The organism is Clostridium sp. ETTB3, from assembly GCF_053571985.1.
The window spans coordinates 1,667,916-1,783,258 of record NZ_CP199832.1 but is presented as its reverse complement, the minus strand read 5'-3'; the positions used below and the strand labels follow the sequence as shown (position 1 = coordinate 1,783,258).

The window sequence follows — 115,343 nt, the reverse complement described above, 5'->3', positions numbered from 1 at the left end:
CATTTCAAATATTAAAGGAAATTGAAAGGGGAAATAAATCTCAGTCGCAAATTGAAGAAGTAATTTTAGCGGAAATAAGAGAATTAATGGTTGAGGAGGAGTTATAACATGAAGCTTTTAAGTATTACATTAGAAAATTTTAGACAATTTTATAATAAGCAAAAGATTGAATTTTCTGATGGAGATAGAAATGTAACAGTAGTATTCGGTGAAAATGGTAAAGGAAAGACTGGAATATTTAGAGCCTTAGTGTTTGGGTTATTTGGAGAGGTATATTTAGCTCAAGATAATAATAAGGATAAAATACACTTAGTAAACCTCTTAAAGCTAGATGAAAATGAGGGTATGCCTGTTAATGCAACCGTTAAAATAGAGTTTGAGCATAAAGGAGAGAAGTATTTTATAGAAAGAATTGCTCAGGGATATAATATGAATAATATTATAGAAGAGAGAATATTATCACCTAAATTATATAAAGTAGATAGTAATGGAAATTTTTCAGCAAATGTTATTGAAGATGAAGAAGAAATTAAAATAATATTAAATAGTATAATAGACCAAAAAATTAAAGATTTTTTCTTATTTGATGCTGAAAAAATTGAAACTTTAGCTAAAACTGATGCAAAAGTTAAAGATGAAGTAAAAACTGTAATAGTTAAGTTATTGCAAATAGATAAACTTGATAAGGGTATTTCTATATTAAAGAACTTATATAATAAAGAAAATAAAAATATTATTGAAAGGTCAAGTAATTTAGATTTAAAGAAAAAAGAGAAGGAGATAGAAAGTAAAAAGTTAGAAATAAATAATTTAAATGAAAAGATACAGTTGAAAGAAAATGATTATAATTATTGTATTTCAGAGATTGAGAAAAGTGAATTAATGCTTGCAGAAAATGAAGGAATTAGAAAGCTTCAGAATGAAATGAATATTGTAAGAGATAAAAAAGATAATAAGTTACAATCTTTAAAATATTTAAAAGAGGCATTGAAAAATGAGCATTTTAATCAAGGGCATATGATATTAATGAAAGATTCATATCAAGCAACAAAAAGTTATTTAAATCAAATAGTAGTGGAACAACAGGATTTAATATCGATAGAAGTAATAGAAAAATCTTTAAGTGATATGGTATGTAGTTGTTGTAAAACTGATCTTAACAAGTTTAAAGAAGCATATGATAACATAATAAAAATGAAGGAGAATTATAAGAGATCAGAAATAACACCATTAGTTACAGAGATTAATGGAACAATTCATGAGTATTCTAATAATAAGGATGAAATATTAAGCAAAATTAAAAATAAATTAAAAGAGATAAGGTTTGTTAAAGATGAAATAGAGTCTTTAAACAAGGAGATTGATAAATTTAAAGAAAATATTAAAGAGTTTAGCAATAGTGAGGTTAATTTAAAAGAAATTGAAAACAATCTTGAAAGTAAGAAAGAAACTAGCGAGAAATTAAAAGTTGAAATTGAAAAGTTAAAATTTGAAGTTGAATTGAAAGATAAAGAATTAAGTAAGCTAGAAAGAGAAAATAGTGATTTAATGGAGCAAGATACTGCTTTAAAATATGATCATAAAAGATTAGATTATATTTTAAAATTAAAAAATAGTTTTGAAGAAATATTTAAAGAGTATAGTGATGATATGAGAGAACAGTTGAAGAAGGAAACAAGTGATATTTTTAGAAGATTAATAGATATAAAAGATAAAAATTTAATTGAAAGTATTAAAATTAATGAAAAATATGAATTGGAACTTTATAACTGGAATGGAATTAAAATAACTCAAGATATTTCTCAAGGACAAAAACAAGTTATGGCGCTATCATTTATTACTGCTTTAGCAAAGGTTGCATCTGGAGGAGAAGAAAATGTTGATTTCCCATTATTTATGGATACTCCTTTTGGAAGAATAAGTGGGAAGAATAGAGATAATTTGATAGAGAATATACCAATGCTTACATCACAATGGATATTATTATTAACTGATACAGAGTTTACAGTAAGTGAGGAAATGAAGATAAAATCAACTAAAAAATTAGGTAGATGGTATAAATTGGATCAAATTAAACCTGGTCATACTGAAATAGTAGAGATTAGTTTAAATGATCAAATAGCTACAAGGAGGTAATTTAAAATGGATTTTTTATCAGAGCAACAGCTAGTATTTACTAGTAAAAGATATGAGGCAATATATAAGAGTTTAAATAATTTAATTGATGTAAAGTATCATGATTTATTTATGTTATGTGCTGTTATAGGATTTAGAAATAATAATAAATTAACTGTAGAGGAGAAAGGTCGTGAATTTAGAAGTAACTATCTTTCAAGAGAGCAAAAGGCTACAGCATATTCGATAATTTTAAATGATAATGAGTTAGAAAAAAAAATAAATAGATTTGAAGATAGAGAGTTTATTGTAAAAGCTAGAAAAAGATTAGAGGAATATGCAGAAGGTGGAATGGAGATATTAGTGAATACTGTCTTTAAATCAAAATGGAATGGTGAAATTCTAGATGGAAGTTATGATGAGTATGAAATAGATATAATTAGTTATATTTATGAGCAGGCATTGGAGGTACCTTTCTAAAAAGATAAAAATTAAATTTGAAATTAAATATTATCAGTAAAATTTTATTATAATAAGTTTTTTAAAATAATCTAAAAGGGGCTGTATCAAAACAATTTTTGATACTAGTAGAATAAGAAATGGAGGTGCTGTCGCACTAAATAATTAGTGCACAGCTCATTTTTGTTAAAAAAATAAATCCCAAACTCCACGAGTTTAGGATTTATGGTAAAATATTTTTCATGCTAACAAAAAAAATCTTACAACAAAATTATACTTTAAATCGAAAGTTTTATTAATTAAAACTTCTTTTTGATATAGATTGCATAATTCCAGATAATGGTGTTAGTATAAAGTAGTGGACACATTAAGACGAACTAAGTTAAAATAATATTTAGTTAAGAAAGGATGTGTCCATTATGGGAAAGGGCAGAAGATACGATCAAGAATATAAGGATATGATAGTAGAGTTATTTAAATCAGGAATGAGCTTAGCAGAGCATCGTCTACGAATATGGCATTGCAAAATCAACAATTAACGGCTGGATTAAAGATGTAAAAGAAATTAAAATAGATGAAAATGAAGTTATGACATTAAAAGAAGTAAAAGCTTTAACAAAAGAAATGGCAAGAATTAAAGAGGAAAATGAAATATTAAAAAAAGCTATGGCCATATTTGCAACAAGAAATTAGATGAAGTGATAGAATTTATAAATAATAATAAAAGCAAACATGATATTAAGACTATGTGTACCGTTCTAGGCGTAGCCAGAAGCACATATTATAAATCTTTTGATAAAACTAAATCTGCAAGAGAACTAGAAAATGAGGAATTAAAATCAGCTATTAAAAGGATATATAAAGAGAATAAAGGCATATATGGTGCTCCTAGAATTCATTATATACTTGGTATAGAAGGCTTCAATGTATCATTGAAGCGAGTTCAAAGACTAATGACTAAACTTAACCTTTGTGCAGTAACTGTAAAGAAATACAAGCCTCATTCAAGTAAAAAGGTAGTAGAAGATTTAGAAAACGTTTTAAAAAGAGACTTTACAACTACTTATATTAATGAAAAATGGGTAGGAGATATTACATATATTCATACTAGTAGGGATGGTTGGTGCTATTTAGCTTCAGTTCTTGACTTACATTCTAAAAAATAATTGGCTACGCTTTCGGTAAAAGAATGACTAATGATTTAGTTGTTAAAGCTTTAAAAAATGCTTATTACAATCAAAATCCTAATAAAAATAAGCATATAATATTTCATACAGACTTAGGATCTCAATATACTAGTAATGATTTAAAAGAGCTATGTAAAGAGTTTAATATTATACAATCATTTAGTAAAAAAGGTTGTCCTTATGACAATGCTTGTATAGAATCTTTCCATTCTTCAATAAAGAAGGAAGAAATCTATAGAAATACATATCGTACCTTCGAAGAAGCCAATATAGCTATATTTAAATATATTGAAGGTTGGTATAACAGAAAAAGGATACACTCTTCTATTAATTACATGATACCAGAACAATGTGAATTATTAGCTAGAAGTGCAGCATAAAAAAGTTTGACTTTTTGTGTCCAAAATATTGACATAAGACCAGAATACTTCAATTAAATTAGCAAGTATAAATGGTAATATAGTTAATAATCCAGCAAAAGGACAATATGTAGTTAATGGGAATAAGGCATTTGTAGTTACAACAGATATTAAAGAAAACTTAGGTTCACCTAAACCATTAAAAATTGAAAAAACATATGGCAGTTTAGATATGATTACAATTCTTAATCAAATTTATGCGTTATCACAAATACATATTGGCTCAACTAAAAGTATGAGGTTGCCAATAACTACTGGTTATGCAGATAAGATATGCAAGGCAATAGAATTTATACCACAAGGTAAATTAAGTGATAAATTATTTTTCTTATAATTATAAAACTGATCGTAATTATAAAACTGATCTTTAATGCGGTCAGTTTTAATTTTAAATAATGTATAATTATTATTAAATAAAAAATAAAAACTAGCTTTAGTTAGTATTAGGTGATTAAATGATAAATAAAGTAAAAGAAGTAAATAATGATATAGAAATAAAAGAAAAATCAATAAATTACAACACAATAACAACTTCAAACTCAATAACAGGAGACAAAGACCATATCTATCCAAAACTAAAACAAAGCTTCAAAACAGCAACAACAATAGACATAATAGTATCATTCCTAATGGAATCAGGAGTAAAACTACTATTACAAGATCTAAAAGAAGCACTAAATCGAGGAGTGAAAATAAGAATACTTACAGGAAACTATCTAAAAATAACACAACCACAAGCACTATACCTACTAAAATCAGAACTAAAGGATAAAGTAGACTTAAGATTTTACAATAATCCAAACAAGTCATTTCATCCAAAAGCATATATGTTTCACAATCCAATAGATAGCGAAATATATATAGGATCATCAAATATATCAAGAGGAGCATTAACATCATCAATAGAATGGAACTATAGATTCTTAAAATCAGCTGCTCCAAATGACTTTAAAGTATTTTATGATACCTTTGAAGATTTATTTAACAATCATTCATTAATAATAACAGATGAAGTGTTAAAAGATTATTCAAAACAATGGACAAGACCTAATATTTATAAGGATATTGAAAAAGAAGAAAGTAAAGAAGATAATGTTATAAATATATTTGAACCAAGAGGAGCTCAAATTGAAGCATTATATTCATTAGAAAAATCTAGAGAAGAAGGCTTTGATAAAGGACTAGTGGTTGCTGCAACAGGGATAGGAAAAACATATTTATCAGCCTTTGATTCAGCTAAATATAATAAAATTTTATTTGTAGCTCATAGAGAAGAAATAATAAAACAAGCAGCTCAAAGCTTTAAAAATGTTAGAAACTCTGATGATATTGGATTCTTTTATAGTAACCAAAAGGATACAAAAAATTCATTTATATTTGCACTAGTACAAACCTTAGGTAAAGAGCAATATTTAAATGAAGAATATTTTTCAAAAGATTATTTCGACTATATAATAGTTGATGAATTTCATCATGCAGTTTCTAGTAACTACAAGAAAATAATAGATTATTTTACTCCAAAATTTTTATTAGGAGTTACTGCAACACCAGAAAGACTTGATTCTAAGGATGTATTTGCACTTTGTGATTATAATATGGTTTATGAAGTAAGGTTAAAGGATGCAATAAATAAAGGGTGGCTAGTACCTTTCAGATATTATGGTATTTATGATGAAACTGTAAATTATGAACATATAGATTATAAAAATGGTAAATATGATGATAAGCAATTAGAAGAAGCTTTAATGTTAAATAAAAGAGGAGAAGTTATATTAAATCATTACCTAAAATATAATTCAAAAAGAGCAATTGGATTTTGTGCTTCAAGACATCATGCAGAATATATGGCAAAGATATTTAATGAAAATAATATACCATCAGCAGCTGTTTATAGTGGAGAAAAAGGTGAATATTCTGAAGAGAGAAATATAGCTTTATCTAAGTTAACTTCTGGAGAGTTAAAAGTTATATTTTCAGTAGATATGTTTAATGAAGGTTTAGATGTACCAGCAATTGATATGGTTATGTTTTTAAGACCAACTCAATCACCAACAATATTCTTACAACAATTAGGAAGAGGTTTAAGAAAGTTTAAGGATAAAAAATATTTAAATGTTTTAGACTTTATAGGTAATTATAAAAAAGCTAATTTAGTTCCATTTTTATTAAGTGGAAAGGAATATTCAGCTTCAGAATGTAAGAAAAATAAACAAGGTGACTATGAATTTCCAGAAGAATGTATTGTTGATTTTGATTTTAGGATAATAGATATCTTTAAAAAACAAGCAGAAAGGGAAATGAAGGTTAAAGATAAAGTTAAAGAGCAATTTGAAGTTGTATCACAGATGTTAGGATATAGGCCAAGCAGAGTTGAATTATTTACTTATATTGATGATGAAGTTTATCAAAATATAAGAAGTAAAGCAATGAATCCATTTTCTAATTATCTAGAATATATAAAAGAAAATGATAAATTAACGCATGATGAAGAAATATTGTATAATTCTAGAGGAAGAGAATTTATTAATATGATTGAAACTACTAGTATGAGTAAAACTTATAAGATGCCAGTTTTATTAGCCTTTTATAATTATGGAGATGTAAAGATGGAAATATCAGAGGATGATATTTATAAAAGTTTTTATAATTTTTATAGAAAAGGATCTAATAAGGTTGATATGCTTAAGGATAAGGGAACAAGAGAATTTGAAACTTGGGATAAGAAAAAGTATGTTAGCTTAGCTAATAATAATCCAATTAAGTTTTTACTTAAGACTCATGGTGAGTTTTTTAAGGAGAAAGAGCAATGTTTAATAGCACTTCAAGATGACCTTAAGGATATTATAAGTAATGAAGCCTTTAAGAAGCACATGAAAGATTCTATTGATTTTAGAGTTGAAAGTTATTATAAGAATAGATTTTTTAATAGAAAAAAATAGTATACAATATTATTAAAGGAAGCTAATTGAATTTAGCTTCTTTTTAAATTTCAAATTTTAAGGAGTGTATTATGAAGGTTTATAATAAATTAGTTAGAGATTTAATACCTCAAGTTATCAAAAATAGTGGTAAGGAATGTGAAATAGAAATTGCTGATAAAGAGCAAAGAACAGAATTACTTGAAGCTAAGTTAATGGAGGAGGTTAATGAATATTTAGAAGATAAGAATTTAGAAGAACTTGCTGATGTTATGGAAGTATTATTTGGTCTTGCACATAATCTTGGATATAGTGAAGAGGATTTACTTAACAAGAGAAGAGAAAAGCTTGAAGAACGTGGTGGCTTTAAAGAGGGAGTAGTTTTGAAAAAGGTGTATTAGTATAGATTTTATATAAATATAGTATTTAAATTATTTTAAAGGAAATAAGCCAAATGATAAATAACACATTAGATTTTTACAATAACAATTCAAAATCATATATAGAAAGTACACTATCAATAGATATGAGCCATTTATACAATGATTTCCTAAAACACATACCAAAGGGGAGCAATATACTTGACTTAGGATGTGGTTCAGGAAGAGATAGTCTTGAATTTATAAAAAGAGGATACAATATTACAGCAGTTGATGGATCAAAAGAATTATCAATTGCTGCAAGTAAAGTTATAGGACAAGAAGTAATTTGCAATAAATTTGAAGACTTACAATTAACAGAAAAATTTCATGGAATATGGGCATGTGCTTCATTGCTTCACATAAACAAAAGAGACCTAATTAATGTAATAAAAAATATATCATCTAATTTAGAAGAAAATGGAGTATTTTATATGTCATTTAAATATGGAAAAGGTGAATATATTGATGAAAAAGGAAGATATTTTAACTGCTATACAGAAGAAACATTTAAAGAAATGATATTAGCAGTTCCAAAATTAGAAATAATTAAGATATATAAATCAGAAGATACAATTGGTGGAAGAAATAACTTACAGTGGCTAAATGTATTGTTGAAAATAAATTAAAGTTATAAAAATGGGTATATAATGATTTTTAAGGAAAATCACTATATACCTTAAACTGCTTAAAATATTATTTATTATAAAATCCTTATTCTAAATTTATAAATTATTCACTATAAAATATAAAAAAAATTAAAAAATTTGTTATAATACTATTTGATAAGTATAGGATTTATAGAAACAAATGGAATAGTATAAGGAGGTATAAATTTATGATAGAAGCAATGGAACAGCAAATGATAAATAGCATAAATGGAAGATGGACAAAGGATAAAAGTAAAAGAAAAGAAATAGATATTCATAAATTAGCTGAATGTTTCAGAGTGATTTGTTCAAGTAGAAGTTCAGTTTTGTTTATTATTGATTCATTAAAGAAAACATCTAATGAAAACTCTATATTAGAGTTAAAAAATAAGATACAGTGGATTTATGATTGGGTGACAGAAGATACTTGTAAAAGTATATTAGATAAATATGATATGGAAATAAAGGATAAGAAAAAGGAAACTGAATATAGAGCTGAAATTCCTGTAATTAATGAATATTTTGAAACATTAAAGAAGAAAGTTATAAATGAAACTATGACAAAATTATTAATATTTTATAAAGTTGAAATAGAGGTATAAATTTATGATAAGTCCAAAAAGAGAGTGGAAAAGGTTTGAATCACAAGAAGAAAAAATAAAAACATTAAAAGAATTGGCTTTGTTTTAAAATAGTGTTGAAATTAGCATAACATAATAGGATGTCCATTTGGACATCCTATTTGAATCGCAATAATTTAAAATTGTTCGCTAAATCAACTCTACAAATTGGAAGTTATTCCATTTTCCATGCTCCGCCTTTGCTCTCGTAATAGTTTTGCAATGCATGGACTACTTCTGGAATAGTTTTTAAGGAATTAATATCTATTTCCTCATAAACTGTTTCGTCACCCTCAATTTCTAATATTTTACCGTCATCCCTCATTTTTATGTAAAACACCTCAGTTTCACCGCCTAATTCGCAAGTTATAGTAGATTCCATTGTAATACTTTGAGAAGTCGTTGGGAACAGTATGAAGCCGATTAACGCAACAACGATTAATACAAACACAAATATACATTTCTTATCTACTTTCTTAAATAGCACCACGAACATAATGAGAAGAAATATAATACCCAAAATGCTGTTTGCTAAATTTGTCTGCGAATAGTAGAACTTCATGCAGTTGTTAATCGTATCAACTAACATCCCCGCAACAGGAAGTGCATACAACACACTACCCCAAACTGTCTTTTTGTTTCAATAGAACAAGACATAAGCTACAAGTCCGCAAAAAACAGCTATACCAATCCAGTGGAATAGATGGTTCCATTGGAGAAACTTATCAACTGTTACATTTGGGGTGAAAAAATCAATGATACCTTGTAACAAATAATAACTGATACACATACTGGATAAATATGAGAAGGTATTTATCATTGCATTTTTATTTGAAGAACTAAAGTAAATCACAAATGTTGTTGAGAATATCCAAAAGCCAAAAGAGCTTGCAATAGAACTCCAACCCCATAAATCATCATTAGGATAAAAATTCAATAATTCAGTAATCAGACCAATAATTGCACCAAAACATATTACCTCTATATATGATTTTTTCGCATACTTAGATTTCATGTCTTTCCTCCTTTCAAATTAAATACAATTGTTCATCAATCATTATATTTATTGTACACTAAAAATAGTAAAATTAAAACAAATTTTACCTTTATACATATATTGGTCTTCTAATCTTAAAATCCTTTATTAAAGATACAGAATGTGTTGAATTAGCATGAATAAAGAACTTTTTAGGTTTATTCCTTTCCATTTCTGTTTTAAATAATTGGGTCCATTTATACCAAAATAGGTAGTTTGTTAGGAACTTGGTTGAAACACCATTAAACTTTCTTATCCATCTTTTTAAGCTACTATGAAAAGCATTGACTCTTTGAATATTATAAATATCCACAGTTTTTCTCCCGCCCCTAATTTGATGTAATTCAAAATTATGTTGAGCCGCAAATGGGATATAACTCCTATGTTTATCAGTACATAAAATAGAATTTTTTTCAACAACCTCTGATAAAGCCCTATTTATATCAGTATAGTTAGGTCTGCCATCACATATTAAACCAGTATATATATTTCCTAATCTATCTACACCACATAATACACAGGCAAATTCCTTTGATATACCTCTTGTATTTATTTCTTTACCACGCTTTCTTGATTCCCTTGGCATAGTAAAATTAGAACTTTTGCTATGATTCCCTTTATAGCTAAGGGCAAAGTATGTCTCATCGAGTTCAATAACACCCTCAAGAGAGCCGTAGCCAATAAATTTTCTAATAGCGTCTATAATTTTATGTCTCCAAAAGAAAGCTGTTGCAATATTAATCTCAACAATTTCTGCACATTGCCTAATAGTGTTACCATTTATCATACATTGAGCATATAGTAGCCATTTATCTAATCCCTTTTTACTACTTGAAACCGGGGATTTAGAAAAATCATTGAAAGTTTTTTTGCACTCTGGATTTTGGCATTTATACCTTTGTTTAACGCCATTCTTACCATGATATTTTCCATACTTAGATATTTTATCATGATTGCAAAAAGGACAGCACTTCCCCTTGTTAAATCTATTTTCAGCGATTTCTTCATCTATAGAGTTAGTTATTCCATTTGACATCAATACAGTCTTTAAAAAATCAAATACCTTCTCTTGCTCATATGTATTTAATTGTGAAACTTGCTGAATAACATTATTAACTCTTGGCATAAAAAACCTCCTAAATAGTAGTTATATTATATATTATAACCATATTTATAGAGGTTAATCAAATTTCAACAGTTTATTAAAACAAAGCCAAAGAATTAAAAATAATAAGTCCAAAAGCAAATGAAATTAAGGAATTATATTACAAAGGTGCATATACTAAAGATGCAGTAAAATGTGATATTGTTGGAATAGTTGATAATAATGAAATAATATTAAATATAAATGATGAATTACATAGTATACATCCAGATTACCTATTAGATATGCAGAAAAAAGAAAGATTTATAATTGTAGATATAGAAACTCCAAGAAGCTTCAGTCCTGCTGATGGAATAAGAGAAGTTGCAGCAGTTGTTGTTGAAGATTATAGAGTAATAGATACCTTACATTTAGCAATAATTACTGATGAGGAAAAATATAAAAATGGATATGGAGATGGATTAGAAGCAATTGAAGAAAATGAAGAACTTAAAACACAATTTAAGAATTTACTAAAAAAATATAAATATCCTTTAGTAGCTCATAATGCAAGCTTTGATAGAAACTTCTTAAGCTATTGGGGGTGGGTTGATGATAAACAAGAGTTTTATTGCAGCATGAATACAATAAAGCAAAAAGAAGTTTTACCATCATATAAGTTAGTTAACTTATTAGAGCATTATAATATCAAAAAAGGACAATCACACAATGCATTACAAGATGTTTTGGATTTATTAGATTTATTAAAAGTTATAAAGCCAGAAAGATGGTGTGCTTTAAGTATATCAAGATCAGTTTCAAAGAATGATAATAAACAAGGAAAAGATGGTACTAAAAGTTCAGCAAAGTCTAATAGTTTTAGAAAGTTTGCAAAGGATAAGGAAAAAGTTGCAGAAGAAAAAGAAATGATTGAGTTTGCTAAAAATAATTTAATAAAGGACATATTTAATAAAAAGAAAATAGTTTTTACTGGTGATATGTCTAAAAGTAGAGCTGAGATGAGAGCTACAGCTATAAGATATGGGGCAGATTCTCCAACAAGCATAAGTGGAAAAACAAATATTCTTGTTATAGGGGAAGAGGCTGGTAAGAGCAAGTTAGAAAAGGCTAAGCAGCTTGGAATAGAAATAATTAATGAAGATGAATTTTGGAATATTATAAATAAAGAAACAAGCATGGAATAAAATTGAGTTTTATTAATAACCTTAATATAAGCAGCATTTGAATTATATCAAGTGTTGCTTTTTTTTGTGCAGAAAATTGTAAAGTTTAATATTGAATTAAATTTTATATTTTAACAAAAAATAAAAGATAGCTAATAAAAAATAGTTTAATACACTACTGTTTATAACATTAGGAGGAATGTTTATGAGAATATTTAGTTAAAACATTTGGGTGTACTAGATTTATATATAATAAAATGTTAGCTGATAAAATTGAGTATTATAAAGAAACTGGCGAAATGTTAAAAAATACACCTGCACAATATAAAAAAGAATTTGAATGGCTAAAAGAAGTTGATTCATTAGCACTAGCAAATGCTCAACAAAACTTAGAAAAAGCTTATAAAAACTTTTTCAGAGATAAATCTATAGGATTTCCTAAATTCAAATCCAAAGTAAAAACTTACTAAAATTAGTAATATAATTTTGGTATTATCTTGAGGTAGGAACTACCTTGTAAGCTTGGGTAAACTTGTACCGTTAGGTATATTGACCAAGAAGCTCCCAATTCTATAAGTGGAGAGTAGTTCACGACCTTTAGCAGTTGAAGCTGGTTTTGGTAAATGGGGAAATAGTGGTATTATAGAAAATGAAAAGTATGGCACTAATTTTATGATTACAGCTGTATTTTATAGATAAGAGATATATGAGCACTTCAATTAGCAGTGTTCATTTTTTTAGAAATATAAATTACAGATTTTGTTATTTTATTTGGAAGTATTTCTTTTATATTTGAGATAAAAAATTCTTTCATTTATTTATTATATTAAAGTAAGGGAGTTAAAAGCTATTTTTTAATTTTTGATTTTTATAATAATATGCTATAATTATCATAGAGTAAAGTATAGTTAATTGAAAATACTTGAGGTGATTATATATGAAAAAACTTATGCTTAAAAATTGCAAAATAGATGCCACCAAGTTGAAAGATGTAATAGCATTATGTGTTTTTGGTAGCTATCATGAAAAGGTTTTTGATAAAGATAGAAGTGATATAGATATAATGATTCTTTCTAAATATCAGCTAGAATTATATGATGAAATAGAAATTGAAGATTATCTGCAAAAAATATTATCAGAATATTTTTCATATGACAATCTTCATTTTACTTTTATTAGTGAGTTTAATTATCCTTTTAGTGAAATCTTACTAATAAGTGATGATAAAATAATTTTTCAAGAAGAAGAATATCTAGATTATGTTTTAGGATATTCAGCTTTTAAGAGGGATAGAGAAGCGTTGGAAGTTATGAGAGAGGAAAATCTAAAGGATTTGGAGAGTTTTAGGAATGGTTTATTATAAGTATAAGAAAGAAAAGTTAGAAGAGAAATTTTTAGAAAGCAAAGTATTTTTAGTTAAAATACGAGAATGTATAAAACGTAATATAGATGGTGAAGATGATATAATTAATGAGGCTATGATTTCATATTTTAATTCATTTTGTGAGTTTATAATAGAGATGTGTGAAACTTATTTAGTATCAACAGATAATTATATACCAAATAAATCTGGAAGTGAAATAATAGAGTTAGCTAGTAGTTTGGGGTTTATTTCAGCTAAGGATTCTAAAAGACTTCAAGCTATAATAAAGCTAAGAAATAGGTATACTCATGATTATTATCAAAGAAAGCTTTCAAGAGAAAGAATAATTAAAATGTGTAGAGGAGATTTAGCTACACTAGAATTATTTTTAGAGATATCACAGGAAAAAATTAAATTAGTGATAAATGATGGAAATTAATTTTATAAAATGGGGATGTAGAAAGATTTTGAGGGACAGTATATAGATTTGCACAATATAAGCATAGATGAAAGTCACTTTAGTGATAGATATCTATGCTTATTTTTGTGTAAAAATAAATCCATCTATAGTATCCCTTTATGCTATATTCCCCTTAATCAAGGTTAGGACTTGTGCCTTTTACCTTAAAAGGGGAATAGCCTTATGCACTAATACAAATTATTCAACTACAATTTTATTAGTATCTTTTTCAGATTTTTCTTTCTTAGGCAAATGAACATTTAAAACACCATTATCAAATTTTGCCTTAATTAAATCCTTATTTACATTATTCAAATAGAATCCTCTAGAAACTGAACCATATCTTCTTTCACGTCTTAAATAATTTTCTTTCTTTTCCTTAGAATCAGTATTTTTTGTAGCAGAAATAGTTAAATAGTTGTTATCATAGTCAATATTGATATCTTCCTTTTTAACTCCTGGTAATTCTGCGTGAAGAACATATTCTTCTGGAGTTTCCTTGATATCAGTTTTAAATCCTCCATTAGCAGAAAGATCTGATAACATGCTTTCATTAAAGAAGTCATTAAATACATCATTTAATGTTAATCCTTTGTTATTTTCTCCATTGTTAAATTTAAAAGGTACTAAACCAAACATACAAAGACCTCCTTTATAAATAAATTTTTCAAAATAATTTGGTGTGAAATTTACTTTTTATAAATTTAAAAAATAAATTTCCTTTGATTTTGTTTCTTTGTACAGATAACATTATAAAATATAGTAATCTAAAATAGCAAATTAAGGAAATTAAGTAAAGCAAAGAAATAATGAGTTATTTTAAGAGTCGCACACTACAATAATTAAATTTAATTTAATATTTAAAAATATGGCAAAAAATGGATTAAACAAATAAAAATGCAATTTGAAAAAATTAAGTTTTATTGGTATTTGCCATATTATTTGTTTTTTAAACATTGAAAGGAAAAAAATAATAATATAATATAAAAGACAATAGATTTGACATAATATTTGTTTTTAAACATATTAATATTATTTATAAAAAAAGTAGTATCAATTAAATCATAGTTCTCCTTAAGGTGATAATAGTTTTTATTAGCTTAACTATTTATTAAAAAGGAAATAATATGAATGAGATACTACTTAAAATTTATATAGAATTTTTAATAATATTTAATTTGCTTATAAGATATTGAGAAGTTAAACCAGTAAATATTCCTGCTATAATTCCAGATAACAAAAGCACAGGAAGATAAAAAGCTAAGGATGTTGTTTTAGTAATAAAAATTGCCATTAATACTTGGCCAATATTATGAGCAATAGCACCAATAATACTACAAATCCAAATGTTTTCTAAGCTTAAAAACTTTTTACTTATAATCATTGCAAGGTAACATAAGATTCCACCACTTAAGCTATATAAAAGGATAGACATATTACCAGAAAAAATGCTTCCAAGAAATATTCTACATAATAATATAATTAAAGTATCAAGTGGGGAAAGAATAAATATAGCATAAACTGTAATTATATTTGCCAAGCCAAGCTTTACTCCAGGAATTGGTGTAAGTGATGGCAATTGTGCTTCTATAATAAATATTATAAGTGATATACTAAGTAATAAAGCCAGGGATGTCAATTTTCTTGTATTCATAATATTAGTGAAGTAATTTTTAAATTACCACCAAAATTCACCTCCAATTATTGTAATATATTATTAATTTTTCATTTTATTATTGTGATATGCCATCAATTTCACTTATTTTAGGACTTTCCTCTATTTTTATTATAATTTTATGAGGAAGACATACTATAGGTGCAATTGTATTTGATATATATCCTTGATTAATACAAATTTTATCATTGCAATTAGCATCAATTACAGCAATTTTATTTTTTTCAACAGAAATTATATTAACTTCATCATCATATGTTAAGTTTATTTCATAAGGAGAAGTAACTTTAGATAAGTCTATTGATTTTATGCATACTCCATCTTTATATATGTTTGCTATTGTGCCCTTAGAAGGCATTTTAATCAATATAAAACTTATAAAGGAAAGTATTAAACAAATAATTAATAAAATAAATATATGAGTTTTTTTAATTTTCATTTTTTATTATATTAGGAGAGATATTACTAAAATCATCTAAAATGGTAATATCATCTTCAATCCCTTCTGTAATATAAATATGACCATCTTTTGTTATAAAAACAGCATCAAAGTCATTATTTTTTTTCCAATATTCAATAGATTTTTCTAGTCCCATAACAAAAAGGGAAGTGGAAAGTGCATCACATAATACTGCATCTTTGCCAATTATACTTACAGAAAGAAGTTCATTATTTATTGGCATTCCAGTATTAGGATCAATAATATGTCCATATTTTACTCCATTATCATCAATGAAATATCTTTCATAAGCACCAGAAGTAATTACTGCTTTATTAACAATGGAAATAACTGCTGCATTACTATTGGTTAATGGATTTTTAATTGCAATTTTCCATGGGGTACCATCAGGCTTAGAACCTAAGGCATGGACATTCCCACCTAAGTTTAAAAGAGCAGATTTTACATTATGTTCTTTTAAAATATTAATTAATGTATTACTTGTATATCCCTTAGCAGTACTTCCTAAATCTATTGCCATATTATTATTTAATTTTATTGTGTTATTATTTTTTGAAAGAGTTATATTTTTATAATTTACATATTGTAATAAATAATTTATTTCTTCAAGTGATGGAACATTAGGAGTTTCAGTGGTAAATCCCCAAGAATTAACTATGGGATAAACTGAAATATCTAATGCACCATTTGTTAAATTACATATTTTTAAGGATTCTTCAATTAAATTAAAGGTATCTTGAGATAATGTATTTTCACCTTTTTGATTTAAAATTGAAATTTCACTATTATTATTAGTTGTTGAAAATAAGTTTTCTAATTCAATTATTTTTTCTTCACATAAGTTTAAGACATCATTTGCAGAAGTATAAGCAGTTAAGCTCATTATTGTATCCATTGCAAAAATTTCTTTAGTTAGCTTAGTTGTGTCATTTAAATCAGTTTGTTTTTTTAATATTGCAATGTTTTTAATTAATATTGCTGATGAAAATGCCGCTAATAAAATAATTAAGCTTAGAAAAACTTTTTTATTGTTAATTTTCTGCATTTTTTAAGGCAGCTTTTACTGCAGAAATAAGTCCCTTAGAACTAAAAGTAGCACCACTTACAGTATCCACATCTGGACTTTGAGAGTTAAGTATAGAATCAAATACTCCTGAAATTGCAGTATCAACAAAAGGTGAATTATCAACTGTGTCAATAACAACTAAGTTTGTAATAACATCATTTTTAATTGTAACTTTAACTGTAATGTTTCCATTATATCCAGAGCCTGTTCCTTCATAAACACCATCTTTATAAATAGAACTAGTGCTTCCAGTAGGTTCATTTGAAGGAGTGTCATTTGGAGCTGAAGGCGGATTACTTGGAGTTGAAGGAGAATTATCAGAGCTTGGAGGAGTATTATTTACATTTGACTCATTTCCAGCGTTTGACTCATTTCCAACATTTGAAGAAGTATTGTTATCTTTTAAATTGTCTTGAGGCGTTAAAGACTTATTATCTTTATTTAAATTTTCTTCAATATTTAAAGAAGCAACATCTTTTGTTTCAGCTTCATTATCAGCTTTATTATTTGAATCTGAATTTTCATCTTTTATCTCATTTTCATCATTTGAAGAATCATCATTTGAAGAATCAGCATTTTCATTTAATGAAATTTCAGTTTTATTAGTATTATTAGAAGCAGAAGCAGTATTTTTTTCAGCTAATGATGGCATAAGAGCATATGCAGTTATGCAGGCAAAAGCTACAACTGCTATACAATAAGCTGTTACAGTTCTAGATTTATTAAACACCTTTTTATTTAATGCTTTATTAACACGCATTGTAGCATATATTAAAAATACTAAACTATAAATTAATACATTTAATATGTATTGTAAGTTTCCACATTTAGCTATTGGAAGCATTATAAGCATTACATGAATATAAATTAATCCATAAAAAGCATAAGCAGATCTTTGAAGCATTTTCCAAGATTTATATTTCATTTTTTTTCTTATCATTGGGAATGAAGTAATCATAAGTGGAATCATAATAGCAATTAAAATAATACTTATTATTGCAGCTAAAATCATATTTAGTGACATTGATTTTGGGTTTGTAAATAAGGTTACAAAATGATATCTTCCAAAGCTAATGTTATGAGCAAGAGTAAGTATACTTGCTATAATAGATAATTCTGCTCTAATTGGCATTAATATTTTCATTAATTTACTTCCATTTTTTAATGCACCAGTATACATAACTACAACAAAAATAGAAGTTGCAAATGTGCTTTTTGTAAATAGTGGCATTATATTGTTTTTAATAAATGGTGGGAAGCTTGAAATAGCACCACTATATGAAGCAATAATTATAAGTAATGATATAATTCCAGTTACTATATAGCAAAGTATTGAGTGCTTTTTTATAAATTTGCGCCCTATAAAAATTAAAAGAGCAGTTAAAATAATAGAAATTAAAAAATTCATGTTTCCTCCTAAAACTAACATTGGGGCTGTAGCACTAAAACTTTTAGACACAATATATTCTTTAATATATTGTACTATTTACTCTTAATGCAACATCCATAAGCATTTTTATTATTGTGTTGTTAATTTGAATTTTAATGGCTGATAATCATAAAGTGTAATTTCAATATAATATTTCTCATAAATAAAATTAAAGTTTTTTAGGTTTAATTTATTTTTACAAAAAATTCAAAATACAATAATAAAAGTATAAATGAAAAAATATATGAAATCAATAATCATTATCAATTAAGCAAATATAGTTAAAAATATAATTAAATATTTTAATATATATGTAATTAGTTGTTAAAATATCGAGTTTAAAATTATGTTGAAAAAAATATCACAAAAATGTATAATATTAGAGAAGTGAATAAAATCTAGTAAGATTTACTAGGAGAGGTTCGTATGACCATCCCTCTATAAAAAACTAGGCTTAGTTATAAATTATTTTTGTATTTTATAACTTTAAAATTATAAGTTTTTTTATAGAACCTCTAAGTTTAATGCTTAGAGGTTTGTTTTTTTGGAGTGACCATCTAATCTCCCTTACACTTACTAAATTAAGAGTAGGAGTGAAAAAATGAAAAGAAACAACACAAAAAAGTTAGTGCTTATATCATTATGTATAGGTATAAATGTAATAGGCGCACTAATAGCAGTGACATTAAAACTGCCAATATTCCTTGATACAATTGGAACATTTTTAATTGCATTTTTATTTGGACCAATAGCAGGAATTACCACAGGGATATTAAGTTATTTAATAACAACAATGACTTTTGACCCATATGCATTATATTTTATACCTTCACAAATAACAGTTGGGCTTTTAGCAGGTATAATTTATAAAAAAGGTGGTTTTAAAAAGAAAGCTATTATGCCATTTAGTACATTATTAATTGCTATATGTTCAGCTATTGTTGCAGCAATTGCATCTGCAGTTGTGTTTGGAGGAATTACTTCATCAGGAAATTCAATTATTATAATTTATTTAAAAAATATGGGTTTAGGATTAGTTCCAAGTATATTTATAACTCAAATATTAACTGAATTTATTGATAAAATGATGATTGTATTATTAGTAATTAATATTATTAAAGCAATGCCTAATAATTTTAAGTTAGAATCTAATGTTTAAAAAAGGGAGATCTATGGATAGATATAGTAAGATAATTAATAAAAATAGTAGAGAAATTGTTTTGTTAAAAGCTTTTCCATGTGTTTGGGGAAAATGTAGTTTTTGTGATTACATTGATGATAATGGAAAAGATGAAGAAGAATTAAATAAGCTAAATAAAGGGGTTTTAGATAATATAACAGGTGAATTTGGAGTTCTTGAGGTAATTAATTCAGGAAGTTGCTTTGAAATACCAAAGGAAACTTTGAATTACATAAAAAAGATAGTAGATGAAAAGAAAATCAAACTTTTATTTTTTGAAAGTCATTGGTGTTATAGAAATAGATTAGATGAAATGAGGGAGTTTTTTAATATTCCTATAGTATTTAAAATTGGAGTTGAAACTTTTAATTTTGACTTTAGAAATAATTTTTTAAATAAAAATGCTAGGTTTAGAGACCCAAGGGAAGTTGCAGAAAAGTTCCAATCTGTATGTTTGATGGTTGGAATAAAGGGACAAACTAGGGAAATGATTAAAAGAGATATTGAAATTGTTTTAGAACACTTTAAGTATGCAACTATTAATGTTTTTGTTAATAATACTACTGAAATTAAAAGAGATGAGGAATTAGTTCAGTGGTTTAAAGATGAATATGAATTTTTAAATACTCACCCAAAGGTTGAAGTTTTATATCATAATACTGATTTTGGTGTTGGTGATTAAGTTTAAGGGTAGTGCTTATTTTTATAGGCACTATTTTTTTGTACAAATCGATTTGATGGTGTTTATAAAATAAAAAATTTTAGCCTCTGAGGAAAGTTACCTCAGGGGTATTTTTCTGTAATAAAAAACTTAATTATAAATGAGTAGAATTAAATTTGATAAATGTAGTATAATAGAAAAAACTATTAAAATAATAAAAAGGAGAAAGAAATGATAGATGTAAGAGATATAAGTGTTGGAAATTTTCAAGGAAATATTTTTCTTGTTTATGAAGACAAGCCAACAAACAATAAAATAGTAGAAGTTCTAAAATCTAAAAAAGTATTTGAAGGAAAAAGTGGTCAGATATTTTACAAAACTACTGAAGATTTAAATTATGAAATTTTTGTGGGACTTGGAAGATTTGATGAATTAGAAAAAGTAGATTTAATAAATGCTGTAGCAAAGGGGATTAAGCAAGCTGAAAAATTAAAAATTAATGATTTAAGTATTAATTTTGTAAAGGCTAATGGATTATGTACAGGGGGAATTACTACTGCAATAGTTCATGGAATAAAATTAGCAGGATATAAGTTTGATAAATATAAGAATAATGAAAAATTTTATTTGCCAAATGTAACAATTTTAGGGGCTCCAAAAGAAAAAGTTGATAAAATGAGAAAAAAAATACAAGAAGCTATCAATGTTGCAGATGGTATAATTTTAGCTCGTGATCTTGTAAATGAACCTTCAAATGTATTATATCCTGAAACTTTAGCACAAAGGGCAGTAAAAGCAGGAAAAGAAAGTGGATTTGAAGTAGAAGTATTTAATGAAGAGAAAATTGAGGAGTTAGGAATGAAGGCCTTTTTAGAGGTAGGAAAGGGTTCAGTTCATAAACCAAGATTAATAGTAATGAGATACAATGGCAATGGAAATAGTAATGAAAGAGTTGGTCTTGTAGGAAAAGGTCTTACTTTTGATACTGGTGGATATTCTCTTAAACCATCATCATCAATGGATACAATGAAAAGTGATATGGGTGGAGCAGCAGCTGTTATTGGAACAATGCAAGCACTTGCAAAAAATAAAGTTGAAAAAAATGTAGTTGCAGTAGTTGCAGCTTGTGAAAATGCTATTTCTGGTGGAAGCTATAAGCCTGGAGATATTATTGGCTCAATGGCAGGAAAGACTATTGAAGTATTAAATACTGATGCAGAAGGAAGATTAACTTTAATAGATGCTGTTACTTACATTATTGAAAAGGAAAATGTAAATAAGATAGTTGATGTTGCAACCCTTACAGGTGCTGCTTTAGTTGCACTTGGAACTGAAATAACTGGAGTTATAAGTAATAATGATGAATTTTATGATGAATTAATTACTGCTTCAAAGAGAAGTGGAGAAAAGTTCTGGAGATTACCTAATGATAAATGCTATAAGAAGCTTTATAAGGGTGATTTTACAGATTTTAAGAATATTGGTGGACGTTATGGAGGTTGTATTACAGCAGGTATGTTTATTGGAGAATTTGTGCAAGATAAGCCTTGGATTCATTTAGATATAGCAGGGACATCTTGGGTTGAATCTTCAAGTGATACTACACCAAAGGGCGGTACAGGAGCACCAGTTGCAACTTTATATGAGTTAGTTGTTAAGCATAAATGTAAACATAAATAAATTCAAAAAGAAGTCAAATTAGTTTTGGCTTCTTTTTTGTATATTATGGGAAAATTAATGGATAGTTAAAAGTATTATTAATATTGAAAAAAGTATAATATTTGTTGTTTATTATACTTTTTTAGTATAATATGTTATAATGAAGCAAAAACATGATGGGGAAATGTGAATTTTATGTGGGGTGGAATTAAATAATGAGTGTAAACAAAATAGATAAAAGAAATTATACAATAGAAGATTTAGAAGAACTATTAGATAAAATTCCATATGAAATTTTTATTAAAGATACAAATGGAATATATCAATATGTTAATTTAGCAACAGAAAAGAAATTGGGGATTAAAAAAGAAGAAATAATAGGGAAAAATGATTATGATATAAGACCTAAAACACTTGCTCATATTTGTGATGAAAGTGATAAAAGTGTTTTAGAAAATGGTGATAAAGAATTTGTAGAAGATAAAATAATAAATGATAATATAGAAACAAGATATGAAATATTTAAGGCATTATTGAATAATGATAAAGATAAAGTAAAAATAGGTGGAATTGCAAAGTTTGTAAGTGAAGATAAGTCTTTGCAAATAAGCATTAATGAAAATTCAAATAAAATAATGAACAATCCTAAGATGTTAAATTCTTCTTCAGTTTATTATGGAATTTTAAAAGATTTAAAATCAGCAGTTAAATGTAATGAGGTTGGATTATATTTATATGATAAAAATAAAAATGCAATGATATTAAAGAATCATTTTGGGGAAGATGAAGCATTTTTTGAAGAAAGCTATAATATAACAATGGATATTGAAAAAAATTATTTTTACAATTATGAGTGTAAAATTGAAGAAAAGTTAAATTTTAATAGTGTTAAATACATATATTTATTAAAAATAAATAATAATCTTTTAGGGTGTATACATATTTATTATGAAAATAAACCAAAGAAAATAAATGAAGAGTTTATAAAATATATATGTATAATATTATCCTTTATTAAAGATAAAAAAAATCTTAAACATGCTGTAGAAATTGAAAGTTTAAAAACAGAATTTTTTGCAAATTTATCTCATGAATTTAAGACTCCTTTAAATATAATACTATCTACAGTTCAGTTAGTAATGAATTATATTGAAGTTAATAATGAATATCCTGATTATAATATGTTTAATAAATGTCTTAGTAATATAAAACAAAATTCATATAGGATTTTAAAGATTGCAAATAACTTAATTGATATGAGCAAAATAGATGGTAACTTTTATTCTATTAATATGGGAAATTATAATATAGTTGAAGTTGTAGAAAATATAGTTCAATCACTTGCAGAGTATATGAAAGATAATAAAAGAAATATTATATTTGATACAATAGAAGAGGAAATAATAACTGCATGTGATCCAGATCAAATAGAAAGAATAATATTAAATGTACTTTCTAATGCAATGAAATTTACATCTCATGGTGGCAATATTTATGTTGATATGGAAGTTAATGATAGATGTAATAAAGTTATTATTAAGATTTCCAATGATGGAGAAAAGATAAATTTTGAAGATAGGCTTAGAATTTTTGAAAGATTCACTCAATCTGAAAGTCTTTTAACAAGAAGAGCAGAAGGTACTGGAATTGGTCTTACATTAGTTAAATCATTAGTTAAACTTCACAATGGTGAAGTGTATGTAAATACTGAATTTGAAGAAGGAACTCAATTTTGTATTGAATTGCCAATAAGAAAAATGAAAAATTTTAAAAATAATAATGTTAGAGAAAAAAGCATAGTTTCAAAAGTAGAAAAATTTAATATAGAATTTTCAGATATATATAATTAAAAGAAAGTATCTCTTATCAAAAATGAAAGATAAGAGGTACTTTTTTTATTTGGGAAATATTGCTAAAAATTATATGCACAGTTAAAATATTAATATATAAGTAAAGTTTTATGTAATATAAAAGAATAACAAAATAGGGGCTTGCGTAAAAAAGAAAAATGAGTATTCAATTAATTGTAAAATCAAGCCTTATAATAAGGTGGGAAAAGGAGATTATCCCAATTATCTAATATATTAGAAAAGAAGTATAGACTTTTTACAATAATAAAGTAGAGTTCGAATTTAATAAATAATTTAATAATATATATAAGGGGAGTTATTTAAAACTAGTTCCTTTTATTTTTTTAATAGATAAATATTTATATAAAGGTTGGTGGTGAAATAAAATGGAATATATTAATGAAATAGTAAAAAAAGTAAAACCTTTTGCAAATATATTAATTTTCTTTTGCTTATTTACAATTGCTTTTATTATTATAGCAGGAACAATAAAATATACTATACCATTTATTATTGGGTTAATTGCAGCTTCAATTTTGCAAAAGCCAACAGAATTTATTATAAAAAGGTTTAATATAAGGGGGGAAATAGCAGCAATTATTTCAACATTAATTTTTTATGTTATTACAGTTTCGGTATTAGTTGTTGGTGTGGTTTATTTTTCTTCTGAAATTAAAGATTTAGCAACAGAAGGATATGATTATATTTATAATAATGGTTCAGAAATAAGTGATATGTTACAAAAATCTTTATCAGGATTTGAAAACATAGATGAATCAATTTTAGATACATTAAAAACAAACATAACAAAGTTTATTTCTGATATGTCAAATTATGCATTAGATTTTAGTAAGGGGATAGTTAATGGAATAATAAATGTAGTTTCTGCTCTTCCATATATAATATCAGTAATAATATTTGCCATATTATCAAGTTTTGTATTTTTAAAAAAGTTTATAAAAAGAAAATATTCACCAAATGAAGAAAATAAGTTTAATGAAAATGATCAGTATGAAAAATATATAAAAATAATATTAGAAATTAAAGATATTGTATTTAAATATATTGGAACATATTCATTTTTAGTTTTTTGTACATTTGTAATAACTTTCATAGGTTTTAATATTTTAAAAATACCATATTCATTATTGTTGAGCTTTACATGTATGATTTTAGATTTATTGCCTATTGTGGGTATGATTTTAGTATTTTTACCTTTAGTAGTTATTTATTTTTTTAGTGGAAAGTTTGTAATAGTTGTGTTTTTAATTATTTTATTTTCTGTAATAATGATAACAAGAAATATATTAGAACCTAAGTTATTATCAGCATCATTGGAATTATCACAATTAAGTGTATTAATTGCAATATTTGTTGGATTAAATGCTGGTGGATTTAAAGGGATGATATATTTAATTGCATTGTTTATTGCTTTTAATTTTTATAAAAAATATATTATTTATGAAGAAAAAGATTTAAATTGTAATAGTAAAATAAAAAAAGAAAGTAATAAATTAAAATAAGTTATGTAAAAGTAAAATTATTAAAATAAAGTTAAATACTTGTAAGAATAATTAAATAAATATACTTATGTAGTATATTCTTTAAGCTAGCTTATTATATATAGTATATAGGCTAAGGTATAGTAAATGTAGTTTAAATATATTTTGTATTTTTAAATTAACAATAATAAATTTAATTTTGATAATTGAAATATTAATTAAAGCGTTTATTTAGAATTTTATACTTTGAACTTTAGGTTAATTTAATAATATGACTATGCTATAAAGCTAAGAATGTATTGTTGAAAATGGTATAACAGGGAGGAAATTGCTTTGGTTAAAATTTTAGTTGCTGAGGATGATAATAAAAAAGTCAATAATTTTCAATGGAATGTTGAAAAGGAAAAGTTCTTAAGAAAATGGATATTGGGAAAAGTAAAAAGCTATAATTTAGCAGATGAAATGAAAAAATTTGATGTAGTTTATAGTAAGACAATGGCACTTGTTGTTGTTAAGCCTCTTGTAAAGGGTGAAAATAGTTATGAAATAGATTGGGAGGCTGAAAATTTAAGTTTTGCAATTAGTAATATTGCAAAGGAAATAATGAGTGATTTTAAGTACTTAAATGTTATTGTTGATTTTAAGGGACAAGTTGTGATTTTATGTGATGTTAATCCAATAAAAAGATGGCATCATGCAGTAAATAATTTAGAAGATAACATTAATGAAAAATTAAAGGTTAATGTTGTTATTTGTGCATCATTTTTAAGAGAGGATCCTGTTCAAATAAATATAGTATATAACTCTTTATGCAATAGGATAATTGATAAAAGTAAAAAATCTGATATGTTAATTGAAGTTCAAAAATATATTAATAGGAATTATTTTAATGAAAACTTAAGTATTGCTGAAGTGGCTAATGTAATGAAAGTTAGTCAAGCATATTTAATTAGAGTTTTTAAAAGAGATTTGAAAATGAATTTTGCAGATTATTTAACTAATGTGAGAATAAAAAATGCAATAATTTTAATGAGGGATAATGAATTAAAGCTAAATGATATTTCTAAAATGGTGGGATATAATACTCAACATTATTTTAGTAATGTATTTAGAAAACATGTAGGAATATCTCCACAAGATTATAGAATAGGAATGGGTAGTTAGTGGCAAGTGGTAAGTGACAAGTGGCAAGTGGAGAGTGGCAATTGGCAAGTGAGTTAGTAGTGAAGGGGGAAAATTCAGCATTAGCTCAATTTGTGCTCTAGTTTGTCACTTGAAACTATTCCAAGCTTGCTACTTGAATTGACTAATAATTTCCATGGAATATGTAAATACTAAATTTACTATATTTTTAGAGGTGAAATCATGTTTAAGTGGAGAGACTTTTATTTAATGAAAATATATGATTTAAAAAATAAGTATATTGGAGTTGTAGAAGATATTTCAATAGATTTTTATAAGGGGGTTGTGAGGGGATTTACAATTTCCCCTACATCAATATTTAAAAAACAAATGTATGTTTCAGTAGATTCAATTATTTCTATTGATGAAGATATGAAAATTAAAGGTACTTCAAATTTTGAGGGATTAAAGTTTAAGGAAATTAGATATGTGGATATAATTAATAAAGAGAAAAAACTTATAGGTGTTCTTGAAGACTTAATAATAGATAAGCAAAATTTTGAGATAAAAGGTATTATTATGAGTTCTGGAATATTTGACAAAATGCTTAAAGGTAAAGAAGTAATAACATTAAAGCATTGTACTCTTTGTGATGAATATATCTTATATAATGGAAACTCAAGGGTTAAGCTAAAAACTTTACCTCATAATTTAGGGGGCGATAGTGATGTTCAAAAAGTATAAAAATTTAATTATAAAATTATTGATTTTTATAATAGTATTAATTAGTTTAATAATGATATATTGTTTTGTAGCTCCAATAAGATCAGTTGTAAACTTATTGATAATTTCAATAATAATTGCATACACATTAAAGCCTTTAAGAAATTATTTAAGCAAAAAATTTAATTTATCTTCTAAAAAAAGTTCATTATTAATTATAGTAATGTTTTTAATTATATTTATAGGGCTTTTATATAGCATAATTCCAACCATATTAAATGAAAGTGGAAATTTTGGAATCATGCTAGATAATATTGAAGAATACATATTAAATTTGGCAATAAGTCTTAAATTAGATAAATTGCCATGGTTTGAAACTCTTTATATACAAACTGGAGAAAAGATTAATAGGTTTTTAAGTAGTTTATCTGTTAATTTAATTGATAATTTACTTAGTATGGCTGAAAATCTGGTTAGTCTTGCAATAGTGCCAATTACAACTTATTATTTCTTAGCTGACTCAAAGCTTATTTATAATAAACTTTTATTACTTTTACCAACAGATAAGAGGATAATAGTTAAAAATATAAATAAAAATATAGATAAAATATTAAGTAGATATATATTTAGCCAATTATTATTATCATTAATAATAGGAGTTTTATCCTTTATTTTACTTTTAATACTTAGGGTAAAATTTCCTTTGGTTTTAGCAATAATAAATGGAGTTGCCAATATAATTCCTTATTTTGGACCCATAATAGGAGGTATACCTATTATATTTATGGCTCTTACTAGTTCAGTTAGTAAGGGAGTAATTTCAGCAATTGGTGTTTTTTTAATTCAACAATTTGAAGGTAATTTTTTAGCTCCTAAAATTACAGGGGATAGCACTAATATGCATCCTATTGTTATTATTATTTTATTAGTATTAGGTGATAAAATAGGTGGGGTAATTGGAATGGTATTAATTATTCCAATTGCAGTAATAATAAAAGTTATTTATGATGATATAGATTATTATTTATTTTGAAATATTGGTTAAAATAAGTAATAAATATATTAAATTTATTCAAAATGAACTGTTTATTGACAGAAATGAGTAAATGAAATATAATTTTGTCATAAATAAATAGCAAAAAGCAATGAAGAGAATGAGTAAATATGATTTAAATATTAAGAGAGGAAGTGGCTGGTGAAAACTTCTTATTTGACATATTGAAGCTATCTTGGAGCTTATTTTTACTTTAAGTGATGTATAAGTTTTATACATAATTAGGGTGGTACCGCGGAAATTATAAGTTTTCGTCCCTTGGTCTTTAGGGATGAAGACTTTTTTTGTTAGTTGAATTTCCAAAGAAAAAGGGGCTGTTGCACTAAAATTTTTATACACAATATATTGTTTTAAAAAATAAAAATTAATACAATATTGTAGTATTTATTCTTAATGCGACATCCCAATTAAGTTATAAAAAGTTGGAGGTTGAAAAAAATGAAATTCATGGGAGCAAATGAATTAAGAGAAAGTTTTATAAGCTTTTTTGAATCTAAGGAACATTTAAGAATGGAAAGTTTTCCATTAGTACCTAAAAATGATAAGAGTTTATTATTAATAAATGCAGGTATGGCACCACTTAAGCCATATTTTACAGGAATACAAAAACCACCAAAGAGTAGAGTTACTACTTGTCAAAAGTGTATAAGAACTGGTGATATAGAAAATGTAGGAAAGACTTCAAGACATGGTACTTTCTTTGAAATGTTAGGAAATTTCTCATTTGGAGATTATTTTAAAAATGAAATTATTCCATGGTCATGGGAATATGTAACAGAAGTTTTAAAGTTACCTAAAGATAAGTTATATGTAACTATATACTTAGAAGATGATGAAGCTTATGAAATTTGGACTACTAAAACAGATATAGATCCAAGCAGAATATTTAGATTAGGTAAGGATGATAACTTCTGGGAAGTTGGAACAGTTGGTCCATGTGGTCCATGTACAGAAATTCACTATGATAGAGGTGAAAATGTAGCACCTGTAACAAATGTAGAAGATTTTGTTGCTGCATCTGATGCTGATAGAATAGTTGAGTTTTGGAATTTAGTATTTATTCAATTTGATAAGCAAGAAGATGGTAGCTATGCTCCATTAAAGAATAAAAATATTGATACAGGTATGGGACTTGAAAGAATTGCAACTATAATGCAAGGTGTTGATAACATATTTGAAATTGATACAGTAAAGAATATCTTAAATAAGGTATCTGCTTTATCAGGTGTAGAATATGGAAAAGATGCAAATAGTGATGTTTCATTAAGAATAGTAACAGACCACGTTAAGGCAGTAACTATGCTTATATCTGATGGAGTTCAACCAAGTAATGAAGGAAGAGGATATGTTTTAAGAAGACTTTTAAGAAGAGCTGCAAGACATGGAAGATTACTTGGAATTAAGGGATTATTCTTAAAGGAAGTTGTAGATGCAGTTGTTGAAAACTATGGTGGAAATTATCCAGTATTAGTTGAAAACAAGGATTATATAACTAAGATAATAACTTTAGAAGAAGAAAGATTTAATGAAACTATTGATAGTGGAATGAATATCTTAAATGGTTATATTAAAGAATTAGAAGAAGCTAAATCTACAGTACTTTCTGGAGAAAAAGCATTTAAATTATATGATACTTATGGATTCCCATTAGAATTAACAGAAGAAATTCTTGAAGAAAAGAATATGACTGTTGATCATGAAGAGTTTAAAAAGGAAATGGAAGCTCAAAGAGAAAGAGCTAGAAGTGCAAGAGGAGAAACTTCTTACATGGGAGCTGATGAAAATCCAATAAACAAAGTTAAGGCTGATGTTGAAACAGAATTTGTTGGATATACATCTACTACAGCAAATGGAAAAGTTGTAGTTATTGCAACTGATGAAGATTTTGTTGATGAATTAACTACTGGAACTAAGGGTTATATTTTAACTGACAAGACTCCTTTCTATGCTGAAATGGGTGGTCAAATTGGTGATACTGGTATGATAACTGGAGCAAATGGTTCTGCTTATGTTTACAACACTAAGAAAAATGTTGGTGGTAAAACAGTTCATTATGTTGAAGTTAAAGAAGGAAGTATTAAATTAAATGAAGAAGTTACTTTAACTGTAGATAAAGCTATAAGAGCAAACATTTGTAAAAATCACACAGCAACTCATATGTTACAAGCTGCATTAAAAGAAGTTGTTGGCTCTCATGTTCATCAAGCTGGTTCATTTGTTGATAATGAAAGATTAAGATTTGACTTTACTCATTTCCAAGCTATGACATCAGAAGAAATTCAAAAAGTTGAAGATTTAGTTAATGATAAAATAATGGAAGTTGATACTGTTGAAACTAAGCTTATGACTATTGAAGAAGCTAAGGAATCTGGAGCAACTGCACTTTTTGATGAAAAGTATGGTGATAAGGTAAGAGTAGTTGTAGCTGGAGAGTTCTCTAAAGAACTTTGTGGTGGTACTCACGTATCTAATGTTGGAGAAATTGGATTATTTAAAATAGTTTCTGAAACTGGTGTTGCTGCAGGAATTAGAAGAATAGAAGCTTTAACAGGAAGAGCTGCTATAAAATACATGGAAGAAAAACAAAGATTATTAAAAGAAGCTTGTTCAGCACTTAAGTGTACTGAAAAGGATGTTTTAAAGAAAATATCATCTCAAGGTGCAGAACTTAAGGAAAAGGATAAGGAAATTGCAGAACTTAAATCAAAGCTTACTAGTGGGGCTTTAGATGATATATTAAATAGTGCAAAAGACATTAATGGTGTTAAAACTATAGCTTATGCTTTAGAAGGTGTTGATGGAAATGCATTAAGAGATTTAGCTGATAAAATTAGAAGTAAGATGGGTTCAGGTGTAGTTGTTTTAGTAAGTAATTTAGGTGATAAAGTTAACTTAATAACTATGGCAACTAAAGATGTATTAGATAAGGGAATACATTGTGGAAAGATAATTAAAGAAGTTGCAACAGTTGTAGGAGGAGGCGGTGGTGGAAGACCAGATATGGCTCAAGCAGGTGGTAAGAAACCAGAAAATATCGAAACAGCAATTGAAACTGCTTTCCAAACAATAGAAAAATTAGTAAAATAATTAATTTGTATAGTATACAATTATGTAAAATTAGGGTATAATATAATTAATAAATTAATTATTCGATTTTCAAATGATTAAAATTAAAAATACTTTCGTAAGGAGGTGAAGCTGCAAGTAAGCAGCTACAATATGGAAAATAATCTTGATAAAACAATGCAATTTGACTTAAACATTAACAAAGAGGATTTGACTAAATCAATTTTAAATGATGTGTATACAGCATTGAAAGAAAAGGGATATAACCCAATAAACCAATTGGTAGGATATCTGATTTCAGGGGACCCTTCTTACATTACTAGTTATAACGGAGCAAGAGCTTTACTTAGAAAACTTGAAAGAGATGAAATACTTGAAGAGGTAATAAAATCTTATCTAGATATTAAATAAAAGGTGCCCGTTTATCGGGTGCCTTTATTTTATTATTTTTTTACAAAATTAAGTGCATAAATATTTAAAAAAGATTTTTAAAATAAAAAAACAAAGGAGGAATATATAGTCAATTAAAATACTGATGAATGTGTTTAAAAGTGTTAATATGTGCCCAAGGAGTGATATTAATGAACAGTAAACACATAACAAATTACAAACCAAAAGATTTTGCTGAATTACTTGGAGTGAGTGTAAAAACCTTTCAACGTTGGGATAGAGAAAACATATTAAAGGCAAAAAGAACACCAACAGACAGAAGATAGTATACTTACGAACAGTATTTAGAGTTTAAAGGCATCAATGGTTCTGATAATGATAGAAAGACAGTTATTTATATTAGAGTTTCTACTATGGGCAAAAAGATGATTTGAAAAATCAGATAGAATTTCTTTTAAACTTTACATCTTCCAAAGGAATAATAGTAGATGAAATAATTGAAGATATAGGTAGTGGATTGAATTACAATCGTAGAAAATGGAATAAACTTATTGAGGAATGCATGGAAAATAAAGTTGATTCTATTATAGTAACTCATAAAGATAGATTTATTCGCTTTGGATATGATTGGTTTGAACGATTTTTGAGTAAATATAATGTGAAAATAATAGTTGTAAATAACGAATTGCTTTCACCGAAAGAAGAATTGGTTCAAGATATAATTTCAATATTACATGTTTTTAGTTGTAGAATCTTCGAATTAAGAAAATATAAGAAAAAGATAGAAAGGGATGAATAAATTGCTAAAAGCCTACAAAGTAGAGATAAAACCAACAACAAAACAAATACAAAAGATTGAACAAAGTATTGGAGTTTGTAGATGGCTTTATAATGAATATCTTTCAGTTAATAATAATCTATATAAGCAGTATAAAGATGGATTGATTGATAAAAAACAAACATTTAAAAGTGCTAATGATTTTGACAAATATATCAACAATGAAGTCAAAGTTTTAGATGAATACTCTTGGATAAATAATTGTGGTTCTAAAGCTAGAAAAAAAGCTATACAAAATGCCGAAATCGCTTATAAAAGGTTTTTTAAAGGTCAAGCTAAGTTTCCTAAGTTTAAAAAGAAAAATAAATGTGATGTTAAATTATACTTTCCTAAGAATAATAAAGGCGATTGGAAGGTGGATAGACATAAAATAATGATACCTACATTAAAAAACGTAAGGTTAAAGGAGTATGGCTACATTCCAATAGGCTCAAAAATTATTAGCGGAACTGTATCAAAGAAAGCAAATAGATATTATGTGTCTGTAATAATAGATGTAGAAAATATCCCACAGAAAAATACAAATCAAGGTATAGGAATTGATTTAGGCATAAAAGATTTTGCTATTTGCAGCGATAAAATCATTTATAAAAACATAAATAAAACTCAAAGAGTTAAGAAGTTAGAAAAGAAATTATTAAGAGAGCAAAAAAGACTTTCAAGGAAATATGAAAGTTTAAAAATAAGAAATAAAAAAGAGAAGGGAGAAGCTACTCGACAAAATATCCAAAAACAAATAGCTAAAGTACAAATACTTTATCAAAGACTTAACAACATAAGAACTGATTATATAAATAAAGTTGTAAGTAATGTGGTGAGAAACAAACCATCTTATATTACGATAGAAGATTTAAATGTTAAGGGAATGATGAGGAATAAGCATTTATCTAAAGCAGTAGCACAACAGAAATTTAATGAATTTAGAAATAAATTAGCAAATAAATGCAATGCTTTGGGTATAGAATTAAGAATTGTTGATAGATTTTATCCTTCAAGTAAACTATGTCATAAATGTGGTTCTATAAAAAAAGATTTAAAGCTTAAAGATAGAATTTTTAATTGTGATTGTGGGTATGTTGAAGATAGAGATTATAATGCAAGTCTTAATTTAAGAGATGCAAAAATCTATAAAATAGCATAAACAAATTTTATAGATATGTACCGATGGCTAAGTCGGGAATTTACGCCTTTGGAGTGATATATCAAACTAAAGTAGTCTATGTTTATCAAGACAAAATAGGTCACGTTGAAAAAGGAAAAATCTCAATATGGATACGTTTGTCCATATTTCGAGTAGCAGTTTCTATGAGAATATTAGGACTTGATATGGGTTCAAAGACTATTGGAGTTGCATTAAGTGATCCTTTAGGATGGACGGCTCAAGGAATAACAACTATTAGAAGAACAAAAAAGGAACAAGATTTAGAAGAAGTTCATAAGATATGCAAGGAGTATAATGTTGAAACTATAGTAATTGGATTGCCTAAAAATATGAATGGAACTATTGGAGAAGCTGGAGAAAAAGCTTTAGAATTTGCAGAATTACTTAAAGAAAAAACAGAATTACCTATAGAAATGTGGGATGAAAGATTAACAACTGTTGCTGCACATAGAGCTATGCTTGAAGCAGATCTTTCTAGAAATAAGAGAAAGAAGATAGTTGATAAAATAGCAGCTACATATATATTACAAGGATATTTAGATAGATTAAGATTAACATCTAAATAATTAAAGGTTTGAAAATTATAAAGTTGAAATTTTTATAATTTAACATGTGAAAATATAGTCATTATTTATAAAGATTTCAAAATTAATATAAATTACTTATTTTAAGATGCATAAATAATTAAATTTAATTATTAGTTTAGATTTTATTTTTAGCTTTTTGATTGTTAGCTAAAATAAATTATTTGCAGTTTAATAATTTTATGTAATAATATAATAAACAATTATGAAAAAAGGAGTAATAATTATGGAAAAAGATTTAAAAACAATACAATTATTCGATGAAGATGGAAATGAAATAAATTTTAATGTAATAGCATTCTTTGATATGGTTAATCCAGAAACTGATGAAAAAAGTGAATATGTTATAGTTCAAGAAGTTGGATATGAAGATGAAAATCCATTTGCTTTAAAAATAATAAAAGATGAAGAAGACAATGATATGTTTGAATTAATAGATAATGAAGTTGAATTAGCTGCTGTAGAAGAAGCATATAATACAATTTTTATGGAAGAAGAGTAAAATTAAAAGTGAGGTGTTAAAGATGAATAAAGCTAATGTAGATATTGAATTATTAAAAGAAAACCTGAAGAAAAAGGGTTATAAATTAACGCCTCAAAGAAGAGCTATTGTAGATGTAATCATCGAAAAAGAAGGAGAGCACTTAACTGCAGAAGAAATATATGATGAGGTAAAGAAAGTATGTCCTGATATTGGGTTAGCTACAGTATATAGAACAGTCTTATTATTAGAAGAAGTTGGTGTGATTTTTAAATTAGATTTAAATGATGGGTGTAGTAGATATGAATTAGCCCATAGTGAAGAACATCATAGACATCACCATTTAGTTTGTAATGAATGTAAGGCTGTTTATGAAGTGCAAGATGATCTTTTAGAGGAATTAGAAGAGAGAATTGAAACTACATATGGATTTAGGATTTTAGACCATAGTGTTAAGTTTTTTGGTATTTGCGCTAAATGCTGTAAAAAACATAAATGTGAAAGTGAAGAGTAATATTTTAGTATTACCTTAAATACATAAAAGAGAAATAGAGGAGGGGACATATGAAGAATGAAAAAGCTAAAGTTAAGATTATACCATTAGGCGGAGTTAATGAAATTGGGAAAAATTTAACTGCTATTGAATATAAAAATGATATTGTTGTAATTGACTGTGGATTAAAATTTCCTGATGAAGATATGTTCGGAATTGATTTAGTTATACCTGATATAACTTATCTTATAAAAAATAAAGAAAAAGTATCTGGGATTTTTCTGACTCATGGTCATGAAGATCATATAGGTGCATTGCCATATGTATTAAAACAATTAAATGTTCCTGTATATGGGACGAAATTAACATTAGGAATTGTTGAAACTAAATTAAAGGAGCATGGATTATTAAGCAGTACAGAGCTTATTAGAGTAAAACCAAGAGATGTAATTAGATTAAATTCAGTTTCAGTTGAATTTATAAAGACAAATCACTCTATAGCAGATTCTGTTGCAATTGCTGTTCATACGCCTTTAGGTGTTGTTCTTCATACTGGTGATTTTAAAATAGATTATACTCCTATAGATGGAGAATTAATGGATTTTGCAAGATTTGCTGAACTTGGTAAAAAAGGTGTATTAGTAATGATGGCAGATTCAACAAATGTTGAAAAACAAGGATATACAAAATCAGAAAGAATTGTTGGAGAAAGTTTAACAAGAATATTTGGAAAAACTAAAGGAAGAATAATTATTGCAACATTTGCATCTAATATTCATAGAATTCAACAAATAATAGATGCTGCAACTGTATATGGAAGAAAAGTTGCTGTTTCAGGAAGAAGTATGGAAAATATCATTAATGTAGCAATTGAATTAGGCTATATTGAGGTTGCAGAAAATACTTTAGTTCCTATTGATGCAATTAATAAGTACAATAATGATCAAATAGTTATTATTACTACTGGAAGCCAAGGAGAGCCTATGTCTGCATTATCTAGAATGGCATCTGCAGAGCATAAAAAGGTAAATATAGTAGAAGGTGATACAATAATTATTTCTGCTACACCTATTCCAGGAAATGAAAAACTTGTATCAAAAATTGTAAATCAATTATTTAAAAAAGGTGCAGAAGTTATTTATGGTTCTGCAGAAAATATTCATGTTTCTGGGCATGCATGTCAAGAAGAATTAAAACTTATGCAAACTTTAATAAAACCAAAGAACTTTATACCAGTTCATGGTGAATATAGACATTTAAAACAACATGGTGAATTAGCTATTAAATTGGGATTAAATCCTAAAAATGTAGTAATTCCTGAAGTTGGAAATGTTATTGAAGTCAATAGAAGTGGAATTAGAAAAAGTGGAACTGTCATTTCAGGTCAAATATTTGTTGATGGACTTGGAGTTGGAGATGTTGGAAATATAGTATTAAGAGATAGAAAACATTTATCTCAAGATGGTATATTAACAGTAGTAGTTACTTTATCTAAGGACAATAAGACAATAGTTGCTGGGCCAGATATTATTTCAAGAGGCTTTGTATATGTTAGAGAATCAGAAGGTTTAATTGATGAAGCAAGAGAAATAGTTAGAAATACTTTACTAGAATGTGAAGAAAAGAATATTACTGACTGGGCAACATTAAAGTCAAATGTAAGAGATGAACTTAGAACTTATTTATATGAAAAAACAAAGAGAAAACCAATGATACTTCCTATTATAATGGAAATTTAAGTGGTAGTTGACAAGTTACTAAGATAATAGTAGAATAATTGATGAATTTGAAAATTGGATACGAGTGTATCCAATTTTCTTTTTAAGTAAAATATTTATAGGTTTACAAGAGGAAAAAAATCTAATTTTTATACCAAGGAAATAAGCCTTTAAAATAAAAGAGGTGGACTTAAGATTATTAGTTTAAGTTCATAATAAAGTTGATGGAGGAAATTAAATGGAATTAATAACTAGAGATGACATTAGAAATATAGCTATTATAGCTCACGTTGACCATGGTAAAACAACATTAGTTGATGCCATGTTTAAAGAAAGTCACGTATTTAGAACAAATGAAAAAATGGATGAAAGAGTAATGGACTCTAATGACTTAGAAAAGGAAAGAGGAATTACAATCCTTTCTAAGAATACTGCTGTAATGTACAATGGGATAAAAATTAATATAGTTGATACACCAGGGCATGCTGACTTTGGTGGAGAAGTTGAACGTGTACTTAAAATGGTTGACTCAGTTTTACTTGTTGTTGATTCTTATGAAGGACCAATGCCTCAAACTAAGTTCGTTTTAAAGAAGGCCTTAGAATTAAAATTAAAGCCAATTGTTGTTATAAATAAGATAGATAAGCCAAATGCTAGACCAGAAGAAGTTATTGATGAAGTATTTGAATTATTCTTAGAATTAGGTGCAGATGATGAACAATTAGACTTCCCAATAATTTATGCTTCAGCTAGAGAAGGTTTTGCTAGATATAATGTTGAAGATACAAATGATGGAATGGAACCATTATTTAAAACAATAATAGATCATGTTGAACCACCAAAGGGATACATAGATGGACCGTTCCAAATGCTTGTTACTACTTTAGATAGCAATGCTTTCGTTGGTAAAATTGCTATAGGTAAAGTACATAGAGGTACTGTTAGAAAGAACCAAAATGTAGCATTAGTAAGACAAGATGGTACAAAGTCTAACTATAAGATAACAGCTGTATTTGGATACAATGGATTAAAGAGAGAAGAAGTTGAAGAAGCAGGATTAGGAGATATTATAGCAGTAAGTGGTATAGTTGATGCTAACATTGGTGAAACAATTGCTGATGCAGCTAATCCAGAAGCTTTACCATTTGTTGAAATTGATGAACCAACACTTAACATGAACTTTATGGTAAATGATTCACCATTTGCTGGTAAAGAAGGTGAATTCGTTACATCTAGACATTTAAGAGATAGATTAATGAAGGAATTAGAAACTAACGTAAGTTTAAGAGTTAAAGAAATAACTCCAGATTGCTTTGAAGTATCAGGAAGAGGGGAACTTCACTTATCAGTTCTTATAGAAACAATGAGAAGAGAAGGTTTTGAATTACAAGTTTCTAAGCCAAATGTTATCTTTAAAGAAGAAAATGGTAAGAAGATGGAACCAATGGAATACTTAACAATAGACGTTCCAGAAGAATTCATGGGTGCTGTTATGGAAAAAATGGGACCAAGAAAAGCTGAAATGGTTAATATGACTTCTGCAGTTAATGGATATACAAGATTAGAATTCATAATTCCTGCTAGAGGACTTATTGGATTTAGAAATGAATTCATGACAGATACAAAGGGTAATGGTATCATGAACCATGTATTTGAAGGATATGCTCCATACAAAGGTGAAATTGAAGCTAGAAGCAGAGGATCAATAGTTTCATTTGAACAAGGTGAAGCAATTGCTTATGGATTATTTAATGCTCAAGAAAGAGGTAGATTATTCATAACTCCAGGTACACCAGTATACCAAGGTATGGTTGTTGGAGAATGTGCTAGAGCAGAAGATTTAGATATCAACGTTTGTAAAGGTAAAAAATTAACTAACACAAGAGCTTCTGGTTCTGATGATGCTGTTAAATTAGTACCAGTTACTACATTAACATTAGAACAATCAATTGAATTTATAGGAAATGATGAATTAGTTGAAGTTACTCCAGAAAGCATCAGAATTAGAAAGAGATACTTAGATGCTGCTGAAAGAAAGAGAATGATAAGCAGAAGTAAAAAATAAATTTTTAAATTGTTTATAACTTTATAAAAAAGTATTATAATAGTGAATAGCTAAGTATCTTAGCTATTCACTTTTAAATAGAAGGGGGTATTTATGAAGCAAAAAAGAAAGAAAATAAGAAAGAGAAATACCGGCAAATTTATTTTTATTATAATAGCTTTAATTTTATTAATAGGAGTTTTAAAAGTTAAATCAGTAATTAATGACCCTCTTAAAATTTCAAATGAAGAAGTAGTAACAGTAGAAAATGGAGAAAGTTTTTATACTATTATTAATAGATTAAAAAATGAAAATAAAATAAAAAGTCCATTTATTATAAAGATGTATTCAAAGCTAGCTGGACTTAATTTAGAAGTTGTTCCAGGAAGGCATACTTTAAAAGATAAAATGTCAATAAAGGAAATGCTAGAAACCCTGAGAGATTCTAGTAATGCAATTGCAGTTACTATTCCAGAAGGGTTTAATATTGAAGATATTGCATCTAGATTACAAGAGCAAAACATTTGTACTTCTGAAGAGTTTATAAATGCAGTAAAAAGTTATCCGTTACCATCATATGTAAAGGATAATTCAGAAAAAAGATATAATTTAGAAGGATTTTTATTCCCAGATACATATAAATTTGAAGCTGGAGTTGAACCACAATACATAATTAAAACAATGATAAATAGATTTGAAGAAGTCTTTAAGCAAATTACTGCTAATACTAGCATTAATGAAAATGATGTAGAAAAAATGGTAAATGTGGCATCTATTATAGAAAAGGAAGCAAGGGTAGATGAAGATAGACCATTAATTGCATCTGTTATTTATAATAGAATAAATCAAAATATGCCACTTCAAATTGATGCTACAGTAATTTATGCACATGGGTATTATATTGAAAGTGTTAGAAACAGGCATTTAGCAATTGAATCAAAATATAATACATATTTATACAAAGGTTTACCAGTAGGGCCAATATGCAATCCAGGAATAGAATCACTTAAGGCAGCATTGAATCCTGCATCTACGGATTATTTATTTTATTTGTTAGCTGGAGAAAATAAGCATTATTTCACAAATAATTACAATGACTTTTTAAAGAAAAAAGAAGAATTAGGATATTAACATATACGGAGGTTTAGTATGAGTGGAGTTGCCTACGACTATATGGAAGAATATATTAGAGGATTGATTCCTGAAAGTACAGGAAAGTTAAAAGAACTAGAAGATTTTGCAAAGGAAAATGGAGTACCTATAGCACAAAAGGAAACTATAAAATTCTTAGAATTTATGGTAAATATGAAAAAGCCATTAAGAATATTAGAACTTGGGACAGCTATTGGATATTCTGCAATAATAATGCATGATGCTGCTGGATGTAATCCTCATATTACTACCATAGAAAGAAGCGAAGAAATGATTAAGTATGCAAAGGAAAATATAAAAGCATATGGTCTTGAAGATAAAATTACTATTGAGGCAGGAGATTGCCTTGAAGTGTTAGAAAAATTAGAAGAACCATATGATTTAATTTTCATGGATGCAGGAAAGGGACATTATAATCATTTTTTACCACATTGTTTAAGACTTTTAAAAGATGATGGTATTATAATTGCTGATAATGTATTATTTAGAGGTATGGTTGCAACTGATGATTTAGTAAAAAGAAGAAAAATCACAATTGTTAAGAGAATGAGAACTTACCTAGATATGGTATCACAAGATGAAAATTTAATTACTTCTGTAATTCCAATGGGCGATGGAATTGCAATTACAAGAAGAAAAAATTAGCCTTTATGATTTAAGTTTTAATTATAATTAAAATTTAAGTTGTCTATTAAATTAATCTAATAAATTTTAATGAAGTTATTAGAAGGAGGTAAATCAATGAGAAAACCTGAAATACTAGCACCAGCTGGTAATTTAGAAAAGTTAAAAATAGCTATAGATTTTGGTGCAGATGCCGTATACATTGGTGGAGATAAATTAAATCTTAGAGCTTTTTCAAATAATTTTTCAAATGAAGAAATGATTGAAGGTATTAAGTACTGTCACGATAGAGGTAAGAGGATTTATGTAACATTAAATGTTTTTGCTAGAAATCATGATTTGCCTTCAGCAGGTGAATATATAAAAGGGCTTTATGATATTGGAGTAGATGCAGTTATAGTTGCAGACCCATCATTAATAGCTATATGTAAGGAAGTTGCTCCGCAATTAGAAATACATTTAAGTACACAAGCAAATACTGTTAACTGGATGGCAACTAAATTCTGGTATGACTTAGGAGTTAAGAGAATAGTTTTAGCTAGAGAATTAACTTTCAAGGAAATAAATGAAATAACAGAAAATATTCCAAAGGGATGCGATATTGAAGCATTTATTCATGGATCAATGTGTGTTGCATATTCAGGAAGATGTTTAATATCAAATTACATGATAAAGAGAGATGCCAATAAGGGTATTTGTGGAAATGTATGCAGATATAAATATTACTTAGTTGAAGAAACTAGACCAGGTGAATACTATCCTGTTATAGAAGATGATAATGGAACATATATAATGAACTCAAAGGATTTATGTATGATTCATCATATACCAGAGCTTGTTAAGAGTGGAATTTATTCTTTCAAGATTGAAGGAAGAATGAAAAGTGAGTTTTATGTTGCATCAGTAGTTAAGGCATATAGAGAAGCTTTAGATAGTTATTGGGAAAATCCAAATAATTATAAGTTTAAAGATGAATGGATGGATATGCTTAGAAAAGTAAGTCATAGACCATACCATACAGGATTCTATTTAGGAATCAATGGAGAGCAAAATTATGATGATGCTGGTTATGTTAGAGATTATGAAATAGTTGGTATGGTTAAATCATATGACCCAGAAACAAAAACAGCAACAGTTCTTCAAAAGAATAGAGTATTTGAAGGTGAAGAAGTAGAAATACTAAGACCAGAAGTGCCATACTTTAAAATTAAGCTAAATGATATGTATGATTTAGATAAAGAGAGAAAAACTGATGTAGCAAATAGAGCACACATGATGTTTACAGTTAAAGTTGATGAGCCTTTAAAAGTAAATGATATGCTTGTTAAAGCAAATAATGTTATTAATATAAACAACAACTAAGGAGGAAATACAGTAATGTCAAAACCAATATTAATAGGAATTACTGGAGGAACAGGTTCTGGTAAAAGTACAATTGCAGATGCATTGTATTCTAATTTTTCAAAAGATTGTATAGCTATGATACAACAAGATATGTATTATAAAGACCAAAGTCATTTATCAATGGAAGAAAGAGTTAAAACAAACTATGATCATCCTATGGCTTTTGATAATGATTTGCTAGTAGAGCATTTAAAAGCCTTAATAAATGGTAAGTCTATAGAAAAACCGAGTTATGATTTTACTGTACATAACAGATCAAAGGAAACAGCAATTGTTGAATCTAGAGATATTATATTAGTTGAAGGTATATTAATTCTTGAAGATCCAAGAATTAGGGAGCTTTTAGATATAAAGGTTTATGTTGATACTGATGCAGATATTAGAATTTTAAGAAGACTTGTAAGAGATATTAATGAAAGAGGAAGAACTGTTGAATCAGTTGTAGACCAATATCTTAACATTGTAAGACCAATGCATTTACAATTTACAGAGCCATCTAAAAAATATGCAGATATAATTATTCCAGAAGGTGGACATAATTATGTTGCAATTGATTTATTAATGGCAAAAATCAGAGATATATTAAAGTAATTTGAATAAAACACCTCATCTTAGTCTAAAATTTAGCTAAGGAGGTGTTTTTTTTGTATAGTTTTAAAATTAATAATAAAAAATCACTTGCTATAGGAATCGTGTTTGTATGTATTTTTATTGCTTTAACTGTAAGATTATATGTTTTAATGATACATCCAACTAGTACTGTTCAAGGAGAGCTTAAAAATCATCAGGTTGAATACAGCAGTGACAATAATTATAAAATCTTTGATACTAATGGAGAAAATCTTATTAATTATAAAAATAAATATATAATGGTCTTAGACACAAAGCCTTTTAAATTAAATAATTATGAAGAAACTCTGCAGGATTTATTAGCATTAAATTTTATTATGAAATCAGAAGATAAAGCATTTAATTTTTCTGATATTATGAGAGAAAGTGGTAAGATATATTACAAGATTACAAAAGAAAGTTATGATAAAATTAATAAATTAAATGATATAAAGGGCATATATACTTATGTTTATAATGAAGTTGATTTAAAAGAGAGATGGAGAGTGGAAAATATAATAGCTTCTATTGATAAAGATAATGTTATAAAAGGCTCCTTTGAAAGTAAGATTGAAGATATTATTAGTGAAAATAAAAGACCTACCATTGGGTTTTATTTAGATGACAAGTCAGTTTATAAAAGTAATGAAACAAATTCAGGGGAAAATAATAAAAATATAAGATTAACAATAGATAAGTCAATTACTGAAAAAATTAGAAATGTACTTAAAAGTGATGAATTTAATAACTTAGATAATGTTGGTGTTGTTTTATTAGAATCAAAAAGTGGTAAGATAAGGGCTATGGTACAAAAAGATGAATCAGAAGCAAATATAAATTTAGGAATTGGTCAATTAGGTTTTGAACCAGGCTCAATATTTAAAATACTTACAGAAGCTATAGCTTTAAATGAAGGATTGATTAATGTAACTGATACATTTTATTGTGGTGGAAGTATTTGTAATAATAATGGCAAACCATATGCTCATGGAGCATTAACTGTAAGTAAAGCTTTTGAATTATCATGTAATGATATATATGCTAAGATAGGCAATTTAATTGGATATGAAAATATGTTAAAGTATACTACTAATTTAGGGTTATTTAATAAGGTTTTAGGTGTTTCAGGAGAAAATAGAGAAGAAGCATCGGGGGTAATGCCTAAAGCAACTGATGGAATAAGTAATTTTGCAATTGGTCAATGTGTAACTGTAACACCGCTTCAAATTGCAGGAGCAATAAATGCTGTAGTAAATGATGGTGTTTATATTAAGCCATCTATTATAGAAGATATAGTAGATGATAATAATAATATAATTGAAAATGAACAAAATAAAGAAAATAGAATATTTACCTCTACAACTTCAAAATTAGTAAAAATGGATATGAAAAATGTTGTTTTAAATGGAACTGGTACTGAAGCAAAAGTTGATGGAGTAATAGAAGGTGGTAAAACTGGTACAGCAACAGGTGAAGGTGGTGCTACAACACATGGATGGTTTGCTGGATATTTTGAACTTAATAATAATGAATATACTTTAGTAGTAGTTACTCCTAATATTCAAGGAAGGAATGAAAATGGAGTTGAGCTTGCTGGAGGAAATACTGCAGCACCTATATTTAGAGAAATAATAAAATCATTAATAAATTAATAAAAATATAGGAATGAAATGTATTATAAAATAATTTATAATCTATAAGCAATATTTTTAGAAAATATCATATTATATAATAAGCACTGCTAGGAGGAAGCTAAGTGATATTTTTTAGTAATATTCTAGAGATATTTTGCAGTAATATATTTCTTACAGGATATATCTCTGGAAATAATACATTTCCGCAGCCATTAGATGAAAAAGAAGAAGCTAAATACCTAGAATTGTTAAAATCAGGTGACAAAAATGCTAAAGGAGTATTAATAGAAAGAAACCTCAGGCTGGTAGCACATATTGTGAAAAAGTATCAAATACCTAATAAGGATATAGATGAACTTATATCAATTGGGACAGTAGGATTAATTAAGGCAATTGATTCATTTGATGCATCAAAAGGAACAAGATTAGCTACATATGCATCTAGATGCATTGAAAATGAAATTTTAATGTTGTTTAGAAGTAATAAAAAGCAAAAGGGAGAAACTTTTTTACATGATCCAATAGGAGTAGATAAAGAGGGAAATGAAATTAGTTTAATTGATGTCTTAAGTAGTGATAAAGATTCTGTAGTTGAAAAGGTTGAAAGTAATATACAAATTAGAGCTCTTTATGCAAAAATTAATACAGCTTTAAGTGAAAGAGAAGGAGAAATAATCCGAATGAGATATGGCTTGGTAGATGGAAAGTGTAAAACTCAAAGAGAAATAGCCAGTCTTCTTGGGATATCAAGATCATATGTTTCTAGAATAGAAAAAAAGGCATTAAAAAAATTAAAAAAAGAACTTGCTAGTAAATAAAAAGGAGTAATTTTATTTAGTAAAATATACTTTTAAACTAAAAATGATTGGAGAACAAAATGTATTTATTACTAGAACTTTTAAATAAAACTAAAGAAATGAATGCATCAGATTTACATTTAACAGTAGGATTAGCACCAACTATTAGATGTAATGGTAAGCTTATTCAATTAGGTATAGATAAATTATCTTCAAATGATTTAGAAAGGTTTTCTAGGGAAATACTTCAAGAAAAATATGATGAATATATAGAAATTGGAGAATTTGATACTTCTTATTCAGTTGAAGGAGTTGGAAGGTTTAGAATAAATGTATTTAAAGAAAAAAATAATGATGCAATTGCAATTAGAGTTATTGCACTTAAAATTCCAACATTAAATGAGTTAAATCATCCAGAAGTGTTAAAGAGCATAATTAATAAAAAAAGAGGGCTTATCTTAGTTACAGGACCAACTGGAAGTGGAAAAAGTACTACATTAGCAGCAATGATAAATGAAATAAATAACACAAGAGAAGAACATATAATTACATTAGAAGATCCAATAGAATATTTACACAATCATAATAAATGTATAATTAATCAAAGGGAAATTGGAAGAGATAGTAAGAGTTATAATAAGGCGTTAAAGGCAGTACTTAGAGAAGACCCAGATGTTATATTAGTTGGAGAAATGAGAGATTTAGAAACTATTTCTATTGCAATTACAGCAGCAGAAACAGGACATTTAGTATTTTCAACATTGCATACAATAGGTGCTGTAAAAACTATAGATAGAATTATAGATGTATTTCCACCACATCAGCAAGAGCAAGTTAAGATACAATTATCATCTGTGATTCAAGCTGTTATTTCACAACAATTATTACCTAACATTAAAGGTAATGGAAGAGTAGCAGCGTTGGAAATAATGGTAAATACTCCAGGGATACAAAATTTAATTAGGGAAGGTAAAACTAATCAAATTGAATCAGTAGTTCAAACTGGAAATAAATATGGTATGAAGACTATGGATATGGCAATTTCAGAATTGTATAAAAAGGGTGTTATTTCTATGGAAATTGCAATGGCATATGCAGTAGATAGGGAAATTTTAAAGAGATTTATGATTTTATAAGAAATTACAAGGGGCTGTCGTACTAAATAATTAGTGCATAGCTCCTTTTTATAATTTATATGTGAAACATCTGTGGCTTATATCTATTAATTAAAGTATTTTAATTAATTTATTTTATATTTTTAATATAAAATAATAAAAAATGTTAAATTTTAAAGGATTTTTTAAACTTATGTTGAATATAATTTATGATAGAGATAAATATTAAATTTGTTTGTTATAAAAATAGAATAAGTCGAAATATTTTTTTTACGGATAAAATTAGGTTTAATAAATAAATTTTAGGTGCTTTTTTTACAAAACTAAATAAATGAATACAAATTTCTTCAACAATTAGCATTTTACTATTGTTAACATATATGTAATGATGTAAAATTAAAATGCGTAAGAATTTTTATTTTGTGATAAAATAAAATTAATAAAGGTTGAAGTAATAAAAATAAAAAAATGAAAGCATTTTAATTTACTAATAGAAAGAGTTTTAAGGAGGAGTTATTTTGTTAGATTTTGAATTAGATATGCAAGAATTAACTAATATAAAAGTAATAGGCTGTGGTGGTGGCGGTGGTAATGCCGTTAACAGAATGATTATTGAAGGATTAAGAAATGTTGAATTTATAGTTGTTAACACAGATAAACAAGCATTATTACTTTCACAAGCTAACACAAAAATTCAAATTGGTGAAAAGCTTACTAAAGGTCTTGGTGCTGGTGCAAATCCTGAAATAGGTAAAAAGGCAGCAGAGGAAAGTAGAGAAGAAATAGCAGAAGCTATAAAAGGTGCAAATATGGTGTTTATTACTGCTGGTATGGGTGGAGGAACTGGTACAGGGGCCGCTCCAGTAGTTGCTGAAATTGCAAAATCTATGAATATCTTAACAGTAGGTGTGGTTACTAAACCTTTCCCATTTGAAGGTAAAAGAAGAATGAGACATGCTGAAATGGGATTAGAAAATTTAAAACAACATGTTGATACACTTGTTATAATACCAAATGAAAAACTTCTTGCTATGGCAGATAAGAAAACTACATTATTAGATTCTTTTAAATTAGCAGATGGTGTATTAAGACAAGGGGTTCAAGCTATATCTGACCTTATTACAATTCCAGGGGTTGTTAATGCTGACTTTGCTGATATTGAAGCTGTAATGAAGGATAAAGGTTTAGCTCACATGGGTGTTGGTTATGGAAAAGGTGATAACAAAGCTCAAGATGCTGTTAGACAAGCAATATCTTCACCATTATTAGAAACATCAATAGATGGAGCAACTGGAGTTATAATTAACTTTACTGGTGGAGTTGATTTAGGAGCAATAGAAGTTTATGAAGCTGCTGAAATAGTAAGAGAAGCTGCTGATATAGATGCAAATATTATCTTTGGTGCGGTTATTGATGAAACATTAAATGATGAAATTAGATTAACTGTAATTGCAACAGGATTTGAAGAAGACAATGGAAAAATAACTTCTTCTACATCAGAAACTACTAAAATTGAATCAAAGCCAGTTGTAGAACCAGTTAAAAAGGAAGAAGAGCCTGTTCAAGTAACTCACAATGATCCATTATTAGATTTAGATAGAGAAAGTGTTAATATACCAAGTTTTTTAAGATCTAGAAAGTAATATAAAGTAAATAAAAATAGAAATTACAATAAAAGTTGTAATTTCTATTTTTTTTGTTGTTTTAACACTAAATTATTCTATTTTACGATAATCTATATTAATTTTATTTTATTAATGATATAGAGAGTAGTTATAAGTGCTATATTTTTAGGGATTTCTATTATAAATTTTAATATATATGCTAGAAGAAGTATATTTGGAAGTAATATGTAAAAAAACTTTGCTTAAAATTTAAGTTATACTCCTTTAAAATGACAAAAAAATTTTAAAGATAAAGCTATAATTTATTTATTAAGGAGGTGAGTAAATGGAAATATATATTGATGTATATATATTAGAAAATATAATAATTGATTTATTTTTATTATTACTTTCTTTTAAATTATTAAGATTTAATTTTAATAAAAGAAATATATATATCGCAGCTGTTGTTGGTGGTATATATGCGTTAGTTATTTTTTGTAATGTAAAGATTTTAAGTTCTATTGCTATGAGAATTTTAATGGTAGTTTTTATGATGTATATTTCTCTAGAAAATAAAAATTTAAAATATGTTTTAAAGTCGACTACGGTTTATTTTATGTTGACATTTATGTTAGGAGGAGCTTGTTTTGCAGCAGTACAAATGCAAAACTCTTATATAATTGGAAAAGCATTTGTTGTTCAAAGTAATTCAATAAAATATTTAGTGTTAATTATAGCAATTGCATTTATTTTTATAACTAGAATAGCAGATTTAATTAAGGAAAGAGCAGTAGTTAAAAATTTTTTATATGATATATATATTACAGAGGGTCAAAAATCAGTACTAACAAAAGGATTTTTAGATACAGGAAATGAATTAAGGGAACCAGTAACAAATTTACCTTGTATAATACTTGAAAGCAATTATTTCAATCAATTTGATGTTCCAGAGGATAAAGAATTTATTATTAAATACGATACTATAAATGAAATTGGTGAAGTTAAAGGATTTAAAGGCGATATAATGATAAGAAGTGAGGATAGCAATAGTTGGACAAAAATTAGTGCAATAATATGTAGGTGTGAAAGAAAATTAAGCAGGGAAGATGAATTTCATGCTTTATTATCAAGAGGTATAATATAGGGAGGATATATGGGAAAGTTAGTTATATTAATAAATAAGTTTTTATCTAAACTAAATATATTAAAAAAAAGAGTGGATTACATTGGTGGAAATGATGTTTTGCCACCTCCTTTAAAAAAGGAAGAAGAAGATGATTTAGTAGGAAAGTTATCTACTGAAGGTGAAAAGGTAAGAAATATACTTATTGAAAGAAATTTAAGATTAGTTGTATATATTGCAAGAAAGTTTGAAAATACAGGAGTAGCAATAGAAGATTTAATTTCTGTAGGAACTATAGGACTTATAAAGGCCGTTAATACATTTAACCCTGAAAAGAAAATTAAATTAGCTACTTATGCATCAAGATGTATAGAAAATGAAATATTGATGTACTTAAGAAGAAATACAAAAGTAAAAGCTGAAGTATCTTTTTATGAGCCTTTAAATATTGATTGGGATGGAAATGAATTATTATTGTCTGATATATTAGGAACAGAAAATGATACTGTATATAATTTAATTGAAGATGAAGTTGATAAGCAATTATTATTTTTAGCTCTTAAAAATTTAAATGATAGGGAAAAAGAAATAGTTAAGTTAAGATTTGGTCTTTCAGGAAAACCAGAAAAGACTCAAAAAGAGGTAGCTGACATTCTTGGAATATCACAATCTTATATATCTAGACTTGAAAAGAAAATAATAAATAGGTTAAAGAAAGAAATAAATAAAATGATTTAAGGTTGTCTTTAGTATAAAAGAATACTCTTACGGAAATAATTTTAAATGCAGTATGTTATTACTTCTGAAGGAGTGATTGACTTTGATTATAAACAAAGTTGAAATTTGTGGGGTAAATACTTCCAAATTACCAGTACTAAAGGAAAAGGAAAAAAGAGAGCTCCTATTAAAGATGAGAAATGGAGATACAAAAGCTAGAGAAACTTTTATTAATGGAAATTTAAGGTTAGTTTTAAGTGTTATTCAAAGATTTAATAATAGAGGCGAAAATGTAGACGATTTATTTCAAGTAGGATGTATTGGATTAATGAAATCTATAGATAATTTTGACTTAACACAAAATGTAAAATTTTCTACATATGCTGTTCCAATGATAATAGGGGAAATTAGAAGGTATTTAAGGGATAATAATTCTATTAGGGTAAGTAGATCTTTGAGGGATGTTGCTTATAAGGCTTTATTAGTGAGAGATAAATTAATAAAGGAAAATAATAAGGAGCCAACAATATCTCAAATAGCAAAGGAATTAAATATTCCACGTGAAGAGGTTGTATTTGCATTAGATGCAATTCAAGATCCAGTTTCATTATTTGAGCCTATTTATCATGATGGTGGAGATGCAATTTATGTTATGGATCAAATTAGCGATTCTAAAAATAGTGATGATAGTTGGCTAGAGAATATATCCATTAAGGAAGCTATGAAAAAATTAAATGATAGAGAAAAGTTAATTTTAACCTTAAGGTTTTTTAATGGAAGAACTCAAATGGAAGTAGCAGATGAAATTGGAATATCACAAGCACAGGTTTCCAGATTAGAAAAAACAGCACTAAAGCATATGAGAAAATATGTATAGGACTCTTTGAGTCCTATTTTTTTACAAAAGATTGGAGAAAGTGGCAAGTAGTGAGTGGCAAGTGACAAGTGGCAAGTAGCGAGTGGCGAGTGTCAAGTGGTAAGTGACAAGTTGTGGAAAAAGTTCAGCTTTAGCTGAATTTTAAGAAATTCCCTAATTTAGTTTGAAGTTTTTGGTTTGTAATTAATAGTTAAGGGAAAATTTAGCATTAGCTAAATTTAAAAAATATATTTTAAGAAATTCCTTAAGGAATTTTATCTATAACTTTTCACTTGTAACTTGTAACTTGTCACTAAATTAAGGTTTTCTTTTAATAAAATAATTCTAAGTGGCATATATATAATTATGATTATTGAAAATACATATTTGGGTGGGAGGAATAGTAATTATGGAAAGTGACTTAATTTTATATTCTGTAAATGCAATAAGAAGCATGGAGGTAGTTGATATATCAACAGGAAGTAAGCTAGGTTATATAAGTGATTTTAAAATTGACTTAGATACAAATAAAATAGTATCTATTTTTTTACCTTCTTCTAATAATAAGGGATGGTTTTCTAAAGAAGATGATATTGAAATTCCATGGGATAAAATTGTGAAAATAGGTGTAGATGTAATAATTGTAGATGCAACTGGAATAGAAATTACTCAACAAGATGAAAATAAAATATAGTAATAAGTAAAAAAAAATTGTATAATACATTTATAACTATATAGGAAAGGCGTGATTTATTTGAAGTGTCCTTTTTGTTTTTTTGATGAGAGTAAGGTTGTAGATTCAAGATCTACAGATGATAATACGACAATAAGACGAAGAAGAGAGTGTAGTAGTTGTGGAAGAAGGTATACTACTTATGAAAAAATAGAGGATATTCCAATTTTGGTTGTTAAAAGAGATTCTACAAGAGAAAATTTCAATAAAGAAAAAATTGTAAATGGGCTTATTATTGCATGTCAAAAAAGACCTATATCTAGAAAGCAAATTGAAGAATTAGCAGAAGATATTGAAAAAAGTATTTCTAATAATATGCTTATAGAAGTGGAATCTAGAATTATTGGTGAAATGGTAATGGAGAGATTAAAAAATATAGATGAAGTTTCATATGTAAGATTTGCATCTGTATATAGAGAATTTAAAGATATAACTACATTTATTGATGAAATTAATGTATTAAGAACTGAAAAAAAATAAAATGGACTACCTTATTTGGTGGTCTTTTTTCGTTCACTAATTTATATTAAAGTTAAAATCATGTTAAATATAAATTTATTAATTGGTAAATACTTAGTTATAATGTTAAAATACATTTATGAGGAAATAGAGGTGGATTATGAATTATTTAAATGTTAATGATTTTAAAAGTTTTAAAGATTTTTGGATTCTTGAAGGTGAGAAAATTAATGTGGTATTTTCTAATGCTAAAATGGGAAGAAGTTTTAATAGACATACAGAAGATGGAATAAAGAGTTTATTATCATTAAAAGAGGATTTTAATGTTAATGAAGTTGAATATATAAACCAAATTCACAGTGATAAAGTTTATATTTATAAAAAAGGTAAAAAGAACTTTATTGAACATGAGGGAGATGGAATAGTAACTAATGAAAAATCAACAATAATAGGTGCGTTTACTGCTGATTGTGTACCTGTAATTTTAATTGATGAAGTAAATAATGTTATTGCAGCAGTACACAGTGGATGGAAGGGAACTTTCAATAGTATTAGTGCAAGAGCTGTTGAAAAGATGATAAGTGAATATGGGTCAAATATTAAAAATATTAAAGCATATATAGGCCCTCATATAAGACAATGTTGTTATGAAGTTTCAGAAGAATTAAAAGAAAAGTTTATAAATAAATTTAATGAAATTCCTTGTGATAAGCTTTTTGATGGAAGAAATTTAAGTATGGAATTATGCATTGAAGATGATTTAAAAAAGATTGGATTAAATGAGCAAAATATTTATTCATTAAAATTATGTACACATTGTGAAAAAGAGAATAAATTGTTTTCTTATAGAGCAAGCAAAGGAGCATATGGAAGATTATTTGCATTTGTTTATATTAAATAAATTTTGGGGTGATAGGGAAATGGCAAATGAGAAAATATTAGTAGTAGATGATGAAGAATATATTTTAGAACTTATAAGCTTTAATTTAACTAATAATGGATATACTGTATTAACAGCAAATAATGGTATTGATGCAGTTAAAATTGCAATTGAAGAAAAGCCAAACTTAATTTTATTAGATTTAATGATTCCAGGAAAAGATGGGTATGATGTTTGTAAGGAAGTTAGAAGCAATATAGAAATTAAAAATATTCCCATAATCATGTTAACAGCAAAAAGTGAAGAAATTGATAAAATATTAGGTTTAGAATTAGGTGCAGATGATTATATTACTAAGCCATTTTCTGTTAGAGAATTACTAGCTAGAGTTAAAGCTGTTTTAAGAAGATTTTCAATGGATGAAATTAAAAGTAATATAGTTGATTTTGGAATCTTAAAAGTAGACTTTGAAAAAAGGGAAATTCATGTTAAAGATAAAAAGCTAGATTTAACTCTTAAGGAATTTGAGTTACTTGAAATTTTAATTAAAAATAAAGGGAAAATATTAACTAGAGATATACTTCTTGATAAAATATGGGGTTATGAATATATAGGTGAAACAAGAACTGTAGATGTTCATATAAGATATTTAAGAAAGAAAGTAGAAGATGATGATAAACATCCTAAATTTATTGAAACTATAAGAGGAGTAGGTTATAGATTTAATCCAAATTGTTAAATTATGAAGAAAAAGATTATAACTTTAGTAGTTATTACTGTAATTTTTGCATTGGTAATTGTAACGAGTTGTTTTATAGGATTAGTTAATATAAGTACCATTAAAGATGCAAAAGAAACATTAGCAATATATAATGAGTGTGTGGCAAGAGAAGATTATAAAGATTCAAAATTATTATCACTATATAAGTTTAAAGATAATTTAGTTAGATTTACTGTGATTAATAAAGAAGGAGAGGTAATTTTTGACAATGAAATTGCTAAGTTAGATAATCATAATAATAGACAAGAAATTATAGATGCATTTAAAAATGGTTCTGGAAGCAGTGTAAGATATAGTGCGAGCTTATCAACCAGCATGGTTTATGTTGCAACTAAAATTGATGACAATACTGTTATAAGGAGTTCAGTTCCAGTAAATAATATTAGAGTGTTTACTTCAGGGACTTTAAAATACTATATTGCAATTATATTATTAGTGTTTGTTTTATCATTATTTCTTGCAGTAAAGCTTGTTAAAATAATTGTTTATCCAATAAATGAACTTCAAAAGGTTACTTCTAAAATCGAAAATGGAGATTTAAATAAAAGAGCGATTATTTATAATTATGATGAAATAGGCTTTTTAGCACAAACATTTAATAATATAGCAGATCAACTTGAAATAAGAATAATAGATTCTTTAGATAAGAAAAATAAGCTTGAAGCAATTCTTGAAAGTATGGAAAGTGGAGTAATTGCAATTGATAATAATGAAAATATAATTTTAATTAATTCTTACTCACAAAAATTATTTGATTTAAAGGAAGATAATATAGGTAAAAAAATATCTGATTGCATAATAGATTATGACTTAATTAATTTTATTAGAGAAATTCCAGAAATAGGAACAAAGGAAGTTAAATTATTTCATCCAATTGAAAGAGAGCTTAGGGTTAAAAAATCACCAATTATAAATTATTTAAATAATTCAATTGGAATTGTAATTACGGTTCAAGATATAACTGATATTAAAAGGCTTGAAAATATGAGAAGTGAATTTGTTGCTAATGTTTCTCATGAATTAAAGACTCCATTAACATCTATTAAAGGATTTTCAGAAACTTTAAGATATGTAGATGATAGTGAAACTAAAAATAAGTTTTTAGATATTATTGATAAAGAATCAGAAAGGTTAACTAATTTAATAAATGATATTTTAATTTTATCTAATATTGAAAATATTCATAAAATGGAAAGTGAATATTTTAATCCAGGTGATGTTATAGAAAATGTTTTAGATATGGTAAAAAGTCAGGCTTATAAAAAATCAATTATTATTAAATATAATGATTGTTTTAATAGTGAAATTTTAGGAAGCAAGGATAAATTTCATCAATTAGCTGTTAATTTAATTGAAAATGCAATTAAATATTCTAATGAAAATGGAATTGTTAAAATTGATTTAACTTTGGAAGAGCAATACTTTGTTTTTAAAGTTAAAGATAATGGAATAGGTATTCCTAAAAATGATATTCCAAGGATATTTGAAAGGTTTTATAGAGTTGATAAATCAAGATCAACTAGGGGAACTGGACTTGGATTAGCTATTGTTAAACATATTGTGAAGTTATTTAATGGAGAAATAAGTGTAAAATCAAAAGTAGGAATAGGTAGTACCTTTACTGTTAAAATAAAAAATTAATAAATATTAAAGATAAGCTAAAAATATATTAAGTATTTTTTGCTTATCTTTTTTTTGTTCTAAAAATTTATAATAAAAATTTAAAATAAAATTATATGAAAATATAAAGGCAGATATAAATAAAATAAAGCTTCTAAGATTAAGGTTAAAAAAGGTAATTTAACATTTACTTAACATTTATCTAACTTCAATTAACAATTTAGTAATATTACTTTAACTTTAGAGGAATAATATTATTTGTGTAAGGTATATGAATAAAATTCATTTATAAAAGTGGAGGGATAAAAATGAGAAGTAAAAGGTTAAAATTAATGGTTGGGGCAGTATTAGTTGCTATGATTGGAACAATATTTACAGGGTGTGGATCTGATAAAACTTCAAAGGGAGAAAATTCTTCATCTGTAACTATTTCAATTTCAGGTTCAACTTCAGTGGGGCCATTAATAGAAAGTATTCAAGAAGTTTATGAGGCAAAAAATAATAATGTTATATTAGAAATACAACAAAATGGTTCAGGGGCTGGAATCAAAGATGTTATGGGAGGTGTTTCTCAAATAGGAATGTCTTCAAGAGATTTAAAAGGTGAAGAAAAAGATTCAGTACAGGGAACTACAATAGCATATGATGGAGTTGCGTTATTAGTAAATCCTAGTAATTCAGTTAAAGACATAACTTTAGAACAAATTAAAAAAGTTTATACAGGTGAAATAACAAATTGGAAGGAGTTAGGAGGAGAAGATGGACCAATTGTAGTTGTTTCAAGGGAAGAAGGTTCAGGAACTAGAGATTCATTTCAAGAAATTGTTGGATATAAATCAGAAGAATTAGTTAAAAATGCATCAATTTCAGATGGTAGTGGGTCTGTTAAAACTACAGTTGCAGGAAATAAAAATGCAATTGGATTTGCTTCCTTTGAATATATTGATGATACAGTTAGTGCTTTAAATGTTGATGGTATAGAACCAACTGCTAAAAATGTTAAAGAAGGAAATTATAAAATTTCAAGACCTTTCTTATTAGTAACTAAAAAAGATACTTTAACACAAAATGGGCAAAATTTAATTGACTTTATATTAAGTTCAGAAGGACAACAAATAGTATCAGATAATAAGCTAATAACAATAGACTAAAAATTAGTTAGTAGTTAGAAGTTAGGAGTTAGTATTTAATGAAGGGAATGTCACATTAAGAATAAATCCTACAATATAGTGTATTAATTTTTAATAGTGTATTAATTTTTATTTTTTTAAACAATATATTGTGTATAAAAGTTTTAGTGCGGTAGCTCCTGAAAATATATATTTTAAAATTCAGCATTAGCTGAATTTATCCCTAAAACTACTAACTACAAACTACAATCGGGAGGGCTGAAATGGTAGAAAAAAATAAAAGCAAATATATAATAGACAAAGTTACAAGAGTAATATTTTTAATATGTGCTCTTATAGCTGTAATAAGTTTAGTTTTAATAATAGGATTTGTATTTTATAAAGGGTTAAGGCCATTTTTTGCAGAAGGAAAATCATTTACTAAATTTATTTTTGGAACACAGTGGTATCCAACATCTGATGACCCAAAGTATGGAATATTACCTATGATAATTGCTTCTATATATGGCACATTAGGAGCTTTAATAATAGGGGTGCCAATAGGATTACTAACAGCAATATTTATTTCAGAAATAGCACCAAACTGGCTTTCTAAAATTATTATTCCAGCAGTTGAGCTTTTAGCAGGAATTCCATCTGTATTATATGGATTATTTGGCTTAGCAATAATTGTTCCATGGATACAAAATGCTTTTAATTTACCGCAAGGACAAAGTTTATTAGCAGTAATTATAGTTTTAGCAGTTATGATGCTTCCAACTATTATTTCAGTTTCAACTACTGCAATAAGAGCTGTTCCTAAAAGTTATAAAGAGGGTTCCTTAGCTCTTGGAGCATCTCATATAGAAACAACTTTTAAGGTTGTTGTACCTGCAGCAAAATCAGGTATACTTGCAGCTATAGTTTTAGGGTGTGGAAGAGCAATTGGAGAAACAATGGCAATTATATTAGTTGGAGGAAATGCAGTTGAAATACCTAAGTCTATCTTTGATAAGGTAAGGCCACTTACAAGTAATATAGCATTAGAAATGGGGTATGCAACAGAATCACATCAAGAACTTTTATTTGCAACAGGTGTTGTATTATTTGTATTTATATTAATATTAAATTTAGTTATTTCTAAACTTTCTAATAAGGAAGGTAAGTAAACATGAGGAAATTTAAAGAAGTTATTTTAAAAGTATTATTATATTTATCAGCATTAATAACTGTTGGAATTTTAGTTTTTATAATTGGATTTATATTTATAAAGGGATATAAGCTTATAAATTTTAATTATTTATTTGGAGAGTATAAGCCATCTGGAGGTGGAGGAATTAAACCTTTTATAGTTTCAACATTATATACAATTGGACTATCATTAATTGTTGCTACGCCAATAGGTGTGTTGTCAGCAGTTTATTTACATGAATATGCTAAGCAAGGAAGATTGGTAAAAATAATAAGATATTCAACAGAAGCTTTATCTGGAATACCATCAATTGTTTATGGATTATTTGGAGCAGCTTTTTTTGTAACAACTTTAAAGTTTGGATATTCACTTATAGCAGGTTCTTTAACACTTTCAATAATAATTTTACCTGTAATTATCCGTACAACAGAAGAAGCGTTAAAGGTAGTTCCCCCATCATATAGAGAAGCTTCCCTTGGTCTTGGTGCAACAAGATTTCAAACTTTATATAAAGTAATACTTCCAAGTGCAGTACCTGGAATTGTTTCAGGAGTAGTATTATCAATGGGGCGTGTAATTGGTGAATCAGCTGCACTTTTTTTAACAGCAGGTACAGTTTATAAAATGCCTACAAGCATAATGTCAAGTGCAAGAACATTAACAGTTCATGCTTTCCTTGAAACAAAGGAAAAAGGTGATATTGCATCAGCAGCTGCAGCAGGAATAGTTTTAATTGTAATGATTTTAATTTTAAATTTATTAGCTAAGTTTATAAGCAAGAAATTTAATAAAGCTAATTATTAATTTATAAAATTAAGTATAGTGAATAATTAAAAGTTATTATTAGTATAAATAACTTTGTTTTGGTAAAGTAAAATCATAGGATTTTGAGGTGTAAATATGTCAAATATAATCAAATCTGAAATTCAGGTTAAAAATTTAGAGTTGTTTTATGGTGAAAATAAAGCACTGAAAAATATTAGTATAGATATAGAAGCAAAAAAGGTTACAGCATTAATAGGACCTTCAGGGTGTGGTAAATCAACATTTTTAAGAACTTTAAATAGAATGAATGATTTAATTGAAGGAGTTAAAATAAATGGTCAAATATTAATAGATGGGAAGGATATATATAAGGATTATGAGGAAATAGACCTTAGAAAAAAGGTAGGAATGGTATTCCAAAAGCCTAATCCATTTCCTATGTCTATTTATGATAATATTGCTTATGGACCTAGAATACATGGAATAAAAGATAAAAGGACTTTGGACCAAATAGTTGAAAGTAGTTTAAAGGGAGCAGCTCTTTTTGATGAAGTTAAGGATAGATTAAAAAAATCAGCAATAGGACTTTCAGGTGGTCAGCAACAAAGACTATGTATAGCTAGAACTATAGCTGTTTCACCTGAAATAATATTAATGGATGAACCTACATCAGCATTAGATCCTATTTCTACTAATAAAATGGAAGAGCTTATGGTTGAATTAAAAAAACAATATACAGTTGTAATTGTTACTCATAATATGCAACAAGCAGGTAGAATTGCTGATAAGACTGCATTTTTCTTATCTGGAGAAGTTGTTGAATATGGAAATACAGAAGACATATTTTACAGACCAAGAGATAAGAGAACAGAAGATTATATAACAGGAAGATTTGGATAAAATTAAATTTTTAAAAATAAAATATATCATAATCAAAAAATAGTTAAGAATTAATAATTTAAAATTAAAATCAGGGAGTGAGATTATGACAAGAAATCTTTTAGAAAAGAGAATGCAGCTTTTAACTTCAGAACTTGCCGAAATGGGAAGTCTTGTTGAAAAACAATTATATAACAGTATAGAAGCTTTCAAAAATAAAGATATGGTTTTGGCTAAAAAGGTAATTGAAAATGATGATAAAGTAGATGAATTAAATAAAAAAATTGAAGAGCAGTGCTTAAAATTTATGGCAATGGAATCACCAGTAGCAACTGATTTAAGAAAGATATTTACAACTTCTAAGATAGTTACAGATTTAGAGAGAATGGCTGATTATGCAGTTGATATTTGTAAAATTGCTCAAAGGGTTGAATTAGATATTTTAGGTGAAGAGTGTGAACCAGTTTGGCAAATGGTAGATATTTTAAGGAAGATGATCAAAAGGTCATTAGAAGCATTTGTTACAGGTAATGTAAAAGAAGCTTATGAAATTTGCAAGATGGATGATGAAGTAGATATTTTATATAGAGGATTATTTAATGATATTTTAAAGAAGATGGCAAAGGATGAAACTATTATTAATAAGGGAGCACAAATATTATTTGCATCTAAATATCTTGAAAGAGTTGGGGATCATGTTACTAATATATGCGAATGGATAATTTTTTCTTCAAAAGGTGATTATGTAGATTTAAATGAGTAATAATAAAGAATATAGGGTATACCTTATATTCTTTTTTGTTAGTTGACAAAAAAAGAATTATTGGGGTAATATATCATAGAGATGATAGGTAATTATAGGAGTGACATTATGAAAAATGTAATAACAAGTGTAATGCCTGATAGTATTGCTGAGGAAGTCGGCATTGAAGAAAATGATATTTTATTATCAGTAAATGGTGAAAAGATAGTTGATATTATAGACTACAGGTTTTTAACTAATGATGAAGAAATAGTTTTAGAGATACAAAAGCCAAATGGAGAAGTGTGGGACTACGAAATTGAAAAAGAATATGGCGAAGAGTTAGGCCTAGAATTTGGTGGCGGTATCATGGATAAAGCAAAAAGATGCAGTAATAAATGTATGTTTTGCTTTATAGATCAAAATCCAAGAGGGATGAGAGAAAGTTTATATTTTAAAGATGATGATTCACGTCTTTCTTTTTTACAAGGTAATTTTGTTACGTTAACAAACATGAAAGAAGAAGATATAGATAGAATTATTAGATATAGAATAAGTCCTATAAATATTTCAGTTCATACAACAAATCCAGAGTTAAGAGTAAAAATGCTTGGCAATAGATTTGCAGGTACTGTTTATAATAGAATAAAGAGATTAGCAGAAGCAGGAATTGAAATGCACTGTCAAATAGTTCTTATACCAGAAGTAAATAATGGTGAAGAGCTTAAAAGGACTATTACTGAATTATATGAATTATATCCAGCAGTAGCAAATATTGCGGTAGTTCCAATAGGAGTTACTAAATATAGAGATGGATTAGTTCAAGTAAAAACATTTACTAATGAAACTGCAAGAAAAGAATTAGAAATGGTTATGGAATTTCAAAAAAGATTTATGAAAGAAATTAATGACCCATTTGTAAGATTTTCAGATGAGTTTTATTTAGTTGCAGGTATAGATGTTCCAGAAGAAAGTTTTTATAATGGATATGAACAAATAGAAGATGGAATTGGAATGATTAGATGTTTCAGGGAAGCTATAAATTATACTGCTCAAGATTTAAATAAAAATATAAAAGGAACTTTTTCTGTACCAACTGGAACCCTTGCATTTAATGAAGTAAGAAGTGGAATGAAAAAGTTGATGGAAGTTAATCCTAATATTAAAATAGATACATATAAAATAGTTAATAATTTCTTTGGGGAAACAATAACAGTTGCAGGACTTCTTACTGGAACTGATATTATTGGACAATTAAAGGGGAAAATTAATAGTGAATACTTAATTATGCCTAATAATATGTTTAGAAAAGGTTATGAACTAGGTCCAGCTGAGTATATTATGTTAGATGATACTAAGATTGAGGACATAGAAAAAGAATTAGGGGTTAAGGTGCTTGTATGTGATCACACAGGTGAAGATATAGTAAGCATAATAAATGATGTATGTCAGGAGGAACAAGAATAATGGCAAAACCAATAGTTGCTATAGTTGGAAGACCGAATGTAGGTAAATCTACATTATTTAATAAACTAGCAGGAAAAAGAATTTCAATAGTTCAAGATACACCAGGTGTAACAAGAGATAGAGTATATGCGGAAGCTGAATGGCTTAATCATACTTTTACAATGATTGATACTGGAGGTATAGAACCAGAAAACCAAGATATAATAGTTAAGCAAATGAGAAGACAAGCGAACATTGCTATAGAAACAGCTGATGTTATAATGTTTGTAGTTGATGGTAAAGAAGGCTTAACAGCAGCTGATAATGAAGTTGCAACAATGCTTAGAAAATCTAAGAAACCAGTAGTTTTAGTTGTTAATAAAATTGATAACTTAAAAGATGAAGAAAATGCATGGGAATTTTATAATTTAGGTATTGGTGATCCAGTAGCTATATCAGCAGGCCAAGGTAAAGGTCTTGGAGATATGCTTGATATGGTTGTTTCACATTTTGATTCAATTGCTTCAATAGAAGAGGAAGAAGAAGATATAAAAATAGCTATGATAGGTAAACCTAATGTAGGTAAGTCTTCATTAATAAATAGATTATTAGGTGAAGAAAGATTAATTGTATCAGATATAGCTGGAACTACAAGAGATGCTATAGATAGTAAAATTGAAAGTGAATTTGGTAAGTTTACATTAATAGATACAGCTGGTCTTAGAAGAAAAAGTAAAGTTAAAGAAGAAATAGAAAGATATTCTGTTATAAGAACTCTTGCTGCTGTAGAAAGAGCAGATGTTTGTATCTTAATGATAGATGCAACAGAAGGTGTTACAGAGCAAGATGAAAAAATAATAGGATTTGCACATGAATTAAACAAGGCTATAATGGTTATAGTTAATAAATGGGATCTTATTGAAAAAGATGATAAAACAATGGAAAACTATAAAAAAGATTTACAAAGTAAGCTTAAGTTTATAAAATATGCTAAATTCTTATTTATATCAGCATTAACTGGTCAAAGAGCACATAAGGTGTTAGAAGTTGCTAGAGAATGTTATGATAATTATGATAAGAGAATTGGTACTGGTGTATTAAATGAAGTTATTAATAAGGCTGTATTAATGAAAGAGCCACCAGTAGTTGCATTAAAGAGACTAAAAATATATTATGCAACACAAGTAGCTACAAAACCACCAAAGTTTGTGTTCTTTGTTAATGATTCAAGTTGTAGACATTTCTCTTATGAAAGATATTTAGAAAATCAATTAAGAGATAATTTTGATTTCAGTGGAACTGGAATACAAATAGAATATAGGGAGAGAAAGGATAGTTAATTTATGAGTAAGGTAGCTTTTTTAGGCGGAGGAAGTTTTGGGATTGCTTTAGCAATTTTATTAGCAAACAAAGGAAATGTTATATCAGTATATGATAGAAATAGTAATGTTGTAGAGGATATTAATGTTAATAGAAGAAATGATAAATTTATTAAAGGATTAAATGTGCCTAAAAATGTTACGGCCTATAATAGCTTAGAGGAGGCTATACCTAATTCTGATTATGTGGTATTAGCTGTTCCTTCTCATGTAATTAGAAGTGCTGCAAGAAGTATTAAGGGACTTGTAAAAGAAAGTGTACCTGTTATATGTATTGCAAAAGGCATTGAAGAAGGTACTAATAAAACATTAGTTGAAGTTATTGAAGAAGAAATTAATAATCCAGTAGTAATTTTATCAGGTCCAAGTCATGCAGAAGAAGTAGCATTTGATATTCCAACAACAGTGCTTACATCTTCAAATAATATGAAGATAGCTGAAGAAGTTCAAGACCTTTTTATGACTAAAACATTTAGAGTTTATACTAATGATGATTTAATTGGTGTTGAAGTTGGAGGGGCTGTAAAAAATATTATAGCATTAGCAGCTGGAGTATGTGATGGATTAGGATATGGAGATAATACAAAGGCAGCTCTTATGACTAGGGGAATGGCTGAGATAGTTAGAATAGGAACTAAGCTTGGAGGAAGAGTTGAAACTTTCCTAGGCCTTACTGGAATGGGTGATTTGATAGTAACTTGTACTAGCATGCATTCTAGAAATAGAAAAGCAGGATACTTAATAGGTAAAGGTAAGAGTAGGGAAGAAGCTATTGAAGAAGTTGGAATGATTGTTGAAGGAATCAAGGCATGTAATGCATTTTATGATTTAAAAGAAAAATTAAATGTTGAAATGCCAATAACGGATGCATTATACAAAGTTCTTTTTGAGGGTAGTGATCCAAGAGAAATGGTAAGTAAACTACTGCAAAGAGATAAAAAAGCAGAAAATTACTAATTATATAATGAAAATGTTATTTAATTTAAAGTAATATTTATGTTAAATAATTTTAAAAACTGATTTTTGTGTTAAACAAGAATCAGTTTTTTTATTATGTAAAAAATTATATAATACATCATATTTATTTTTATGAGTACATATTTTAAATTGTAAGAAAAATACATGGAATGTAATTGTTTAATAGTGAATAAAAATATAAATTTTTATTATATTTAATAAAATAAAAAAAATAGTATACTTTTTTTTGCTATGGAATATATTATAGTGTTAAAAATAAATAGGAGGGTGTACTTATGGGCGATTTCAATATATATAAGGATATTGCAGAAAGGACTCAGGGAGACATATACTTAGGTGTTGTTGGACCAGTTAGAACTGGAAAATCTACATTTATTAAAAAATTTATGGATCTTATGGTTATACCAAAGATTGATAATGCTTATAAGAAAGAAAGAGCTAAAGATGAATTGCCACAAAGCAGTTCAGGAAAAACTATTCATACTACAGAGCCCAAATTTGTTCCAAATGAAGCTGTGGAAATTACAATTGATGAAGATATAAAGTTAAAGGTTAGATTAGTAGATTGTGTGGGGTATATTGTTAAGGGAGCTTTAGGATATTTAGAGGATGAAGAGCCTAAGATGGTTAACACTCCATGGTATGAATATGAAATACCATTTGAAGATGCTGCAGAAATTGGAACAAGAAAAGTTATTACTGATCATTCAACTGTAGGTCTTGTTGTTACTACTGATGGAAGTATAACAGGAATAGATAGGGAAGAATACGTTGAAGCTGAAGAAAGGGTTGTAGAAGAGCTTAAATCTATTAATAAACCCTTTATAGTTGTACTTAATACAAAGAACATAAACTCTCCAGAAACAGATTCATTAAAAGATGAGCTTGAAAAGAAATATGATGTTGAAGTTCAAGTTATGGATGTTTATAATATGACAGAAAAAGATATTGAAAAACTATTTAAACATGTACTTAAAGAATTCCCTGTTAAGGAAATAAATATAGATATGCCAACATGGGTAGAAAATTTAGAGCCAGAACATTGGCTAAAGAAAGAGTATTTTAAAATAATTAAGGGAATGTGTGAAAGTGTAGATAAAATTAGGGACATAAAACCAGTATTTTATGATGCAAAACAAAATGAAAATTTAAGTGCATCAGATTTAACTCAAATAAAACTTGGTGAAGGAACTGCAAATATATTATTAAAACCAAGTGAAAACATTTTTTATAAAATACTTAGTGAAAATTGTGGTGTTGAAATAGAAGATGAAAGTGAATTAATTGCTCTTGTAAAAGATTTAAATGTTGCAAAAGTAGAATATGATAAAATTAAGGATGCATTAGTTGATGTAAAAGAAACAGGATATGGATTAGTGGCACCTCAATTAAGCGAAATGAAATTTGAAGAGCCAGAAATTGTTAAGCAAGGCACTAAATTTGGTGTTAAGCTAAAGGCAAGTGCACCATCTCTTCATTTTATTAAAGCTGATATTAAAACTGAAATAAGTCCTATAATGGGTTCTGAAAAAGAAAGTGAAGAACTTGTTACAGCTCTTATGGAACAATATGAAAAGGACCCAGCATCTTTATGGCAAAGTAATATGTTTGGAAAATCTTTAGAGGTATTAGTTAAGGAAGGACTACAAAATAAGTTATATAAGATGCCAGAAGATGTGCAAGTTAAAATTCAAAAAACACTTCAAAAAATCATTAATGAAGGTAATGGTGGATTGATTTGTATAATACTATAACATAGATATAGTCTGCTACTAAATAGTTTATTTAGTAGCAGACTATTTTATAAGTACGGATATAAAATATTAAGCAATGTTAAATTGAAAAAAGTATATTATTTTTGGTACAAACTCCTATGTAATTAGAATATAATATAATAAGCAGATAGTATTATGCTTAATATATTATAGTGAAGAGGGATAGTATGGAGAGCAGATTTTGTACCTATAAAAGAGTAGGATATTTAAGAGAAAGGGTTGCTTATGAATTAGGTATAGAGTTTACTGGTGTAATTTATGCCTCGCCAGGCGTGCTAAAACATATAATAAAAAGACATGGAAGACAGTTTGACAAAAGGACTAGAACAGGAATTTTAGAATGGATGAAAAAGATTCTAGATGATCCTGATTATATTGGAATTTATAAAAATGATGAGGGACAGACTGCTATAGAATTTATTAAAAAAGCTTATACTAATTTGCTTTTAGGAGTTGAAGTAGATGAAGAAAAACAATATATTTATGTAACTACTATGTATCCTATAACTGATAGGAAAATAGAAAATAGAATTTATAGTGGAAAATTAATTAATATTAAAAAAAATAAATAAAATATTTGCTATAAATAAAATTCAAATATATAATATAAAATTAAGTATATAGGATTTTTGAGGTGAGAAAAGGCTCCTCATGCGCTGGAACTATTCAGTAAACAGAGATGCAGGAAATGTCGCCCTGCCATAAATCCGGGAACATGGTTAGAAGTAACAAGTGATAAGTTTAGGAAAAATATAATTTATTTTTGGCTTAGAGCAACATCTGTGCAATTTAGCACTTGTGACAAGTTTAGGAAAAATATGATTTATTGGGACTGTCGCACTAAAACTTTTATACACAATATATTGTTTTTTATTTATTCTTAATGCAACATCCCCGTACCTAAACTTGTCAATTGTAAGTTCAAATTAAAAGAGAGATTATATTTTGGAGGATAAAATGAAGAAAATAGCGGTAATTTTTAATGGTGGAACAATATCTATGAAGGTTGATGAAAGAATTAAGGCAGCTGTTCCTAGTTTAACTGGTGAAGAGATAATGTCTATGGTAACTGGAATAGAAGAATATGCAGAAATTGAATCTTATAGTTTTTCAAGTATGCCATCACCACATATGACTTTTAAAACAATGTTAGAATTAAGTGAGTTTTCAAAAGAATTATTAAATAGAGAAGATATTGATGGTGTTGTAATTACTCATGGAACAGATACTTTAGAAGAAACAGCATATCTTTTAGACTTAACAATAAATAGTGATAAGCCTGTTGTAATTACAGGTGCAATGAGAAGTGGCTCAGAACTTGGTTATGATGGACCTTCAAATTTAGCAGCTTCAATTTGTACAGCAATTTCTGATGATGCAAAGGGAAGAGGAGTGCTTGTATGCTTTAATGGTGAATTAAATTCAGCTGCAGAAGTAACAAAAGCAAATTCTATGGCATTAAATGCATTTATAACTCCTAATTTTGGACCAATAGGAATTGTTGACAATAATAAAGTAATGTTTTATAGAAATGCAAAGAAAACAGAAACATATGATGCAAAAGAAATTAATAAAGATGTTTTATTAATTAAATGTGTAGCTGATATGGACTCTACATTAATTGACTTTGCAATTGAAAAAGGATTTGGTGGAATAGTTATTGAAGCTTTAGGAAGAGGAAATGTACCTCCAAGAATGGTTGAAGGAATAAAAAGAGCATTAGATAATAAAATGCCTATAGTTGTAGTATCTAGATGTTTTGAAGGTAGAGTACACGAATCATATGGATATGAAGGTGGAGGAAAAATGCTTAAGGATTTAGGGGTTATCTTTGGTGATACATTACCTGGACAAAAGGCTAGAGTTAAACTTTCATTAGCTATAAACAGCAACATAAGTTATGATGAAATAAAAAATCAATTTTAAAAATAGAGTTAGGTTTTCGAGGGCACTGAAAAACATTAAGTTTTTCAGTGCCCTCGGTTTTCTAGCTCTATTTTTTATTAAAAATAAAACTGTAAACAAATTGTTAATAAAATGTTGACAGAAAACCTTATAAAGATATAAACTAAGTTTATTGTTTAAAAAGTAATAAATTTTTATATATAAGAAGAAAGTGGCAGGAGAAATAGTATGATAAGGAGCATGACTAGCTTTGGAAGAAGCAACAGTGAAGAAGGTAAAAAAAGAGTATTTACTGTTGAAATGAAAAGTGTAAATAGCAGATATTTAGATGTAAATATTAGAATGCCTAAAAGTATAATTTCTTTAGAGGAAGAAATTAGAAAAATGATTAGTAATTCTCTTAATAGAGGAAAAGTTGATGTCTTTATTAATATAAAGAATTATAATGAAGGTGCTGGAGTACCTAAGGTTGATATTAACTTAGCACAAGGATATTTACAATGTCTTAAAGAAATTGAAGAAAAATTAAATATCAAAAATGATATATCTGTAATGCAAATAGCAAGATTTCCAGAAGTAATCACTATGATTGAAGAAGAAGACAAAATAGATGAAATATGGGAAGAATTAAAACCTTTAATAAGTTCATCATTAGATATGATGATTAACATGAGAGAAGTTGAAGGTGAAAAATTAAAAGAAGATATATTAATTAAAATAAATCAAATTGAAGATTTAGTATCTAAGGTAGAAGAATTTGCAGATAGCATTCCTAAGGTATTTAAGCAAAAGCTTGAAGAAAGATTAAAAGATTTATTAGGAAATGTTGAAGTAGATGAAAATAGAATTGCTACTGAAGTTTGTATATTAGCAGATAAAGCAACTGTTGATGAAGAAATAATAAGACTAAACAGTCATATTAATCAAGTGAGAGAAACATTAAAATTAAATGAACCTATTGGAAGAAAACTTGATTTTATAGTTCAAGAAATGAATAGAGAAACAAATACAATTGGTTCAAAATCTAGTGATATCAAAATGACTAATATAGTTATTGATATAAAAAATATACTTGAAAAAATTAGAGAACAAGTTCAAAACATAGAATAATAGGAGGAAAAGCATGGGAATAAAATTAATTAATATTGGTTTTGGTAATATTGTATCAGCTAACAGATTAGTTGCTATAGTTAGTCCAGAATCAGCACCAATTAAGAGAATAATCCAAGAAGCTAGAGATAGAGGAATGCTTATTGATGCTACTTATGGAAGAAGAACTAGAGCTGTTATAATTACTGATAGTGATCATGTTATATTATCAGCAGTGCAACCAGAAACTGTTGCACATAGATTAGTAGACAAAGATGAAGCTGCAGACGAGGTTGATGAATAATGCATAATAGAGGACTATTAATAGTTATTTCTGGCCCATCAGGTGCTGGAAAGGGAACAATTTGTAAGGCGCTTTTAGAAAAGATAGATGATTTATTTATTTCTGTTTCAGCAACTACAAGAAGTCCGAGAGAAGGTGAAGTTGATGGTGTTAATTATCACTTCCTTACTAAAGAAGACTTTATATCAAAAGTAGAAAGAAATGACTTTTTAGAATATGCAGAAGTACATGGTAACATGTATGGTACGCCAAAATTCAAAGTTGAAGAAATGTTAGAACAAGGTAAAAATGTAATATTAGAAATAGATATTCAAGGTGCATTAAAGGTTAAGGAAAACTTTAGTGAAGGAGTATTTATTTTTATACTTCCTCCATCTATGGAAGAATTAAAACAAAGAATAATAAAAAGAGGAAGCGAAACGCAAGAATCATTAATGACAAGATTTAAAAATGCATATCAAGAAATAAACTATGTTTCTAAGTATAACTATGCAGTAGTTAATGATGAAGTTGATACGGCAGTTGAAAAAATAGAGGGTATAATTGTCGCAGAAAAGTGTAGAGTAGATAGAATAAAAGATACAATATTAGATTCTAAGGAGGGCGTAATTCATGAACAACTCTATGATTAATCCATCAGTGGTAGATTTATTAAAAAAGGTAGAAGACAGATATTCACTAGTAATAGTTACATCAAGAAGAGCAAGACAAATAATAGATGGTGCTGTACCATTAACAACAGTTCCTTCAAATAAACCATTAACAATAGCAATAAACGAAGTTAATGAAGGAAAAATTTCTTATTGTAAAAACAATGAAGGAACAAAATAGTTATGAGTAAATGTGTTGTTATTGGCGTTACTGGAGGTATTGCAGTATATAAGGCATTAGATGTAATTAGTGCTTTAAGAAAAAAAGATATTGAAGTTCATGTTATAATGACTGAAAGTGCATCAAAATTTGTAAATCCACTAACATTTCAATCAATAAGTCAAAATATGGTTGTAACAGACATGTTTGCAGAGCCAAAGGCTTGGGAAATTCAGCATATTTCATTAGCTCAAAAAGCTGATTTAATGCTTATAGCACCTGCAACAGCAAATGTTATAGGTAAAATTTCAAATGGAATTGCAGATGATATGTTATCTACAACTGTAATGGCAACTAAAGCTAAAGTACTTATAGCACCTGCTATGAATACAAATATGTATCAAAATCCAATAGTTCAAAATAATATTTCAAAATTAAAAGATTTTGGATATAAATTTATTGAACCAGCTAGTGGAAGATTAGCATGTGGTGATATAGGTATAGGTAAATTAGCGGATGTAAATACAATTGTTGAAAGAGTTATAGAAGAACTTGAAGATAAAGAGCAAGATTTGTTAGGAAAAAAAGTACTAGTTAGTGCTGGACCTACTATTGCACCTATTGACCCAGTAAGATATATAACTAATAGATCAACTGGTAAAATGGGATATGCTATTGCAAAAGAAGCAAGAGATAGAGGTGCAGAAGTAATTTTAGTTTCAGGTCCTACAAATTTAGAACCACCTAAAAACGTAAAAATAATTAACATAAAAACTAATGAAGAAATGAAAAAAGAAATTTTACAAAATTTTAAATGGGCAGATATAGTAATAAAGTCAGCAGCAGTTGCTGATTATAAGCCAAAGGAATATAGTAAAGAAAAGATTAAAAAAGGTGAAGGTGACCTTAATATTTGTTTAACTAGAGATAATGATATATTAAAATTTCTAGGAGAAATTAAAACTCACCAAGTTTTAGTTGGATTTGCTGCTGAAAGTGATAATGTACTTGAAAATGCAGAAAGAAAACTAAAAAACAAGAACTTAGATTTTATAGTAGCAAATGATATTACATCTTCTGATACTGGATTTGGAAGTGAAGACAATAAAGTAGTTATTTTATCTAAAAATAATGAAAAGCTTGAACTAGAAAAAATGAGTAAAAAGAAAGTTGCAAGTAATATATTTGATATGATTTTAGAAAAGCGCTAATTGCGCTTTTCTTTATATACAATATATATTTTAAAGGTTAAAATATATAGAAACTGAAAGTAAGAAGGTGATAATTTGAAGTTATATGCTGAAGTTATTATAAATTCTGAAGCATTAGAAATAGATAGACCTTTTACATATAAAGTTCCAGAAGAATTCAATAATGAAATTAAAATAGGCCAAATAGTAAAAGTTCCTTTTGGAAAAGGAAATAAAACATCTGAAGGGTTTATATTAAATTTGAAAAATGATGATAATATAAAGTTCAAAACTAAAAATATAGCAGCTATTTTAGTAAAAGATCCAGTTATTGATGAAGATGATATTAATCTTATTGAATTTTTAAGAGAAAAAACATTGTGTAAGTATATTGATGCTTTTAGGCTTCTTATTCCAGTTGGAATAATGAAGGGAGCTAAAGCTAAGAAAAAAAAGGTTATAGTTTTAAAAAATGAAGATTTAAGTAATATAAAAAATCCTGATGGATATAAAAAAATTGTTGAATTTTTTAAGACGAATTCGGGAAAATATACTAAAAGTGAACTTATTAATGATCATTCAATTTCTCAATATAAATTAAATAAATTAATAGAAAATGAAGTTTTATCAATAGAAGAAGAAAGCGTATTTAGATATAATGATAGAGTTTATAATAAGGATAGTGCTAAGACATTAACAATAGAACAAGAAAATATTATAAGAGAATATATTAACTCTGATGATACAATGTTTTTGCTTAAGGGAGTTACAGGATCAGGTAAAACAGAAGTTTATATGAAGCTTGTTGAAAGAGTATTATTAGAAGGAAAATCAGCTATTATATTAGTTCCAGAAATTGCTTTAACACCACAAATGATTGAAAGGTTTAAAGGAAGATTTGGTGTAAATGTTGCTTTATTTCACAGTAAATTATCTGATGGTGAAAGATTTGATGAATGGTTTAGAGTAAAGGAAGGAAAGGCAAAAGTTATAGTAGGAGCTAGAAGTGCAATATTTCTTCCTGCAAAAAATTTAGGCTTAATAATTATTGATGAAGAGCATGAAAATACTTATAAATCTGAACAAAATCCTAAATATCAAACAAAGGAAGTAGCAGAATATTTAAGTGAGCTAAAAGGATGTAAAGTTATTTTAGGCTCAGCTACACCGTCAATAGAAACTTACTATAGAGCTTTAACTGGGGAAATGAAGCTTTTAGAGCTAAATTCAAGGGTAGATAATAAACCTATGCCACCAATGAAGGTTATTGATATGAGAAATGAGCTTAAAGGTGGTAATAAATCATTATTTAGTAGAGAATTATTTATTGCAATACAAGAAAGACTAAAGAGAAAAGAACAAATTATTTTGTTTTTAAATAGAAGGGGATTTTCAACTTTTGTTTCATGTAGAAGCTGTGGATATGTATTTAAGTGTGATGAATGTGATATTTCAATGACTTATCATAAAAATGGATTATTAATATGTCATTATTGTGGTAAAACAAAAAGGGAACCAAGAGAATGTCCTAAATGTCATAGTAAATATGTAAAATTCTTTGGTGCTGGTACTCAAAGAGTTGAAGAAGAAGTTAAAAAATATTTTAATAATGTACGGATATTAAGAATGGATGTAGATACAACAAGAGATAAGCATTCATATGAAAGGATTTATAATACTTTTAAAAATGGTGAAGCAGATATTTTAATAGGTACACAAATGGTTTCTAAAGGGCTTGATTTTAAAAATGTTACTTTAGTTGGTATTTTAGCTGCAGATATGTCTATTAATATTCCAGATTATAGGGCAGCAGAAAGAACTTTTCAAATAATAACTCAAGTAGCAGGAAGAGCAGGAAGAGGAGATAAGCAAGGAGAAGTTTTAATTCAAACTTATACACCACAACATTATAGCTTGCAATATGCTGTTAATTATGATTATGAAGGTTTTTATGAAAAGGAATTTACAGTAAGGGCTATGATGAAGTATCCACCTTTTGGAAAATTACTTTTAATAAATGGAACATCAAAAAAAGAAGAGTTATTAAAGAATTTTATGCACAAAATAACAATGATGATTAAACCATTAGTTGAAAGTTGCTTAGATATTGAAATTTTAGGGCCAATTCCCTGTATGATTTCTAAAGTAAAGGAAAATTATAGATGGCAAATTGTTATAAAAGGTGAATTTGATTCATATTTTTCAAAAAATATTAAGGAAATACTTTATGATGAGAACAAGAACGTATATAATGATATACGAATAAGTATGGATATTAATCCAAATAATTTATTCTAGGAGGGCATAAAAATGGCAATAAGAAATATTAGAACTATTGGTGACGATGTTTTAAGAAAAAAATGTAAAGAGGTAGTTGAAATAACAAATAGAGAACTTACTCTAATTGAAGATATGGTAGACACTATGTTTGAAGCTAACGGGGTTGGATTAGCAGCGCCACAAGTTGGTGTATTAAAGAGAATATTTGTTATAGATATTGGTGATGAAAATGGAACTATGGTATTCATAAATCCAGAAATTTTAGAAACTAAAGGAACTCAATGTGATGAAGAGGGCTGCTTAAGTATACCTGGAGAATCAAACCCAGTAGAAAGACCTAATTATGTTAAGGTAAAAGCATTTAATGAAAAAGGTGAAGAATTTATCTTAGAAGGTGAAGAATTATTAGCAAGAGCTATTCTTCATGAAAATGATCACTTAAATGGTGTATTATATGTTGACCATGTAAAGTAGGAGGAAGGTTAATGAAAATAGTATTTATGGGAACTCCAGATTTTGCAGTTCCATCATTAGAAGCTTTAATTGATAAATTTGGAGTTGAAGCTGTATTTACTCAACCAGATAGACCTAGAGGAAGAGGAAAGAAAATGGTCTTTTCTCCAGTTAAAGAAATTGCTGTAAAACATGATATTAAAGTTTTTCAACCTGAAAAGTTAAAGGATGATATAGAAGCTGTAGAGTATTTAAAAGAACTTAAGCCAGATTTTATAATTGTAGTAGCTTTTGGTCAAATATTAACTAAAGAAGTGCTAGATATACCTAAGTATGGATGTATAAATTTACATGCATCATTATTACCAATGTATAGAGGTGCAGCACCTTTAAATTGGGTTATAATTAATGGTGAAGAGAAAACTGGAAATACAACAATGCTTATGGATGTTGGATTAGATACTGGTGATATGTTATTAAAAGATGAAGTTGAAATAACTAAGAATATGACTTCTGGTGAATTACATGACATATTAATGAACAGAGGTGGAGAACTTTTAATTAAAACAATTGAAGGTTTAGCAGAAGGTTCAATTACTCCAGAAAAGCAAGAAGGGGAAACTTGTTATGCAAAAATGCTTTCTAAAGAAACTGGAAAGATAAATTGGAATAATTCTGCACAAGATATTCATAATTTAATTAGGGGGCTTAATCCAAGACCTATTGCTCACACTACCTATAAAGAGGAGCCTATGAAGATATACGAATCAGAAGTATTATTACAAAGTAGTAATAAGGAGCCAGGTGTTATAATAGAAGTGAATAAGAAAGGGATGAAAGTTAGCACAGGAAATGGTATATTATTAGTTAAGAAAATACAATTTCCAAATGGAAAGCCTTTAACTATTGAACAATATATAAATGGTAAAGAAATTGAGATAGGGTGTAAGTTAATATAATATGAAAGGAGAGGGGATATATGTTTTATCCAGGACTTTATTTTGACAAAACTATGCTTTTGTTAGTTCCAGCAATGATAATTGCTTTTTGGGCTCAAACAAAAGTTAGCAGTACTTATAAAAGATATAAGAATGTAAGAATAGCAAATGGATATACTGGTGAAAATATAGCGAGAATGATACTCGATGCTCAAGGATTATATGATATTCCTGTTGTTGAAGTAAGAGGTGAATTAACTGATCATTATGATCCAGTAAGCAGACAGGTTAGATTATCTACAGAGGTTTTTCACAGAGCAAGTATTGCATCAGCAGGAGTTGCTGCACATGAAGTTGGGCATGCAATTCAACATGCACAAAACTATAAACCTTTAGTGTTAAGAACTTCTATAGCAAGAGCTGTTAATTTTAGCAGTCAAGCATCTATAATAATTTTTATGTTAGGTTTATTATTTAGTATTCCTGCATTAACAAACATTGGAATTATATTTTTCAGTGTAGCAGTATTTTATCAAATTGTTACATTACCAGTTGAGTTTAATGCTTCTAGAAGAGCTTTAAACATATTAGAAAATAGAAATATTTTATATGGTGATGAAATTAAGGGAGCTAAAAATGTTTTAAGTGCAGCAGCTATGACTTATGTAGCAGCAGCATTAATGTCAATATCACAATTAATAAGATTAATTGCAATTAGCAATAGAAATAACGATTAAGAGGTAACGTATGAATAGTAGAGAAGTAGCATTAAATATAATTAACAGAGTACTAATAGAAGGAGCTTATTCAAATTTAGTTTTATCAAATGAATTAAATGAAAGTGATTTAAACGAAAAAGATAGAGCTTTAGTAACAGAACTTGTTTATGGAACTATAAGAAGAAAAAAGACATTAGATATGATAATTTCAAATTATATTAAAGATATATCATTAATGGATGAAAAAGTATTAAATATATTAAGAATGGCAATTTATCAAATGCATTTCTTAGATAAGGTTCCAGAGTTTGCAGCATGCAATGAAGCTGTTGAATTAGCAAAACAAATTTCAGTTCAAGATTCTAAATTAGTAAATGGAATATTAAGAAGCTATACTAAAAACCCTGATGATATGGATGTTAAAGATAAGATAGATAGATTAGTATATCAATATTCTTATGAACCATGGTTTATAAGAATGATTTATAAGCAATATGGTGAAGAAAATGGAAGAAAGATATTAGCAGGATTAAATTCTACACCTAAAGTAACAGTAAGAGTTAATACTTGTAAAGCTGATTATGATGAGGTATATGAAAGACTTGAAGAAATGGGATATGATATAGAAGAAGGGTATGCTTGTCCAGAAGCTATAATAATAAAGGGTGGAAGTTCAATTGAAAGTAATGAATTATTCAAAGAGGGATTAATAACAGTTCAAGATGAAAGTGCTATGATTGTAACACCACTTTTAGATGTAAAAGTAGGAGATATTGTATTAGATTTATGTGCTGCTCCAGGTGGAAAAACAACTCATATAGCAGAGCTTTTAAATGGTGAAGGAAAAGTATACTCTTTTGATTTACATGAAAATAAATTATCTTTAATAAATGAAAATTTAGAAAGATTAGGATTAAAGGATGTTGAAGTAGAAGCTATGGATGCAACTAAACTAAATCCTAAATATGTTTCATTTGCGGATAAAGTATTAATAGATGTTCCTTGTTCAGGACTTGGAATTATAAGAAAGAAACCAGAAATAAAGTGGAATAAATCAAGAAAATCACTTAAAGATTTAGTTCCAACTCAAAGAGAAATAATGGAAAATGCTTGGACTTATTTAAAGAGTGGTGGAACAATGTTATATTCTACTTGTACATTAAATGTTGAAGAAAACCAAGATAATATTGAATGGTTCTTAAACAATCATAAAGATGCAAAAGTTGAAAAGATATTCTTAGGAAATATGGATAACTTCATGTATAACAATGATGGTTCATTAACAATTTTGCCAAATGAATATATGGATGGTTTCTATGTTGCTAAGATAATCAAAAAATAGTAGGTGAAAAAATGTATAATATTTTAAATTTTACATTAGAAGAATTACAAGGTTGGATGAAAGAAAATAAAGAAAGTGCTTTTAGAGCAAAACAAGTTTTTTCTTGGATATACAAGGATGTTTGGAATTTTGATGATATGAAGAACATTCCAGGAGCATTAAAGGAAAAACTAAAAGAAAACTTTATTATAGATATTCCTAAAATTGTAGAAGTATATGAATCTAATGTAGATGATACAAAAAAATTATTATTGTCTATGCAAGATAATAACTTAATTGAATGTGTTCTTATGAAATATAAGCATGGAAATTCAATTTGTGTATCTACTCAAGTTGGTTGTAGAATGGGGTGTAAATTTTGCGCCTCAACAATTGGCGGAAGAATAAGAGATTTAAGTAGTGGAGAAATACTTGCTCAAATTATGGTAGCACAAAAGTATTTGGGAGAAAGAATTTCTAATGTTGTATTAATGGGAAGTGGAGAACCTTTAGATAATTTTGATAATGTAATAAAGTTTTTAAAATTAGTTAATGCAGAATATGGATTAAACATAGGACAAAGACATATTACTTTATCAACTTGTGGTATAGTACCTAAGATAATTGAATTAGCTGATTTAAATTTAAGTATTACACTTGCAATTTCATTACATGCATTTAGTGATGAAAAGAGAAGGGTTATAATGCCTATTGCAAATAAATATACTATAGCAGAGATATTAGATGCTTGTAAGTATTATATGAATAAAACTGGACGTAGAATTACATATGAATATTCTTTGGTATCAGGAGTAAATGATAGTAAAGAAGATGCAAGATCGCTATCAAAACTTTTAAAAGATATGAATGGTCATGTTAATTTAATTCCAGTAAATGAAATAAAGGAAAATACTTTAAAAAGACCATCTAAAAAAACTATAGAAGATTTCGAGGGAATATTAAAAGCTCATGGAATTGAAGCTACAGTTAGAAGAGAAATGGGTAGCGATATTAATGCTGCATGTGGTCAGCTTAGAAGAAGTTATTTAGAAACACAAAAATAAAGGGGAGAAGACAAATGGTGGGAATGAAGAGTGATGTAGGTATAGTTAGAACATTAAATGAAGACTATGCTGGATACAGTGAAGAAGCTAAATATAAATTATATGTTGTAGCAGATGGGATGGGAGGTCATAATGCTGGGGAAGTAGCTAGCAAAATGGCTGTGGAAGCCGTGAAGTCTTACGCAAAAGAAAATTATGACAATGAGGGAACGAATGTACTAGAAAATGCAATTGAATTTGCAAATTCTAAAATTTATAATAAAGCAATTGAAAGTAGTGAATATAAAGGTATGGGAACTACATTAGTTGCTGCATTAGTTAGTGATAATAATATATTTATTGCTAATGTTGGTGATAGTAGTTGTTTTGGAATTACAAATAATAGTATAGAAAAAATTACAAAGGATCACTCATTAGTTCAAGAATTAATTGATTCTGGTACAATTACAGAAGAAGAAGGTAGAAATCACCCAAAGAAAAATGTTATTACACGTGCATTAGGTACTAGCAACATAGTAAAGATTGATATATTTAAATATGATTTAAGTTCTTATGACAAATATTTATTGTGTACAGATGGATTATCAAATGAAGTATTAAAAGATGAAATGTTAGAAGAAATTAAAAGAGTTGATGATTATAATCATGCCTGTGACAAGTTAATTTTATTAGCAAAAAGTCGAGGGGGAAGAGATAATATTACGGTCTTGCTATTTGGAGGAGAGGTGTAAAAATGATTGGTGAAGTATTAGGAAATAGATATGAGCTGGTGGAAAAGATTGGCGAAGGTGGAATGGCTATAGTTTATAAGGCTAGAGATAATAAGTTAAGTAGATTAGTTGCTGTAAAAGTATTAAAAAAGGAATTTGCCAATAACAAGGATATATCAGATAAGTTTAAAAAAGAAGCAACTGCAGTAGCAAATTTTTCTGATGCAAACATTGTGAATGTATTAGATGTTGGACATGAAGAAGAAGGAAATATTGATTACTTTGTTATGGAGTATGTTAATGGAAAAACGTTAAAAGAGTTAATTGTTGGTAGTGGAAAATTAAATTATACTACTGCAATAAGTATTGCAATTCAAATAGCAAAGGCATTAGAATGTGCACATAAAAATAATATAATTCATAGAGATGTAAAACCACAAAATATATTAGTTACTGAAAGTGGCTTAATTAAAGTAACTGATTTTGGAATAGCAAAAAGTTCAACTTCAGCAACTATTACCAATACAACTACAATAATGGGATCAGCTCATTATTTATCACCAGAACAAGCAAAAGGCTCTTTTGTAGATTTAAGAAGTGATATTTATTCTTTGGGGGTTGTTTTATATGAAATGGTAACAGGGGTTCTTCCTTTTGATGGAGAATCACCAGTTACAATTGCATTAAAGCATATTCAATCAGAGCCAATTGAACCTAAGAAACAAAACCAAGCTATACCTGATAGTTTAAATAATTTGATTATGAAGTGTATGAGCAAGGAGTGTATTAATAGATATCAAAATTGTAAAGAATTAATAGATGATTTGCAAAAAATAAAGGAAAATCCTAATGTATCAATTGGTACAGTTGAAAATTATGATGATGGAAAAACTATCATTATGGAACCAATAAGAGTTGAGGATTTTGTAAAAAATGAATCATCAAAGAACACTTCAGAAGAGTCAAAAAATAAAATTTATACAAGAGATGATTTTGAAAATGATTATGATGATGACGAAGATGATGAAGATGATGATATAGAAATATTTAAGAAAAGTAAGAAAGCTAATCAAAATAATAAAACTAATAAAAATAAGAAAAATAAAAATACTGCAATTATAATAGGCATATCTGCAATAGTATTAGCATTATTATTAGGAATTGGCTTTGCTTTGGGATCAGGATCATTTAGTGGTAGTAGTACTAGTAATAGCGAAAAGAATGTTACAATTCCAGATATTAAAGGCATGTTAGTTGATGATGCAACTAAGGAATTAGAAAAGTTAGGATTAAAATTAAAGATTTATGAAACTGTTGAAAGTGATAAAGCTGAAGGAACAATATTAGAAATGTCACCAGAAGCTAATAAAACTGCTAAAAAGGGTGATGTAATTAATGTTAAGGTAGCTGGAGCAAGTAAAAAGGTAACAGTACCTGATTTAAGAGATAGAGAAATAAATTATATAAAAGATTTCTTAACTCAAAAAGGATTAAATTATGAAATTACTGAAGAATATAGTGACAATGTTGAATCAGGATATTTAATAAGACAATATCCTGAAAAAGGAACAGATGTAGCAATAGGTTCAACAATACAATTAACTATAAGTAAGGGGCCTAAAGAAACTTATGTTTCTGTTTCAAATTATATAGGAACTAATGTTGATAAGGCTAAGGGTGAATTAGAAAGCAAAGGTTTAGTGGTATTGTTAGAAGAGCAAAAAACAGAAGATAAATCACAAGATGGAATGGTATTAAAACAAACTATTGAAGGTGGAACTAAGGTATCAAGTGGTTCAAGAATTACTCTTATTTATGGAAGATATACAGAAACTTCAATAGATGTTAGTAAGTATATTAGTGTTGGTATGACATTATCTGATGCAGTAAGTTCATTAGAAAGTGCTGGAATATCATATTCTATTTCAGGCGCATCACAAGATGTTGATATGAGTTCTTATGTTGTAAAAGGATTTAACAATAAGATTAAAAAAGGTGAAACTGTTAAAATTCAAGTTGAAAAAAAATCTTCAGTTGATAATAATGGTGGCAATAACAGTAATACTGGTAATAACAGTAATACTGGTAATAACAGTAATACTGGTAATAACAGTAACACTGGTAATGATGGCAATGATGATAAAGGTGATGACACTAATAAACCAGGTAGCGGAGATAGTGGCTCAGGTAATGATAATAATAAAGATGAAAGTACAGCAGATAGAATAGGAATTGATACAAATAAAAATAATGATGTAAGTATAAACAACTAGTGTTAATAGATAATATGATGAAAAAGTGAGATTGCAATAATGTAATTTCACTTTTTTTTCATTTTATAAAATAAAATATTGCATTTATTTAATAATAGTGTTTATTATTATTAAGAAGAGTAAAATGTTTGGAGGTACTATGAAAGGAAAAATAATCAAAGGAATTGGTGGTTTTTATTATGTAAAAACTACTGATGGACTAATAGAGTGCAAAGCAAGAGGAAAGTTTAGACATAGAGATATGAAGCCTCTTGTTGGAGATGACGTAGAAATAGTAGTAGAGCATGGCAAAGGTGTTATTTGTGACATTCATGAAAGAAAAAGTGAACTTATCAGACCTACAGTTGCTAATGTAACACAAGCATTTGTTGTTTTTGCAATTAAAACTCCTGATATTAATTATGATTTATTAAACAGATTTTTAGTATTATGTGAACATAATAATATAAAAGCAATTGTATGTTTAAATAAAGTTGATTTAGTATCAGATGAAGAAAGAAAAATTGTTAAGGAAAAAATTAATTCAATTGGTTATGAAGTGTTGTTTATTAATGCAAAACAAGGTCTTGGTGTTGAAGCATTAAATGAAAAGTTAGAAGGGAATGTAACTGTGCTTTGTGGGCCATCAGGAGCAGGAAAATCAACACTTATAAACACCTTAACTGAAAAATATTACATGGAAACAGGGGAAGTTTCAGATAAATTAGGAAGAGGAAAACATACAACAAGACATAGTGAACTTATTGATGTACAAGATGGATACATAGTTGATACACCAGGTTTCTCAACATTGGAGGTTACTTTTATAGATAAGGATGATTTAAAATATTGCTTCCCAGAATTTGAAGAATACAATAATCAATGTAAGTTTAGGGGATGCTCACATTATAAGGAACCTAGTTGTGCAGTTAAAATGGCAGTAGAAGAGGGTAAGATTAATAAAGTTAGATATGACTTTTATATAAGAACATTACAAGAAATAATGAATGGGAGGAAATACTAATGATTAAAATAGCACCATCAATATTATCAGCAGATTTTTCAAAATTAGGCGAAGAAGTAATAAAGCTTAATGATGCAGGAGCAGATTTTATTCATATAGATGTAATGGATGGAGAATTTGTACCAAATATAACATTTGGGATGCCTGTAATAAAAGCAATTAGAAATAAAACAAACAAGGTTTTTGATGTTCATTTAATGATTAATAATCCACAAAGATATATAGATGGATTTATCGATGCAGGAGCAGATATAATTACTTTACATTATGAAGCAGAAAAGCATTTAGACAGGGCTATACAATATATTAAATCAAAGGGAGTAAAGGCTGCAGTAGCATTAAATCCTGCAACTCCAGTTTGTGTATTAAAAAATATAATAGCTAATTTAGATATGGTTTTAATAATGTCTGTAAATCCAGGCTTTGGAGGACAAAGTTTTATACCATATTCTTTAGATAAAATTAAAGAAGTTAAAGAAATGGCGATTAAAGCAGGAAATGAAAATATATTAATTCAAGTAGACGGTGGTATAGGCAAGGATAATGTAAAAGATGTTATTGAAGCTGGAGCAAATGTAATTGTAGCAGGTTCTGCTATATTTAATGGCGGAGATATTGAAGAAAATATTAAATCATTAAGAGGGTAATAAATGAAATGTTTAATAATGTCTGGAGGAGAAAAGCCAAAAGATGAAGTTATAAGAAAGTATGCAAGTTCTTGTGAACTAATAATAGGAGTAGATAAAGGTTGCAATTATCTTTATGATTTAAATATAACTCCTCAATACATAGTTGGTGATTTTGATTCCTCTAAGGCTGAAGTAATAAAAAAATTAGAGAATCTTGGAGCAGCAAAATATAAGTATAATTGCGAAAAAGATTTTACTGATTCAGAAGAAGCTTTTGAATTAGCAATATCAAAAAAAGCAAGTGAAATTTATTTTTTAGGGTCTACAGGGAAAAGATTAGATCATACATTAGGTAATTTAGGATTATTATTAAATGCTTTAAATAAGGGTGTTAGAGCGCAAATAATAGATGATAGAAATAAGGTTTTTTTAGTGAATTCAAATTTTAAAATTTATAGTGATGATGAATATAAATATATATCATTTTTAGCATATAATGAAGAAATTAAGGAATTTACAATTAAAGATGCAAAATATACATTAGATAAGTATAAATTAAAAGTTGGAGACTCAAGAACTGTTTCAAATGAATTTAATTCAAATGAAATAAACATAGAAGTTTCTAATGGCAATTTATTAGTTATGTTTTCAAAAGATTAAAATAAAATAAAATAAAAAAAATTTTTTTAAATTATGCACCACTTTATATTTTACTGCATAGAATGAGTAGTAAGGAGTGGTGTATTTTATTTTAAAATAAAATTACATTCTTAGTTTTTAATATAAAGCTAGTGAATGGAGGGAAAATATATGAAGATAGTAGCAATTAAGTTACCTAAATTTTTATCATCAATTATAAAATTTTTTACTAGAAAGAAATAGTACATATGTATTAAAAGTATGGATTATTAAAATTTAGTAAAATAAAAAATGCAATTGATTTAATCAATTGCATTTTCTATTTGAACTTATATTGCTCTTTCAACTTTACCAGATCTAAGACATCTTGTACAAACGTGAACAGTTTTTGGTGTTCCGTTAACTAAAGCCTTTACTCTCTTTATGTTAGGAGCCCAAGTTCTCTTAGATTGACGATGTGAGTGTGAGTATTGAGTTCCAGATACTACACCTTTGTTACAAACTTCGCATCTTCTTGCCACTTGAAAACACCTCCTTATTGTATGAAGATAATTTCTCTTCAATAGGACAAAATAGATTTTAACATAACTTATATTAAAAATGCAAGATTATTTGAAAAAAATATTTAAAAAAATTATAATATCATGGTAAATGAAGCGCGAAAAGGATAAATTAACTTGAATTAATATGGTAACTAATATACAATGTTTTATATGGAAAGATATAAAGGAGGAATTTGTATGGTAGGATATTCAAATGACCTAGGAAGTATACACTATTCTGAAGAGGTATTAGCAAAAATAGTAGGATTATCAACAATGGAATGTTATGGTGTTGTTGGTATGGTGTCTAAAAATGCTACAGAAGGTTTATGGGAGTTAATGAGAATTGAAAATTTAAGTAAGGGTGTTAAATTAAATTTTAATGATGATGATAAATTAATAATTGAATTATCTATAATGGTTGAATATGGAACTAAAATTTCTGTAATAGCTAATAATATTATTCAAAAGGTACGTTATAGTGTTGAAAATTATACTGGACTAAAGGTTGCTTCAGTTACGGTTAATGTTCAAGCGGTTAGAGTCTAGGAGGGAACAAAATGAAATATGATAGAATAAACGGCCATGATTTTTATAATATGGTTGTTAATGCTAGTAATAGGTTACTGGAAGAAAGTGATTTTGTTAATGCTTTAAATGTATTTCCTGTACCAGATGGTGATACAGGGACAAATATGTCTATGACATTTAAAGCGGCAGTTAAGGAAATAGAAAACTTAAATTCAGAATCTATAGGTGAAACTTCTAAGAAGTTAGCTAAAGGTGCTTTAATGGGAGCAAGAGGTAACTCAGGTGTTATATTATCTCAAATACTTAGAGGGATTTCTAAAGGATTAGAAGGAAAAACTAGTGTAGATAGCGTTGAGCTAGCAAATGCTTTTGCTGAGGGAAGTAAAGCAGCTTATAAAGCTGTTATGAAACCAACAGAAGGTACAATTCTTTCTGTAATAAGAGCTGCTTCAGAAGGAGCTATAAAAAGTAATAAGACTGATATAGTTGAACTTTTAAATGAAGTTGTTTTAGAAGCAAAAATAATGCTTGATAAAACTCCAGAACTTTTACCTGCACTTAAAAAAGCAAAAGTTGTAGATTCTGGTGGTATGGGATTATATATCATATTACAAGGAATGCATGATGCATTAAAAGATGGAATAAAAGCTGAAATAAAAGATATTGCAGCTGGAAATTCAACAGGAACAAATGCACAAGTTACAGAAGAAATTGATATTAAATTTGGATACTGTACAGAATTTATAATATTAGGAGATGCTTCTAAGGCAAAGGCTTTTCAAGATGAAATAGAACCACTTGGAGATTCTATGATAGTGGTTGGATATGATGATGTTATTAAAGTACATATCCATACAAATGATCCTGGATTAGTTTTATCTAAGGCAGTAGCTGTAGGAGAATTATCTAAAATTAAAATAGATAATATGAGAGAAGAGCATAGAGAACTTTTAACTTCTAAAGAAGAGCAACAAAAAATTGCAGAAGAACAAGCAAAAGCAGAAGTAGCAGTTGAAAAGAAAAAATATGCATTTATTTCTGTTGCAATGGGTGAAGGAATAACTCATGTTCTTAAAGATTTAGGTGTTGATTATGTTATTGAAGGTGGTCAAACAATGAATCCATCTACCCAAGACATGATGGAATGTATTTCTAAGTTAAATGCAGATCATATATTTATTTTACCTAATAATAAAAATATTATTATGGCAGCAACTCAAGCAGCTGAAATATCAGATAAAGATGTTAGAGTTATACCAACTAAGAGCATTCCACAAGGAATAACTTGTATAACAATGTTTAACTCAGAACATGAAGTAGATGAAAATGAAGCAGCTTTAATGGAAGCATTAGAACTTGTTAAGACAGGTTCTGTAACTTATGCAGTTAGAGATACTGAAATGGATGGAATTGAAATTAAAGAAGGTAACATGTTAGGTCTTATTGAAGGTAAAATCAATAAGGTTGGAGATGATTATTTTACTGTAGCAGAAGGAATATTAGAATCTATGGTTGATGAAGATAGTGAGCTTATAACTATTTTTTATGGCAAAGATGTAGATGAAAATAAAATAGAAGAATTTACAGAAAAATTAGAAGAAAAGTATGAAGATTGTGATATCCAAATGTACAAGGGAGATCAACCTTTATACTACTTCATAATGGCTGTAGAATAATTTTTAAAGTGCAAGGAGATACAAAGTCTTCTTGTACTTTATTTTTATGTAAAATTATAATAAAATTGTATTTATGATTTTATTATAATTGTTTATAATTAAAAGAATTATAGTTGTAATTTAACGGATTGGAGAAGGGTTATGGATATATCACAAGATGTAAAATGCTTAAAGGGAGTTGGTCCTAAGCTTTTAGAAAAATTAAATAAATGTGGCATATTTTCAATTTTAGATTTACTTTTATATTTTCCAAGAGATTATGAATTTTTAAGAAGCAATATTCCATTTAATGAAATTGATGAAGAAGATAAACAGGTTTTATCTTGTATTTGTGTTGGAATAGATAGGGATGTAAGAACTAAAACAGGAAAAGTATTAACTACAATTAGGCTTAATTATTTAGGAAATTTAGTTTTAGCAAAATGGTTTAATCAAGGATTTATCAAAAATACATTTAAAATAGGGCAAAGCTATGATTTAATGGGAAAATTTAAAAGGGTAGCTAATAGATTAGAAGTTATTAATCCAATTATAGGAGTTAAACTTGCAAAAGAAAATGAAATAGTTCCTAAGTATAGTTTAAAAGGTGAGTTAAGCGATAAAATTTTAATAAAGCTTATAGGAAATTGTTTAGAACAAATTACTATTAATGATAATTTACCTAAATATTTATTAGAAAAATATAAAATGACTAGCTTAGATTTTGCAATTAAAAATATACATTTTCCTAGTGGGAAAAGGGAACTTGAGCTTGCAATTAACAGATTAAAATTTCAAGAGCTTTTTACTTATTCAATGAAGCTTTTAATGTTAAAAAAGAATTTAAGAACTAAAAATGGAATTGAATTTAAATTAGTAGATGAATTAAGGGAGTTAAAGATGGCACTTCCTTATAGCTTAACAGAGGCACAAACAAGGGTTGTAAGAGAAATATTAAGAGATCAAAAAAGTCCTTGGCCAATGAATAGGCTTGTACAAGGTGATGTTGGAAGTGGCAAAACAGTAGTTGCATTAATTGCAATGTTTAATGTAGTTAAAAATAGGTATCAAGCTACATTAATGGTACCAACAGAAATATTAGCTAATCAGCATTATTTAGAAGCAAAAAAATTATTAGAGCCTTTTAATATACATATAGAATTATTGACAGGAAGTACTCCAATGAAGGAAAAAAGACGTATTAAGGAGCTTATTAGCACTGATGAACCGCTTATTGTTATTGGAACTCATGCTTTAATTCAAGAAGATGTAGATTTTAAAAACTTAGGATTAGTAATTACTGATGAGCAGCATAGATTTGGAGTTGAACAAAGAAGTAGGCTTATTAATAAAGGAAGAAGACCAGATGTAATGGTAATGACAGCTACACCTATTCCAAGAACACTTGCCTTATATGTTTATTCAGATTTAGATATATCAGCAATAGATCAGCTTCCACCAGGAAGAAAACCTATTGATACAAGATTTTTTAATGAAAATGAAAGAAATTCTGCATATGATTTAGCTTTAGATGAAATAGATAAAGGAAGACAGGTTTATATAGTATGTCCTTTAATTGAGGAAGATGAAGATAATAAGTTAAATTCTGTTGAAAAACTTTATAATGAATTAAGTCATGGAATGTTTAGAGGAATTCCAATTGAAATTCTTCATGGTAAGATGAAGCCAAAGGAAAAGGATGAAATAATAGAAAGATTTAAGAAAAATGAAACTAAAGCAATAATTTCAACTACAGTTATTGAAGTTGGTGTTAATGTGCCTAATGCTTCAGTTATGATAATTGAAAATGCTGAAAGATTTGGTCTTGCTCAATTACATCAGTTAAGAGGAAGAGTTGGCAGAGGTAGCTATGAATCTTATTGTTTCTTAATTGCAAAAGCAAAAAGTGAAAACACTAAAAAAAGAATGGAAATAATGATATCATCTACTGATGGATTTTATATTTCAGAAGAAGATTTGAAATTAAGAGGCTCAGGAGAAATGTTTGGAAGAAGGCAAAGTGGAGATGAAGAGTTTATTTTAGCTAACATATATGATGATATGAATATATTAAGATGTGCTAAAAGTGAAGCAAAGCTTTTGCTTGACTCAAATGAGCCAGAAAAAGTTGAGTTCTGCAAAGAAATTAAAAATTCTTTAGAAAGATGGAGTAAGTATATTTGCTTTAATTAAGTGAACCTCCAAATTTTAATTTGGCAAGGTGAACTTACTCATCCGACCGAAGAGAGGAGGAGTTTCATAATATAACCTCCAAATTTTAATTTGGTAAGGTGAACTTACTCATCCGACCGAAGAGAGGAGGAGTTTCATAATGAACCTCCAAATTTTAATTTGGCAAGGTGAACTTACTCATTCGACAAAATGGATAAGGGGTAAGTTAAAATATTGTGAGTCTTATTATAAAGATAATAAAAAAATTGTTAATAAATTAATTATATGTTAGAATTATAATGTTAATGACAAAGGAGGAAATTAAATGAGAATTATAGCAGGAAAAGCAAGAGGACGTAAATTAATACCTCCAGCGACTATGGAAACTAGACCTACTTTAGATAGAGTTAAAGAAGCAATGTTTAGCACTATACAAAATTATTTATTAGATGCAGTAGTAATTGATGTATTTGCTGGAACAGGAAGTTTAGGATTAGAAGCAGCAAGTAGAGGTGCAAAGGAAGTTTATTTAGTAGACAAAAGTGCTGTAACGTTTCCTTTATTAAAGGAAAATGTTAAAAATTTAAAGTTTGATGATTTTTGTTTTCCTTTAAATAAGGATTCATATGATGTGTTAAGAGATTTAGCCAAAAAGGGAAAGGTTATGGATGTTATATTTATTGATCCACCTTATTGTAAAGAAATGATTCCTGAGGCAATGAAAATCATAGAAGAAAATAAAATGTTAAGTGAAGACGGTATTATAGTTACAAAAATAGATTCTATAGAAGAAATTTATGAAGGATATGGTAGTATAAAGTTATATAAATCTAAAAAGTATGGCAATACAACTGTATGTTATTATAAAAAAAATTAACTTGGGGAGAGGAATATGAGAGTAGCAATTTATCCGGGAAGTTTTGACCCAATAACTAATGGTCACTTAGATATTATTACAAGAGGAGCCAAGGTTTTTGATAAATTAATAGTTGGAGTACTTGTTAATATTGATAAAGTTGGATTATTTTCTATTAAAGAAAGAGTTGAACTTATAAAAAGAGTAACACAACATTTGCCTAATGTTGAAGTTGTTAGTTTTAATGGTCTTTTAGTAGATTTAGCAAAAGAATATGAAGCAAAGGTTATACTAAAGGGGTTAAGAGCAGTAACTGATTTCGAGTATGAGTTCCAAATGGCACTTATGAATTCACAACTTGATAATGAGGTAGAAACATTATTTATGACTACATCAGCTGCAAATTCTTTTTTAAGTTCATCATCGGTTAAACAAGTTGCTAAGTTTGGTGGTAAAATAAATGGATTAGTTCCAGATGAAATAGTTGAAGATGTTATTAGAAAAATTAAGGAATAAGAGATAGGGGGAGCATTTTTTGGATAATGGAGATTCAAGTGTATATGAATTATTAGATTATTTGCAGGATATGATAGAAAGTTCAGCCAAAATGCCTATTACAGGAAAATCAATGATAGATAAAAAGGAATTTATAGAAGTAATTGATAAAATAGCACAGTGTTTACCTGATCAAATAAAAAAAGCTGAGTGGATTTTGAATGAAAAAGATAGAATCCTTGGGGACGCACAAAAGGAATATGATAGTGCAAAAAGGGAAAGTGTTGAATTTTTTAAGCAACATGTTGAAAATCATGATATTGTTAGAGAAGCAAGGTTAAAAGCAAGTGAAATAATAGCTCTAGCAGAAAGAGATGCTAAAGCTATTAGACTTGGTTCAAGAGAATATTCTAATGAAATATTAGTTCAATTAGATCAAGAAATAGAAAAACAAAAAATAGAGTTAATTAAATCTATGCAAGAATCATTTGAAAAAGTAGCAAAAGATATAGATGAAAATTTAACTAAAAGAGGCACAATAATTAAAGAAAATATAGCAGAATTAAGAAGTATGTAATTTCTTATAAACCGCAATAGTTAATGTACATATTAGTACTAGTAAAATTAATAAGTAAATAACTAAAGAAATATTGTTGTTAATAGAAACAAATGTTGATGTATAAGTAGTATATTTAAATATAAATATACTACTTATTATAAATGTTATAATAAAGCTTATTATTCCTTGTAATAATTTATAAAGACTATATTTAATTATTGATACATTATATTTAGAAATAAAAGAACTTATTTGTGCTATTACTGATAAACCAGAAAAAGAACAAATAAAGCTAATTATAGCTAATTTAAATGGCATTGTTAAAGGTAGTGTTGTTATAAGCTTACAGCCATTAGTAAATTCAATACTACCTAAAAAGATTCCATAAAGTGAATATTGAGGAAGATTAAAAAAAGCTTCTATATTACTAAAAATAATGCTTACATAAGCATTGTTTTTTATTATGCTTATAATTATTGAAAATAAAACTACAAAAGAACCTACTTGTAAAGTTGTATTTACACCATTATCAAGTGCATATTTTAATGATGTTCCAAAATTAATATTGATAGAATTAGATTTAATCTCCTTCATATTAGAAAGAGTTTTACTGTTTTTTATTGTTAAAATACCTACAATTATTGGAGTTGAATAATTGCTAATAAGTAAAATAAATCCTAATTTTATATCGCCTAACATAGTTGCTCCTATAGAACCAATTAAAAACATTGGACTTGCATTACTTGCTATATTTAATAATCTTTCGAACTCATCTCTATTTATGTAGCCTAAAGAATATAAATCACAGCAATATTTACAGCCAAGAGGATAACCACTTAATATGCTTGCAACTATAGGAAAAGAAGATTGTTTTGAAAGTTTTAGAGGTTTACAAAATATAGGTCCTAATATTTTTGAGTATAACCAAACTCCATCATAAGAAATCAATAAATTACATATAACAGAAAAGGGGAAAATTGTTGGGACAATAGTTTTTATAACTAAGCTCACACCAACTAAAGCAGCATCAATACAATCTCTTAAATTAGATACAAATAAAAAAATAAAAAATGTAATTAAAATACACATAAAATAATTTCTGTTACCATTAAAAAGTTTAAATAATAATAATAGCAATAAGGAAATTATTATAAGTAAAAAAATAATACTATACATGGTACACCTCCCATCTATAGTATTTATATGCGTTAATTATTGTAATATTAATATTTTATAATAGGACTTTGAAGATAATCATTAAAAGGATTTACTTTATCATTTAATAATGAATAACAAGCTGTAGCTTGTAAGTCAAATTTTAAAAGTGGATTATTTGTAAAGCGTGGAACCTTCGTTATTAAAGGGATAGAGGAATTAGCTTTAATTAATGAAAGAATTTCTCTTCCTGTTTTGTTAAATCCTAAAACACGTACATAAAGGTTATTTTCATTAGCAATATCTTTAAAATCATCATTATCAAGACCTAAATATATATGAGTAAGAATTCTTGAGATTTTACTATAAGTATATCTTTTGCTTTTTATTTTTAATATAAACTCATGAAGTGAATTTGATGAAGAAATTTCTTTAATTATCTTATTATCTAATCCTTCTGTTACTTCATAAAGATTGTTAAAATTTACACAGTTAGTTTGTATTTTATACTTAATATATTTAAACATTTCTTCTTCAAAAGTAAATCTATAATCTTGTTCTTGCAATTTACTAAAAACTTCATAGGATTCTAATGGGATTATATTTTTTAAATCTTCTATATTACTTGTATTTTTTAAAACTTCTCTTATTGATGTTGCAGAAGAAAATGTTTGTGATAAAGATTTATCATTATAATTAGAGCCTTCTCTTTTTAATGCAACTGGATTAATTGAACTATTTAATTTTAAAATAGCTTTTATGTATTCGATTCCTAAAATGTTATTTGAGGAAGTTATTATATTATTTATTTCACTGCTATTTAAATATTCAATTAAGCTTTTTTCACGAGCTTTTGCAAAGGTAAGACCTAATGATAAATTTTCCTTTAAGATATTTTGAAATCTTTCATCTTCAGATACAAGGACTTTTGCAATTTCTGAAAGAGCTTTTGCATCTCCAATTTCTGAGCCGAAAAATAAATTGTTTACTATGTTTAAAGAATTTAGAATTGAAACTGCTCCTTTAGCAAAAAATTCAGCAGAAGAAACAGCATAAAAAGTAGGTAATTCAATTATTAAATCCACTCCATTACTTAATGCCATTTCTGTTCTTTTCCATTTATCAATTATTGCTGGACCGCCTCTTTGAACGAAGTTTCCACTCATTATGCAAATTGTTCCATCAGATTTTGTTTGTTTCTTAGATTCTTCTAAGTGGAATTTATGTCCATTATGAAATGGATTATATTCAGTTATTATTCCTGTTATGTTCATATTTTAACTCCTTTTTGGGAAATATAAAGTTATTATAGCATAGAGGAGAAAAAGTAAAAGAGGTTATATAATATTAAAAATTGGATAGATTTATATAATATATATATTATATAAAAATATTTTAAAAATAAAATTCAGAAAATTTGTAATATAAAGAATTAATTTTTTAGATAATTTAGGTATTGAAAAATATGCTTACGTAGGAGTATATTAGTATTGTTGATGAGACCGTATAAATTCGAAAGGAGAAATTAAATATGGAACTTATGGATAAGTTATGGAATGCAGCTAAGGAAAATAAGCAAAGAATTGTTTTACCAGAAGGTGATGAAGAAAGAACAATTGTTGCTACTGAAAAAATTCAAAAAGAAGGCTTAGCATTTCCAATTTTAATCGGAGATGAAGAAAAAATACTAAACAAAGCTAAAGAGCTTGATGTTGATTTAACAGGTGTAGAAATTATAAATCCTAATAAATCAGATAGACTTCAAGATTATATAAATGCATTTTATGAATCAAGAAAAAATAAAGGAATGACTTTAGAAAAAGCTGATAAAATAGTTAGAGATCCATTATATTTTGGAACAATGATGGTTAAATTAGATGATGCAGATGGAATGGTTTCAGGTGCTGTTCATACAACTGGTGATTTATTAAGACCAGGTTTACAAATTATAAAGACAGCTCCAGGTGTTTCTGTAGTTTCAAGTTTCTTTATAATGATGGTGCCAGGATCTAAGTACGGTGAAAACGGAATGTTATTATTCTCTGACTGTGCAGTTAATCCTAATCCAAATTATGAGCAATTAGCAGCAATTGCAATTGCAACAGCTGATACTGCACGTAATCTTTGTAAGGTTGAACCAAGAGTAGCAATGTTATCATTCTCAACAATGGGAAGTGCAGATCACGAATTAGTTGAAAAGGTAAGAAAAGCAACTGAACTTGCAAAAGAATTAAGACCAGATTTATTAATAGATGGTGAGCTTCAATTAGATGCAGCTATAGTTGAAAGTGTTGCAGCACAAAAAGCTCCAAATAGTAAAGTAGCTGGTAAAGCTAACGTATTAATATTCCCAGATTTACAATCAGGAAATATTGGATATAAGTTAGTTCAAAGATTTGCAGGAGCTGAAGCTATAGGACCAATGTGTCAAGGTTTTGCAAAGCCAATTAACGATTTATCAAGAGGATGTACTTCAGATGATATCGTTAGTGTTGTTATGTTAACAGCAGTTCAAGCTCAAGCAAAAAATTCAAATAAATAAGATCAAATAAAAAGATCAAATAGTTTTAAGAGGTGTTCAAAAATGAAAGTATTAGTTATAAACTGTGGAAGTTCTTCACTTAAATATCAATTAATCGATATGTCTACAGAAGAATCATTAGCTCAAGGGTTAGTTGAAAGAATAGGGATTGAAGGCTCTGTTTTAACTCAAAAGGTTGAAGGAAGAGATAAATATATCGTAAAACAACCAATGGCAGATCATAAAGATGCAATAAAATTAGTTTTAGATGCTTTAGTTGATTCAGAAAACGGAGTTATTTCATCTATGGATGAAATTTCAGCAGTAGGACACAGAGTTGTTCATGGTGGTGAAAAATACAACGCTTCAGTTGTAATAGATTCAGAAGTTAAAGCATATATAGAAGAATGTTTTAAATTAGCCCCACTTCACAACCCAGCTAATATGATAGGTATTAATGCTTGTGAAGAATTAATGCCAAATACACCAATGGTAGCTGTATTTGATACTGCTTTCCATGGAACTATGCCAGAAGAAGCATACATTTATGCTTTACCATATGAATTATATCAAAAACATGGAATTAGAAAATATGGATTCCACGGAACTTCTCATAAGTATGTTTCTCAAAAAGTTGCAGAAGTTATGGGTAAAGATATAAAAGATTTAAAGATAATCACTTGTCACTTAGGTAATGGTGCAAGCTTATGTGCTGTTAAAAATGGTGTTTCTGTAGATACATCAATGGGATTCACACCACTTGAAGGTGTTGCTATGGGAACAAGATGTGGTAACATAGACCCAGCAATAGTTACTTTCTTAATGAAAGAAGAAGGGTTATCAGCTGATGAAGTAAATGACTTAATGAATAAAAAATCAGGTGTTCTTGGGGTTTCTGGAATTAGCTCAGACTTTAGAGATATTGAAGATGGAGCATTTAAAGATAAAGACCCTAGAGCAATATTAGCACTTAAAGTATTTGAATACAAAGTAAGAGCTACAATTGGGTCATATGCAGCTATAATGGGTGGAGTAGATGCTATCGTATTTACTGCTGGTGTAGGTGAAAATGGACCAGAAACAAGAGAAGAATGCTTAAAGGGATTAGAATTCTTAGGAGTAGAAGTAGATAAAGAAGCTAACAATGTTAGAGGTAAGATAAGAGAAATATCTAAACCAGGATGCAAAGTTAAGGCTTTCGTTATTCCTACAAATGAAGAATTAATGATTGCGAGAGACACTTTAGAATTAATACAAAAGTAATTATATAAATAGGCTTGACTTTTGTTCGTTAGCTTTATATAATAAATTGTGTTTGAATTCAGTAAATTTTGGCGAGGAGTGAAAATAAGCTTTGCTCGAGCTATACATATTGTATAATGTACCTTTTAAGGTATGAGGAGAATATCCAGAGCATAAGATATGGTTATTAATTTTTCAGATTTATTATCTAAAAAAAATAGAAAAAAAGAAATATCTTTGTCATTTGAGTTAGAACCTTTTGAATTCGAAGGAGAAGAAATAAGAGCAATTGAAAATGTTAATGTTGAAGGGCTTGGAATATCTGAAAAAGATGTTATATTAATAGAGGCTTCTGTAAAAACAAAGCTAAAGTTAAATTGTTCGAGATGCTTAGATACCTTTATCTATCCAATAGATATTGATATAGAAGAAAGGTTTACAAACAATCCTGATCTTGAAGATGAAGGAATAATGTTTGTGGATGGTGATACGATAAATATTACCGAAGTTATTGAAAATTGTATTATTTCAACCTTACCTATCAAAAGACTTTGCAAGGAAGACTGTAAGGGATTATGTCCTGAATGCGGTGTAAACAAAAATGTTGAAAATTGTAATTGTATAGATTATGATGTTGACATTAGACTTGCAAAGCTTAGAGAGTTGTTTGGGGAATAAGGAGGTGTAATAATGGGAAATCCAGCTAGAAAGACATATAGAGCAAAAAGAGATTCTAGAAGAGCTCAAACTTTTAAGTTAAGCTTACCAGGAATAGTTGAATGTCCACAATGCCACGAAATGAAGATGGCTCACAGAGTTTGTAAGAACTGTGGATTCTACAAAGGTAAAGAAGTAGTTGCTTCAACTGAAGAATAAAAGAAAGTCATATGACTTTCTTTTCTTTATATATAAAGAAATAAAGGGGTGAAAATAAGTGAGAATTGCTATAGATGGAATGGGTGGAGATAATGCACCACAAGCTGTTATTAATGGTGTAATTCAAGCATTAAATGAATATAATGACTTAGAATTTTATATTACTGGCCCAGAAGACATTATAAAAGAACAGTTAACTAAAGAAGGATATACTGGAAATAAAATAATAGTAGTAGATGCTAAGGAAGTTATAAGCACTAATGAGCATCCAGTTATGGCTATAAGAAAGAAAAAGGACTCAAGTTTGTGTAAAGCTTTAAACCTTGTTAAGGATAAAACGTGTGATGCAGTATTATCAGCAGGAAGTACAGGAGCATTTTTAGCAGGATGTAATTTTATAGTAGGGAGAATTAAAGGTGTTAAAAGACCAGCTTTAACTCCTATTATGCCAGGAAAAAATGGTCCGTTCATAGTTGTAGATGCTGGAGCAAATGTAGATTGTAAACCAGAATATTTACTGCAATTTGCACATATGGGTAAAGAATATTACAAAGGTGTGTTAAATTCAGAGAATCCTAGCATTGGACTAGTTAATATAGGCGCTGAAGAAGAAAAAGGTAATGATTTAACGAAAAATACATATCAATTATTAAAAAATGAAAAAAGTCTTAATTTTATAGGTAATGTAGAACCAAGAGATATTACATCTGGAGATACAAACGTTCTTGTTTGTGATGGATTTACAGGAAATACAGTATTAAAAATGTATGAAGGTACAGCATCAACTGTATTAAATATAATTAAAGATGGAATGTTATCTTCAGGATTTACTGCAAAAATTGGTGCGCTTTTATTAAAACCTGTATTTAAAGATATAAAGAAAAAATTTGATTATAAAGAATATGGTGGAGCACCTTTCTTAGGTGTAGATGGTATTTGTATTAAAGCTCATGGAAGTTCTGATGGAAAAGCATTTAAAAATGCTATAAGACAAAGTAAACAATTTTATGATAATAAAGTTTTAGATAAAATAAAAGAACAATTAGAATTAAGAGCTTAAAAAATATTTATTTAACGATATATTAGTGAAAAAAATTAATGTTTAATTTATTTTCATAATAAATATAAACAATGTATATTGACTGTAATAAAAATATATAATATTATCTAAATGGGTGTGTTTAGGAGGTGAAAGAATGTTTGAGAAAGTTAGAGAAATCATTGCAGATAAATTAAGCATTAATGAAGACGAAATTACTATGGATTCATCATTTTTAGAAGACTTAAATGCAGACTCTTTAGATATCGTTGAATTAATCATGGCATTAGAAGACGAATTAGATATGGAAATTCCAGATGAAGATGCTGAGAGCTTTGTAACTGTTGGTGATGTAGTTAAATATGTAAAAGAGCATGTTGAAGAATAAATAAAATCCCGCGGAATTTGCGGGATTTTATGTTATAATTTACTTTAAACAAAATTAACAAATAGTTTATTCTTGAATTTGTTTTTTGTAAGCAAGTTGAAGAATAAACTTGAAGGAGTGTACAAAATGAATAATTTCTATATGAAAGAAGCAGAAGAAATAATAGGCATTAAATTTAATGAACCTAAATTATTACTTACAGCTTTAACTCATTCATCATATGCTAATCAACATAGAGATGAAGAGTATAATGAAAGATTTGAGTTTTTAGGAGATGCAATTCTTCAAGTATGTATAACTGAATATTTATTTTTAAATTATAAAGATAAAAGTGAAGGTGAATTAACAAAGATTCGTAGTTTAATAGTTTGTGAAAATTCATTACATGAAATAGGAAAATCTCTTAATTTAGGATATCTTTTAAGAATGAGTAAAGGTGAAGAGTTAACTGGAGGAAGAGAAAGAATTTCATTAATTGCTGATGCTGTTGAAGCATTAATAGCAGCTATATATTTAGATAAGGGATTAGAATTCACTAAGGATTACATAATTGGAAGGTTTGAAGATATAATTAAGAAAGCTATAAATAATGATATTATTTTAGATTATAAGACTAGATTACAAGAATATCTTCAAAAGAATGGAGAAGTATCAATAATTTATGAACTTATTAAATTTGAGGGACCTCCTCATAGAAGAAAGTTCTATACAAAGCTTATTATTGATAGTAAAGAGTTAACATACGGTGAAGGATATAGCAAAAAGGAATCTGAACAAAATGCAGCAAAAGCAGCATTAGAGATTTTGGAGGGTGAAAATGAGTAAAAATTACTATATTATTCCTATATTTATTTCTCATCAGGGATGTCCACATCAATGTGTATTTTGTAATCAAGATAGGATTGCAGGAAAATATGAAGAAGTGTTTGCAAGTGATGTAAGAAATACTATTGAGGAATATTTGCCTACATTTAATAAAGGTGCAACAGTTGAAGTATCATTTTTTGGAGGAACTTTTACTGCAATTAATGTTGCTAAACAAAAGGAGTTATTAGAAGTTGCAAGGGAATATAAACAAAAGGGTTTAATAAATAAAATAAGATTATCAACAAGACCAGATGCTATATCTCCATATATCTTAAGTTATTTAAAAGAATATGGTGTAGATATTATAGAACTTGGAGTACAATCTTTAAATGATGAAGTATTAAGAAAATCAGGTAGGGGGCACTCTATAGAGCATGTTGAAAAAGCATCAAAATTAATAAAGGAAGCTGGTTTTGTTTTAGGACATCAAATCATGCCAGGATTACCTGGAGATAACTTTGAAATAGATATTGAAAGTGCTAAAAAATCTATAGCAATGAAACCGGATATTTGTAGAATATATCCATCATTAGTTATTAAAGATACTCCTATGGAAGATATGTATAATAGAGGTGATTATAATCCTTATTCATTAGATGATGCAGTATATATTTCAGGAGAAATGTTAAAATTATATAATGAAGCAAAAATAAAGGTTATAAGAATAGGGTTACAGCCAACAGATACTATAACTATAGGTAAGGATATAGTATCAGGTCCATTTCATCCATCATTTAGGGAGTTAGTTGAAGGTCATTTAATATGTGAAAATCTTCAAATAAAGTGTCCAAATGAAAAAGATGTTATTATTGAAGTTAATGAAAAAGATATTAGTAAATTATATGCAAATAAAAAGTATTATTTTAATAAGTTTTTAAGTAATAGAAGTGGTAAAACTTATGTACATATTAATAAGAAAGTTAAAAGAGGTAAGCTTAAATTAACTATTATCGAAAAAAGAGACGAGTTTAAAATTTAAATTTATAAAATTTATATGACAAGGGGCAAATGAGTATAGGAAAGTGATAAATAAACTTTTATAATACCTTTTGAATCTTGTCATTGCTTTATTGATATTTATGTAGCTTTAATATAAACTAAAGATAGAATGGAGTGTGTTTTTATGAAAGCAAAAACAAGGCAAAAGATGATTTATATAGTTACAATATTTATGCTTGTTGCATTTATAATTGGGTTATTACCAGCTATTTTTATTAGATAAGGAGGAATATATAGTCAATTAAAATACTGATGAATGTGTTTAAAAGTGTTAATATGTGCCCAAGGAATGATATTAATGAACAGTAAACACATAACAAATTACAAACCAAAAGATTTTGCTGAATTACTTGGAGTGAGTGTAAAAACCTTTCAACGTTGGGATAGAGAAAACATATTAAAGGCAAAAAGAACACCAACAGACAGAAGATATTATACTTACGAACAGTATTTAGAGTTTAAAGGCATCAATGGTTCTGATAATGATAGAAAGACGATTATTTATAGTAGAGTTTCTACTAATGGGCAAAAAGATGATTTAAAAAATCAGATAGAATTTCTTTTAAACTTTACATCTTCCAAAGGAATAATAGTAGATGAAATAATTGAAGATATAGGTAGTGGATTGAATTACAATCGTAGAAAATGGAATAAACTTATTGAAGACTGCATGGAAAATAAAGTTGATTCTATTATAGTAACTCATAAAGATAGGTTTATTCGCTTTGGATATGATTGGTTTGAACGATTTTTGAGTAAATATAATGTGAAAATAATAGTTGTAAATAACGAATTGCTTTCACCGAAAGAAGAATTAGTTCAAGATATAATTTCAATATTACATGTTTTTAGTTGTAGAATCTACGGATTAAGAAAATATAAGAAAAAGATAGAAAGGGATGAAGAAATTGCTAAAAGCCTACAAAGTGGAGATAAAACCAACAGCAAAACAAATACAGAAAATCAATCAAAGTATTGGAGTTTGTAGATGGCTATATAATGAATATTTATCAACGAACAATCAACTATATACTAAATACAAAAATGGATTCATTGATAAGAAACAGGTGTTTATGAGTGCCAATGATTTTGATAAGTATATAAATAATGAAATCAAAGTTTTAGATGAATACTATTGGATAAATAATTGTGGTTCTAAAGCTAGAAAAAAATCTATACAAAATGCCGAAATCGCTTATAAAAGGTTTTTTAAAGGTCAAGCTAAGTTTCCTAAGTTTAAAAAGAAAAATAAATGTGATGTTAAATTATACTTTCCTAAGAGTAATAAAGGCGATTGGAAAGTGGATAGACATAAAATAATGATACCTACATTAAAAAACGTAAGGTTAAAGGAGTATGGCTACATTCCAATAGGCTCAAAAATTATTAGCGGAACTGTATCAAAGAAAGCAAATAGATATTATGTGTCTGTAATAATAGATGTAGAAAATATCTCACAGAAAAATACAAATCAAGGTATAGGAATTGATTTAGGCATAAAAGATTTTGCTATTTGCAGCGATAAAATCATTTATAAAAACATAAATAAAACTCAAAGAGTTAAGAAGTTAGAAAAGAAATTATCAAGACAGCAAAAAAGACTTTCAAGGAAATATGAAAGTTTAAAATTAAGAAATAAAAAAGAGAAGGGAGAAGCTACTAGACAAAATATCCAAAAACAAATAGCTAAGGTACAAATACTTCATCAAAGACTTAACAACATAAGAACTGATTATATAAATAAAGTTGTAAGTAATGTGGTGAGAAACAAACCATCTTATATTACGATAGAAGATTTAAATGTTAAAGGAATGATGAGGAATAAGCATTTATCTAAAGCAGTTGCACAACAAAAATTTAATGAATTTAGAAATAAATTAGCAACTAAATGCAATGCCTTAGGTATAGAATTAAGAATTGTTGATAGATTTTATCCTTCAAGTAAACTATGTCATAAATGTGGTTCTATAAAAAAAGATTTAAAACTTAAAGATAGAATTTTTAATTGTGATTGTGGGTATGTTGAAGATAGAGATTATAATGCAAGTCTTAATTTAAGAGATGCAAAAATCTATAAAATAGCTTAAATAAATTTTATAGATGTGTACCGATGGCTAAGTCGGGAATTTACGCCTTTGGAGTGATATATCAAACTAAAGTAGTCTATGTTTATCAAGACAAAATAGGTCACGTTGAAAAAGGAAAAATCTCAATATGGATACGTTTGTCCATATTTCGAGTAGCAGTGGATTTATGTTTTTAAGATCGCTTGAGATACGTGGATTTAAATCTTTTGCAGATAAAACTGAATTAAGATTTAAAAAGGGAGTAACTGCAGTAGTTGGTCCTAATGGTAGTGGTAAGAGCAATGTATCTGATTCAGTAAGATGGGTTTTAGGTGAACAAAGCGTTAAAAATCTTAGAGGTGGAAAGATGGAAGACGTTATTTTTGCTGGAACTCAATTTAGAAAGCCTTTAGGTCTTGCACAAGTATCTCTTACTCTAGATAATTCAGATGGTGAATTAGCAACGGAATATAATGAAGTAACTGTTACTAGAAGAATTTTTAGATCTGGTGAAACAGAATACTTAATTAATAATCAAAAATGTAGATTAAAAGATATTACTGAATTATTTATGGATACAGGTATAGGTAAGGAAGGATATTCTATAATTGGACAAGGTAAAATAGATGCTATATTAAGTGGTAAGCCAGAGGAAAGAAGAGCTTTACTTGAAGAAGCTGCTGGTATTGTAAAATATAAGTCTAGAAAAGAAGAAGCAGAAAAAAGGTTAGATAATACTGATAATAATCTTGTTAGAATTAGAGATATTATATCTACATATGAAGAGAGATTAGAGCCATTAAAGGTTGAAAAAGAAAAGGCATTAAAATATAAAAAACTAGCAGAAGAACTAAATGTTAAAGAAGTTTCAGTTTTAGTAAATTATATTAATAAGGTATCTGTTGATATTGAAGGATTATCAGGAGAAATAGAAAAGAAACAAGAAATAGTTGGTGAAAAAAGGGAAAAGCTTAAAGAGTTTAAAGAGGAACTTAATAATCTTCAAGAAAAAATTGAATCCTTAGAAAAGAAAAACAAGCTTGAAAAAGAAGAATATTATAGTAAAAAAGAAGAGTATTCTAATCATACTAGAGATATAGAACTTTTTAATGAAAGAATTAATAATTTTAATTTATTAATTGAAAAAGAAGAAAAAGAAATACAAGGATTAAATGATTCTTTAATTAAGTTAAATAGTGAAAAGAAAGATTTAGAAGAAAGCTTAAATTTTAAACTTCAAGAAAGTAAAGATAAAAATGATGAAATAAAGCAATTAGAGTCTTTAATAAATGAAATTACAACTAAAATAGAAAAAACTGAAAGAGAATTATCAGTTATTAAAAATAGTGAATATGAAATAATTTCTAAGAATTCTGATATAAACAATAATATTCAATTACTACAAAAGGACATTAAAAATAAAAATGAAATTGAAGAAACTTTAGAACTATCACTTGTTAGTTTAGAAGGTAATTTAGCTATTAATGTTGGAACTATAGAAGAATTTAAGTGGAAATTAAAAAATACAAGGGAAGATATTAGTAAATTAGAAGAGGAAGTAATTTTAGTAAAAAAAGAATTATCAAAAACTCATTCTAATTTAAATAATCAAGATAATAAGCTTAAAGTGTTATCTAAAAGGATAAATGAAGCAGAAGCAACTAATACAACTTTATCTAATTTAGAAAAGCATTATGAAGGATATAATAGAACTGTTAAAAACTTAATGGAGCATATTGAAAAAGGCAGAGTACAAGGAGTAAATGATATTAAGGTATTTGGAGAAATATTTCAAGTGGAAAAGAAATTTGAAACTGCAATAGAAATAGCTTTAGGTGGAGCAATATCAAATGTTATTACATTAAGTGAAAATGATGCTAAAAACTTAATATCTTATTTAAAAGCTAGAGGGCTTGGAAGAGCTACATTTTTACCAATGAATATAATTAAAGGTAAAAGGATTGATATACCAGTAGAAATTCAAAAAAGTAAAGGTTATATTGGAGTTGCATCTGATATTTTAAAATATGATATAAAATATAAGGGAGTAATTGAATATAACTTAGGAAGAACCATTATAGCTGAAGATATGGATTCTGCTATTAATATTTCAAAATTAGGAAGACATAATTATAAGATAGTAACTTTAACAGGTGAAGTAATTAATCCTGGAGGAGCATTAACTGGAGGAAGTATTCAAGGTAAAAATGCTAATCTTTTAGGAAGAAAAAGAGAAATTGAAGAACTTGCTTCTAATATTTTAAAACTTAAGGAGCAGTATAATAGTGAAGCAACAGTATTTAATGAAATAAAAGTTAAAATAAAAGATTTAGATGATGAAATATTAAATAAAAGAGAAGAAATTCATAGTAAAAATATTGAATTAACAGTTTTAGATGGAGAAGTAAAAGGTCTTATTAATGATGGTGAAAAGTTAAATAAGAGTATAGAAAAATCTAAAAGAGATATAGAAGAAAATAAACGCAACATTAAATATTTAACTGAAAAGCTAGAAGTGAAAAAAGAAGAGTTAAATAAACTAGACCTTAAGAAGGTAGAAAGAAAAGAAAGGTTAAAATCAATAGAAGAGCAATTAGCTAATAATATTAATGAAAGAGAAAAGCATAAAGAATTATTAGTTAGTTTAAAAGTAAATAGTGCTACATTAGAAGGAAATCTTCAAGGTCAAAAAGCTCAATTATCATCTAAGGAGTTTGAAATTAAGGAAAAGAATTTAAAGATAAATGAATTACAATCAGGAATAATTACTAATAAAGAAAATATAAAAACTTTAACTCAAGAAATTAATAAAAAGAGCAATGGTTTAAAAACAATTGAAGAAAGAGTAATTGAACTTGAGAATATCTTTAAAGAAGATGAAGTATTAAAAGTAAAAATAAAAGATGAATATAGGGTTAAAGAAACTCATGCTAATGAAATTATTGAGGCTATAAGAATTGATGAAGGGGAACTTAATAAAAGAGCAATACAATATGCTAAAATAGAAAGTGAACAAGAATCATTATATAATAGATTAAATAGCGAATTAAATTTAACACTTGCAGAAGCTAAGGAAATAGCATTAGATGTTTATGATGTAAATGAACTAAAAGATGAAATATCAAATTTAAAAGGAAAAATAGCAGCTTTAGGAACAGTAAATTTATCTGCAATAGTTGAATATGATGAAGTTTGTGAAAAGTATGAATTTATGTCATCTCAAGAGTTAGACTTACAAAAAGCAAAAGAAGAACTTATTGGAGTTATTGAAGAAATGACAATTCAAATGCAAGAAGTATTTAAAGAAAACTTTAAAATTTTAAATGAAAACTTTGGAGAAACCTTTAGAGAATTATTTAAAGGTGGAAAAGCAGAATTGATTTTAGGTGGAGATGATATATTAAATTCTAATATTATTATTAATGTTGAACCACCAGGTAAAAAGCTTCAAAATATTAATCTTATGTCTGGGGGAGAAAAAGTTCTTTCTGCAATTGCATTATTATTTGCAATTTTAAAAATGAAGCCAACACCATTTTGTATATTAGATGAAATTGAAGCAGCTTTAGATGATGCTAATGTTTATAGATATGCAGAATTTTTAAAACAGTTTTCTGAAAATATTCAATTTATAGTAATAACACATAGAAAAGGAACTATGGAAGCTAGTGATGTAATGTATGGTATAACTATGGAAGAAAAAGGTATATCGAAAGTGGTATCAGTAGACTTGTCTAATAATTAGGAGGAATTAAGATGTTTGGAAAGTTATTTAATAATCTTAAAAGTGGATTAACTAAAACAAGAAATGCATTAACAGATAAAATAAATGAAGCTTTAAATTTAGCTGTATCTATTGATGATGATTTATATGAAGAATTAGAGGAAATACTTATAATGGCTGATATAGGTATGGATACTACTATGGAAATCATAGAAAAATTAAAAGATAAAATAAGAAAAGAAAAAATAAATGATGTGGAACTTGTTAGACCTGCATTAAAAAGCGTAATTGCTGAAATGATGAAAGCTGGTAGTGAAAATGAAAATGATACTAATGCTGAAAAGGAAGTAATTTTAGTAATTGGTGTAAATGGTGTTGGTAAAACTACAAGTATAGGTAAGCTTGCAGCTATGAATAAAGCTGAAGGTAAGAAAGTTTTACTTGCAGCAGCAGATACATTTAGGGCAGGTGCTATTGATCAACTTGTTGTTTGGAGTGAAAGAGCAAAAGTTGATATAGTTAAGCATGGTGAAGGATCAGATCCAGCAGCAGTAGTATTTGATGCTATTAATGCATCTAAATCAAGAGGTGTTGATTTACTTATTTGTGATACAGCAGGAAGATTACACAATAAGAAAAATTTAATGGATGAATTAGGTAAAATAAATAGAATAATAGATAGAGAACTTTCAGATGCTCATAAGGAAACTTTATTAGTTTTAGATGGAACAACAGGACAAAATGCAGTTATTCAAGCAAAGCAATTTATGGAAGTTTGCCCTATAGACGGAATAATATTAACTAAACTTGATGGAACAGCAAAAGGTGGAGTTGTAATTTCAATTAAAAACACTTTAAACATACCTGTTAAATATATAGGTGTTGGTGAAGGAATAGATGATTTACAAGCATTTGATCCAGAAAGCTTTGTAGAAGCACTATTTTAATGGTGAGTAACAAGTGACAAGTAATAAGTGGCAAGTTAAGGTGAAAACTCCTAGGGTGGTTTTGGAAAAATATAGATTTAAGAAATTTTTTGAGGAATATTAAAATTAACTACAAATTACAAACTAGCTAGGAGTTGTTGAAAATATATTTTCAAATTCAGCATTAGCTGAATTTATACAATAATTTGTAACTTGTCACTTGAAACTTGAAACTGAAAAAACTTGTTGCTAAAAGTTATATTAGTAATTAAAATAACTATAGGTACAAAAGAAAGTACTAAACTTGTTCATAAGTTAGTAAAATTAGCACTTTATAATGAGAAAGAAAAAAATATTTAAGTGTTAAGTAAAAATACTTGACACCTAAAATTCATTCTGTTAAAATCACAGGTGTGGGTAAGGTGATAGGCATGGAAGATAGAGTTGAGATTTCGTTGCTAATGGATTTTTACGGTTCATTACTTACGGAAAAACAAAGAAATATCATGGAGCTATATTACAACGAAGATTTATCTTTAGCTGAGATTGCTGAATTAAACAATACAAGTCGCCAAGCGATTCATGACCTCATAAAAAGATGCTATAAACAATTTCTAACTTATGAAAGTAAATTAAATTTGCTTGAAAGGTCTTTTAACAAGGAAAAGAAAATTATTGATTTTTTAGAAAATATCAATAAAAAATATTCTTTATCTCATGAGGACTATGAAAGTTATAAAGAAATACTAGAAAATTTATAGGCATAGGAGGGTTACCATGGCTTTTGAAGGTTTAGCTGATAAGTTGCAAGAAACGTTTAAAAAACTTAGAGGCAAAGGTAAATTAAACGAAAAAGATATAAAAGAAGCTATGAGAGAAGTAAAGCTTGCATTATTAGAAGCTGATGTTAACTTCAAAGTTGTAAAAACTTTTGTTAAAAATGTTAGTGAAAAATGTGTAGGTAGTGAAGTTTTAGAAAGCTTAACTCCAGCTCAACAAGTAATCAAGATAGTTAATGATGAACTTACTGAGTTAATGGGAGGAAGCGAAAGTAAAATCAACTTCTCAAGCGTAGGACCAACTATTATAATGTTAGTTGGATTACAAGGTGCAGGTAAAACCACAATGGCTGGTAAACTTGCATTACAATTAAGAAAAGATAAAAATAAGAAACCTCTTTTAGTTGCATGTGATATATATAGACCAGCAGCTATTAAACAATTAGAGGTTGTAGGAAAGCAAATTGACATTCCTGTTTTCCAAATGGGAGATAAAATAAGCCCAGTGCAAATTGCTAAAGAAGGTATTAAGCATGCTAGGGAAAATGGAAACAATGTTGTAATTATAGATACAGCTGGTAGACTTCACATAGATGAAGAACTAATGACTGAGCTTAAAGATGTAAAGGCTGAAGTTAATCCTTCAGAAATCTTACTTGTTGTTGACTCAATGACAGGACAAGATGCTGTAAATGTTGCAGAAACCTTTAATGAAGCTCTTGATATCTCAGGTGTTATATTAACAAAGCTTGATGGTGATACAAGAGGTGGAGCTGCTTTATCAATTAGACATATGACTCAAAAACCAATTAAGTTTATTGGTGTTGGGGAAAAGATGAATGATTTTGAAATATTCCATCCAGATAGAATGTCTAATAGAATATTAGGTATGGGGGATGTACTTTCATTAATCGAAAAAGCTCAAGAAGCTATTGATGAAAAAGAAGCTAAAGAGTTAGGTCAAAAAATGATGGAAAATGACTTTACTTATGATGATTACTTAACAGCTATGGAGCAAATGAAAAAGTTAGGATCACTAAGTAAAATTATAGATATGATACCAGGAGTTCCTAAGGAAATGAAGGAAATTGACTTTGATGCTGGTGAAAAACAATTATCTAGAGTTAAAGCAATAATTTATTCAATGACTGCAAAGGAAAGAAAAAATCCAAAGCTTATAGTAGGATCTTCATCAAGAAAGAAGAGAATTGCTATGGGATCTGGTACATCATTACAAGAAGTTAACAAACTCATAAAAGGACATGAAATGATGAGAAAGCAAATGAGGCAAATGAAATCATTAACTAAAAAGTCCAAAAAAGGTTTATTTGGTAAATTACCTTTTTAAGAGTTTATATATAACCCTTTAAAGGAGGTGAAATTAATGGCAGTAAAGATCAGATTAAGAAGAATGGGTGCTAAAAAAGCTCCTTTCTACAGAGTTGTTGTTGCTGATTCAAGAAGCCCAAGAGATGGTAGATTCATCGAAGAAATTGGGTACTACAATCCAATAACAGAACCTGCAGAAATCAAAATCGACGAAGAAAAAGCTACAAAATGGATCAACAATGGTGCACAACCTACAGATGTAGTTAAGAGATTATTCAACACAGTAGGTCTTAACAAGTAATTTTTGGGAGGTGAACTCTGCAAAATACATTTACATTAGTACATAGTATTTGCAGGCTCTTATGAAAGATTTAGTTGAAGTAATTGCTAAATCCTTAGTGGATAATCCTAGTGAAGTTCATGTAAATGAAATTCAAGGAGAGCAAGACTTAATTCTTGAATTAAGGGTTGCTCCTGAAGATATGGGTAAGGTAATCGGTAAACAAGGAAGGATAGCAAAAGCTATCAGAACTGTAGTAAAAGCCGCAGCACTAAACAAAGATCAAAAAATAGTAGTTGAAATTATCGATGTAAAGAGTTAGGATTTTTCCTAACTCTTTTTTATTGTGTGCCAAACATGGACAACAACTTGACGGTGAAAGTCCGTTGTGGGCTTGGTAGTGGAAACCACTAGCCAAGGACAAGGGTGGCAATCGTGAGGTGGAATCTGAAGGAAGTCTGAGGCAAAGTCTTGGTCTGAGTAATACGAACTACATATAAGGCTTACTAAAGTCGGACGAGTTTGTAATACAAAACAAAGTCCAACACTACCAAAAACTTTAGGAGTAAATGTAGCAGATATATGAGATGAAGGTTACGGACTTAGGCTTGAAAAGCCTAACATATCAGTATATTAAAATTCATTAAACTTAAAGAACCGCCGTGTACCAGGCCAGTATGCACGGTGGTGTGAGAGGGAGGAAAATAAAATAATTTATTTTCCTCCTACTCGATTCTACAAAAACTAGTGTGTCTCTAGCAGAGATACGTACATAGGAAAGTCATTAAGGTAAGTAATAATTATTTTGCTAAAACACAAAAAGTTTGATATAAATAATATAGGAAAAAATTAAAGTAACGTAAGAGGTGAAAGTTTGTGAGTAAAAATTTAAAAGTTGGAAAAATAGTAAATACTCATGGGTTAAAAGGTGAAGTTAAGGTTATTCCATTAACTGATGATATGAGAAGATTTGATGATTTAGATTTTGTTTTAATAAATGGTAAAGAAGTTAAAATAGAAAGCTGCAAATATCAAAAAGATAGAGTTATAATTAAGCTTGAAGGTGTAAATAAAATTGAAGATGCAGAAAGACTTAAAGAAAAGTTTATGGAAGTAACAAGAGAAAATGCAGTTGAACTTGAAGAAGATTGTTATTTCTTAGCTGATTTAAGAGAATGTACTGTATTTGATACAACAGGAAAAGAATTGGGTAGAATATATGATGTTATCCAAACAAAAAATAATGATGTTTATTGGATTAGAAAACCTAAAGAATTATTAATACCTGTATTAAAAGATATAGTTTTAGATATTAATATAGATGAAAGAAAAATAATTATAAGACCAGTAGGAGAATGGATGGATGAAGATTAGTATTCTAACTCTTTTCCCTGAAATGTTTGATATATTTAATCATAGTATAATAGGAAAAGCTCAGGAAAAAGGATTAATTTCTATTAATACTGAAAATATTAGGGATTACACTTTAAATAAGCATAAAAAGGTTGATGATTATCCATATGGCGGAGGAGCAGGAATGGTAATGGCAGCTCAACCAGTAGTTGATTCTATAAGAGCTTGTAAGAAGAAAAATAATGGTAAAGTTGTATTTTTAGGACCAAAGGGAAAAACATTTAATCAAGAAATGGCAGAAGAATTAGCAAAAGAGGAAAGTTTGATTTTTCTTTGTGGCCATTATGAAGGAATAGATGAAAGAGCGTTTAAAGAAGTAGATTTAGAAATATCACTTGGTGACTTTATATTAACAGGAGGAGAAATGGCTGCAATTCCAGTTATTGATTCTGTATTAAGATTAGTGCCAGGAGTATTAAATAAATCTGAAAGTCATGAAGATGAATCTTTTTCAGATGGATTATTAGAATATCCACAATATACAAGACCAGAAATTTTTGAAGGAGAAAGTGTACCATCTGTATTAATTTCTGGACATCATGAAAATATTAGGAAGTGGAGAAGATTAAAATCTTTAGAAATAACAAAGAAAAGAAGACCTGACTTATATAAAAGTGTAGTTTTGACAAAAGAAGATAAAAAATTATTAAATAATAAAAAATAATTTCTTGAAATATAAAAATAGTTATGTTAAAATAACTTTTGTGTTAGTACGGGCGTTCCGCTGTCAAAAATTTTGTTAAGAGCGTCAATTATCAGTTTAGGAGGGAATGCACAATGAACGAAATATTAAGAGCTATAGAAGCAGAACAAATGAGAAATGATTTACCAGAATTCCACGTTGGAGATACTGTTAAATTACACGTTAAAGTTAAAGAAGGTAACAGAGAAAGAATCCAAATGTTCGAAGGTACTGTTATTAAGAGACAAAATGGTGGTTTAAGAGAAACTTTCACTGTTAGAAGACTTGCTTATGGAGTTGGAGTTGAAAGAACTTTCCCAGTTAACTCACCAATCATCGAAAAGATGGAAGTAACTAGAAGAGGTAAAGTTAGAAGAGCTAAGTTATTCTACTTAAGAGATAGAGTAGGTAAGGCTGCTAAAGTTAAAGAATTATTAACTAAATAATTTAAGTTAATAAAGATATGAAGAGACTTAGTATTAAGTCTCTTTTTGTTTACAACAATTATTGAATAGTTAGTAGTTAGGAGTTAGTAGTTAATGAAAAAATTCAGCTTAGGCTGAATTTTAGAAAATATTTAAGGGGCTGTTGCACTAAAAATTTTATACACAATATATTGTTTTAAAAAATAAAAATCAACACAATATATTGTAGTATTTATTCTTAATGCGGCATCCTCATCCATAACTAAAAACTACAAACTAAAAATAGATTTGGAGGTTTGAATTATGGCTACAATTAATTGGTTCCCTGGGCATATGAAAAAGACAAAGAGGGAAATAGTCGAAAATTTAAAGCTTGTTGATGCTGTTATAGAAATAAGAGATGCCAGAATTCCTAGAAGTTCAGCAAATCCAGACATAGATAAAATTTGTGCAGGAAAGCCAAGAGTAATTTTATTAAATAAAAGTGATTTATCAGAATCAAGTGTAACTAAAGCATGGGTAAAAGAATTATCTAATGAAAATGTAAGAGTTTTAGAAGTTAATTGTTTAAGAGGGCAAGGTCTACAACAAATAAAGCCAGCACTTTTAGACTTATTAAAGGAAAAACATGAGAGAGCTAAAGCTAAAGGTTTAGTTAAATTTATGATGAGAGTAATGGTGGTTGGTATTCCAAACTGCGGTAAATCTACATTTATAAATAAAATGGCAAGAAATAATATTGCTAAAACTGGAGATAGAGCTGGGGTTACAAAGAGTAAACAATGGATAAAGACTTCTTTAGATATGGAAATGTTAGATACACCAGGTGTATTATGGCCTAAATTTGAAGATGAAAGAACAGCTTTAAATTTAGCATTTACAGGAGCTATTAAAGATGAAATCATGGATATAGAAGAATTAGCATATAAGCTAGTTGAAAGACTTCAAGAGTATTATCCACAAAGACTTATAGAAAGATTTGGAATTACTGAAATACATGAAAATCCATTAGATAATCTTGATGCTATTGCCAGAAAAAGAGGATGTATAATGGCACGTAATGAAATTAATTATAATAGAATTGCTGTTATGCTTATAGATGAATTTAGAGGAGGCAAATTGGGGAATATTTCTCTAGAGCGTCCAGATGATGTTTTCGAAGAAGTTGAAGTTGAAAAGAAAGAAGAAACTGAAAAAGAAAGAAAACGTAGAATAAGAAAAGAAAAGAGAAATGAAAAGAAAAAGGAAAGAAGATAATGGATATGTTAACTACAGATATTAGTAGCTTAGGTTATAAAGCTGTTAAAGAAAAAGTAGATAAAATAGATGTAAATGAAGTACATAATTCTGAAGATTTAATAAAAATTATAGATATATTAAAAGCTGATAAGCGTAAAAATATAAATAGTTTAGGCAATAAACTTCAAAGAGCTAAAGATAAGATTGAAAGTGAAATCAAAAGAGTAAGAGAAATGTATAATTTCGATAAATCTTTTGGAGATTTTCAAGTTGTAGCAGGTGTAGATGAAGTTGGAAGAGGACCTTTAGCAGGACCTATTGTTTCATGTGCAGTAGTATTAGATTTAAATGTTCTTGATGATGAGTTAATATTATGGATTAATGATTCAAAAAAATTAAACGAGAAGAAAAGAGAAGAATTAGCAGAAATAATAAAAGAAAAAGCAGTTGCATATTATATTGCTTCTAGAGATTCAAAGGAAATTGATACAAGAGGAATTGGAGTTTGCAATAATGAAGTATTCCTTGAAGCATGTAATAGTTTAAAAGTAAAGCCTAATTTAGTTTTATCTGATGGATATACAGTAAAGGGTATACAAATACCAAATAAAGCTGTAATTAAAGGTGATACAAAATCAGCTTGTATAGCAGCTGCATCAATTGTTGCAAAAGTATATAGAGATAGTTTGATGAAGGAGTATTCTAAAAAATATCCACATTATGCTTTTGAGGAAAATGCAGGTTATGGTACATCTAAGCATATAGCAGGACTTAAAGAATATGGTCCTACAGAAATTCATAGAATGTCATTTTTAAACAATATATTATCATACTAATATGCTCTAAATGCATCTTGTACATGATTTATAATATGAGAAGATGTTATAGTATTAAATAGTACTTCTATTATGTCATATCTAACATTAAAGTTATAATATTTCTTAGAAATTAAATATAATTCAGATAATTTAATTATTTGTTTTTGTTTATAGCAGGTAATAGATTCTATTGGGGAACCAAATGAATTTGAATACCTGCTTTTTATTTCGCAAAAAATTAATAAATTATTCTTTTTACATATAATATCTATTTCACCAAATTTATTTCTAAAATTCATATTTAAAATTTTATAACCTTTAGAGATTAGATAATCTCTAGCTAAAGCTTCACCAAAGCTACCAATGTCCTTATTATAACTATGCATTTTAATCACCTCTTATTTTAATCATAGACTAAGAATGTATTTTTATTCAAAATAAGGTTAAAGAAGTAAAACCATGTCAATAATGAAGAAATAGTATTGAAATATGAAGGGATTGTGATTTTAGAATATGGCTATACAAATAATAAGTGCAACTCATAGGGGATTAGATGGGGTATTAATTAATGTAGAAGTAGATATTACAAGAGGAATTCCAATATTTAATATAGTTGGATTACCAGATACATCAATTAAAGAAGCAAAAGAGAGAGTAAGGATGGCAATTATAAATAGTGGGTATGAATTTCCTTTAGGAAGGATTACTATAAATTTAGCACCAGCAGATGTAAAGAAGATAGGGAGTTTACTAGACTTGCCAATAGCATTAGGAATTTTAATGGCATCAGGACAAATTGAAGAAAAATCATTAAATGATTATATAATTTTTGGAGAACTTTCATTAAATGGAGAATTAAAGGGTGTTAAAGGTGCTATTCCTATTATATTTGAGGGAGATATAAGCAAGAAGCAAAATTTTATCTTTCCATTAGAAAACTTAAGGGAAATGAGAAATTTTATATTAGGAAATTTTTATCCATTTAAAACATTAAATCAGGTTATTTCATTTTTAGAAAATAATGATTTGCTTCCTTATAAAGGTGAATCTCAAAAGAAAAAGAAAATAATATATAATAATAAATATGAAGACATAATGGGGCAATATACATCCAAGCATGCAATGGAAATTGTAGCAGCAGGAAGACATAATATTATGTTATTTGGTTCACCAGGTTGTGGGAAAACAATGCTTGCAAAGGCATTACCTTCAATATTACCACCTATGACATTAGAAGAACAAATGGAAGTTGCAAAAATTTATAGTGTATCAGGTATGTGGAATGACGGGTATGATATATCAAGGCCTTTTAGATCACCACATCATACAATAACGAAAACTGCTTTAATTGGAGGAGGAAAAGATATTAAAGCAGGTGAAATAACTTTAGCACATAATGGAGTACTATTTTTAGACGAAATTTTGGAATTTAAAAAGGAAGTACTAGAGTTATTAAGACAGCCCCTTGAAGATAGAATAATAAATATATCAAGATTAAAAGATAGTTATACATTGCCAAGCAACTTTATACTTGTAGGAACTTTTAATCCATGTCCTTGCGGAAAAATGTTAGATTATGATTCTACATCTGTATGTACTTGTACAGAGTTAGAAAAAAAGAGATATATAAATAGAATGTCAAGATCATTACTTGATAGAATTGATATTTTAAATTTTGTTCCAAGAATAAAAACAGCAGAAATTTGTATAGGAAAAGATGAAATAAATTCTGATAATATGCGACATAGAGTAATAGTTGCAATAGAAATACAAAAGGAACGCTTTAAAAACACAAATTATAGATATAATTCAGAAGTTGTTGGTAAAGATGTTTTAAGATTATTTAAGTTAAGTAAAGGAGCTAAAAAAGTGTTAGAAAGTTATTATAAAAATTATGATATTACTCTTAGAGGATATACAAAAATAATAAAGGTTGCACGAACAATAGCTGATTTAGAATGCTGTGATGAAATAATGGATTATCATATAATTGAATCAATAGGCTTTAGAAAAAATGTATTTGGAGAAATTATTTAAGGTTGGTGTTGAAAAATGAAAGAGTATGAATTGTGGTTAATTTTAATGGATATAAGTAATTATGAAAAAGTAAAATTAATAGAAAAGTATAATAATGAAGAAAATATTTATAATAATATTGATAATATAATTAATAAAAATGAAATAAATAAAATATTTATAAAAAGATTTAAACATAGGGATATATATAAAGAAGAGGATTTTAAAAAGTTTTTATATAAAAATGATATACAATATGTAACTTTATCATCAAATTTATATCCTGAAAAATTAAAAAATATAAGTAATCCTCCATATATGTTATTTTATAAAGGAGATTTATCTTTAGTTAATGAAAAAATGATAGCAGTTATAGGTGCAAGAAAAAATACTCTTTATGGAGAGCAAGTTGCTAAGATGATTGCAAATGAGTTATTTGAAGTATCATATGGAGTAGTAAGTGGAGTTGCAGCAGGAATAGATTCAATTGCTCATCGTCAAATACTTAGTAGAGGTGGAAAGACAATTGGAGTTTTAGGCTGTGGAATAGATGTTGTATATCCAAAATTCAATAAGAAGTTATATGAACAAATATCTAAAAATGGATTGCTTATTTCAGAATTTTTACCTGGAACAAAACCTTTAGCTTATAATTTTCCTCAAAGAAATAGAATAATAAGTGGATTAAGTAATGAAGGAGTTATAGTAGTTGAAGCATCAAAGAAAAGTGGTTCTTTAATTACAGTTGATTATGCACAAGAACAACATAAGAAAATATTAGCAGTTCCAGGATCTATATTTAATGAAACTAGTGCAGGATGTAATTCTTTGATATATGATGGTTGTGATCCATTTTTGGGAAAACAAGATTTGTATGATTTTCTTAATATAATTAAAAAAGGTGGAGAAAATAATAACAAAAATGATATAAAAATGGATTTGTTAAAAAAGATAGGAAAAGAGCCTATACATATA

At 27.6% G+C, this 115,343-nt stretch carries 114 protein-coding genes, 3 pseudogenes and 1 other annotated feature (2 of these 118 cut by a window edge); of the genes and pseudogenes, 105 read left to right on the top strand and 12 right to left on the bottom strand.

Annotation, left to right across the window (positions count from 1 at the left end; genetic code table 11):
- From ACUN06_RS08805 to ACUN06_RS08765, 9 genes and pseudogenes are all read left to right on the top strand, one after another.
- Positions 1-107, top strand: the 3' portion of a protein-coding gene (locus ACUN06_RS08805; protein ID WP_294161508.1) for a hypothetical protein. The gene continues 64 nt to the left of window position 1, outside the view; only the last 107 of its 171 coding nucleotides appear in the window; its start codon lies beyond the left edge, outside the window; it ends in the stop codon at positions 105-107.
- A 1-nt stretch (position 108) separates the two neighbouring features.
- Positions 109-2,136 (top strand): AAA family ATPase, encoded by a 2,028-nt coding sequence (locus ACUN06_RS08800; protein ID WP_449389647.1) that lies wholly within the window; start codon positions 109-111, stop codon positions 2,134-2,136.
- A gap of 6 nt (positions 2,137-2,142) precedes the next feature.
- A complete protein-coding gene (locus ACUN06_RS08795) occupies positions 2,143-2,595 on the top strand; it encodes a hypothetical protein (protein WP_294161504.1) in 453 nt (150 codons plus the stop codon).
- A gap of 398 nt (positions 2,596-2,993) precedes the next feature.
- Positions 2,994-4,141: pseudogene (locus ACUN06_RS08790) on the top strand (IS3 family transposase).
- Between the two features lie 211 nt (positions 4,142-4,352).
- Positions 4,353-4,514 carry a hypothetical protein gene (locus ACUN06_RS08785; RefSeq protein WP_449389646.1) on the top strand — a complete coding sequence of 54 codons (162 nt, stop codon included), beginning with the start codon at positions 4,353-4,355 and terminating at the stop codon, positions 4,512-4,514.
- A gap of 121 nt (positions 4,515-4,635) precedes the next feature.
- Positions 4,636-7,119 (top strand): DEAD/DEAH box helicase family protein, encoded by a 2,484-nt coding sequence (locus ACUN06_RS08780; RefSeq protein WP_449389645.1) that lies wholly within the window; start codon positions 4,636-4,638, stop codon positions 7,117-7,119.
- A gap of 71 nt (positions 7,120-7,190) precedes the next feature.
- Positions 7,191-7,499, top strand: coding sequence for a nucleoside triphosphate pyrophosphohydrolase (locus ACUN06_RS08775; protein ID WP_301953926.1), 309 nt, complete (start codon positions 7,191-7,193; stop codon positions 7,497-7,499).
- Between the two features lie 53 nt (positions 7,500-7,552).
- Positions 7,553-8,146: a class I SAM-dependent DNA methyltransferase gene (locus ACUN06_RS08770; protein ID WP_449389644.1), complete on the top strand. Its 594-nt coding sequence runs from the start codon at positions 7,553-7,555 to the stop codon at positions 8,144-8,146.
- Between the two features lie 209 nt (positions 8,147-8,355).
- Positions 8,356-8,769: a hypothetical protein gene (locus ACUN06_RS08765; protein ID WP_449389643.1), complete on the top strand. Its 414-nt coding sequence runs from the start codon at positions 8,356-8,358 to the stop codon at positions 8,767-8,769.
- A 193-nt stretch (positions 8,770-8,962) separates the two neighbouring features.
- Here the strand turns inward: ACUN06_RS08765 and ACUN06_RS08760 are convergent, their stop codons facing one another.
- The 3 genes from ACUN06_RS08760 to ACUN06_RS08750 form a co-directional block, all read right to left on the bottom strand.
- Entirely contained in the window at positions 8,963-9,403 is a 441-nt protein-coding gene (locus tag ACUN06_RS08760) for a hypothetical protein (protein WP_449389642.1), read from the bottom strand.
- Between the two features lie 24 nt (positions 9,404-9,427).
- Positions 9,428-9,802 (bottom strand): hypothetical protein, encoded by a 375-nt coding sequence (locus tag ACUN06_RS08755; RefSeq protein ID WP_449389641.1) that lies wholly within the window; start codon positions 9,800-9,802, stop codon positions 9,428-9,430.
- Between the two features lie 91 nt (positions 9,803-9,893).
- On the bottom strand, positions 9,894-10,949 hold the full coding sequence (locus tag ACUN06_RS08750) for an IS1595 family transposase (RefSeq protein WP_006785445.1): 1,056 nt from the start codon (positions 10,947-10,949) through the stop codon (positions 9,894-9,896).
- A gap of 263 nt (positions 10,950-11,212) precedes the next feature.
- Here ACUN06_RS08750 and ACUN06_RS08745 point away from each other — a divergent pair, with 263 nt between their 5' ends.
- The 5 genes and pseudogenes from ACUN06_RS08745 to ACUN06_RS08725 all read left to right on the top strand — a co-directional run bounded on the left by ACUN06_RS08745 (position 11,213) and on the right by ACUN06_RS08725 (position 13,893).
- Positions 11,213-12,112, top strand: a complete 900-nt coding sequence (locus tag ACUN06_RS08745; RefSeq protein WP_449389640.1) for a BRCT domain-containing protein — start codon at positions 11,213-11,215, stop codon at positions 12,110-12,112.
- 191 nt (positions 12,113-12,303) lie between these two features.
- Positions 12,304-12,558: pseudogene (locus ACUN06_RS08740) on the top strand (helix-turn-helix domain-containing protein); the annotation flags it as partial.
- A 109-nt stretch (positions 12,559-12,667) separates the two neighbouring features.
- Positions 12,668-12,790, top strand: a complete 123-nt coding sequence (locus tag ACUN06_RS08735; RefSeq protein WP_291735912.1) for a hypothetical protein — start codon at positions 12,668-12,670, stop codon at positions 12,788-12,790.
- Between the two features lie 238 nt (positions 12,791-13,028).
- Positions 13,029-13,454 (top strand): nucleotidyltransferase domain-containing protein, encoded by a 426-nt coding sequence (locus ACUN06_RS08730; protein WP_291735910.1) that lies wholly within the window; start codon positions 13,029-13,031, stop codon positions 13,452-13,454.
- Positions 13,441-13,893: a HepT-like ribonuclease domain-containing protein gene (locus ACUN06_RS08725; RefSeq protein WP_449389639.1), complete on the top strand. Its 453-nt coding sequence runs from the start codon at positions 13,441-13,443 to the stop codon at positions 13,891-13,893. Before ACUN06_RS08730 ends, ACUN06_RS08725 begins: the two co-directional genes overlap by 14 nt.
- A gap of 219 nt (positions 13,894-14,112) precedes the next feature.
- Here the strand turns inward: ACUN06_RS08725 and ACUN06_RS08720 are convergent, their stop codons facing one another.
- The 5 genes from ACUN06_RS08720 to ACUN06_RS08700 form a co-directional block, all read right to left on the bottom strand.
- Positions 14,113-14,553 carry an Hsp20/alpha crystallin family protein gene (locus tag ACUN06_RS08720; RefSeq protein WP_291735906.1) on the bottom strand — a complete coding sequence of 147 codons (441 nt, stop codon included), beginning with the start codon at positions 14,551-14,553 and terminating at the stop codon, positions 14,113-14,115.
- Between the two features lie 511 nt (positions 14,554-15,064).
- Complete coding sequence (locus tag ACUN06_RS08715; RefSeq protein WP_449389638.1) at positions 15,065-15,568, bottom strand: Gx transporter family protein; 504 nt, start codon at positions 15,566-15,568, stop codon at positions 15,065-15,067.
- Positions 15,569-15,647: 79 nt separating this feature from the next.
- Complete coding sequence (locus ACUN06_RS08710; RefSeq protein WP_294127604.1) at positions 15,648-16,028, bottom strand: NusG domain II-containing protein; 381 nt, start codon at positions 16,026-16,028, stop codon at positions 15,648-15,650.
- Positions 16,018-17,094: an FAD:protein FMN transferase gene (locus ACUN06_RS08705; protein ID WP_449389637.1), complete on the bottom strand. Its 1,077-nt coding sequence runs from the start codon at positions 17,092-17,094 to the stop codon at positions 16,018-16,020. Before ACUN06_RS08705 ends, ACUN06_RS08710 begins: the two co-directional genes overlap by 11 nt.
- Positions 17,081-18,523, bottom strand: coding sequence for an FMN-binding protein (locus ACUN06_RS08700; RefSeq protein ID WP_449389636.1), 1,443 nt, complete (start codon positions 18,521-18,523; stop codon positions 17,081-17,083). The genes ACUN06_RS08705 and ACUN06_RS08700 overlap by 14 nt, the downstream gene beginning before the upstream one ends.
- Before the next feature lie 622 nt (positions 18,524-19,145).
- Between ACUN06_RS08700 and ACUN06_RS08695 the strand changes: the two genes are divergently transcribed.
- The 60 genes and pseudogenes from ACUN06_RS08695 (at position 19,146) to ACUN06_RS08400 (ending at position 82,795) form a co-directional block, all read left to right on the top strand.
- The gene (locus tag ACUN06_RS08695; protein WP_294161485.1) at positions 19,146-19,703 is read left to right on the top strand and encodes an ECF transporter S component; all 558 of its coding nucleotides are present in this window, start codon (positions 19,146-19,148) and stop codon (positions 19,701-19,703) included.
- Positions 19,704-19,716: 13 nt separating this feature from the next.
- Positions 19,717-20,406, top strand: a complete 690-nt coding sequence (locus tag ACUN06_RS08690; protein WP_449389635.1) for a radical SAM protein — start codon at positions 19,717-19,719, stop codon at positions 20,404-20,406.
- A gap of 210 nt (positions 20,407-20,616) precedes the next feature.
- Positions 20,617-22,065, top strand: coding sequence for a leucyl aminopeptidase (locus ACUN06_RS08685; RefSeq protein ID WP_449389634.1), 1,449 nt, complete (start codon positions 20,617-20,619; stop codon positions 22,063-22,065).
- Between the two features lie 194 nt (positions 22,066-22,259).
- A complete protein-coding gene (locus ACUN06_RS08680; RefSeq protein ID WP_449389633.1) occupies positions 22,260-23,894 on the top strand; it encodes an ATP-binding protein in 1,635 nt (544 codons plus the stop codon).
- Between the two features lie 386 nt (positions 23,895-24,280).
- Positions 24,281-25,417, top strand: a complete 1,137-nt coding sequence (gene ytvI / locus ACUN06_RS08675; RefSeq protein WP_291733844.1) for a sporulation integral membrane protein YtvI — start codon at positions 24,281-24,283, stop codon at positions 25,415-25,417.
- A gap of 312 nt (positions 25,418-25,729) precedes the next feature.
- Entirely contained in the window at positions 25,730-26,560 is an 831-nt protein-coding gene (locus ACUN06_RS08670; protein ID WP_331891961.1) for a helix-turn-helix domain-containing protein, read from the top strand.
- Positions 26,561-26,761: 201 nt separating this feature from the next.
- Positions 26,762-27,262, top strand: coding sequence for a PRC-barrel domain-containing protein (locus ACUN06_RS08665; RefSeq protein ID WP_449389632.1), 501 nt, complete (start codon positions 26,762-26,764; stop codon positions 27,260-27,262).
- Entirely contained in the window at positions 27,246-28,274 is a 1,029-nt protein-coding gene (locus ACUN06_RS08660; protein ID WP_449389631.1) for an AI-2E family transporter, read from the top strand. Before ACUN06_RS08665 ends, ACUN06_RS08660 begins: the two co-directional genes overlap by 17 nt.
- Before the next feature lie 103 nt (positions 28,275-28,377).
- Positions 28,378-28,557: a binding site (T-box leader), on the top strand.
- A 176-nt stretch (positions 28,558-28,733) separates the two neighbouring features.
- Positions 28,734-31,382, top strand: a complete 2,649-nt coding sequence (alaS, locus tag ACUN06_RS08655) for an alanine--tRNA ligase (protein WP_449389630.1) — start codon at positions 28,734-28,736, stop codon at positions 31,380-31,382.
- A 132-nt stretch (positions 31,383-31,514) separates the two neighbouring features.
- Positions 31,515-31,772, top strand: a complete 258-nt coding sequence (locus ACUN06_RS08650; protein ID WP_291733832.1) for an IreB family regulatory phosphoprotein — start codon at positions 31,515-31,517, stop codon at positions 31,770-31,772.
- A gap of 185 nt (positions 31,773-31,957) precedes the next feature.
- A pseudogene (locus ACUN06_RS08645) lies at positions 31,958-32,550 on the top strand (IS607 family transposase).
- A gap of 1 nt (position 32,551) precedes the next feature.
- The gene (locus ACUN06_RS08640; protein ID WP_449390264.1) at positions 32,552-33,730 is read left to right on the top strand and encodes an RNA-guided endonuclease InsQ/TnpB family protein; all 1,179 of its coding nucleotides are present in this window, start codon (positions 32,552-32,554) and stop codon (positions 33,728-33,730) included.
- A 164-nt stretch (positions 33,731-33,894) separates the two neighbouring features.
- Entirely contained in the window at positions 33,895-34,317 is a 423-nt protein-coding gene (gene ruvX / locus ACUN06_RS08635) for a Holliday junction resolvase RuvX (RefSeq protein ID WP_291734197.1), read from the top strand.
- 244 nt (positions 34,318-34,561) lie between these two features.
- On the top strand, positions 34,562-34,837 hold the full coding sequence (locus ACUN06_RS08630) for a DUF1292 domain-containing protein (RefSeq protein ID WP_291734185.1): 276 nt from the start codon (positions 34,562-34,564) through the stop codon (positions 34,835-34,837).
- Positions 34,838-34,859: 22 nt separating this feature from the next.
- Positions 34,860-35,330: a Fur family transcriptional regulator gene (locus ACUN06_RS08625; protein WP_291734186.1), complete on the top strand. Its 471-nt coding sequence runs from the start codon at positions 34,860-34,862 to the stop codon at positions 35,328-35,330.
- Positions 35,331-35,380: 50 nt separating this feature from the next.
- Positions 35,381-37,048, top strand: coding sequence for a ribonuclease J (locus ACUN06_RS08620; RefSeq protein ID WP_291734187.1), 1,668 nt, complete (start codon positions 35,381-35,383; stop codon positions 37,046-37,048).
- A 217-nt stretch (positions 37,049-37,265) separates the two neighbouring features.
- Positions 37,266-39,092 carry a translational GTPase TypA gene (gene typA / locus ACUN06_RS08615; RefSeq protein WP_291734188.1) on the top strand — a complete coding sequence of 609 codons (1,827 nt, stop codon included), beginning with the start codon at positions 37,266-37,268 and terminating at the stop codon, positions 39,090-39,092.
- A gap of 93 nt (positions 39,093-39,185) precedes the next feature.
- Positions 39,186-40,202: an endolytic transglycosylase MltG gene (gene mltG, locus ACUN06_RS08610; protein WP_291734189.1), complete on the top strand. Its 1,017-nt coding sequence runs from the start codon at positions 39,186-39,188 to the stop codon at positions 40,200-40,202.
- Between the two features lie 18 nt (positions 40,203-40,220).
- Positions 40,221-40,868 carry an O-methyltransferase gene (locus ACUN06_RS08605; protein ID WP_291734190.1) on the top strand — a complete coding sequence of 216 codons (648 nt, stop codon included), beginning with the start codon at positions 40,221-40,223 and terminating at the stop codon, positions 40,866-40,868.
- A gap of 96 nt (positions 40,869-40,964) precedes the next feature.
- Positions 40,965-42,209 (top strand): peptidase U32 family protein, encoded by a 1,245-nt coding sequence (locus ACUN06_RS08600; RefSeq protein WP_294161472.1) that lies wholly within the window; start codon positions 40,965-40,967, stop codon positions 42,207-42,209.
- A gap of 15 nt (positions 42,210-42,224) precedes the next feature.
- Positions 42,225-42,842, top strand: coding sequence for a uridine kinase (gene udk / locus ACUN06_RS08595; protein WP_294127805.1), 618 nt, complete (start codon positions 42,225-42,227; stop codon positions 42,840-42,842).
- A gap of 44 nt (positions 42,843-42,886) precedes the next feature.
- Positions 42,887-44,512 carry a penicillin-binding transpeptidase domain-containing protein gene (locus tag ACUN06_RS08590; protein ID WP_449389629.1) on the top strand — a complete coding sequence of 542 codons (1,626 nt, stop codon included), beginning with the start codon at positions 42,887-42,889 and terminating at the stop codon, positions 44,510-44,512.
- Positions 44,513-44,616: 104 nt separating this feature from the next.
- Entirely contained in the window at positions 44,617-45,312 is a 696-nt protein-coding gene (gene sigK / locus ACUN06_RS08585; RefSeq protein ID WP_291734194.1) for an RNA polymerase sporulation sigma factor SigK, read from the top strand.
- Between the two features lie 59 nt (positions 45,313-45,371).
- Positions 45,372-46,427 (top strand): type IV pilus twitching motility protein PilT, encoded by a 1,056-nt coding sequence (locus tag ACUN06_RS08580; RefSeq protein ID WP_291734196.1) that lies wholly within the window; start codon positions 45,372-45,374, stop codon positions 46,425-46,427.
- Between the two features lie 497 nt (positions 46,428-46,924).
- Positions 46,925-48,049 carry a cell division protein FtsZ gene (gene ftsZ, locus ACUN06_RS08575; RefSeq protein WP_291736127.1) on the top strand — a complete coding sequence of 375 codons (1,125 nt, stop codon included), beginning with the start codon at positions 46,925-46,927 and terminating at the stop codon, positions 48,047-48,049.
- A gap of 307 nt (positions 48,050-48,356) precedes the next feature.
- On the top strand, positions 48,357-49,157 hold the full coding sequence (locus ACUN06_RS08570; RefSeq protein WP_294367593.1) for a sigma-E processing peptidase SpoIIGA: 801 nt from the start codon (positions 48,357-48,359) through the stop codon (positions 49,155-49,157).
- Positions 49,158-49,166: 9 nt separating this feature from the next.
- On the top strand, positions 49,167-49,874 hold the full coding sequence (gene sigE / locus ACUN06_RS08565; RefSeq protein WP_449389628.1) for an RNA polymerase sporulation sigma factor SigE: 708 nt from the start codon (positions 49,167-49,169) through the stop codon (positions 49,872-49,874).
- A gap of 82 nt (positions 49,875-49,956) precedes the next feature.
- Positions 49,957-50,730 (top strand): RNA polymerase sporulation sigma factor SigG, encoded by a 774-nt coding sequence (sigG, locus tag ACUN06_RS08560; RefSeq protein ID WP_291736121.1) that lies wholly within the window; start codon positions 49,957-49,959, stop codon positions 50,728-50,730.
- Between the two features lie 388 nt (positions 50,731-51,118).
- Positions 51,119-51,403: a YlmC/YmxH family sporulation protein gene (locus tag ACUN06_RS08555; RefSeq protein WP_291733453.1), complete on the top strand. Its 285-nt coding sequence runs from the start codon at positions 51,119-51,121 to the stop codon at positions 51,401-51,403.
- A gap of 60 nt (positions 51,404-51,463) precedes the next feature.
- Positions 51,464-51,922, top strand: coding sequence for a transcriptional regulator NrdR (nrdR, locus tag ACUN06_RS08550; RefSeq protein WP_291733455.1), 459 nt, complete (start codon positions 51,464-51,466; stop codon positions 51,920-51,922).
- 139 nt (positions 51,923-52,061) lie between these two features.
- Positions 52,062-52,802 (top strand): peptidoglycan editing factor PgeF, encoded by a 741-nt coding sequence (gene pgeF / locus ACUN06_RS08545; protein ID WP_449389627.1) that lies wholly within the window; start codon positions 52,062-52,064, stop codon positions 52,800-52,802.
- A gap of 19 nt (positions 52,803-52,821) precedes the next feature.
- Entirely contained in the window at positions 52,822-53,520 is a 699-nt protein-coding gene (locus ACUN06_RS08540) for a winged helix-turn-helix domain-containing protein (protein ID WP_291733459.1), read from the top strand.
- 3 nt (positions 53,521-53,523) lie between these two features.
- On the top strand, positions 53,524-55,203 hold the full coding sequence (locus ACUN06_RS08535; RefSeq protein ID WP_449389626.1) for an ATP-binding protein: 1,680 nt from the start codon (positions 53,524-53,526) through the stop codon (positions 55,201-55,203).
- A 287-nt stretch (positions 55,204-55,490) separates the two neighbouring features.
- On the top strand, positions 55,491-56,333 hold the full coding sequence (locus ACUN06_RS08530; RefSeq protein WP_291733463.1) for a phosphate ABC transporter substrate-binding protein: 843 nt from the start codon (positions 55,491-55,493) through the stop codon (positions 56,331-56,333).
- A gap of 242 nt (positions 56,334-56,575) precedes the next feature.
- Positions 56,576-57,460: a phosphate ABC transporter permease subunit PstC gene (gene pstC, locus ACUN06_RS08525; protein WP_449389625.1), complete on the top strand. Its 885-nt coding sequence runs from the start codon at positions 56,576-56,578 to the stop codon at positions 57,458-57,460.
- 2 nt (positions 57,461-57,462) lie between these two features.
- Entirely contained in the window at positions 57,463-58,287 is an 825-nt protein-coding gene (pstA, locus tag ACUN06_RS08520; protein WP_291733467.1) for a phosphate ABC transporter permease PstA, read from the top strand.
- A gap of 96 nt (positions 58,288-58,383) precedes the next feature.
- On the top strand, positions 58,384-59,148 hold the full coding sequence (gene pstB, locus ACUN06_RS08515; RefSeq protein WP_294367581.1) for a phosphate ABC transporter ATP-binding protein PstB: 765 nt from the start codon (positions 58,384-58,386) through the stop codon (positions 59,146-59,148).
- Between the two features lie 85 nt (positions 59,149-59,233).
- Positions 59,234-59,890, top strand: a complete 657-nt coding sequence (gene phoU / locus ACUN06_RS08510; RefSeq protein ID WP_294397529.1) for a phosphate signaling complex protein PhoU — start codon at positions 59,234-59,236, stop codon at positions 59,888-59,890.
- Between the two features lie 108 nt (positions 59,891-59,998).
- On the top strand, positions 59,999-61,336 hold the full coding sequence (locus ACUN06_RS08505) for a DUF512 domain-containing protein (RefSeq protein WP_291733472.1): 1,338 nt from the start codon (positions 59,999-60,001) through the stop codon (positions 61,334-61,336).
- Positions 61,336-62,655 carry a ribosome biogenesis GTPase Der gene (der, locus tag ACUN06_RS08500; protein ID WP_291733473.1) on the top strand — a complete coding sequence of 440 codons (1,320 nt, stop codon included), beginning with the start codon at positions 61,336-61,338 and terminating at the stop codon, positions 62,653-62,655. Before ACUN06_RS08505 ends, der begins: the two co-directional genes overlap by 1 nt.
- 3 nt (positions 62,656-62,658) lie before the next feature.
- Positions 62,659-63,651, top strand: a complete 993-nt coding sequence (locus ACUN06_RS08495) for an NAD(P)H-dependent glycerol-3-phosphate dehydrogenase (protein WP_449389624.1) — start codon at positions 62,659-62,661, stop codon at positions 63,649-63,651.
- A gap of 296 nt (positions 63,652-63,947) precedes the next feature.
- Positions 63,948-65,426, top strand: coding sequence for a stage IV sporulation protein A (gene spoIVA / locus ACUN06_RS08490; protein WP_449389623.1), 1,479 nt, complete (start codon positions 63,948-63,950; stop codon positions 65,424-65,426).
- 188 nt (positions 65,427-65,614) lie between these two features.
- Positions 65,615-66,019: a PBECR3 domain-containing polyvalent protein gene (locus ACUN06_RS08485; RefSeq protein ID WP_291733480.1), complete on the top strand. Its 405-nt coding sequence runs from the start codon at positions 65,615-65,617 to the stop codon at positions 66,017-66,019.
- A gap of 385 nt (positions 66,020-66,404) precedes the next feature.
- Positions 66,405-67,373 (top strand): asparaginase, encoded by a 969-nt coding sequence (locus ACUN06_RS08480; protein ID WP_294397525.1) that lies wholly within the window; start codon positions 66,405-66,407, stop codon positions 67,371-67,373.
- Between the two features lie 207 nt (positions 67,374-67,580).
- A complete protein-coding gene (locus ACUN06_RS08475; RefSeq protein ID WP_301953362.1) occupies positions 67,581-68,462 on the top strand; it encodes a YicC/YloC family endoribonuclease in 882 nt (293 codons plus the stop codon).
- Positions 68,463-68,475: 13 nt separating this feature from the next.
- Complete coding sequence (remA, locus tag ACUN06_RS08470) at positions 68,476-68,745, top strand: extracellular matrix/biofilm regulator RemA (RefSeq protein WP_291734183.1); 270 nt, start codon at positions 68,476-68,478, stop codon at positions 68,743-68,745.
- The gene (gene gmk, locus ACUN06_RS08465) at positions 68,745-69,377 is read left to right on the top strand and encodes a guanylate kinase (protein ID WP_291734181.1); all 633 of its coding nucleotides are present in this window, start codon (positions 68,745-68,747) and stop codon (positions 69,375-69,377) included. Before remA ends, gmk begins: the two co-directional genes overlap by 1 nt.
- Complete coding sequence (rpoZ, locus tag ACUN06_RS08460; RefSeq protein ID WP_291734179.1) at positions 69,358-69,576, top strand: DNA-directed RNA polymerase subunit omega; 219 nt, start codon at positions 69,358-69,360, stop codon at positions 69,574-69,576. The genes gmk and rpoZ overlap by 20 nt, the downstream gene beginning before the upstream one ends.
- A gap of 2 nt (positions 69,577-69,578) precedes the next feature.
- Positions 69,579-70,766, top strand: coding sequence for a bifunctional phosphopantothenoylcysteine decarboxylase/phosphopantothenate--cysteine ligase CoaBC (gene coaBC, locus ACUN06_RS08455; RefSeq protein WP_291734178.1), 1,188 nt, complete (start codon positions 69,579-69,581; stop codon positions 70,764-70,766).
- Positions 70,767-70,841: 75 nt separating this feature from the next.
- Entirely contained in the window at positions 70,842-73,043 is a 2,202-nt protein-coding gene (gene priA / locus ACUN06_RS08450; protein ID WP_449389622.1) for a primosomal protein N', read from the top strand.
- A gap of 12 nt (positions 73,044-73,055) precedes the next feature.
- The gene (gene def, locus ACUN06_RS08445; protein ID WP_291734172.1) at positions 73,056-73,499 is read left to right on the top strand and encodes a peptide deformylase; all 444 of its coding nucleotides are present in this window, start codon (positions 73,056-73,058) and stop codon (positions 73,497-73,499) included.
- Between the two features lie 11 nt (positions 73,500-73,510).
- Entirely contained in the window at positions 73,511-74,437 is a 927-nt protein-coding gene (fmt, locus tag ACUN06_RS08440; RefSeq protein ID WP_291734170.1) for a methionyl-tRNA formyltransferase, read from the top strand.
- 20 nt (positions 74,438-74,457) lie between these two features.
- Entirely contained in the window at positions 74,458-75,153 is a 696-nt protein-coding gene (locus ACUN06_RS08435; protein WP_294126263.1) for a zinc metallopeptidase, read from the top strand.
- A 10-nt stretch (positions 75,154-75,163) separates the two neighbouring features.
- Positions 75,164-76,477 carry a 16S rRNA (cytosine(967)-C(5))-methyltransferase RsmB gene (rsmB, locus tag ACUN06_RS08430; protein WP_294367569.1) on the top strand — a complete coding sequence of 438 codons (1,314 nt, stop codon included), beginning with the start codon at positions 75,164-75,166 and terminating at the stop codon, positions 76,475-76,477.
- 11 nt (positions 76,478-76,488) lie between these two features.
- Positions 76,489-77,520 (top strand): 23S rRNA (adenine(2503)-C(2))-methyltransferase RlmN, encoded by a 1,032-nt coding sequence (gene rlmN / locus ACUN06_RS08425; RefSeq protein ID WP_291734159.1) that lies wholly within the window; start codon positions 76,489-76,491, stop codon positions 77,518-77,520.
- A gap of 14 nt (positions 77,521-77,534) precedes the next feature.
- A complete protein-coding gene (locus tag ACUN06_RS08420) occupies positions 77,535-78,251 on the top strand; it encodes a Stp1/IreP family PP2C-type Ser/Thr phosphatase (protein WP_291734154.1) in 717 nt (238 codons plus the stop codon).
- A gap of 2 nt (positions 78,252-78,253) precedes the next feature.
- Positions 78,254-80,503: a Stk1 family PASTA domain-containing Ser/Thr kinase gene (pknB, locus tag ACUN06_RS08415; protein ID WP_449389621.1), complete on the top strand. Its 2,250-nt coding sequence runs from the start codon at positions 78,254-78,256 to the stop codon at positions 80,501-80,503.
- A gap of 139 nt (positions 80,504-80,642) precedes the next feature.
- Entirely contained in the window at positions 80,643-81,506 is an 864-nt protein-coding gene (rsgA, locus tag ACUN06_RS08410; RefSeq protein ID WP_291734973.1) for a ribosome small subunit-dependent GTPase A, read from the top strand.
- Positions 81,506-82,153 carry a ribulose-phosphate 3-epimerase gene (rpe, locus tag ACUN06_RS08405; RefSeq protein ID WP_291734972.1) on the top strand — a complete coding sequence of 216 codons (648 nt, stop codon included), beginning with the start codon at positions 81,506-81,508 and terminating at the stop codon, positions 82,151-82,153. Before rsgA ends, rpe begins: the two co-directional genes overlap by 1 nt.
- A gap of 3 nt (positions 82,154-82,156) precedes the next feature.
- On the top strand, positions 82,157-82,795 hold the full coding sequence (locus ACUN06_RS08400) for a thiamine diphosphokinase (protein ID WP_291734970.1): 639 nt from the start codon (positions 82,157-82,159) through the stop codon (positions 82,793-82,795).
- A gap of 308 nt (positions 82,796-83,103) precedes the next feature.
- Here ACUN06_RS08400 and rpmB read toward each other — a convergent pair whose 3' ends face one another.
- Complete coding sequence (gene rpmB, locus ACUN06_RS08395) at positions 83,104-83,295, bottom strand: 50S ribosomal protein L28 (RefSeq protein ID WP_005213497.1); 192 nt, start codon at positions 83,293-83,295, stop codon at positions 83,104-83,106.
- 219 nt (positions 83,296-83,514) lie between these two features.
- Here rpmB and ACUN06_RS08390 point away from each other — a divergent pair, with 219 nt between their 5' ends.
- The 6 genes from ACUN06_RS08390 to ACUN06_RS08365 all read left to right on the top strand — a co-directional run bounded on the left by ACUN06_RS08390 (position 83,515) and on the right by ACUN06_RS08365 (position 89,602).
- On the top strand, positions 83,515-83,865 hold the full coding sequence (locus ACUN06_RS08390) for an Asp23/Gls24 family envelope stress response protein (protein WP_291734968.1): 351 nt from the start codon (positions 83,515-83,517) through the stop codon (positions 83,863-83,865).
- Between the two features lie 11 nt (positions 83,866-83,876).
- Positions 83,877-85,523: a DAK2 domain-containing protein gene (locus ACUN06_RS08385; RefSeq protein WP_449389620.1), complete on the top strand. Its 1,647-nt coding sequence runs from the start codon at positions 83,877-83,879 to the stop codon at positions 85,521-85,523.
- A gap of 141 nt (positions 85,524-85,664) precedes the next feature.
- Complete coding sequence (gene recG / locus ACUN06_RS08380; protein ID WP_291734964.1) at positions 85,665-87,695, top strand: ATP-dependent DNA helicase RecG; 2,031 nt, start codon at positions 85,665-85,667, stop codon at positions 87,693-87,695.
- Positions 87,696-87,999: 304 nt separating this feature from the next.
- Entirely contained in the window at positions 88,000-88,551 is a 552-nt protein-coding gene (gene rsmD, locus ACUN06_RS08375) for a 16S rRNA (guanine(966)-N(2))-methyltransferase RsmD (RefSeq protein WP_291734963.1), read from the top strand.
- A 15-nt stretch (positions 88,552-88,566) separates the two neighbouring features.
- Entirely contained in the window at positions 88,567-89,046 is a 480-nt protein-coding gene (coaD, locus tag ACUN06_RS08370; protein ID WP_291734959.1) for a pantetheine-phosphate adenylyltransferase, read from the top strand.
- Between the two features lie 19 nt (positions 89,047-89,065).
- Positions 89,066-89,602: an ATPase gene (locus tag ACUN06_RS08365; RefSeq protein ID WP_291734956.1), complete on the top strand. Its 537-nt coding sequence runs from the start codon at positions 89,066-89,068 to the stop codon at positions 89,600-89,602.
- Here ACUN06_RS08365 and ylbJ read toward each other — a convergent pair.
- Positions 89,588-90,760 carry a sporulation integral membrane protein YlbJ gene (gene ylbJ / locus ACUN06_RS08360; RefSeq protein WP_449389619.1) on the bottom strand — a complete coding sequence of 391 codons (1,173 nt, stop codon included), beginning with the start codon at positions 90,758-90,760 and terminating at the stop codon, positions 89,588-89,590. The two genes, ACUN06_RS08365 and ylbJ, sit on opposite strands and share 15 nt — an antisense overlap.
- Before the next feature lie 47 nt (positions 90,761-90,807).
- Positions 90,808-92,013 carry a nucleotidyltransferase gene (locus ACUN06_RS08355; protein WP_294367562.1) on the bottom strand — a complete coding sequence of 402 codons (1,206 nt, stop codon included), beginning with the start codon at positions 92,011-92,013 and terminating at the stop codon, positions 90,808-90,810.
- A gap of 257 nt (positions 92,014-92,270) precedes the next feature.
- Here ACUN06_RS08355 and pta point away from each other — a divergent pair, with 257 nt between their 5' ends.
- From pta to ACUN06_RS08240, 23 genes are all read left to right on the top strand, one after another.
- On the top strand, positions 92,271-93,281 hold the full coding sequence (gene pta, locus ACUN06_RS08350) for a phosphate acetyltransferase (protein WP_294367561.1): 1,011 nt from the start codon (positions 92,271-92,273) through the stop codon (positions 93,279-93,281).
- A gap of 42 nt (positions 93,282-93,323) precedes the next feature.
- On the top strand, positions 93,324-94,523 hold the full coding sequence (locus ACUN06_RS08345) for an acetate kinase (protein ID WP_291736396.1): 1,200 nt from the start codon (positions 93,324-93,326) through the stop codon (positions 94,521-94,523).
- Between the two features lie 216 nt (positions 94,524-94,739).
- Positions 94,740-95,180, top strand: a complete 441-nt coding sequence (locus ACUN06_RS08340) for a YceD family protein (protein ID WP_449389618.1) — start codon at positions 94,740-94,742, stop codon at positions 95,178-95,180.
- Positions 95,181-95,192: 12 nt separating this feature from the next.
- Positions 95,193-95,378, top strand: a complete 186-nt coding sequence (rpmF, locus tag ACUN06_RS08335; protein WP_005213472.1) for a 50S ribosomal protein L32 — start codon at positions 95,193-95,195, stop codon at positions 95,376-95,378.
- Positions 95,379-95,436: 58 nt separating this feature from the next.
- Positions 95,437-96,438, top strand: coding sequence for a phosphate acyltransferase PlsX (gene plsX / locus ACUN06_RS08330; protein ID WP_291731612.1), 1,002 nt, complete (start codon positions 95,437-95,439; stop codon positions 96,436-96,438).
- A 136-nt stretch (positions 96,439-96,574) separates the two neighbouring features.
- Entirely contained in the window at positions 96,575-96,805 is a 231-nt protein-coding gene (gene acpP / locus ACUN06_RS08325; RefSeq protein WP_291731663.1) for an acyl carrier protein, read from the top strand.
- A 126-nt stretch (positions 96,806-96,931) separates the two neighbouring features.
- Positions 96,932-97,630 (top strand): ribonuclease III, encoded by a 699-nt coding sequence (gene rnc, locus ACUN06_RS08320; protein WP_294367560.1) that lies wholly within the window; start codon positions 96,932-96,934, stop codon positions 97,628-97,630.
- The gene (locus tag ACUN06_RS08315) at positions 97,623-98,651 is read left to right on the top strand and encodes an elongator complex protein 3 (protein ID WP_449389617.1); all 1,029 of its coding nucleotides are present in this window, start codon (positions 97,623-97,625) and stop codon (positions 98,649-98,651) included. The genes rnc and ACUN06_RS08315 overlap by 8 nt, the downstream gene beginning before the upstream one ends.
- Before the next feature lie 144 nt (positions 98,652-98,795).
- Positions 98,796-98,894: a DUF4044 domain-containing protein gene (locus tag ACUN06_RS08310; RefSeq protein WP_449389616.1), complete on the top strand. Its 99-nt coding sequence runs from the start codon at positions 98,796-98,798 to the stop codon at positions 98,892-98,894.
- A 90-nt stretch (positions 98,895-98,984) separates the two neighbouring features.
- Entirely contained in the window at positions 98,985-99,659 is a 675-nt protein-coding gene (locus ACUN06_RS08305; protein WP_449390263.1) for an IS607 family transposase, read from the top strand.
- Entirely contained in the window at positions 99,580-100,758 is a 1,179-nt protein-coding gene (locus ACUN06_RS08300) for an RNA-guided endonuclease InsQ/TnpB family protein (protein WP_449390262.1), read from the top strand. The genes ACUN06_RS08305 and ACUN06_RS08300 overlap by 80 nt, the downstream gene beginning before the upstream one ends.
- A 23-nt stretch (positions 100,759-100,781) precedes the next feature.
- On the top strand, positions 100,782-100,934 hold the full coding sequence (locus ACUN06_RS08295; protein WP_449389615.1) for a hypothetical protein: 153 nt from the start codon (positions 100,782-100,784) through the stop codon (positions 100,932-100,934).
- Entirely contained in the window at positions 100,925-104,482 is a 3,558-nt protein-coding gene (smc, locus tag ACUN06_RS08290; RefSeq protein WP_449389614.1) for a chromosome segregation protein SMC, read from the top strand. The genes ACUN06_RS08295 and smc overlap by 10 nt, the downstream gene beginning before the upstream one ends.
- Before the next feature lie 11 nt (positions 104,483-104,493).
- Positions 104,494-105,408 carry a signal recognition particle-docking protein FtsY gene (gene ftsY / locus ACUN06_RS08285; protein ID WP_291731618.1) on the top strand — a complete coding sequence of 305 codons (915 nt, stop codon included), beginning with the start codon at positions 104,494-104,496 and terminating at the stop codon, positions 105,406-105,408.
- A 410-nt stretch (positions 105,409-105,818) separates the two neighbouring features.
- Positions 105,819-106,148, top strand: coding sequence for a putative DNA-binding protein (locus tag ACUN06_RS08280; protein ID WP_294126246.1), 330 nt, complete (start codon positions 105,819-105,821; stop codon positions 106,146-106,148).
- A gap of 16 nt (positions 106,149-106,164) precedes the next feature.
- Entirely contained in the window at positions 106,165-107,514 is a 1,350-nt protein-coding gene (ffh, locus tag ACUN06_RS08275; protein ID WP_449389613.1) for a signal recognition particle protein, read from the top strand.
- A gap of 36 nt (positions 107,515-107,550) precedes the next feature.
- On the top strand, positions 107,551-107,796 hold the full coding sequence (gene rpsP, locus ACUN06_RS08270) for a 30S ribosomal protein S16 (protein WP_042396852.1): 246 nt from the start codon (positions 107,551-107,553) through the stop codon (positions 107,794-107,796).
- Positions 107,797-107,857: 61 nt separating this feature from the next.
- The gene (locus ACUN06_RS08265; protein ID WP_291731621.1) at positions 107,858-108,097 is read left to right on the top strand and encodes a KH domain-containing protein; all 240 of its coding nucleotides are present in this window, start codon (positions 107,858-107,860) and stop codon (positions 108,095-108,097) included.
- A gap of 554 nt (positions 108,098-108,651) precedes the next feature.
- Complete coding sequence (rimM, locus tag ACUN06_RS08260; protein ID WP_294126243.1) at positions 108,652-109,149, top strand: ribosome maturation factor RimM; 498 nt, start codon at positions 108,652-108,654, stop codon at positions 109,147-109,149.
- Entirely contained in the window at positions 109,139-109,852 is a 714-nt protein-coding gene (gene trmD / locus ACUN06_RS08255; RefSeq protein WP_291731623.1) for a tRNA (guanosine(37)-N1)-methyltransferase TrmD, read from the top strand. The genes rimM and trmD overlap by 11 nt, the downstream gene beginning before the upstream one ends.
- Positions 109,853-109,965: 113 nt before the next feature.
- Positions 109,966-110,316, top strand: coding sequence for a 50S ribosomal protein L19 (gene rplS / locus ACUN06_RS08250; protein WP_291731624.1), 351 nt, complete (start codon positions 109,966-109,968; stop codon positions 110,314-110,316).
- A 282-nt stretch (positions 110,317-110,598) separates the two neighbouring features.
- Entirely contained in the window at positions 110,599-111,552 is a 954-nt protein-coding gene (gene ylqF, locus ACUN06_RS08245) for a ribosome biogenesis GTPase YlqF (RefSeq protein ID WP_294126242.1), read from the top strand.
- The gene (locus ACUN06_RS08240; RefSeq protein WP_449389612.1) at positions 111,552-112,370 is read left to right on the top strand and encodes a ribonuclease HII; all 819 of its coding nucleotides are present in this window, start codon (positions 111,552-111,554) and stop codon (positions 112,368-112,370) included. The genes ylqF and ACUN06_RS08240 overlap by 1 nt, the downstream gene beginning before the upstream one ends.
- On the opposite strand, the gene ACUN06_RS08235 is transcribed toward ACUN06_RS08240, so the two are convergent.
- Entirely contained in the window at positions 112,367-112,738 is a 372-nt protein-coding gene (locus ACUN06_RS08235) for a YraN family protein (RefSeq protein ID WP_449389611.1), read from the bottom strand. The genes ACUN06_RS08240 and ACUN06_RS08235 overlap by 4 nt on opposite strands.
- Positions 112,739-112,865: 127 nt before the next feature.
- Here ACUN06_RS08235 and ACUN06_RS08230 point away from each other — a divergent pair, with 127 nt between their 5' ends.
- Positions 112,866-114,389: a YifB family Mg chelatase-like AAA ATPase gene (locus ACUN06_RS08230; RefSeq protein WP_291731631.1), complete on the top strand. Its 1,524-nt coding sequence runs from the start codon at positions 112,866-112,868 to the stop codon at positions 114,387-114,389.
- A gap of 15 nt (positions 114,390-114,404) precedes the next feature.
- On the top strand, positions 114,405-115,343 hold the 5' portion of the coding sequence (gene dprA / locus ACUN06_RS08225; RefSeq protein WP_291731633.1) for a DNA-processing protein DprA. Its footprint extends 120 nt past the window's final position; 939 of the gene's 1,059 nt are visible here — the first part of the coding sequence; the start codon lies at positions 114,405-114,407; the stop codon falls past the right edge of the window.

Bases quoted from the DNA above. Each gene is read 5' to 3' on its own strand.
- ACUN06_RS08800 (WP_449389647.1), top strand. From the start codon at position 109: ATGAAGCTTTTAAGTATTACATTAGAAAATTTTAGACAATTTTATAAT.
- ACUN06_RS08795 (WP_294161504.1), top strand. From the start codon at position 2,143: ATGGATTTTTTATCAGAGCAACAGCTAGTATTTACTAGTAAAAGATAT.
- ACUN06_RS08785 (WP_449389646.1), top strand. From the start codon at position 4,353: ATGATTACAATTCTTAATCAAATTTATGCGTTATCACAAATACATATT.
- ACUN06_RS08780 (WP_449389645.1), top strand. From the start codon at position 4,636: ATGATAAATAAAGTAAAAGAAGTAAATAATGATATAGAAATAAAAGAA.
- ACUN06_RS08775 (WP_301953926.1), top strand. From the start codon at position 7,191: ATGAAGGTTTATAATAAATTAGTTAGAGATTTAATACCTCAAGTTATC.
- ACUN06_RS08770 (WP_449389644.1), top strand. From the start codon at position 7,553: ATGATAAATAACACATTAGATTTTTACAATAACAATTCAAAATCATAT.
- ACUN06_RS08765 (WP_449389643.1), top strand. From the start codon at position 8,356: ATGATAGAAGCAATGGAACAGCAAATGATAAATAGCATAAATGGAAGA.
- ACUN06_RS08755 (WP_449389641.1), bottom strand. From the start codon at position 9,802: ATGAAATCTAAGTATGCGAAAAAATCATATATAGAGGTAATATGTTTT.
- ACUN06_RS08750 (WP_006785445.1), bottom strand. From the start codon at position 10,949: ATGCCAAGAGTTAATAATGTTATTCAGCAAGTTTCACAATTAAATACA.
- ACUN06_RS08745 (WP_449389640.1), top strand. From the start codon at position 11,213: ATGCAGAAAAAAGAAAGATTTATAATTGTAGATATAGAAACTCCAAGA.
- ACUN06_RS08730 (WP_291735910.1), top strand. From the start codon at position 13,029: ATGAAAAAACTTATGCTTAAAAATTGCAAAATAGATGCCACCAAGTTG.
- ACUN06_RS08725 (WP_449389639.1), top strand. From the start codon at position 13,441: ATGGTTTATTATAAGTATAAGAAAGAAAAGTTAGAAGAGAAATTTTTA.
- ACUN06_RS08720 (WP_291735906.1), bottom strand. From the start codon at position 14,553: ATGTTTGGTTTAGTACCTTTTAAATTTAACAATGGAGAAAATAACAAA.
- ACUN06_RS08715 (WP_449389638.1), bottom strand. From the start codon at position 15,568: ATGAATACAAGAAAATTGACATCCCTGGCTTTATTACTTAGTATATCA.
- ACUN06_RS08710 (WP_294127604.1), bottom strand. From the start codon at position 16,028: ATGAAAATTAAAAAAACTCATATATTTATTTTATTAATTATTTGTTTA.
- ACUN06_RS08705 (WP_449389637.1), bottom strand. From the start codon at position 17,094: ATGCAGAAAATTAACAATAAAAAAGTTTTTCTAAGCTTAATTATTTTA.
- ACUN06_RS08700 (WP_449389636.1), bottom strand. From the start codon at position 18,523: ATGAATTTTTTAATTTCTATTATTTTAACTGCTCTTTTAATTTTTATA.
- ACUN06_RS08695 (WP_294161485.1), top strand. From the start codon at position 19,146: ATGAAAAGAAACAACACAAAAAAGTTAGTGCTTATATCATTATGTATA.
- ACUN06_RS08690 (WP_449389635.1), top strand. From the start codon at position 19,717: ATGGATAGATATAGTAAGATAATTAATAAAAATAGTAGAGAAATTGTT.
- ACUN06_RS08685 (WP_449389634.1), top strand. From the start codon at position 20,617: ATGATAGATGTAAGAGATATAAGTGTTGGAAATTTTCAAGGAAATATT.
- ACUN06_RS08680 (WP_449389633.1), top strand. From the start codon at position 22,260: ATGAGTGTAAACAAAATAGATAAAAGAAATTATACAATAGAAGATTTA.
- ytvI (WP_291733844.1), top strand. From the start codon at position 24,281: ATGGAATATATTAATGAAATAGTAAAAAAAGTAAAACCTTTTGCAAAT.
- ACUN06_RS08665 (WP_449389632.1), top strand. From the start codon at position 26,762: ATGTTTAAGTGGAGAGACTTTTATTTAATGAAAATATATGATTTAAAA.
- ACUN06_RS08660 (WP_449389631.1), top strand. From the start codon at position 27,246: ATGTTCAAAAAGTATAAAAATTTAATTATAAAATTATTGATTTTTATA.
- alaS (WP_449389630.1), top strand. From the start codon at position 28,734: ATGAAATTCATGGGAGCAAATGAATTAAGAGAAAGTTTTATAAGCTTT.
- ACUN06_RS08650 (WP_291733832.1), top strand. From the start codon at position 31,515: ATGGAAAATAATCTTGATAAAACAATGCAATTTGACTTAAACATTAAC.
- ruvX (WP_291734197.1), top strand. From the start codon at position 33,895: ATGAGAATATTAGGACTTGATATGGGTTCAAAGACTATTGGAGTTGCA.
- ACUN06_RS08630 (WP_291734185.1), top strand. From the start codon at position 34,562: ATGGAAAAAGATTTAAAAACAATACAATTATTCGATGAAGATGGAAAT.
- ACUN06_RS08625 (WP_291734186.1), top strand. From the start codon at position 34,860: ATGAATAAAGCTAATGTAGATATTGAATTATTAAAAGAAAACCTGAAG.
- ACUN06_RS08620 (WP_291734187.1), top strand. From the start codon at position 35,381: ATGAAGAATGAAAAAGCTAAAGTTAAGATTATACCATTAGGCGGAGTT.
- typA (WP_291734188.1), top strand. From the start codon at position 37,266: ATGGAATTAATAACTAGAGATGACATTAGAAATATAGCTATTATAGCT.
- mltG (WP_291734189.1), top strand. From the start codon at position 39,186: ATGAAGCAAAAAAGAAAGAAAATAAGAAAGAGAAATACCGGCAAATTT.
- ACUN06_RS08605 (WP_291734190.1), top strand. From the start codon at position 40,221: ATGAGTGGAGTTGCCTACGACTATATGGAAGAATATATTAGAGGATTG.
- ACUN06_RS08600 (WP_294161472.1), top strand. From the start codon at position 40,965: ATGAGAAAACCTGAAATACTAGCACCAGCTGGTAATTTAGAAAAGTTA.
- udk (WP_294127805.1), top strand. From the start codon at position 42,225: ATGTCAAAACCAATATTAATAGGAATTACTGGAGGAACAGGTTCTGGT.
- ACUN06_RS08580 (WP_291734196.1), top strand. From the start codon at position 45,372: ATGTATTTATTACTAGAACTTTTAAATAAAACTAAAGAAATGAATGCA.
- ACUN06_RS08570 (WP_294367593.1), top strand. From the start codon at position 48,357: ATGGAAATATATATTGATGTATATATATTAGAAAATATAATAATTGAT.
- sigE (WP_449389628.1), top strand. From the start codon at position 49,167: ATGGGAAAGTTAGTTATATTAATAAATAAGTTTTTATCTAAACTAAAT.
- ACUN06_RS08555 (WP_291733453.1), top strand. From the start codon at position 51,119: ATGGAAAGTGACTTAATTTTATATTCTGTAAATGCAATAAGAAGCATG.
- pgeF (WP_449389627.1), top strand. From the start codon at position 52,062: ATGAATTATTTAAATGTTAATGATTTTAAAAGTTTTAAAGATTTTTGG.
- ACUN06_RS08540 (WP_291733459.1), top strand. From the start codon at position 52,822: ATGGCAAATGAGAAAATATTAGTAGTAGATGATGAAGAATATATTTTA.
- ACUN06_RS08535 (WP_449389626.1), top strand. From the start codon at position 53,524: ATGAAGAAAAAGATTATAACTTTAGTAGTTATTACTGTAATTTTTGCA.
- ACUN06_RS08530 (WP_291733463.1), top strand. From the start codon at position 55,491: ATGAGAAGTAAAAGGTTAAAATTAATGGTTGGGGCAGTATTAGTTGCT.
- pstC (WP_449389625.1), top strand. From the start codon at position 56,576: ATGGTAGAAAAAAATAAAAGCAAATATATAATAGACAAAGTTACAAGA.
- pstA (WP_291733467.1), top strand. From the start codon at position 57,463: ATGAGGAAATTTAAAGAAGTTATTTTAAAAGTATTATTATATTTATCA.
- pstB (WP_294367581.1), top strand. From the start codon at position 58,384: ATGTCAAATATAATCAAATCTGAAATTCAGGTTAAAAATTTAGAGTTG.
- phoU (WP_294397529.1), top strand. From the start codon at position 59,234: ATGACAAGAAATCTTTTAGAAAAGAGAATGCAGCTTTTAACTTCAGAA.
- ACUN06_RS08505 (WP_291733472.1), top strand. From the start codon at position 59,999: ATGAAAAATGTAATAACAAGTGTAATGCCTGATAGTATTGCTGAGGAA.
- der (WP_291733473.1), top strand. From the start codon at position 61,336: ATGGCAAAACCAATAGTTGCTATAGTTGGAAGACCGAATGTAGGTAAA.
- ACUN06_RS08495 (WP_449389624.1), top strand. From the start codon at position 62,659: ATGAGTAAGGTAGCTTTTTTAGGCGGAGGAAGTTTTGGGATTGCTTTA.
- spoIVA (WP_449389623.1), top strand. From the start codon at position 63,948: ATGGGCGATTTCAATATATATAAGGATATTGCAGAAAGGACTCAGGGA.
- ACUN06_RS08485 (WP_291733480.1), top strand. From the start codon at position 65,615: ATGGAGAGCAGATTTTGTACCTATAAAAGAGTAGGATATTTAAGAGAA.
- ACUN06_RS08480 (WP_294397525.1), top strand. From the start codon at position 66,405: ATGAAGAAAATAGCGGTAATTTTTAATGGTGGAACAATATCTATGAAG.
- ACUN06_RS08475 (WP_301953362.1), top strand. From the start codon at position 67,581: ATGATAAGGAGCATGACTAGCTTTGGAAGAAGCAACAGTGAAGAAGGT.
- remA (WP_291734183.1), top strand. From the start codon at position 68,476: ATGGGAATAAAATTAATTAATATTGGTTTTGGTAATATTGTATCAGCT.
- gmk (WP_291734181.1), top strand. From the start codon at position 68,745: ATGCATAATAGAGGACTATTAATAGTTATTTCTGGCCCATCAGGTGCT.
- rpoZ (WP_291734179.1), top strand. From the start codon at position 69,358: ATGAACAACTCTATGATTAATCCATCAGTGGTAGATTTATTAAAAAAG.
- coaBC (WP_291734178.1), top strand. From the start codon at position 69,579: ATGAGTAAATGTGTTGTTATTGGCGTTACTGGAGGTATTGCAGTATAT.
- def (WP_291734172.1), top strand. From the start codon at position 73,056: ATGGCAATAAGAAATATTAGAACTATTGGTGACGATGTTTTAAGAAAA.
- fmt (WP_291734170.1), top strand. From the start codon at position 73,511: ATGAAAATAGTATTTATGGGAACTCCAGATTTTGCAGTTCCATCATTA.
- ACUN06_RS08435 (WP_294126263.1), top strand. From the start codon at position 74,458: ATGTTTTATCCAGGACTTTATTTTGACAAAACTATGCTTTTGTTAGTT.
- rsmB (WP_294367569.1), top strand. From the start codon at position 75,164: ATGAATAGTAGAGAAGTAGCATTAAATATAATTAACAGAGTACTAATA.
- rlmN (WP_291734159.1), top strand. From the start codon at position 76,489: ATGTATAATATTTTAAATTTTACATTAGAAGAATTACAAGGTTGGATG.
- ACUN06_RS08420 (WP_291734154.1), top strand. From the start codon at position 77,535: ATGGTGGGAATGAAGAGTGATGTAGGTATAGTTAGAACATTAAATGAA.
- pknB (WP_449389621.1), top strand. From the start codon at position 78,254: ATGATTGGTGAAGTATTAGGAAATAGATATGAGCTGGTGGAAAAGATT.
- rsgA (WP_291734973.1), top strand. From the start codon at position 80,643: ATGAAAGGAAAAATAATCAAAGGAATTGGTGGTTTTTATTATGTAAAA.
- rpe (WP_291734972.1), top strand. From the start codon at position 81,506: ATGATTAAAATAGCACCATCAATATTATCAGCAGATTTTTCAAAATTA.
- ACUN06_RS08400 (WP_291734970.1), top strand. From the start codon at position 82,157: ATGAAATGTTTAATAATGTCTGGAGGAGAAAAGCCAAAAGATGAAGTT.
- ACUN06_RS08390 (WP_291734968.1), top strand. From the start codon at position 83,515: ATGGTAGGATATTCAAATGACCTAGGAAGTATACACTATTCTGAAGAG.
- ACUN06_RS08385 (WP_449389620.1), top strand. From the start codon at position 83,877: ATGAAATATGATAGAATAAACGGCCATGATTTTTATAATATGGTTGTT.
- recG (WP_291734964.1), top strand. From the start codon at position 85,665: ATGGATATATCACAAGATGTAAAATGCTTAAAGGGAGTTGGTCCTAAG.
- rsmD (WP_291734963.1), top strand. From the start codon at position 88,000: ATGAGAATTATAGCAGGAAAAGCAAGAGGACGTAAATTAATACCTCCA.
- coaD (WP_291734959.1), top strand. From the start codon at position 88,567: ATGAGAGTAGCAATTTATCCGGGAAGTTTTGACCCAATAACTAATGGT.
- ylbJ (WP_449389619.1), bottom strand. From the start codon at position 90,760: ATGTATAGTATTATTTTTTTACTTATAATAATTTCCTTATTGCTATTA.
- ACUN06_RS08355 (WP_294367562.1), bottom strand. From the start codon at position 92,013: ATGAACATAACAGGAATAATAACTGAATATAATCCATTTCATAATGGA.
- pta (WP_294367561.1), top strand. From the start codon at position 92,271: ATGGAACTTATGGATAAGTTATGGAATGCAGCTAAGGAAAATAAGCAA.
- ACUN06_RS08345 (WP_291736396.1), top strand. From the start codon at position 93,324: ATGAAAGTATTAGTTATAAACTGTGGAAGTTCTTCACTTAAATATCAA.
- rpmF (WP_005213472.1), top strand. From the start codon at position 95,193: ATGGGAAATCCAGCTAGAAAGACATATAGAGCAAAAAGAGATTCTAGA.
- acpP (WP_291731663.1), top strand. From the start codon at position 96,575: ATGTTTGAGAAAGTTAGAGAAATCATTGCAGATAAATTAAGCATTAAT.
- rnc (WP_294367560.1), top strand. From the start codon at position 96,932: ATGAATAATTTCTATATGAAAGAAGCAGAAGAAATAATAGGCATTAAA.
- ACUN06_RS08315 (WP_449389617.1), top strand. From the start codon at position 97,623: ATGAGTAAAAATTACTATATTATTCCTATATTTATTTCTCATCAGGGA.
- ACUN06_RS08310 (WP_449389616.1), top strand. From the start codon at position 98,796: ATGAAAGCAAAAACAAGGCAAAAGATGATTTATATAGTTACAATATTT.
- ACUN06_RS08295 (WP_449389615.1), top strand. From the start codon at position 100,782: ATGGCTAAGTCGGGAATTTACGCCTTTGGAGTGATATATCAAACTAAA.
- smc (WP_449389614.1), top strand. From the start codon at position 100,925: ATGTTTTTAAGATCGCTTGAGATACGTGGATTTAAATCTTTTGCAGAT.
- ftsY (WP_291731618.1), top strand. From the start codon at position 104,494: ATGTTTGGAAAGTTATTTAATAATCTTAAAAGTGGATTAACTAAAACA.
- ACUN06_RS08280 (WP_294126246.1), top strand. From the start codon at position 105,819: ATGGAAGATAGAGTTGAGATTTCGTTGCTAATGGATTTTTACGGTTCA.
- ffh (WP_449389613.1), top strand. From the start codon at position 106,165: ATGGCTTTTGAAGGTTTAGCTGATAAGTTGCAAGAAACGTTTAAAAAA.
- rpsP (WP_042396852.1), top strand. From the start codon at position 107,551: ATGGCAGTAAAGATCAGATTAAGAAGAATGGGTGCTAAAAAAGCTCCT.
- ACUN06_RS08265 (WP_291731621.1), top strand. From the start codon at position 107,858: ATGAAAGATTTAGTTGAAGTAATTGCTAAATCCTTAGTGGATAATCCT.
- trmD (WP_291731623.1), top strand. From the start codon at position 109,139: ATGAAGATTAGTATTCTAACTCTTTTCCCTGAAATGTTTGATATATTT.
- rplS (WP_291731624.1), top strand. From the start codon at position 109,966: ATGAACGAAATATTAAGAGCTATAGAAGCAGAACAAATGAGAAATGAT.
- ylqF (WP_294126242.1), top strand. From the start codon at position 110,599: ATGGCTACAATTAATTGGTTCCCTGGGCATATGAAAAAGACAAAGAGG.
- ACUN06_RS08240 (WP_449389612.1), top strand. From the start codon at position 111,552: ATGGATATGTTAACTACAGATATTAGTAGCTTAGGTTATAAAGCTGTT.
- ACUN06_RS08235 (WP_449389611.1), bottom strand. From the start codon at position 112,738: ATGCATAGTTATAATAAGGACATTGGTAGCTTTGGTGAAGCTTTAGCT.
- ACUN06_RS08230 (WP_291731631.1), top strand. From the start codon at position 112,866: ATGGCTATACAAATAATAAGTGCAACTCATAGGGGATTAGATGGGGTA.